Below are 108,414 nucleotides of genomic sequence, written 5' to 3'. Positions count from 1 at the left end.
ATCAAGGACATGGATAGGCTTCTTCCGCGCGCACGCAATCCGCTGATCCTCACGATGCTGCTCGCGACGGCGGCGGCCGCGCCGCCGGATGCCGAGATGGCACGCTGGCGGGCGGAGGCCGGACGAGTGACGATCACGCGCGACGACTGGGGTATTCCCCACATCCATGGCCGCAGCGATGCCGACGCGGTCTTCGGCATGTCCTATGCCCAGGCGGAAGACGATTTCGCGCGGGTCGAGGCCAATTACCTGACCGCGCTCGGTCGCACAGGGGAAGCGGACGGCGAGGAGGCGATCTGGGCGGACCTGCGCCAACGGCTGTTCGTCGATCCGGACGATCTGCGCGCACGCTATGCGGCCAGCCCCGACTGGCTGCGCACGCTGATGCAAGCCTGGGCGGACGGCCTCAATTATTATCTCGCGACGCATCCCAGGACGAAGCCACGGGTGCTGACCCGCTTCGAACCGTGGATGGCGCTGAGCTTCACCGAGGGCAGCATCGGCGGCGACATCGAACGGATCTCGCTTGCCGACCTCAAGACCTTCTACGGGCAGCCGACTCCGCCCAGCCCGGAAGAGCTCGGCATGGTCGCGCGCGAGCCATCGGGCTCGAACGGCATCGCCATCGCGCCCCGGCTGACCCGCGACGGCCATGCCCTGTTGCTGATCAATCCGCATACCAGCTTCTATTTCCGGTCCGAAGCGCAGGTGACGAGCGATGCCGGCCTGAACGCCTATGGCGCCAGCACCTGGGGGCAGTTCTTCGTCTACCAGGGATTCAATGCGCACGCCGGCTGGATGCACACCTCGTCGACCGTCGACAACGTCGACCAGTTCGCCGAGCGCGTGATCCGCCGACCGGACGGCTGGGCATACCGCCATGGCGGAACGCTGCGTCCGGTGATGGCGGCCAAGGTCACGCTGCGCTATCGCCGTGCCGACGGCAGCTTGGGCGAACGCCGCTTCGACACGTGGCGCACGCATCACGGCCCGATCGTGGCGGCGAAGGACGGTCGTTGGATCGCGACCGCGCTGATGTGGCGGCCCGTACCCGCGCTGGAGCAGAGCTGGCTGCGCACGAAGACGGCCAATCTCGCCGATTTCCTGCGCGTCTCGGAGCGAAAGGCCAATTCCTCGAACGACACGCTCTTCGCCGACGACCGCGGCGAGATCGCGTTTCTGATGCCGCAGTTCATGCCGGTGCGCGACGCGCGGTTCGACTATACGCGCCCCGTCGACGGCAGCGATCCCGCGACCGACTGGCGTGGCCTGCACAGCCTCGCCAGCCTGCCGAGCGTCGCCAATCCGCGCGTCGGCTGGGTGCACAACACAAACGACTGGCCCTGGAGTGCCGCCGGACCCGACAGTCCGAAGGCGAAGGATTATCCCCGCTACATGGACCAGATCGGCGGCAACGCGCGCGGCGAGCACGCCGACCTGCTGCTGACGGGCAAGCGCGGCTGGACGCCTGCCGGTTTGCGCGATGCCGCCTACGATCCCTATCTGCCTGCGTTCGCGCGGCTAGTGCCAGGCCTGGTCGACGCATGGCGGGCGCTGCCGCCGGGCGATCCGCGCCGTCGGGCGCTCGCCGAGCCGATCGCGACGCTCTCGAACTGGGATTATCGCTGGGCCGGACCTTCGATCGCGACCAGCCTCGCGGTCTTTTGGGGCGACGAGCTCTGGCGGGAGGTCGGCAGCTTCGCCCAGGCCGAGCGCATCAACGTGCCGGACTATATCGCGACCCGCGTCGACGCGCGGACCAGGCTCGCGGCGCTGCATGCCGCGGTCGCACGCCTCACGCGCGATTTTGGCACGTGGCGGACGCCTTGGCAGACGATCAACCGGTTCCAGCGCCTCGACGATGCGATCCAACCGCATTTCGATGACGCTCGCCCGTCGCTGCCGGTCCCCTTCACCTCCGCCCAATGGGGCAGCCTCGCGTCGTTCGGCGCGAGGACGTGGCCAGGGACGAAACGCTATTACGGCACCAGCGGCAACAGCTTCGTCGCCGTCGTCGAGTTCGGCCCCCGCGTCCGCGCCAGCGCCGTGATGGCCGGCGGACAGAGCGGCGACCCCGCCTCCCCGCATTTCGCCGACCAGATTGCCCGCTACGCGTCAGGGCAGTTGCGCCAGATCTATTTTTACCCCGACGAGCTCACCGGGCATATCGAGCGCCGCTACCATCCCGGCGAGTAGCGCGCGACCTCGGCAAAGCGGGAAGAAGCGCGCCGCCGCGGCAGCGTCGTCAGCGACGGGCCGAGTCGCTTTTCGCGCGCTCGGTAGCGAAGGGCTCCGTGGCGTTCCAGACCGGCCATTGCGTGCCGCCCGCGATCTCCCTTCCGAGCGCATAGGCGACGCTGCCCTCCTGCGCCGCGCCGGTCATGTCCCAGCGCGGATTGAAGGCGTCGCAGGTCTGGTGATAGCATTGCGCATTGTACCGCGCCCGCTCGCGCTCGCCCGCCGCCAGCCCTCCGCCGACCAGATCGCGTCCAGCGCGGAAGTAGACACCAGGTACGCCCTTCGCGGCGAAGGCATAATGGTCGGAGCGGTAATACCAGCCAGCCTCGGTATTCTCCTCCGGGACGATCCGCAGTCCCTGCGCCGCCGCGACCCGCGTCAGCTCGGCCTCCAGCGGCGTGCGCCCGACACCAATCAGCTCCAGATCGCGCGTCCGGCCAAGGACGACGTGCGGATCGAGGTTGAACTGCGCCGCGGTGGTATCCAGCGGCAGGGCGGGATGGTCGGCATACCAGGTCGCGCCGAGCAGCCCCTTTTCCTCGGCGGTCCATAGGGCGAACACGACGGTTCGTCGCAGACGCGGCGCCCGCGCGTAATTGCGCGCGATCTCGAGCAGGGTCGCGGTGCCCGTACCATTGTCGACGGCGCCGTTGCGGATACGGTCCGCCGGCGGATCGAAGGCATTCTCGCCATAGGCGTCCCAATGCGCGCCATAGAGGATGCTGCCGCCCGCCGGATCGGTACCGGGAAGGATGCCGACGATATTGTGGCTGACGGCGCGATCGAGGCTGGTGCGCACAGTGCCGGAAAGCGCGACACCCTTAAGCTCGACGCCGCGGAAGGCGGCGGACTGCGCGGCCCGTTTCGCCTGCGCATAATCCAGACCGGCGGTACGGAGCATGGCGACGCCGATGTCGTTGCGCAGCGTGCCGCGGATCCCGAACGCGGGCGGTATCGTCCCCGTGTCGAGCGCATAGCCCGGCACGGCGTCGCCATTGGCGAGCTGCAGCCAGGGATAGCTGGACGGAAAGGTATCGTGGATCTGGAAGAACGCGATGGCGCCGCGCTTCTGCGCCTCCGCGAGCTTGGTGCGCGCGGCCGGGCTCGAGGCGCGCCCGCCGAAGCCCAAATCGCGACCCGCCTCTACGTCAGGATCCCCCGCCAGCGCGACCACGACCTTGCCCCGCACGTCGAGGCCGCGATAGGGGTCGTAGCCCAGCCGCGGCTCGACCACGCCATAGCCCACGAAGACGACAGGTGCGCCGGCGAGCGCGCTGGTCCCCACGACGCGCGACGAGGCCGCGATCTCGACCCCGGGATGCAGCGCGCGCGACATACCGTTCAGTGTCAGATCGAAGCTCGCCGCGTCGCGCGTCCAGCGCAGCAGCGGCACCGTCTGGCGATATCCCGCGTCACCTTCCGGCTTCAGGCCGAGCTGCGCGAAGCGCTTTTCGAGGAAGGCGAGTGTGATCGGTTCGCCCACCTGAGTTGGGCCGCGGCCGTGGAAGTCGTCGGCGCTGAGCGTCCGGACATCGGCCTTGATGCGGTCGGGCGACAGGATCGGCACGCGCGGTTCATTGGGAGCGACGCTCGTCGCGGAAAGGAGCAGAAGCGGAAGCCAACGGATCATGCCGCCAGCCTGACGCGTCCCGTCTCCGCGCGCAAGCGGCACGCTGCAGGAATGTCGCGGCACGGGAGTATGTTAGCGGCTTAGGGGTGAAAGGGCTACGCTGGGGCCTAACACCCGCCCGGATCGAGCCACATCGGGCGTCCGGCTCGTGTTTGGTGCCCCCGAGAGGACTCGAACCTCCGACCTGCGGTTTAGGAAACCGTCGCTCTATCCGGCTGAGCTACGGGGGCAACGTCGCCGTTCCTAGGTTCGTGGCCCGCGCGGGTCAATCGCGGCTGTTGCCGGTGGACGAGCGACGTCAGTTCGCGGTCTCGGGAGGGATCACCGGGAACGGCAGCGGCATGACAGCCACGCCGTCGTCGATCAGCGCCTTGGCCTCACCCGCGGACGCCTGGCCGTGTATGGTCGCGTGCGGTTCGTCGCCATCATGCATCGCGCGGGCGCGATCGGCAAAATCTGCCCCGACCCAGGTCGAGGTGGACAGCAGCCGCGCCTGCGCCTGCGCGAGGTCGCGCAACAGCCCTTTAACCGCTTCGGCGCCGCGCGCGGCGGGCTCGGGCCGGCTGTTCGTCTTGGCCGGAATGTTTGGCGCCATGACCGCCTTGTCGACCGCCGTATCGCCACACAGCGGGCACGCGACCTGCCCCGCCGCTCGCTGGTCCGCGTAGGCGTCGCTGGACCCGAACCAGGCCTCGAACACATGCCCAGAAGCGCATCGAAGATCGAAGACGATCATGCGCGCGCGGGCCGTGGAATGGGGCGACGATGCGCCAGCACCGGGATGCGCGATCGCGCCTCGACGACGCGGGCGGAGTCGATCTCCGCGAAGCCCAGTCCGGGTGCCTCTCCCATATCAAGCACGATCTCGCCCCACGGGTCGACGACCAGCGAATGCCCGTAGGTCGCGCGACCGTCGGCGTGCGTTCCCGTCTGCGCCGCAGCGATGACGAAACAGGCATTCTCGACGGCGCGCGCACGCAGCAGGACATGCCAATGCGCCGCACCGGTCGGCCGCGTGAACGCGGCGGGCACGGCCAGCACATCGGCGCCCGCTTCCGCCATGGCCGCATAGAGTGCGCCGAAGCGCAGGTCGTAGCAGATGCTCGGCCCGAGCGGGCCGACCGGCGTGTCGACGACGAGCGTTTGCTCGCCCGCCGCGTAACTGGCCGATTCGCGCCAGCTTTCACCGGTCGGGAGATCCACGTCGAACAGATGCATCTTGTCGTAATGCGCGCGGATGGCACCCGTGGCGTCGATCACGAAGCCCCTGTTGGCCAGCCTTCCATCGGGCCGCCTGATCGCCAGCGAGCCGAGATGGACCCATATCCCATGCTGCCGGGAGGCAGACCGGACCGCGGCGAGCACGTGGTCATCCCCCTCGCCCCGGATCGAACGCGCCGCGCGCTCCCGATCGCGATCGACGAGGCCGGACATTTCGGGTGTGAAGATCATCCCCGCGCCGCCGGCCGCCGCCGCCTCGATGGCGTCGATCAGCATGCCCGCATTCGCAGCGGGATCGATCCCGCTCGTCATCTGGAAAAGCGCGATGCGCACCGATCCCTCAGCCCGCGAGCAGCGGATCGAGTCCCCCCCGCCCGTCGAGCGCGGCGAGATCGTCGGAGCCACCGATATGCGCGCCATTGATGAAGATCTGCGGCACCGTCGTGCGGCCGTTCGCGCGATCGATCATCTCGGCGCGCTTCGGCCCGCCCATGGTGATGTCATATTCAACCGGCTCGACGCCCTTGTTCGCGAGCAGGCGCAACGCACGGCTGCAATAGGGACAGAATGCCTTGGTATAGATCTCGACCTTCGCCATGGGTGAGAGGTGTGGACTGGATGGGCACTTGTCAATCGTCGGCTTCGGGCAGAACCCGCGCCCAGCACAGGATGGTGACCGATTGGGCCCCCCTCGCCAGCAGGATCCGCGTGCACGCGTCGGTCGTCGCACCGCTCGTATAGACGTCGTCCACCAAACCGATCGCCCGTCCCGCGACGCGGGCCTCGTCGGGCAGTGCGAAGGCGCCGCGCACGGTCCGTGCCCGCTCCCGGCCGCCGAGGTCGCGGAGGGGCGGCGTCGCCCGCGTTCGCACCAGGGCAAGCGGATCGTGCGGTATCCCGGTCCGCCGCGCGAGCGCGCCGCCGATCAGCGCCGCCTGATTGTAGCCCCTGCTCCACAGCCGCCACCGATGCAGCGGCACCGGGACGAGCAGGTCCAAGCCATCCGGCACGATCGGTGCCATACGTGCCGCCATCGTCACAGCGATGCCGATCCGTCCACCGTATTTTAGACGAAGCGCCATCGCGCGTGCCACGGGTCCATAGCCGACGGCCGCGCGGATGCCGGCATGGAGGGGCGGCGATGCGACGCATGCGGCGCAGCGCACACCCCCTCCCCGGTCATATGCAAAAGGCCGGTTGCATGCTGCGCACCAAGGCGGTGCCAGCAAGCGCAGTCCCGACCAACAGGCGGCGCAGAAGCGGTGATCCGCCTCCACCGGCACGGCGCATCCCGGGCAACGCGGCGGCAGCGCGAGCGCGAGCGCCGCGCCGGCCCAGCGTGCTGCGATCGCGCGTATGACCGACATAGCCGCTTGTCGCCCGCGCCCGATGTCGGCACAAGCCGCCGTCGTGACCGCCACCGACATTTTCGATCGCGCCGCCCGCCGGCGCCGCCGCGACCGCGCCGCAGCGGGTGATCCCGCCGCACACGCCTTTCTCCGCGATGCGATGATCGAAGGGTTGCTGGAGCGGCTGGACGCCGTGAAGCGACCGTTCGTGGAAGCCCTCGATATCGGCGCGAGCGACCGCTCGATGATCGTGCCCGGTGCCCGCATGGCCCGGCTGGATCCCGGTTTCGGATTCGCCCGCGCGACCGGCGGGCTGCAGGCGGACGAGGATCGCCTGCCGTTCGCCGACGGAAGCTTCGACTGCGTGGTGAGCGCCGGCGTCCTCGACCAGGTCAACGATCTGCCGGGCGCGCTGACATTGATCCGCCGCGCCTTGCGGCCGGACGGACTGTTCGTCGGCGCGTTTCTCGGCGCCGGCAGCCTGCCGGCGTTGCGGGCCGCGATGCGCGCCGCCGATGGCGATCGGCCTGCGGCGCGTCTTCACCCGCAGATCGACGTCCGTTCTGCCGGGGATCTGCTGGTACGCGCCGGATTCACGCTACCGGTCGCCGATGTCGAGACACTGGACGTGCGCTACGCGAGCTTCGGACGCCTGCTCGACGATCTGCGCGGCATGGCGGCGACCAACCTGCTCGCCAACCGCAGCCCGCTTTCCCGCGGGGCACTGGCGCGAGCCGCCGCCGCCTTCGCCGAGGCGGCGGGGCCGGACGGCCGCACGACCGAACGCTTCTCGATCATCTTCCTGACGGGCTGGGCACCCGATGAATCCCAGCCGCGCCCGGCCCGGCGCGGCAGCGCTACCGCTTCGCTCGCGCAGGCGCTGCGCGGCACGCGCGACTAGGCGCCTAGCGGATCATCCCGCCGGAGTCCCGGGCGAGCAGACGTCCCATCGCCTCGAACAGCGCGTCCATCGCCACGGGCTTGAACAGAACCTCGTCCGCCCCTGCCTCGAGGCAGCGCTCGCGCAGGTCCAGCGCCGTATCGGCGGTGATGACGACGATCGGCACCACGGCCCGCTCGTCCTCGCGCGCGCGGATGTGGCGGATCGCGGTGATGCCGTCCATGCCCGGCATGCGAAGGTCCACCAGCAACATATCGTAGGGCTGGACCGCCAGTTTCGCGAGCCCTTCCTCCGCGCTTTCCGCCTCGTCCATCGTCGCACCCGCCACGTCCAGCATATCGCGTACGACACGGCGATTCATCCGGTCGTCTTCGATGAAGAGGACGTTCATGGCCGTTTTTCAGGCCCGCTGGGCGTCACCGACGAAGGCATATTCGCGCGTCTACGCCTCATGCTGCCTTGGAGACAAGCGGCAGATCGCCGGATGTGAAAAGTTGTGCAACCAAGGCCATCCCGCTGATCGGCTTGGCAATTACTGACACACCATTTGCCGCGGAAAGAATATCCGGCGGTGCGAGCAATGCAAGGGGCCGATCGCCGGCCGCAAGCCGGAGCCGCTCGAGACTTGCCGCCATGACGTCAGCCTCCCCCAGCACGGATATGTCGACCAGCAGGCGCGCGACGGGCCCCGCCGCCAGTCGTTCGAGGGCCTCGTCCACGCTCGCCGCCATGGCCACGTCGGCCACGTGCGGCGCGACGATCGAGCGCAACATGGCACGCGAGATCGGCCCCCGATCCACCACCAGCATCGCGGCCGGACCGTGGCGGATCGCATCGGCGTCCGCGTCCTCCGCCTTCGTCAGCGGCAGGTCGAGAATGAAGCGGGATCCGACGCCCGGCTCGCTCTCCACCGACACGTCGCCCTGCATCGCGCGGGCGAGGTTCCGGCAGATGGCAAGGCCAAGCCCCGTCCCGCCGAAGCGGCGCGTCGTGCTCGTGTCCGCCTGTTGGAAGGATTCGAAAATCTGGTCGCGCTTGTCGGCTGCAATGCCGATGCCCGTGTCCGCCACGATGATGCGGAGGCGATCGCCGACGGCGACGGCATGAAGCGATATGCGTCCCTCGGCGGTGAACTTCAGCGCGTTCGACATGAGGTTGAACACGATCTGGCGCACCCGCGCGACGTCGCCGACGATCCGGACGGGCGCGTCGCCCAGGTCACGCTCGAAGGCGATCCCCTTCGCGCGCGCCTGTTCCTCCCACATGCGGCTCGCCTCGATCAGCATCGCGGCGAGGTCGAACGGCACGGCCTCGATGGTCAGGTTGCCGGTCTCCATCTTCGCGACGTCGAGGATATCGTCGACCAGCGCGCGCATCGTCGTGCCCGCGCCATGGACGACCGCGACGCGCTCGCGCACATGACCCGGCAATGCGGGATCGGCGAGCATGACCTGCGTCATGCCGAGAATACCATTGAGCGGCGTACGGATTTCGTGGCTGGTGGTAGCCAGAAACTCCGTCTTGGCGGCCAGCGCCCTGCCCAGCGCACGGTTGCTCCGGGCAAGGTCGGCCGCGGCGGCCCGCGCCTGGTTGCGGCTGCGCCGGATGGTGAACAGGCCGATCGCAAGCATCGCGATCAGGAGCGCGGTGGCAGCCGCGGCCCCGATGAAGATCGTCTGCTGCGTCCGCGCACGCGCCTGAGCGAAGGCGACGTTCCGCCGCGCTTCGTCGCGCTGGAGATTGGCGATCCGCAGTTCCTGGTTCGCGAAATCGAAGCGCGCCGCCATCAGCGCGGCATTCGTGGATCGCGCCAGGTCGGTCGCTTCGTCGTCGAGCCGCTTGAGCGCGCTCAGGTGGGCAAGCGCACGGTCGTCGCGCCCGACGGCGCGATAGACGTCATAGGCGGTCTTCAACGCCGGCCGGTCGAGGACGGTCGTCCGCGCGAGATCCTGCCCCGCGAAGCGTTGCTCGATCAACCGCTCCGCCGCCGAAGGATCGCCTCGCTGCAACGCGGCCTGTGCCGCCAGTGCCTCGAGCGAGTCGAGCAAGGAGCGAAAGGCCGCGGCTTCCGGCTGCTTGGCGAGCCGCAGGCCCTCGTCGATATTGCGCTGCGCCCCCGCCACGTTGCCGGCCGCAAGCTGTGTCTCGGCGATGTTGCCCAGCACGGTCGCGCGCAGCATCGGGCTTTGCATCGAGTCGGCCAGGTTCAAGGCTTCGCGAAACTGCTGCTCCGCCTCGCGGTAGCGCCGCAGTTCGCGCAGGGCATTGCCGCGGTTGTTGTAGATGGACAGCAACAGGTTCGGGTCGGCCTTGTAGGCCGCAATAGCCTGATCATAATATTTCAGCGCATTGTTGAAGTCTCGCGCGCTGCTGTAGAGCGCACCGATGGACTGAAGCGCCTTGGACTGGCTGCGCACTTCGCCAAGCGTGACGAACAACGCATGCGCCTGCTGATAATCGACGAGCGCTTTGGCGACATTCGCTTCGGCGGTGTTGATCCAGCCGTCCGAAAGGAGGAGGTCGGCTTGAAGCTTCGACTTTGGCGAAAGGCGCGTTGCAATCGCCAAAGCCTGGGCGATGAGAGGCTTGGCGGCAGCACCTTTGTTAAGCCGTAGCAGTGCTTCGCCGCGAAGCCACAATGCCGTGGCTCGCATGATTTCCCGTTGCGCCGACGAGGGTCGCGTGTCGGCAAAGCGTTCCGCATCTTTCGCCTTAACGATCGCGACATTGGGATCGGCGAGCATGGCAGCTCTTGCTTCGGCGATCAGTTCGTCGAAATGTTCAGACGATGCGGCTGCTGCGACGGGCTGCGCGACGAAAAGGATCGCGATGCAAAGACAGCGCAGCGTGCTGCGGGTCACCTGCATCCTATGCCTCACGCCTGACCGAATTCAGTCCCCCGAACATGGTCAGCGGATCAGGTCCGGGCCGGCGATGCGCCCCCTCGTTCAGATAGGTGACGAGGGCATCGAGGGGTACGGGGCGGCTGATGAGATAGCCCTGCACCATGTCGCAGCCCATGACCGTCAGCAGCGCCAGCGCGGCGTGCGTCTCGACGCCCTCCGCCACCACTTCCATTTCCAGCGCATGGGCCAGGTCGATCGTCGACCGAACGATCAGCGGATCGCGGTTGGAACTTGTCAGCTGCGTCACGAACAACTTGTCGATCTTCAGCTCGCGTGCGGGCAGCTGCTTGAGATAGGCGAGCGACGACAAGCCCGCGCCATAATCGTCGATCGCGATCGTGATGCCGAAATCCGCGAAGCGCTGCAGGTTCGCGATGGCGCTTTCCGGATCGCGGATCACCGAGGTTTCGGTGATCTCGAAGCCGAGCTTCGCGTCGCTCGCACCGACGAGACGGCAGGCTTCCTCCACGAAGGCGGCGTCGCCCAGCAGTTGACCCGATATGTTGATGAACAGGCGGAGCGCATGTCCCCGCGCGGCCAGGGTCGCCTGATCGTCGATCACCCGGCGAATCGTCCAGAGCGTCATGCGGTCGATCAGCTGGCATTGTTCCGCGACCGGGACGAAGTCGCCCGGCATGACCAGACCGCGCTCGGGGTGCCGCCAGCGAATAAGCGCTTCGGCACTGGTGATTTCCTGCCGCCGGACGTGGACCTTGGGCTGATACATCAGCATCAGTTCGTCCGCGTCGATGGCGTGATCGAGCTCACGCGCGATGCGGACGATGTCGCCCTGCGCGCGGGGCGCAACGTCGTGACGCACCGCGCGATAGGCGGTCCGCGCCTCCGCCAGTGCGGCCTCGGCCTGCTCGACCAGCGCGACGTCGTCGACGCAGGTCGGACCGCTGGCGGCACCGAAGGTCAGCTCGATCCGCACGGACATTTCGTCGATGATGAAGTGGCGGACGAAGCCCGCTTCGATCGCCGCGATACGACGATCGCAGTCCGCGACATCGCTGACCCGGAATTGGCACATCACGAGCGATGGCCCCACCTTCGCTACGCTCGCGGTCGGCAGGAGCCGACCGAGACGTTCCGCCGCGAGACCCGCCAGCAGATCGGCTCGGATACAGCCCAGGCGCCGGCGCAGCGCGCCGAAATTGGCGAGCTCGACCAGCAGGTGACAGTGGATCGCGTCACGCTCCGTGGTGACGGAGGATTCGACGGGTCCGACCGGGGCGACGAGGCGCTCTGCAGGGATCATCACCCTCCCGCCCTATGCGCCGCCCCCTAAGATAGCGTTAATCAAGGAAAGACGCAGCGGATTGTAAAATGGTAAATCTTCCATTAACTATCGTGGTGCGGCCTCTGGTCGCACCATAAGGGAGAAAAACCATGCTGGCGCTCATCATCAAGGCGGTCATCGGGATCGATATCAAGCCCTGGTAATCGTATAGATCGGCCCGGGACCCCCTCATCGGGCGCCCGGGCCGGTTGTCTGGAATTCTGCAATACCGCCAGGTCGGCCGTCAGTGCCGAGCAACTTCCGGCTGGTCCTCCGACTGGTCCCAGCCGCCCCCCAGCGCCTTCGCCAACGCCACCGTCTGCTGGCGTAGCTGCGCATCGCTCATCGCCACCTGTTCCCGCGCCGACAGCAATTGCGCTTCGGTATTCAGCACGGCGTCCTGCGCGACGAAGCCGCTCTGATATTGTGCGGATGTCGCCCGCACGCTGGCCTCCGCATCCGCCACCGCGCGTGTCAGGACAACACGCCGGCTACGCTCCGCGTCGATGGCGACCAAGGCGTCCTCGACGTCGCGCAAGGCCTGCAGCACGGTCTGCCGATATTGCAGATAGGCCTGCTCCCGCGCCTCCTTGCGGATGCCCACGGTCGCCTTGCGGCGGCCCCAATCGAGCAGCGGGAATTGTGCGGCGCCCGTGCCGGTCAACTGGAGGCTGTCGCCGCTGAAGAGGTTGGAGAGCGCGGTCGAGATCAGCTGCGCCATGCCGGTCAGGCTGAACCGCGGGTAGAGATCGGCCACCGCCACGCCGATGTCCGCCGTCGCGGCCGCGAGATTGCGCTCTGCCGCGCGGACGTCGGGCCGCCGTCGCAACAGGTCGGACGGAAGCCCGGCAGGAATCGCCGGCACGGGTGGCAGCGCCGCCGGGATCGGCGCCGCCAGTGCGGCATCGAGCGATCCTGGCGACTGGCCGAGCAGTAGCGCGAGGGCGTGGCGGCGCACCGCGATATCCGCCCGGATCGGTAGCAGCCGCGCCTCCGTGCTCGTGATCGTCCCTCGCTGGCGGGTGACGTCGATCGGCGGCACCAGTCCGACGCGTGCGACATCGCCGGCAATCTTCAGCGCGCCGCGTTGCCGTGCAAGCTCGGCCTCGACGATCGCGATCTGCTGCTCGTCGAAGCGGAGCGCAAAATAGGCCTGGGCCACCTCGCCCGCGATCATCGTGGCGGCGTCGCGCCGGCTCCACTCCGCGGCTACCGTCCGTGCGACGGCGCCCTGCACCTGTCGGCGGACACCCCCGAACACGTCGAGTTCCCAGCTCGCGTCGAAGCCGGCCGCATAGGTCGTGATGCCGCTGCCCGGCAAGGCGATGCCACCGCTCGATCCCGAACCGGCACCGGAGCTGCCGCCGCCACCGGCGCCGCCGCCCGACTGGCCCCCGAACAGCCGCGCGAGCGAGGAGAAGCCCGCGTTCTTGCTGAACTCGACATGCGTCACGTTGGCGCTGGCATTGACCTGCGGCAGGCCCTGCGCGCGGGCGGCGATCTCCTGCAATCGCGCGGCGCGCACGCGGGACGCAGCGATCGCGATGTCGGGCGAGTCCTTGAGCGCGCGCGCGATCAGGCTGTCCAGCCGCGGATCGCCAAACGCGCGCCACCATTGCGACAAGTCCATGGTACTGGCAGCCGCCTGCGGTCCGACGAACGCATTCGGCACCTCCGCTTTGGGTGGCGTATAGTCGGGCCCGACGGTGCAGCCGCCGAGCAGCGCCGCGAGCGCGATCGAGGTCGACCGGCGCATCAATGTCCTCCCTGCGGGGCCTGGCCCGTCTTGTTGGCACGCATGAACAGCACCAGCGGCGCGACCACGAGCACGACGATCATCAGCGTGCGGAACACGTCGAGGAAGGCGAGCATCGAAGCCTGTCGCTGGACCTGGCTGTACAGGACGGCGAGCGGCGTGGTGGACGGATCGCCCTGGCCCGCGAAGGCCTTGCCGGCGGTGGCCAGCCACTGGTTGTAATTGGGGTCGAGGGGGTTGAGCGGCTGGACCAGCTCGCTCTGATGTTTCTGCAAGCCGTTGGACAACAGGGTCTGGGACAGGCTGATGCCGATCGTCCCGCCAAGATTGCGCGCGACGTTCAACAGGCTGGACGCCTGCGCGGTCTGGTTCTGCCGAAGGCCGACATAGGCGATCGCGTTGATCGGCACGAAGAGGAACGGCAGCGCCATGGCCTGGTAGAGGCGGGCGGTGGCGGCGTCCCAGAAGGTGATGTCGGCGGTCAGATGCGACATGTTCCACAGCGCCGCCGCCTGCACGATCAGCGCGGGAAACAACAAAAAGCGCACGTCGACGACGCCCGCGAGCCTGCCCGCGAAGGGAACGGCGACCAATGTGGCAAGACCACCCGCGGTCAGCGCGAGGCCGGCGTCGAGCGAGGAATAGCCGAGCACCTGTTGCAGCATCTGCGGAATGAGCTGCGTCGTGCCGAACAGGATCATGCCGGTGATCGCCATGACGCCGATCGTCAGCGCGAAGTTGCGGTTCTTGAGCAGGCGCAGGTCGACGACCGGATCGTCGTGGTTGAGCTCCCACACGATGAGCGAGATCAGCGCGGTCGCCGATATGATGGCCGAGCCCAGGATCAGCGGGCTCGAGAACCAGTCCTCCCGCTCGCCACGGTCGAAGGTGATTTCCAGGAAACCGAGCCCGAGGGCGACCAGCGCCACACCGACATAGTCGATGCGCAGGCCGTTCTTGAACTTCTCCTTGCGGTCCTTCTGCACCTGTTCGGGCTCGTCGACGAACACCTCGACCAGGAACCAGGCGGCGATGCCGACGGGCACGTTGATCAGGAACACCCAGTGCCAGGTCGAATATTCGACGATATAGCCGCCCAACGTGGGTCCCAGGACCGGACCGACCACGACGACGATCGCGAAGGCGGCGAAGGCCATGCCTCGCTTGGCGGGCGGAAACGTGTCGGCGAGGATCGACTGCTCCACGGGCGCAAGGCCGCCGCCGCCGACCCCCTGCAACACGCGCGCCAGCACCAGCGTCGACAGGTTCGGGGCAAGGCCGCACAGCAGCGACGACAGCGTGAACAATGCGATCGAGATGAGGAAATAGCGCTTGCGTCCGATCGCGTCGGACAGCCAGCCCGAGATCGGGATGATGATCGCATTGGCGACGAGGTAGCTGGTGAGCACCCAGGTCGCCTGGTCGTTGGATACCGACAGGCCCCCGGCGATATGGTCGAGCGCGACGTTCGCGATCGACGTGTCGAGCACTTCCATGAACGTCGGGATCGAGATGATCGCGACGATCAGCCACGGGGAATAGCGTCCGGCGGCGGAGCGGCTGGGGCTCCATTCGCCCGCACCGCCGCCCCCCTTGCTCTTGCCCCCGCCCTTCGCGGTGCCCGTCTTGGCCACGCTCAGCGAACCTTGACGGTCGGCACCACCGACATGCCCGGCCCGATCGGGTAACGGCGCGGATCCGGATGGCCATTGGACACGTCGAACAGGATGCGCACGGGGACGCGCTGCACGACCTTGACGTAATTGCCGGTGGCGTTCTGTGGCGGCAGCAGCGCGAAGGCCTGGCCCGCGCCGCGCTGGATCGAATCGACCCGGCCGACGAACTTGACGTCAGGATAGGCGTCGACCTTGATCGTCACCGGCTGACCGATGCGCATCAGCGTCAGCTGCGTTTCCTTGAAATTGGCGGTAACCCACATCCGGTCGGGGACGATCGCCAGCAGCTGCGACCCCGCCTGGACGTAGGAGCCGAGATTGACCTGACGGTTCACCACCTGTCCCGGGACGGGCGCCCTGATCTGCAGATCGCCGAGCGTCGTGTTCGCCTGCGACACCTGCGCCTGTCGCGCCCCGACGACCGCTTCGGCCGACTTGACCTGACGGGTGGCGACGGTGACCTGCGCCTCCGCCGCCGCGACCTGGCGGCGTGCGGCCGCGGCGTCGGCTGCCGTGGCCCGCGCCTGGGTGCGCGCCTGATCGATTTGCTGGCCCGCGACCGCATTGGGATCGAGGCGGAGCAGTGTCTCGTATCGGGACAGATCGGCCTGCGCCTTCTGCGCCTGCGCCAGGGGCACGCGCGCTGCGGCGGCGGCCTGCTCGCGATTGGCGATCGCGGCGGACACCTGCGCGAGTGCCTGCTGCACCTGCGCCTGCGCCTGCACGACATTGGCGCGCGCCTCCGCCGCCTGCGCCTCCGGACCCGACGGCTCGATCACCGCCAGCAGGCGACCGGCCTCCACGTGCCGATTGTCGAGATTGGCGACCTGGACGAGCCGTCCCGGCGACTGGGCGGAGATGCGCACGATGTGCGTGTCGACGAAGGCGTCGTCCGTGCTCTCGAACTGGCGAGCATGGAGGTAATAGAGCGTGCCCCCGATCACGAGCGCCGAGACGACGACGATCAGGATGATCCAGAACAGCGGCTTCTTGAAGATCGAAGGCTTCTTCTTTTCGTCGCCGTCCTGCGCATCCTCTTCGTCGGAATCGCCGTCTTCGGACCCGCCATCGCCCGAACCGCTGTCGTCGTCCTTGTCTTCGTCCTCGCTCTTACGCTCGCGAGAGCCGTGCGCCTTGCCCTCGTCTTCGCGCCGCGCGTCCGAGGTATCGGACTGCGCCTCGTCGCGCGGTTCGTTTTCGCTCATGCCGGCCCCTTTTGACCCCCGCGGTTTTGTTGCCCGCGTGTTAACATGCGCTAAGACGCAGGAGCACCCGAAAAGTGCCGCGGAGCCGCTTCACGCCGCACGCGCATCGCCGGCGGGCACCGGATTGGAGAATTCCAGTTCGTCGTCCACCGACCCGAAGCGCAGCGCCACCACGTCGAGCGCATAATTCTGATTGAGCCGCCATGGCTTGCGCGTGCCCTGCTTGGGCAGGAAATGCGCGGCCCGCGCGACATAGCCCGATGTGAAGTCGACGAAGGGGGCACGGGCCATCGCGGGGTCGGCGATCCGCGGGGTCGCCTGGCGCAGGCCGCGGCGCTTCATCGTGTTGAGCAGCCGACAGACGTAATTGGCCACGAGATCGGCCTTCAGCGTCCAGGACGCATTGGTATAGCCGAAGGTATAGGCAAGGTTCGGCACGTCGGAAAACATCATGCCCTTGTACTGGACCGCCTTCGACAGATCGATCGGTCGCCCGTCGAGCGAGAAGACCACGTCGCTCAGCAGTTGCAACTGCAGCCCGGTAGCCGTGACGACGATATCGGCCGACAGCGTCTCGCCCGACGACAGGCGAATGCCGTCCGCGACGAAACGGTCGATCGTCCCGGTGACGACGGAGGCGCGCCCCTGCTTGATCGCCTCGAACAGATCGGCGTCGGGAACCAGACACAGCCGCTGGTCCCAGGGATTGTAGCGCGGCGTGAAATGGGTACCCACATCATAATCGGGTCCCAGATGATCGCGCACCATGCCGATCAGCCGCTGCTTGAACTTCTCGGGCCGCTTTCGCGCGATCCGATAGAAGAGCATGCCGAGCAGGACGTTCTTCCACCGCGTGATGCCATAGGCCGCCTTGCGCGGTAGCCGCGCGCGGAGCCAGTTGGCGACGGCATCCTGTGCCGGCCGCGACACCACGTAAGTGGGCGAACGCTGCAGCATCGTCACCTGCGCCGCTGTCTTCGCCATCTCCGGCACCAGCGTCACCGCCGTCGCGCCGCTGCCGATCACGACGACACGCTTGCCGGCATAATCAAGGTCTTCCGGCCAGAATTGCGGATGCACCATTGTGCCCGCGAAGCTTTCCTGATCCGGGAAATCGGGCGCATACCCGCGTGCATAATCATAATAGCCCGAGCACATGCACAGGAAGTCGCAGGTGATCGTCACGGGCTGCCCGTCGGGTCCCGTCGCCTCCACCGTCCAGCGGGCATCCGGCGTCGACCAGGACGCCGAACGCACGTGATGGCGGTAGCGGATGTTCCGGTCGATCCCATGCTCGCGCGCGGTCGCCTCGATATAGCGGCGGATCGATGGGCCGTCGGCGATCGCCTTGGCCTCCGTCCACGGCTGGAACGCAAAGCCGAGGGTGTGCATGTCGCTGTCGGAGCGGATGCCGGGATAGCGGAACAGGTCCCAGGTGCCGCCCATCGCCGCCCGTCCCTCCAGGATGACGTAGCGACGATCGGGACAGCGCCGTTGCAGGTGATAGGCCTGGCCGACGCCGGACAGGCCGGCACCGACGATCACGACATCGACATGCTCCGCCATACGCCTAACCCTCTCGCTGACACTTTTGTCAGTGGCAGGATGCAACTATCCCGTCCCGCGCTCAATAGTCCCGCGAATATTTGAGACGTACGTCGGATCCGCCGAACGAGCCCGTCGAGGTCAGGATGCTGAGCGACTTGGTCAGCGATATCTCCAGCTGCGTCGCGGTGAACCCGCGCGCATCCGTCACCACCTCCACATAGATGTTGTCGGTCAGGTACTTGCCCGCCGCGAGGCTGGTGCCCCGACCGCTCGCCTGATCCGCGCCGAGCACGCGCAACCGATCGAAGCCCACCGCCGAGCGCAGCTTGCCCAGGGGATTGAGCCCCCCACCGCCCGATCCGCGCAGCGAATTGAGCGCGCTCGCCAGCTGGATCGCCTCGATGGCGGACAGGTTTTCCGGATTGGTGCCGAACAGCAGGCGGCTCAGCACCTCGTCCTGCGGCAGTGCGGGCGTCGAGGTGAAGGCGATCTGCGGGCGTTGGCCCGTACCGGTGATGTTGATCACTGCGGTGATGCCGTTGGTGGTCGTCGTCGCCTGGATGTTGATGTCCGGATCGGTCAGCGCACCGCCGCGGAAGCGGATGGTGCCGCGGCTGACGTCGAAACGCTTGCCCGCGAACGAATAGGTACCCCGGATCAGGTCGAGGCCGCCGCTGATCGTCGGCGCGGCCGACGTGCCGCCGATCCGCAGGTCCATCGACCATTCCGATTCGAGCCCCATGCCGGAAACGTAGAGCTGGTTGGGCGCGCGCACCCGCAGGTCGAGCTTGACCAGCATCGCAGGCTTTGGCGGGGCCGCCGGTCGGTCGGTCGGCCGCGCGACACGGATTTCGCTCTTGCGGCGAACCCCCGTCAGCTCGGGAACCTCGGCGGCGCCCTGGCGGATGATCTGGTAGCGGGCATCCGGGACGGTCAAGTCGCCCTTGAGCAGCGCGCCGTCCTTGCTGTTCGTGAAGCGGATCGTGCCCGACGTCTTCGCCGCGAGTGCATCGCTCTTGGCGAGCTGCGCATTGTCGAGACGCGCGGTGACGTCGATGGGGAAGCCGCTGTCCGATGCCAGGCCGACACTGCCCTGGGCCTGCACGCTGCCGTCGCCTGCGCGCGCGGTCAGGCTGGTGAGCTCGAGCCGGTCGTTGCTGAACCGCCCCGCGATCTTCATCTGCGACAGGCGCGTGCCGTATGTCTCGTTATCATAGGTAAGATTATCGGCTCGGATCAGACCATTGAGCTGCGGTGCTGCGACACGTCCGGAGAAGTCCGCGGCGACCGCGATTGGACCCGTCAGCTGTTGTCCCGGCAGAGCCGCCAGGCTGAACAGCACCGCCGCCGGACCGTTGTACCGCAAGCCGCCGGCAAGCGGCGCCTGCATCAGACGCGTCGTCCACGATCCTTCGCCCGGCGGCAGCGGACGCAGCGTCGCGAGCATCCGGCCGACCGTCATTGTGCCGCGCCTGACCAGCGCGCGCGCTTCGCCCCCGTCGGGCAGGAGGCGACCGACGAACTGGATGTCGACGGGCTCCGAGACTGCGGCGATGCCGGTGCGCTGGAAGTTGGCGACGGTCAGCCGCGCGTCCGCCTGCGGGATGGCGGCACCTTGCTGCCGGTAGTCGAGGCTGCCGCTCACGGCTCCGGACAGGCCGAGGTTCGGAACGAAGGCGGACAGGATCGACAGGTTCATCCGGTCGAGCCGCATCTGCGCCGCCGTCACCCCGCCACCATAGGATCCCGCGAGGCGGGCCGCGCCGGCGTTCGGGCCCTGGCCGAAATCGATGCGCGTCGGTGCCAGCGCATAGCCTTGCCGACCTTGCGTGATCCGCGCCGGGTTGCCGGTGCGGAACGGGATGCCGTTGGCCTGCCCCTGCAACGCCACCAGGTAGTCGCCGGGCGACAACCGCGCGTTGAGCGCGACGCGCAGCGGCACGCCGCTCGATCCGGTCAGCAGCGCCTGCGCGGTGCCGCGTCCGCCGGTGTAGTTCACCTTGGCGCGCATCGCCTCGATGACGAACGCATTATAGCGGGTATCCGCGACCTGGACGTCCGCGATCACCTGCGGCGCCTTCGGGTAGAGGACGACGCTGGCGCTGACGAGCGCGCGCGCGATCGTGAAATCGGCCGCGCCGGGGATCGTCGCATTATAGGCGCGGCCGTTGATATCGGCGCGCTGGACGCCGTTCTGGTCCGCTAGACGCACCGTTCCGCTGATTCCGCGACCGGCGAAGGTCAGTAGGCCTGCGAACGGACCCCGCGGCGTCGCGGCGATCTGCCCCCGCGCGGTGATCCCGGCCAGGACAAGACTGCGGACGTCCACCGTCAACCTCGGGCTCGGTCGCACCAGCACGTCGGCGGTGAACGGGCCGTAATTGGTCCCGCCCTTCGCCGTGACGGCATAGGCCCCGTCGCGACCCACGACCCGCGCATCGAGATTGACCAGGCCGATGCCGACGCCGGGACGTGCCGCGTGCAACAGGACCACGGGGTTGGTGGCGCTGCCGGTCACGCGAGCGGAGAGTGGGCCATATTGGCTGGAATAGGCGTCGGCGTTGACCAGCAGGGCACCGTTGGCGGGATCGAACCTGCCCTCGCCGCGGGTGACGCGGAACTGTGGCGCGTTCAGCCGTACGTTGCGGAAGCTCACGATGCCTTCGGGACTGTAGCCGATGTCGGCGCGCACGATCGCATTGCCGCCCAGGAAGGACCGCACGCCGGTGTTGAACAGCTGCTGCGTGCGCGCGACCACACGCCCGGTGACGCCGAAGCCACCGCTCGGCCCCGGCACGAGCCGCGCATCGGTCGTCAGGTTTATGATCCCGATGCTTTCGACACGATAATTGTTGATCCGCCCCTTCAGCGCGCCGGTGTAACGGCCGGTGCTGACGTTCGCGACGACGACGGCCGTCGCGTCGATATTATCGGAGCGGATGCGCAGATTGTCCGACAGGATATTGGGCATCGAGATCGCGAAATCGCCTGCGATGCGCACGTTGTTCGTCAGGCCGCCGACGGCCGCGTTCAGCCCCGTGACCCGGCGGGCACGCGCCTGCACGGGAACGAGGATCCTGTCGGCGTTCACCCGCGCCAGACCCTCGGCGTAGACGTCCTGCACCACGGTCGTGCCGAACCCGATCGACGCGCCGCTGATCTTGTAGTTGACGGTCGGCGTCGCGAAGGCGCCATCGAGCACCACGCGCGCGCGGACGTCGCGACCGTTGAGGTTCGGCGCGATCGCGCCGGGCGTAAGCAACCGTGCGTCGACCGCGAAATTGCCGAAACGGCTGTTCGCGAGGTCCAGAATGCCACCGGCTTCCAGTGCAAGCGCCCGCGATCGGGCGGTCAGCCGCGTGTCGGCCCGCCGCTGGTCGAGCGTCGTGTCGATCGCCAGATCGAGCCGCGGCGAGGTCAGGCGCTCGACGGGGCCTTGCAGGTACAGGCCGGGCGTCGCGTAGCCGCGCACCGCGATGTGCCCGTTTCGCGCGGTCACGCCCAGGTCGGCCAGCTGCCCCTGACCCAGCGTGGCGGCGGCACGCCCCTGCCACGACGCCCAGCTGCCGCGGCCGCCGACGCTGACCGCGAGAGGCGCCTTGAGCGAGGCCATGGTCGCGACGACGCCGCCGACGGGAGCCGCAAGCTTGAGGTCGACGTCCAGCTTGTCCTTGTCGGGCACCGCGTCCAGCCTGAGCCGAAGGCGATCGCCGCCGGCGACGCCTGGTCCACGCAGTGCGGCGGCGTCGGCGACGAGCTGCGCACGACGGTCGGCGATATGGACCGATCCGTCGATACCGACGATGTGCGTCTGGCCGGTCACCGGCTTTTGCAGCACCAGCCGGCCGATGTGCAGCCGGTTCACGTCGATGTCGAGATCCGGAAGCAGCGGCTGGTTCTGGGGACTCGGCGGCGTCGCCTTGAGCGCCGGTCGACGGGCCAGCGTGACCAGGTCCGTCGACAGCGCGCGGACGTCGACGTGATTGCGCGCGAATGCGAATGGCCGCCAGTCGACGCTGAGTTTGGGACTGGTGAGGAAGACGCCCTTCGGATCGGAGACGCGCACATCGCTGAGCACCATCTGCCCGTAGAGCGAGCCGTCGATCCGCCCGACCTTGATGCTGAGGCCCGATGCGGTGGTGTAGCCGCCGATGCGATTGGCGACGAAGCGTCGGCCGGGATCGGTATTGATCCCGAACACCACGATCGCGACCAGCAGCAGCAGGCCGAGTATCGCGACGCCGATCCATTTCACGATGCGCTGCCGCAGCGGACGGCGGATGACGACGGTTCGCGGCGCCTCGGCTTGCGTCTCGTCCACCATCAGAAGGCCTGTCCGATCGAGATGTACAGCGCGACCTTTCCGTCACCCTTGCGCGGATTGAGCGGGGTGGCGACGTCGAGCCGCAGCGGACCGAAATTGGTGTAGAACCGGCCGCCGATGCCGGCGCCGAAGCGCAGGTCGGAGGCGGTGGGAAAGACCGAGGCGTAGCTGTTGCCGGCGTCGACGAACGGCACGATGCCGAAATTGCCGAAGCGATAGCGTGCCTCGACCGCGAATTCGTTGAGCGAGCGACCGCCGACCGGATTGCCCTGCGGATCGAGCGGCCCCAGCCGCTGGAAGCCGTAGCCGCGCACGGAGCCGCCGCCCCCGCCATAATAGCGCCGCGACGGCGCCAGATCGTCCCGCGCGATGCCGAAGATCGACCCGGCGCGGGCGCGACCCGCCAGCGTCAGCGAGGTAGACAGAGGATAATAGAAGGTCGCCTCCACCATCGTGCGGGCATAGGGGCTCACCTTGCCCTGAACGGACGTCTCGGGACTGAGATTGAGCTTCAGCCGATAGCCGCGCGTCGGGTTGAGCAGGCTGTCGGACGTGTCCCACTGCACCTGGCTCGGCAATGCGACGATGCCATAGGTCCGGCGGACACGTTCGTTGCGCGTGAAGTCCCACACGCTCTCATTGGTGCCGACAAGCTCGCCGCCATAGGCATAGGTGATCCGCTTCTGCCAGATCGGCGTCGAGTCGTAGCTCCACCGGACCCCGAGCGTGCCGGTGAACGCCTCATAGGCGTCATAGCTGTTGCGGTTCGCAGACGCGATGATCTGGAAGGTCCTGTCGCGCTTGCCTGCGTTCGAGCGGCGGAACGTGCCTGACAGGCCCTGTTCCTGCGTGCCGGCGATCACGCTGGCGATAAGCGCGCCCTCGGGGGGGAAGAGGTTCCGATGCGTCCAGGTGCCTTCGGCGCGGAAGCCCTGGCCGGTCGAATAGCCGACCGTGCCGCCAAGGCTGCGCGCGGGCCCTTCCGTCTGGCGGACGAGCAGGTCGACCTGCTCGGTGCCGTCCGGCCCCGGGCGACCGGTCCGCTCGGGCGTCACCGCGATACCGCGGAACAGGCCGGTGGCGACCAGCGCGTCGCGCAGGTCGTCGGTCTTGCGCGCATCGTAAAGGTCCCCTTGCTTGAAGCGCGGGAAGACATTGAGATGATCGAGCCCGAAGACCGCGTCGCCGGTCGTCGTCAGCTGTCCGAAGGTGGCGCGCGGCCCGGTATCCACCGGCAGCGTATAGGCACCCGTCGCCTTCTCCGATTGGTCGTCGAGCAGGATGTCCCGCTCGCCGACCTTGACGAAGGGATAGCCCTGCTGCGGCAGCACCAGGCTGACATTGGCCTCTGCGCCCTGGATGCGCGCCGCTTCGATCGGATCGCCAATCTTGAGCGGCAGATTGTGCGTGATGAGGTCGGCCGGCACGACAGGGTCGGCCTTCACCGCAACCGACGACAGCCGATAGAGCCGTCCCGGCGTTGCGCTTACCGTGGCACGAAGACGGCCGGCCTCGCCTGCGATCGGTTCGATCGTCGATATCGCCGTCCCGTCGTAATAGCCCAGCGACTTCATCAGCCGCACCGCGAGCGCCTCATCCTCGCGCGCCCGTGCGGCGACCTGCGTCGCGTTCGCGGCCTTGCCGCCGCCATCGCGCAGCGCCGACAGCGACTTGAACTCGGACTCGAGGTTCAGGCCCTCCAGTCCCTTGAGGACGGTGTCGTACCGGATCTGCGGGGCCGCCGCGTCCTTGAGGTCGGCCGCCGTCTGCAGGGGCGTCGAATCGAAGCTCGACAGCGGCACCAGTGGCTGGGCCAGCTCCGGGTTCTCGGCGGTGGGGGGCGGCAGCGCCTCGGCCGCTCCGGCGCCCTCGGCGGGACGCGTACCCGTCTGGGGCGCGGCGGTCGTACCGGGCGACGCAGGGAGGACCGGCATCGGTTCGAGCGGCGCGTTGATGTCGCCGCTCAGCGGCGGCAGGGCGGCATTGAACGTCGCGTCGGGAACGATGGGTGCATCGCCCTTGGGATCGGCGGCCTGGCCTTCCTCGGGTGGGGTCTGCGACTTTGGCGCATCTGGACCCTTGGCGGGCGCGCGACCTTGCTGCTGCGACAACTGCGCCGACGCCGGCGACCCTGCCAGCAGCGCGGCCGCCAGCCAGAAATGTCTTCCCGAAACTCCCGACACGCGCGAACGACCCCCTTTGCTACGCCTGGAGCGTTCGCGTTCGACTCACCCCGATCGTACGGCAAACGTAACGACAGGCATATGGTTGCAGGCGGGTCAGGCTTTTCGCGACGGGCCGTGCGCCGCGTCCGCGCGACGATCAGGGCGCGGCATGCGCACAGCCGACGAGGCCCGCGAGCGGCAGGATGACGCTGTCCTGGCCGGGCCGGTCGATGCGCAGCGTCGCGGATCCGACGCGGGCGCCGTCGGTCAACGCCTGTTGCCGGACGATCGTCAGGTCGAGCGTCGCGGTCATGTCGCCCGCCCGATAGCTGGTCGATGCCGCGAAGCCCAGGTCGCCGACCCCGGCCTCCCCGACCTTGGCCAGATCGGCGACCTTGCCCTCCGGCGCGATGCGCAGCGTGGCAGGAGTCGCGGACGCCATGGCGACCAGCTGGCGATCCACGATGCTCCACAGATAGGCGGCGCACCCCTTGGCCGGCAGCGCCTGCCGACCGATGGGGCCGAGCATCGGCGGCGCCGGCGTCACCGCCTGAAGCGCGATCGGAAGGAGCAGCGCGATCATGGCGCCCCCCCTATCATCGCAAGCCAGGCAGGGTAAGCCGCCGCTGCCAGCAGGGCGCCAAAGGGCATCGCCGTTGCGGCGCCAATCGAGCGGCCGCGCACATGCGCAAACAGCGCTACCCCCAGTCCGATCAGGGCGGCGATCACGAGCACCGCCGGCAGCATCCGCCATCCCAGCCACAGGCCGATGGCGCCGAACAGCTTGGGGTCGCCGCCGCCCATGCCGTCCCGCTTGCGCACCGCGCGATAGCACCACGCGATTCCCGCAAGCGAGACATAGCCGCCGATCGCTCCCAGCAACCGGTCGGTCGCATCCGGCGGCACAGCGAGCCACGCACTGCCGATGCCGACGATCGCGAGCGTCCCGGTCAACCGGTCCGGCAACCAGAAGGCACGCAGGTCGAGGGTCGCGAGCGCCAGCAGCAGCCAGCCGAACAGCGCGCCCGCCATGCCGACCAGTCCCGGCGCGACCAGGCCCGCCGTGCCGCCGATCACCAGCGCGATCGCCTCCACGATCGGATGCAGCGGCGCGATACTGCCGCCGCAGCGGCGGCATCGCCCACGCTGCAGCACGAAGCTTGCCAGCGGTATCAGCTCGCGCGGCGCCAGCGTCCCTCCGCAATGATCGCAGGCGGAGCGACCGAGCATGACCGATCGTCCGTCCGGCCAGCGCACCGCCAGGGCCGCGACGAAACTGCCTGCAAGAAGGCCTGCCGCGCCGAGTCCGATCGACCAGACCCAGCGCTCAGCCATCGTCGTCCGTCGCCGCGCCGCGGTCGCGCAGCAGGTACCGGTAGACGCCGAGCAGATCGATGAGCAGCAGCACGCTGTTCTGCGTGCCCAGCGCCCAGTCGCGGGTCAAGACCGCTCCCGCGATCCATGCGACGGCCGACAGGCAGAACAGGACCATGCCCCAACCCGTGTCGCGCCTGCCCCAGTCGAGCGACACGATCGTTGCCGCGATCATGCCGCTGATCGAGGCAAACCACCGGATTGGTTCAGCAAACTGTTCCATCGTCGGTGGCTTAGGCGACGTTCGCGGCAAGTCGACCACTTCGTGGTTGAGCCAGATCAAGCACGTTGCGGCACGCCTGCCGACCGCCTAGATCGCGCAGCAACACAAAGTCCGGAGAGAATGATGTCGACCGATCCGATCGTGATCCTGTCCTACGCGCGTACGCCGATGGGGTCCTTCCAGGGCGCACTGGCGGGCGCGACCGCCACCGAATTGGGCGCGACGGCGGTGCGTGCGGCGGTGGAGCGCGCCGGTGTCACGGCGGAGGCGGTCGAGCGCATCTACATGGGCTGCGTGCTGCCCGCCGGGCTCGGCCAGGCACCCGCACGCCAGGCGGCGATCAACGCCGGCCTCGGCACGCACGTGGAGGCGACGACCGTCAACAAGATGTGCGGATCGGGCATGCAGGCCGCGATCATGGGGGCCGACGCCCTGGCCGCGGGTTCGGCCGAGCTGCTCGTCGCGGGCGGCATGGAGAGCATGACCAATGCCCCCTATCTGTCGAAGAAGCATCGCGGCGGCGCGCGCATCGGCCACGATACGCTGTACGATCACATGTACCTCGACGGGCTGGAAGACGCCTACGAACCCGGCAAGCTGATGGGCAATTTTGCGGAGGATACCGCCGCGGAATATCAGTTCACGCGCAAGGCGATGGACGATTATGCCATCGAATCGCTGCATCGGGCGCAGAAGGCGCAGGCGTCCGGCGCCTTCGATCGCGAGATCGTCGAGGTCGAGGTCGCGGGCCGCAAGGGTACGACGACCGTCTCGCTCGACGAACAGCCTGCGAAGGGCGATGTCGCCAAGATCCCGACGCTGAAGCCCGCCTTCTCGCGTGACGGCACGATCACGGCGGCCAATGCCTCCTCGATCTCGGACGGCGCCGCCGCCCTGGTGATGACGCGTGCAAGCGTCGCCGAGCGGCTGGGCCTGTCGCCCGTCGCCCGCATCGTCAGCCATGCCGCGCACGCCCATGCGCCCGCCTTGTTCACCACGGCGCCGGTCTTCGCCATGCAGAAGGCACTGGAAAAGGCGGGGTGGAGCAAGGATCAGGTCGACCTGTTCGAGGTCAACGAGGCCTTTGCCGCCGTGTCGATGATCGCGATGCACGATCTTGGCCTCGACCATGCGCGCCTCAATATCCACGGCGGCGCCTGCGCGCTGGGTCATCCGATCGGCGCGAGCGGGGCGCGCATCCTCGCGACCCTGCTGTCGGCGCTGCAGGGCAGCGGCCAGAAGCGCGGGCTCGCCAGCCTGTGCATCGGCGGCGGTGAAGCCACTGCGATGGCGGTGGAACTGCTGTAAGCGCGACCGGCACGCCAGGGCACCGCACGGCCCGGTTTCTTGGAGACCGGGCCCACCCGCCTCGCACCGCGGCCCCTTGCCGTCCGTTGAGGCGAGGTCCTACGTCTGGCGGCTGATCCACGGGCGCTGAAGCGTTACCGTCCCTATCCGGCCTTGCCTGATCGCAAATCAGGGAAGCGTTTCGCCCGGATCGATGCCCCACAGATCCCGGGTCTCGACATAGGCCGCCTGCCCCTTGACGTCGAGGCGGCACCAACCGCCGCCGCACTGGCTCAGACGACCGACGACGCCGGGTTCGGCGCGCCACATCAACCGCGCGCCGGGCGACGGGCGCTCGCGCATATCGATCGGTTGCGACCCGCGTACGATCGCGGTCCGCCTCTCGCTGATCAGCGCCGCGAGCATCCATCCCTGCGCGCCGTCGGGATCTTCGACCTTGCGCCATTCCTTGAAGACCGCGATCACGCGCACCGGCAGATCGGCGCGCTGGTAGAGCCAATTGGCGGGATAGGTCCGGCCGGGCCCGGTCCGCATCCGCGCCCGACCCGCCGCGATTGATCCGAAGAACGGCGGCGCCTTCTTCGTATCGGCCGCGATCGCACCGGCGTCGGCGAAGACCATCGCGAGCGCCGCGACGGCGAGAGCGATAAGGCGCATCTTCCCTGTCCTTTTCCCTGTAAGCCGCCTGCATAGCGTGCATGCCGGCGGCTTCAACCTTCCGTTGACGGGGCGGCTCCCCTCCGCCAAGCCATGATCGCGATGACAGACACGCGCTGCCCCCATCCCAAGGTGATCGTCACCCGCGAGCTGGCCGAGGGTGTGATGGCGCGGCTGGAGGCCTTGTTCGACACGACGAACAATCGCGGCGACGCCAAGATGACGCGCGAGGCACTGGCCGCGGGGATGGCGGACTGCGACGTGCTGGTGCCGACCGTCACCGACGACATCGATGCGGCGCTGATCGCGCAGGCAGGGCCGCGGCTGCGCCTGATCGCCAATTACGGCGCGGGCGTAAACCATATTGCGCTGAGGGCGGCGCGTGCTCGCGGCATCATCGTCACCAACACGCCGGGCGTGCTGACCGAGGACACCGCGGACATGGCGATGGCGCTGATCGTCTCGGTGCCGCGTCGGCTGGCGGAGGGCGAGAAGCTGGTCCGGTCGGGCGAGTGGCACGGCTGGAGCCCCGGGGGCATGCTGGGCCACCGCATCGGCGGCAAGACCCTGGGCATCGTGGGCATGGGTCGCATTGGGCAGGCCGTCGCACGGCGGGCCCGCGCCTTCGGTCTGTCGGTCCACTATCACAACCGGCATCGCCTGCCCGCGATCGTCGAGCAGGAGCTTGGCGCGATCTTCCACGCCGAGCTCGACGACCTTCTGGCCCATGCGGATATCGTCTCGATCCACACGCCGCTCAACGACGGCAGCCGCGACCTGATCGATCGACGCCGGATCGCGCTGATGCGGCCCCACGTCTACCTGATCAACACGTCGCGGGGCGGCATCGTCGACGAAGTGGCCATGGTCGAGGCGCTCGAGGCCGGCCGTCTCGCCGGCGCGGGGCTGGACGTCTGGGAGCACGAACCGCGCATCGATCCGCGCCTGCTCGCATTGCCCAATGTCGTGATGACGCCGCACATGGGTTCCGCGACCTTCGAAGGGCGGCAGGCGTCGGGGGAACGCGTCATCCAGAACATCCGCATGTGGGCGGACGGGCACCGCCCGCCCGATCAGGTACTCGACGGCTGGGTCTGACGTATCCCGGTCTGCGGAACCTGCGACCGCGCCAGGGCATTCGGTCCGCCGTTCACAGCGAAAGGATGATCGTGATGACCCGGAAGCTCGGTGCGGCCTCGGCCGCCTTGCTCGTCGCCGCCACCGCCTTGTCGGGATGTTCGACCCTCAAGGGTGCGGGCATCGGCGCCGTGGGCGGTGCCGGGGTCGCCGCGGCGACCGGCGGCAGCGTCGAAAAGGGCGCCGCCGTGGGCGGGACGGCCGGCGCGGTCGTGGGCACCGTCGCCAAATAAGCGGACGGGCGGGAGCCGACAGCCTCAACCCGGCTCCCGCCCCTCCAGCGCAGCGGCGCGCGCCACGTCCTTTGGCCGCCCGATGCGCCGCAGTATCGCGACAAGCTCCTCTCGCGCCGGAACGTGAATGTTCCGCCCATCGACCGCGATGCCATGTCGCGTCGCCGGCTCAAGCCTTTGCCATCCGCCATCGGTCGCGACGGCAAATCCCGCCATCATCTCCACCGGCAAGGGATGCACGGCCCATCGCGCGAAGCGCTCCGAGCGGAAAAGGGGATGCGGCGGCAGGTCAAGCGCCGCCACGCCGAGGCGCCGGAAGAGCGCGTCCACGTCCGACGGATCGACGAGGATGTCGACGTCGCCGACCTTCCCCGCATCCGCCCCATGCAAGGCGACGGCCGCGCTGCCGATGACCCACCATGGCCGCAACGCCGGCGACATCGCGTCTGCGACCGCCGCCAGCGTCTTGATCAGCGATGGATCACCAGCCCCGATCAATCGCCCGTCAGAATGCGGTCGACCAGCTGCTTCACCGTCGGCACGAAGCCGTTTGAATAGAAGGGATCGCGCTTGAAGTTATAGGCCGCGTGCCCTGCAAACATCAGGTTGTTGTCGACGTCGCCACCGTGCGCGATGTCCTGAAGCGTCTTCTGGATGCAGAAGCTGCGCGGGTCGGCGAGACGCCCCGTCGAGTTCGTCTCGGTGTCCGCCCAGCTGGAGAACAGGCACTGCGATAGGCAGCCCATGCAATCCGCCTGATCCTTGCGGATTTCCTTCGCCTCCTCAAGCGTGACGAAGACGAGCGTATTGTCGGGGGTTTTCAACGCCATGGTGAAGCCGGCGCCGAACCACTCGCGCGCGCGCAGCAGATCGCCCCGCGTCACCCAGAAGTTCTTGCCCTTCACGCCGACGTCGAGCTGGAAGACGTGGTCGCCCGCCTCCTGCGTCGAAAAGGCGATCTGCCGCTCGGACCGCGCCTCGAGGTTGCGCAGGAACGGATTGCGGACCGCCGACGAGTAGAAGCCGGTCGGGGAGAAGCGATGGAGGAGCACCCCGCCCTCCTCGATCTGCGTCAGCCGGGCCTTCCACTCTTCGGGGATCGGGCTCTCCTGCGTCAGCAGGGGACGCGTTCCGTACTGGAACGCGATCGTGCCCAGCTCCGGATTGTCGATCCAGTCGTTCCAGTCGCGCAAATACCAGACGCCCCCCGCCATCACGATCGGGGTCGTGTCGGGGATACCCCCCTCGCGCATCGTTTCGCGCAATTCCTTGACGCGCGGATAGGGGTCCTGCGGCTTGAGCGGATCCTCGGCGTTCGACAGGCCGTTATGCCCGCCCGCGAGCCACGGATCCTCGTAGACGACCGCCGCCAGCCACTCGGCGGCCTTTGAGTAGGCGCGCTTCCACAAGGCGCGGAACGCACGGCCCGACGAGACGATGGGCAGATAGCTGACCTGGTAGGACGCTGCGATCTCGGAGAGCTTGTAGGGCATGCCGGCGCCGCAGGTGACGCCGGAGACGAGGCCCTTCGTCCGCTCGAGCACGCCGTGCAGCACGCGCTGGGCGCCGCCCATTTCCCACAGGACGTTGATGTTGATCGCGCCCTTGCCGCCGGCGATGTCGAACGCGCGCCGCACCTGCTGAACGGCGCCCTCGATCGCATATTCGATCAGTTCCTCATGCCGCTCGCGCCGGGTCAGCGCGCGGTAGATCTGCGGAATGATCTTGCCGTCGGGATCGTAGCTGTCGGCATTGACCGCGGAGACGGTGCCAATCCCGCCCGCCGCCGCCCAGGCGCCGGCCGATGCGTGGTTGGTCGCCGCAACTCCCTTGCCACCTTCGACGAGCGGCCAGACTTCGCGGCCATTGTAGACGATCGGCTTCAGGCCCTTGAACACGGGAAACGGCACCTCTCAGGAAACAAACCACTAGCCTATATCCGAAAGGTTCCGGCGATGCGAAGAAATTGCGTCGCGCAGCCGGGGACGCCGCAGCCGCCGTTCCGGCCGAGGCGGATCATCGCATCAGCGTCTCGCCCAGTAGCACCACCGCATCGGCGGCAACCTTTGCGAAGCCCGTCGCAGCCACCATCAGCGCCGCCCCGACGAGTGCGACGACGCCATATTCGCCCATATGCTTGATCGTGGTCATGGCCCATCCTCTCCAAAAGGAGCCGGGCCCTCGCGTTCACCCGGGGTGTCCCGGCCGCCCGCATGATAACACAGGATCGCCGAAATTCAAACGATTGCGTCGCTGCAGTGCACCAGTGCCACGCGATCACCCAAGGGCGCCCGGGCGCGCGAGCACCGCCTCGTACAACGCCTTGTAACGGCCGATCATTACGCCCTCGTCGAATTCGGCGCGTGCCTTCGCCTGGTTGGCGATCCCGACCGTTCGACGCAGCGCAGCATCGAGAACGAGCGGCTGCAATGCGTCGCGGAGCCGAATCTCGGACGATTCCCTGGCGATGAACGGCGCGTTCTCGGTGGCCACCATCTGCGCGACGTCGCCGACCGGGGTGCTGGCGATGGGCAATCCCGCCGCCATCCCCTCGATGACGCTGATCGGCTGCTGCTCGCTCTTCGAGGAGAGCGCGAGGATGTCGAAGTGACCGACGAAGCGATAGGGTCGCTCGAGGAAACCCGGCAGGACGACGGTCGCGTCCATGCCCATCTGCCGCGCGGTCGCGGCGATCGCGTCCCGCTCCGGGCCCTCGCCGACGATGACCAGACGGATGCGACCGGCAAGTCCGCCACAGGCCCGTATCAGCATCGGCAGGTCCTTGACCGGCCGCAACCCCGCCAGCGCGCCGATCACGACGTCCTTCCCGGTGCGGACGAAGCCCGGAATGGCGCGCGGATCGGGCTTGGCGGCATAGAGCGCCGTGGGAATGCCGTTGGCGATGCGATGGACGCGCGCCGGCGGCTGCTTCCAGGTTCGCAGCGCGATGTCCTCCAGGACGAAGGAGGGTACCGCCAGCGCCGCCGCCGCGGGCAGCGCGACGCGGCGGTACATGTTGCGCTCGACCTTCAGCCCCGCTGCTTCGTCGGCGTTGAACCCGTCCTCGTGGTGGACCAGCGGCGGCATGGCCCTGCCGAACACGCGCCGCGCCATGACGCCGTCGATCGCGCCCCAATTGTAGGTCAGGACGAGATCGAACCGCCGCATGTAGCGCGCCAGCGCCTCGTAGCGCGCGACCGACGGACGGCCGGTCAGCGGCGGCGGATCCTGCGCGATCTCGTAGCGGATGCCCCTGGCAATCGCCGCGCGCGCGCCGAGCTGGTCGGGCATGCCCGATACGATCGTATGGCGCGCCGCATCGCCGAACGCGTTCATCAACCGGACCGCGCGCGCCTCCTTGCCGCCGAGATCGAAGCTGGAATGCAGATGCAGGATGTTGATCGGAGACGCCATGCCGATGCCTTAGCGGCTGCGCCTGCGCCCGACCATGCCGTCGCCGCGATCAGGTGAGCGCGGCGCCGCGCCGCGCCGGCACGACGTGGCGGAATGGCAGCCGCCGCCGCTCGACGAGCGACCGCCATGCCCATTCGACCGGCGCCATCCGGAAATGGCGCAGGTACAGGTTGGCGCCGAGCAGCAGGAACAGGTCGACCGCGACGGACAGGATCATCATCTCCGCCCAGCCGAAACGGGCATAGAGACCGAGGCCAAGAGGCGAGAAGATCAGCCAGGACACGAGCAGGGTCTGCACGACATAGAGGGTCAATGCCGTTCTGCCCGCGGCGACGAACGGTCGCATCAGGCGCGAGCCCGCGAGCAGGTTTATCGCGCCGACATGGCCCAGCGTCATCAGGATCCGCGCGCCCTCATAGGTCGCCCAGCCGATGTGCGGCTGGCCGTCGAACCGCATCATCGCGAGCGCCGCCGCCAGGCGCAGCCCCCCGCCCCCGATCCAGCCGATCGCCATCATTCCGAGATAGACGCGGCGCCGGCGCCGTCCCTGCAGGATCCCGAGCTTGAACAGCGCGGCCCCGATCAGCATCACCGACGCCGCTTCCCAGATCGACCCCAGTTCCATCGGGCCCAGCCGCTGCAGATTCATCGCCCACTGTCCACGCACCCATTGCGCGGGCGAGCCACGCCCATAAGCGTCCTCGGCGACGATGGCGGCTTTCCGCTCCGCCTTTGCCTGGTCACGCGCCGACGCCGCTTTCCGCATGTCGGCGAGCATCCTGGTCTCTGCGGTCGACAGCCGCTCGTGCGCGGCGGCCTTCCGTTCCAGCATCGGCTGCTTCGCGTTGCTCGCCTGCGTATAGATGATTCCGATCGTGCCGCCGACCAGGTTGAGCGCGGTCATCGCAAGCCCGATCGTCAGCAACAACCGTGCCGGCAGCGCCCGGAAACAGCATGCGACCATCGCCGCGACGGCATAGGTGTGCAGGATGTCGCCCGGCCACATCAGAAGGAACATATGGGCCATGCCGAACGCCCAGAGGATCAGATTGCGCCAGCCATAGCGACGCAGCACGGCCCAGCGTGCCTCGCCCGAGCGCGCGATCCGGTCGGTCAGGATCAGCATGCCGGCGCCGAACAGCATTTCGAGCAGGCATCGCGCCGTGCCGTCGACCAGCACCTGCCGCACCAGCCACGCGATCTGGTCGGCGGACGTCCAGCCCAGATGCCGGACATCGGATTCGGAAGCGGTGATGGAGCCGCCCATGTCGTTGACGTTCATGAACAGGATGCCGAGAATCGCCACCCCGCGCAGCATGTCGAGAACGGCGATCCGCGGCGCACCATCCGGTTCGATCGCCCCCGCGATCGCCGCATGCGGCGCCCCCGTTCCAGCCATCACGCACCCCCGCGTCGTTGCTGCCGACAGTGTACCACTGCGCTAAGACGGTGTCTACGCCACACGGTCGAGCAGGCGGTCGATCGGATCGCGCAACGCCTCCTCCGTCAGCATCGGCGCATGGCCGATGCCGGGCAACGTCACCAGCTCAGCGCGATCCAGCGCCTGCACCATCCGATCCGCCACGGCGGGCGCGAGCACGTCCGACCGCCCGCCGCGGACGATCAGCGTCGGCACGTCCCTGAGGCTGGCGAGCGCGCCCCACATGTCGGGCCCGCGCTCGTTCCCGGGGACGCGGAACGGCTCGGCGATCTTGAGGTCGTAGTCGGGAACGATCCGCCCGCCGCTGTTCAGGCGGTACAGCCGCTTCGCCATGGCCAGCCAGTCCTCGATCTCGAAATCGGGGTAGACGTCGGCATTGGTCTCCGCGATCGAACGGGCGGCGTGCATCCAGGTCGGGCAGCTGCCGCCCTTGCCGACATATCCGCGGATGCGCGCGATCCCGGCAGGGTCGATCTCCGGTCCGACGTCGTTGATGAGCGCCGCGGCGATGCGGGCGCCTTCGGCGGCCAGCAGCATCGTCACGATCCCGCCGAGCGAGGTCCCGATCGCGACGAAACGATCGATGCCACGCTCCGCCAGCAGCGCCTGCACGTCCGCCACATAGGTGGTCGGGACATAGGTCATCGGATCCTTGGCGTATTCGCTGCGCCCGCGACCGCGAAAATCGATCGCCAGCACCCGCCACCGCCCCGCCAGGCGGGCGGCGAGGGCATCATAGTCACGCGCGTTGCGCGTCAGCCCCGGAAAGCAGAGGATCGGCGGCCGGCTCTCGTCCCCCGGATATTGCCGATAGTGCAGCTTCAATCCGTCCGCGGACATCCAATAGCAGTTTTCGTACGCGTGCATGCCTTGCGTCCCCGGAGTGGCGCCCTCCATATCCACGCATGCCCGTGACGCCGCAAGCCTACCGCCCCGAGACCGCCCTGCTCGATCTCGGCGACGCCTTCTGGGATCCGGTGCAGGCGGCGGCGTTTCCTTCGGCCGAGCTGCGGTTCCGCAACGACCGCGCCGCGGACGAGGTCGGACTCGCCGGCCTTACCGACGAGGAATGGATCCGCCATTTCGGTCGCTTCGCGCCCCTGCCCGGTACGCTGCAACAGCCGCTCGCGCTGCGCTATCACGGGCATCAGTTCCGCCAGTACAATCCCGATATCGGTGACGGTCGCGGCTTCACCTTCGCGCAGCTGCGTGACGGCGGCGGCCGGCTGATGGACCTGGGCACCAAGGGGTCGGGCCAGACCCCCTATAGCCGGTTCGGCGACGGGCGGCTGACGCTGAAGGGCGGCGTGCGCGAGATCCTCGCCACGGAGATGCTGGAGGCGCTGAACGTACCCACCAGCCGTACGCTCTCGCTGATCGAGACCGGCGAGGAACTCGCGCGCGGCGACGAACCCTCGCCCACGCGATCGGCGGTGCTGGTGCGGCTTAGCCATGGCCATATCCGGATCGGGACGTTCCAGCGGCTCGCCTATCTCCAGGATGAGGAGGGCATGCGGCGCCTGGTCGGATACGTGCTACGGGCGCTGTATCGCGAGGACGGCGCCGACCCCGTCCGTCTGCTCGAACTGGTCGTGCAACGCGCGGCGACGCTCGCCGCCTCCTATATGGCGGCCGGCTTCGTCCATGGCGTGCTCAATTCGGACAATATCAACATCACCGGGGAGAGCTTTGACTATGGTCCGTGGCGGTTCGCCCCGACCTGGGATCCCGGCTTCACCGCCGCCTATTTCGATCATGCGGGTCTTTATGCCTTCGGTCGCCAGCCGGAGGCGATCCACTGGAACGTGATGCAGCTTGCCGCCTCGCTGCGCCTCGTGGCCGAGAGCGAGCCGCTGATCGAGACGTTGCAGACCTTCGCGTCACAGTATCAGGCTGCCGTCGCCAGGGCGCTGCTGTGGCGTATCGGGGTCTTGCCGCGCGATGCTGAGGCCGATCGCGCATTGGTCCAGACGTTTGAACGTGCGGTGCGCGCCACGTCCGCGCCGCTCGACAGACTGTTCTTCGATCTGTTCGGCGGCAAGCTGCCGGAGGACTATGGCCCGGAATGGGACGATTTGCGCACCGCGCTGGCCTCCCATGCCCCCCGCAAGTCCCGCGACCACGCCTATTGGCGGGGCGAGCCATGCGCGATGCTGATCGACGAGGTGGAGGCGATTTGGGCTCCGATCGCCGACGGAGACGACTGGTCGCGCCTGCATGCGAAGGTCGCCGCCATCCGCACGATGGGCGAAGCGCACGCATGACGGCGTCTTGTCGCCATGCCGGCCTTATTCTAACCGCCTAGGCTTGAGCGAGAGGGGCGACATGGCCGAGATCATTTCCCACGAACCCGCCACGGGTGCCGAATTGTGGCGTGCCCCGGTCGGCGACGTCGGTGCGGAAGTCGCCGCCGCGCGGGCGAGCTGGGCGCCCTGGGCGGCGCAGCCGCTCGCCGTGCGCATCGAAACGATGCGCCGCTTCGCCAATGTCGTGCGGCAACGTCATGACCAATTCAGCGAATTGCTGGCGCGCGAGACCGGCAAGCCGCTGTGGGAAGCGCGAACCGAGGTCGACACGGTCATCGCCAAGGTCGACATCTCCGTCACCGCCTATGCGGAACGGACCGCGCAGCGCCGTCTCGACTCGCCGATGGGCAGCCGCATGGCCCTGCGTCACAAGCCGCATGGCGTCCTTGCGGTGCTCGGCCCCTATAATTTCCCCGCGCATCTGCCCAACGGACATATCGTCCCGGCGCTGCTCGCGGGCAATGCGGTGATCTTCAAGCCGTCGGAGAAGACGCCGGCGACGGGCGCATTCCTGATCGATTGCTACCGAGCCGCCGGGGTACCGCAGGGCTGCGCCGGGCTCGTCATCGGCGGACCCGCGGAGGGCAAGGCCCTTGCCGAGCATCCCGACATCGACGGCCTGCTCTTCACCGGTTCGGCGCGGACCGGCATCGCGCTGAACCGGGCCTTCGCCGCCAAGCCGGAGAAGATATTGGCGCTCGAGATGGGCGGCAACAATCCCATCGTCGTCTGGGATACGCCGGACCTCCACGCCGCCGCGGTACTCGTCGTCCAATCCGCCTTCACCACGGCGGGCCAGCGCTGCACCGCCGCACGCCGTCTCATCGTCGACACCAGAATGTTCGATCCGCTGGTCGACACGATCAACCAGATGATCGGCCGGCTCATCGTCGGCAGCCCGTTCGACGATCCCCAGCCCTTCATGGGGCCGGTGATCGACAATGCGACCGCCGACATGCTCACCGAGAGCTTCCTGGAACTGATGATGCGCGGCGGCCGTCCGATCCGCCATCTTCAGAGGCTGTCCGACGACCGCCCCTTCCTCGTCCCCGCGCTGATCGACACCACGGGCATGGCGGACCGGCCCGACATCGAGCTGTTCGGCCCCATCCTGCAGGTCATCCGCGCCGACGACTTCGATCAGGCGATCGCGGAGGCGAACAACACACGCTACGGCCTGTCGGCGTCGCTGATCAGCCAGACGCCCGCGCTCTACGACCGCTTCTGGGCGAACATACGGGCGGGAATCGTCAACTGGAACCGTCCGACCAATGGCGCGAGTTCCGCCGCGCCCTTCGGCGGTATCGGCTGGTCGGGCAACCACAGGCCCAGCGCCTATTACGCCGCCGATTATTGTGCTTATCCGGTGGTCAGCAACGAGGCGGACTCCGCCCGCGCCAATATCGGGATCGGCCTTCGCGACGCATGAGATAGCTGCCCTACCGCCGGCCCAAGCATCGCTCCGTTGCCGGCGTGGCGCGGCAAGCGCATCTCCCCATCATGGCTACGCTTCTCGATCCGGGCGCGCGCGGACGCGTCATACTCGTCGGTGCCGGGCCCGGCGATCCCGGGCTGCTCACCGTGCGCGCCGTGGAGGCTTTGCGCGGGGCGGACGTCGTCGTACACGACGGCCTGATCGACCCGCGCGTCCTCGACCTCGCGCCGCAGGCGGCACAGCGCATTTCCGTGGCCAAGAGGCGGGCCCGGCACACGTTGCCACAGGAGGCGATCAACGCGCTGATCGTCGCCCACGTGAAGACGGGCAGCGTCGTCGTCCGGCTGAAGGGCGGCGACCCGTTCATCTTCGGCCGCGGCGGCGAAGAGGTGGAGGCGGTGCGCGCGGCAGGCCTGCCGGTCGAGGTTATCCCCGGCGTGTCCGCCGCACTGGGCTGCGCGGCCGAGGCGATGCTGCCGCTGACGCACCGCGACCATAGCAGCGCGGTGAGCTTCGTGGCCGGGCAGTGCAAGGGCCTGTCGGAACAGGACTGGGCCGGCCTCGCCGGCCAGGGGCGCACGCTCGTCATCTATATGGGGGTTGCCACCGCCGGCGACATCGCGGACAAGCTGATGGCGGACGGCGTCGCGCCGGACATGCCGGTCGCGGTGCTGGAACGTGGCACGCTGTCCGGCAGCCGCGCGCTGCGGACATTGCTTGCCGACCTCGGTCCGATGGTTGCGCGCGAGACGGTGCAGAGCCCCGCGATCATCGTCGTCGGCGAGGTCGTCGAGCTGTCCGACGCCCAGGACAAGCTCGCCCGTTGGGCGCGCGTCGCCGAGGGCCTGTCGGCATGAGGCTGCTGACGGGCAACGACCTCGCGACCGGCGACGTCGTCTGGTGGAGCGGACAGGGCTGGTCGCGGCATGTCGAGGATGCGGTCGACGTCGGCGCGTCCGGTGAGGCGATCCTGCAAGCGGAGGAAGGCGCCCGGCGCGTCAACGTCCCCTATCTGATCGATGCGACGCCCACGCCGGACGGACCTCGCCCCGCGCATATCAAGGACCGCATCCGGGCGCTCGGCCCCACGGTGCGGCCGGACCTGACGCTGAAGCCCGCGGATCCGCTGGCGGGCAACTGGGTCATCTGACGAACGCCCTTCCCGCTAAGGCGCGGGTCGGCCCAACCATTTCCTGCCCCGCTCGGGGCGGGAGGAAGACGCAAGATGTACCGTTACGACGAATATGACCAAAGCATCGTCGACGCGCGCGTCGACGAATTTCGCGATCAGGTGGAACGCCGCCTGTCGGGGCAGCTGACGGAGGACCAGTTCAAGCCGCTGCGGCTGATGAACGGACTCTATCTGCAGTTGCACGCCTATATGCTGCGCGTCGCGGTGCCCTATGGCACGCTCGACAGCCGCCAGATGCGGATGCTCGCGCACATCGCGCGCACCTATGACCGGGGCTACGGCCACTTCACGACGCGGCAGAACATCCAGTTCAACTGGATCAAGCTGGCGGACGCGCCAGATATCCTCGCCGAGCTGGCGACGGTCGAGATGCATGCCATCCAGACCAGCGGCAATTGCATCCGCAACATCTCCGCCGATCAATATGCGGGCGCCAGCGCCGACGAGGTGGCGGACCCGCGCCCCTGGGCGGAGCTGATCCGGCAATGGAGCACCTTCCACCCGGAATTCAGCTATCTGCCGCGCAAGTTCAAGATCGCGGTGATCGCCGCTGAGGAAGATCGTGCGGCCATGCGGCTGCACGACATCGGCATCCGGCTGGTCGCGCAGGACGGCGGGATCGGCGCGCAGATCTACGTGGGTGGCGGCATGGGCCGCACGCCGATGATCAGCCACCTGATCCGCGACTTCGTCGCCGCCGACGATCTGATGAGCTATCTCGAAGCGTGTCTACGTGTCTACAACCGATACGGACGGCGCGACAACATCTACAAGGCGCGCATCAAGATCCTGCTTCACGAGATCGGCGCGGACGAATATCGTCGCCAGGTCGAGGAGGAGTTCGTCGCGGTCAAGCAGCTCGGCCTCGATCCGCCCCGCGCCGAGCTCGAGCGGATCGCCGCGATGTTCGCAGCCCCCGCCTTCGAGACCGGCCTGTCGGCGCATGTCGAGCGCGACGACCCCGATTTCGCCGTCTGGATCGATCAGAACGTCCGGCCGCACAAGGCGCCGGGCTATGCGATCGTCAACGTCAGCCTCAAACCCGTCGGCGGTATTCCGGGCGATGCCTCCGCGGACCAGATCGACCGTCTCGCCGACCTCGCGCAGCGCTATTCGTTCGACGAACTGCGCGTCACCCATGCGCAGAACATCGTGCTGCCGCATGTCCGCCAGCGCGATCTCCAAGACCTGTGGCGCGCGCTCGTCGAGGCGGGGCTCGCGGAGCCCAACCTCGACCTCATCACCGACATCATCGCCTGCCCCGGCCTCGATTACTGCAGCCTCGCCAACGCACGCTCGATCCCGCTCGCGCAGAAGATCGCGACCCGCTTCGCCGATCGCGACCGGCAGCGGGAGCTGGGCGAACTGAAGCTCAAGATCTCGGGCTGCATCAACGCCTGCGGCCACCATCACGCCGGGCATATCGGCATTCTCGGCGTCGATCGGAAAGGCACGGAAAACTACCAATTGTCGCTGGGCGGCTCCGGCGCCGAGGACGTCAGCCTCGCCAAGATCACCGGGCCGGGATTCGACGAGGACGGGGTGGTCGACGCGATCGAGCGGGTCACCGACCGCTATCTGGCCGAGCGGAAGGCGGGAGAGCGTTTCCTGGACACCTATCGGCGCGTCGGCTTCGCACCGTTCAAGGAGGCGATCTATGGCTGAGGCAATGCTCCGCTTCCGCGACGACGAAGCGCAGGACGAACCCGCGGTCACGCTCGACGCCTTCCTCGGCCAGAGCAACGCCACCGCCGTGCGGCTGGAGGCCGGAGAGGATGCGCGGGCGCTCGTCCCGCATCTCGATCGGCTGCGGCTGGTCGAGGTGAGCTTCCCCACGTTCCGCGACGGTCGCGGCTATTCCTCCGCGCGTATCCTGCGCGAGGCGGGATATACGGGCGAGCTGCGCGCCGCCGGCGATGTCCTCGTCGATCAGCTGCCGCTGATGCGGCGCTGCGGCTTCGACGGGTTCGCGCCGCAGGTGCCGCTCGACGATGCGGCCGTCGCGCGCGCGCTCGATCGCTATGCCTACCGCTACCAGGCCGCCGCGGACGATAGCGTACCGGTGTGGAAGCGCCGTCATGGGTGAGCCCCGGCGACAGGTCGACGTCATCGATACGCTGCCCGCCTTCACGCCCGCCGATGCGGAGGCACTGGAGCGCAGGTACGCCGGCGTCGCTGCGCCGGCGATGCTCCGCGACCTTCTCGCGGGGCCGTTGAACGGTCGCGTCGCGGCGGTATCGTCGTTCGGCGCCGAATCCGCCGTGCTGCTCCACATGGTCGCGGCGATCGACCCGGACCTCCCCGTCATCTTCACCAACACGCAGAAGATGTTCGGAGAGACGCTCGCCTATCGTGACATGCTGGTCGAGCGGCTCGGCCTTACCGATCTTCGCGTCTATCGGCCCGATCCCCGACGGATCGCCGATCGCGACGCCGCGGGCACGCGCTGGTCCTACGACCCCGACGGTTGCTGCGCGCTGCGCAAGGTCGAGCCGCTGGCGCGCGCGCTGGCGCCCTTCGACGCCTGGATTTCAGGCCGCAAGGGCTTCCAGGCCGGTACCCGCGCCGCCCTGCCCCGGTTCGAAGACGATGCGGGTCGTATAAAGATCAATCCGCTCGCGGACTGGTCCAAGGCGGACCTCGATGCCTATTTCGCCGACCACGACCTTCCCCGCCACCCCTTGGAGGCACAGGGATATTTGTCGATCGGATGTGCGCCCTGCACCAGCAAGGTGCGACCTGGCGAGGACCCCCGCGCGGGTCGTTGGCGCGGCTGGGACAAAGTGGAATGCGGCATCCATGTTGCCCCAATTGTCGGCGATGCGCCGCGTCCTGAGTAAAAGTCGGCGCGTGTGCCGTCGCCATCAAGCAATGTTTAATTGATCTGGATCATCATCGCGGTGATGATGTTGCCGATCGATAATTTCACCATCTGCTTTGCCGCCGCGCTGATCGCCTTCACGTTCGGCGCGGCCTTTCTGGTGCTGTGGACGCGCTACCTCTACGCGGGATACCTTCTGGAATGGTCGGCGGCGGGCCTGGCCTATGGCGCGGGCATCCTGGCCCAGCTGATGCCGCCGGCGCCCGTGTCGCGGCCGTTGGGCGTGCTCAGTTACCTGCTGCTGGCCGGATCGACGGCACTGATCGTCAGCGGCATCCGCCGGTTCGAGCGGACACCGCTTTCCGTGGCGATGACCGCCGTCATCGCGCTACCGCCGCCCGCCGCCTTCGCCCTCGGATCGCTGTACCTTCCCGCCGGGAGCATCACCATCCCCGCGGCGATCGCCTTGACGCTCTCGCTGACGATGGGTGGCGTCAGCCTTGCCCGCGCCCTGCCCGTGCCGCACACCGGCTGGCGCCGGATCGTCGGCTGGACGATGCTCGGCTTCGTCCCGAGCTATCTCGTTTCGCTCGCCAGCCATTTCCATCAGGACGCGGCGCTCGATGCGGCTGCCCGGGTCGCCTACCTCAGCCACATTCCGTTGTTGTTGATCGTCTATGTCGGCCTGCTGGCGATGCCGGGCGCCCGCGCCATCGGAAGACTGCGTGCCAGTGGCTATCGCGACGCGCTGACCGGATTGCGGAACCGGGCCTGGCTGACCGACCACGGCCCGGCATGGGCCAGGAACGGGACGGCCATCGTCATCATCGATGTCGATCATTTCAAGCAAATCAACGACACACACGGTCATGAGGCCGGGGACATCGTCCTTGCGCGGATCGCCAAGGTCTTGAAGACCGAGGCGGACGGGTTCGGCGGCGAAGCCATACGTCTGGGCGGCGACGAATTCCTCGTCCTCCTGCCGGCGCAACCGACCGGCATGACCGGATTGGCCGGACGGTTCGCAGCGATGAGCAAGTCGCACGACGAAGTACCCGCGTGGCGGTTCAGCTTCGGGATCGCGCGCTGGAGCGACGACGATCATGCGCTGCAAGCGACGATCGGTCGGGCCGACCGTGAACTCTATGCGGCGAAGCGCGCGCGGGTGATCGCGCGCGCCGCCTGAAGTCGGGGCCGCCGCCCTCAGGCGAGGGAGGCGGCGTCCGGATCAGTTGGTGGATACGGTCGTCGTGGTCTTTTCCGTCACTGTCGGCGCGCGCTTGGTCGTACGATGATGTACGACGCGGCGAACCGTGCGGCGGGGGGCGGCCTGCGTCGTGCTGGCCGACGCGACCTTCGTCGTTTCGGTCGTCACAGTCACCGGCTGCGGTGCGGGCGCCGGCGCGGGAGTCGCCGCGGCAGTGCGCGCCGCCGCGGCATCCGCGGCCGCGGCGTCGGCCGCCTGCTCGGCGGCAGCGGCACGGGCATTTGCATCGGCGGCCTGACGCTCCGCGGCGGCCGTCGTCGCGGCCGCCGCGGCGACGTCCGCCGCCTGCGACTGCGCCTGCTGCTTCTGCGACAGGCCTATCGCGGTATCGGCGATTTCGGATGCACGATGCGCATCGGCGATCGCCTGTTCCTTGTGACTGCCCTTCAGGTCGTCCTCCGCGGTCCGCAATGCGGCCTGCGCCTGGGCGACGAGGCGGGGCACGTCGCCAGCGGCATTGATCGTACCGAGGGTTTCGACCTTGCCGCGCGCCTCAGCGATCGCGGCCCGGGCGCGATCCGTCTTGCCCTCGGCAAGGGCTGGGCCGGCGATCAGCGCCAGACCGGACACGGCGGTCGCCAGTTTCAGGAACCTGTGCATCTTCGCTCCTCCTGCAATGAACAGGAGGCGGAAACGAGTTCACATCCGCGCAGGTTCCGCCGCGGTCCTATCGCTCAATAGCCGGCATAGTCCGAGAAGCGCGTGATCGTCGGGTCAAACTTCAGGACCACCTTGCCCGTCGCGCCATGACGTTGCTTGGCGACGATCAACTCGGCGAGGCCATAGACGCGCTCCATGTCGGCGGCCCATTTGGCGTGATCTTCGAAGATCTTGGTATCGTCGCCCTCCATCGGACGCTTGGGCTCGCGCTGCGCGGTGTAATAGTCTTCGCGGAACACGAACCAGACCATGTCCGCGTCCTGCTCGATCGATCCCGATTCGCGCAGATCGGACAGCATGGGCCGCTTGTCCTCGCGGCTTTCGACCGCACGGCTCAGCTGCGACAGCGCCAGCACCGGCACGTTCATGTCCTTGGCCAGCGTCTTCAGACCGCGGCTGATTTCGGAAATTTCCTGCACGCGATTCTCGTTGCTGCCCTTGCCGCTGGTCAGCAGCTGCAGATAGTCGACGACGACGAGGCCGATCTGGTTGTTGTGCCGGCGCTGCAGCCTGCGGACGCGCGTGTGCAGCGCACTGATCGACAGGCCGCCCGTGTCGTCGATGAAGAAGGGCAGGTTTTCCAGTTCGGCGGCAGCGGCGGCGAGCTGGCCGAACTCCGCCTTGCTGATCTTGCCCATGCGTAGGTTCTCGGAACTGATGCCCGATTGTTCCGCGAGGATACGCGTCGCCAGCTGATCCGCGCTCATTTCGAGGCTGAAGAACGCGACCTTCGCGCCGACCGATTCGCTTGGGGGGATGCCGTTCGCCATGTCGCGCATCCAGCGCCGCGCCGCATTGAAGGCGATGTTGGTCGCCAGCGACGTCTTGCCCATGCCCGGGCGGCCGGCGAGGATCATCAGATCCGAATGGTGCATGCCGCCGATCTTCGCATTGACCGAATCGAGGCCGGTCGTGACGCCCGACAGGTTGCCGCCGGAATTCAGCGCGCGTTCGGCCATCTTGACCGCCATGGTCGTCGCCTGCGCGAAGCTCTTGATCGAGTTCTCGACCCCGCCGTCACCCGCGACCTTGTACAATTCCTCCTCGGCGGCCTCGATCTGAGCGCGGGGATTGACCTCCTCCGACGTGTCCATCGCCCGCTCGACCAGCGTCCGGCCGACGCTGACTAGCGCGCGGAGCATTGCGAGATCGTAGATCTGGGTGGCGAACTGGCGGGCGCCGATCAGGCCGGCGCCCGATCCCGTCAGCTGCGCCAGATAGGCGGGACCGCCCAGCTCCTTCATGCCCTCGTCGGCCTCGAACATCGGTCGAAGCGTGACAGGAGTCGCAAGCATGTCATTGGAACGAAGCGTTTTTATTGCGGCGAAGATACGCCCGTGAACCGGTTCGTAGAAATGCGCGGGCTCCAGTCGGTCGACCAGGTCGTCGGCGAGCCGATTGTCGATCATCATCGCGCCGAGCATCGCGGCTTCCGCCTCGACGTTGCGGGGCAGGTGCATCGGTTCGGCCGCAGCCGCGGGGGTCGGGAATGCCAGAGTCGCCATTCGCCCCTCATACCCCCGGGGATCGGTGCGCGACAAACTCGGAATTGTCGTATGCGGCCAACGCCTCTATCCGACGACGATGCCCGATCCGCGCATCATCGCCATCGACCTCGACGAGACCAGCATCGGCTGGCGCTCCGCCGACGTCGAGCAGGAGCGGCGGATCGCGATCTTCGACATTCTCGAAGGGAATTACTTCGCTCCGCAGCGCGTCCATCCGGACGGCTATGCGGGTCCCTACCGCATACGGCTCGAATCGGCGGAGGGGCGGCTGGGCATCCACATCCATCGCGCCGACGACTCGCATCTCGAGACGCTGGTCCTGGCGCTCGGCCGATTCCGTCGGCCGATCAAAGATTATTTTGCCATTTGCGATAGTTACTACCAGGCGATACGGGCGGCGACCCCGCAACAGATCGAGACCGTCGATATGGCCCGCCGCGCCATCCACAATGATGCCGCCGACATGCTCCGCGACCGCCTCGCCGGGAAGATCGACGTCGATTTCGACACCGCGCGGCGTCTGTTCACCCTCATCTGCGTCCTACATCTGCGCGGCTGATGGCCTACGCATTCCTCAAGGGCGTCGGCGCTTTGATCGCGGCAGGCGCGATCGCCATCGCCGGCTGGAGCTATGCGACGGCGTGGCATCCCGGCGCCGAGCGTTACCCGTTGCAGGGCATCGATCTGGACCGGAACCCGCGCCCGATCGAGTGGGGAATGGTGCGGGCACGCGGCGCGGATTTCGCCTATCTCGTCGCCACCGACGGCGCCGATGTCCGCGATGCGGCCTTCGAATGGAATTGGTCCGCGCTTCCCGAGGCGGGTCTGCGGCGGGGCGCCGTCCACCTCTATTCCTTTTGTCAGCCTGCCGTCGCGCAGGCCAACGCCTTCAACGCGTTCGTTCCCCGCGCGGCGGATGCGTTGCCGCCGGCCGTCGACATCTCGTTCAGGGACGATTGTCCCGATCGCCCCGAGCGCGCGAAGGCGGTCGCGGAGCTGACGCGCTTCATCGCGATGGTGGAGACGCATATGCGCAAACCCGTGCTGCTGCGCGTCGCCAAGCCCGTCGAGCGGGCGTATCAGATCAGCGGCGCGATCGACCGCCCCTTGTGGGCGATCGGCAACATCCTTGCGCCGTCCTACGCCAAACGCCCGTGGCGCATGTGGCGATCGAGCGATTTCCGCCGCATCGACGGCATCGAAGGCCCCGTGAACTGGGACGTAGTAGCATCATGACCAATACGCCTGACTCCGACGTCCACCGGCTCATCGCCGCTGCCAGGACCGCGGCGGCGAATGCCCATGCCCCCTATTCGCGGTTCGCGGTGGGGGCCGCGCTGTTGATGACCGACGGCAGCATCGTCCAGGGGGCAAATGTCGAGAACGCGAGCTACGGCCTGTCGCTCTGCGCGGAGACGGTCGCGATCGCTACGGCCAGTGCGGCGGGACGGCTGCGCGACGTGGTGGCAGTGGGCGTCATCGGCGGTGCGATGGATGCGGACGGACGCGCGACCGGAACCGCGCCCGTCAGCCCCTGCGGCAGGTGTCGCCAGGTGCTGAACGAAGCCGCGCAAATGGGCGGTCGCGACATCGTGATCCACTGCGGCGCAGCGGAGGGCGAGGCGGTCGCGAGCTACCGCCTGTCGCAGCTCCTTCCGGTCGCATTCGGACCCGCGGATCTGGGGATCGGCTGACGCTTCGCCGGACCATCCTGCGGCGGAGCATGGTGGATACGCCGCGGGGCTGACACGGTGCCGGTTCGTCCCCGCTCGCTGTCTCCAATGCGCACAGCCGCTCGGGGCGTCCCCTCGCCTTGCCGTTTGCAAGACCCCGCCCGTCGCGGAGGATGGCGCGCGGACGCGGACACGCACGACGCTTGCGGGGCGCGTGTTGACATCCGTGCGTGCGCATCGACCTCGCGCCTGCACGCAAAATAGGCGGTCCCGGCGCCATCAATCGGCAAGGACTCAGCTCGAAGCGGCTGTCGGAAGCGTCCCCGGCGCGCGCTTGCCCTCGACGCGCCTGCACGCGCGCTCGGTGGTCCTGGTGCCATCAATCCGCGAAGGCGCCCCAACTCCAAGCATTTGTCGCAGCCGCCCCCGGCGCCCGCTTGCCGTCTACGCGCCTGCACGCGCGCTCGGCAATCCTGATCCCATCAATCGGCAAGGGCAACCCAGCTCGAGGCGTTCGTCGTAGCCGCCCCCGGCGCGCGCTTTCCCTCGACGCTCCTGCACGCACGCTCGGCGGGCGTGGTACCAGCAGCCGTTAAGGGCCACCCTGCTCGGGGCGTTCGTCGCAGCCGCGCCTGGCGCGCGCTTGCCCTCGACGCGCAATCCGGCGATGGAACGCGCGTCCGCCTGGGGGAAATGCCGATGTCCATTCTGTCCGATCGCTGGATTCGTGAGGCTGCGCAGCAGCAGGGCATGATCGAGCCGTTCGTCGAAGCGCAGCGGCGCGACGGCTGCATCAGCTACGGCCTCTCCTCCTACGGCTATGATGCGCGCGTGGCGGATGAGTTCAAGATTTTCACAAACGTCGACAATGCGTTGGTCGACCCGAAGGACTTCGCCTCGAACAGCTTCGTCGATCGCAAGACCGACGTATGCATCATCCCGCCCAACAGCTTCGCCTTGGCGCGTACGGTGGAATATTTCCGCGTGCCGCGCGATGTCCTGGTCATCTGCCTCGGCAAGTCCACCTATGCGCGCTGCGGGATCATCGTCAACGTGACCCCTCTCGAACCAGGCTGGGAGGGCCACGTTACGCTCGAATTCTCCAATACGACGCCCCTGCCCGCGAAAATCTATGCCAACGAGGGCGCGTGCCAGTTCCTCTTCCTCAAGGGCAACGAACCGTGCGAGGTCAGCTATGCCGACCGCGCCGGCAAGTACATGGGCCAGCGCGGCGTCACCCTCCCGAGGCTATAGGCTTCGTCCGCGACAGCCCCGATCGCGACAGCACGGATCGGGGAAAGCGGAACGGCGACGTCCCGGCCGCGTCCTCACTTCCAAGATACGATCATCGCAGGCAGGTTCGCCCACCGTCGGCCCGATGCCGTGCGACACGCGTGATGCGACTGATCCAAACACCAGCGTAGACGGAGCCGTCGAAATCGGGTCGGTACGGTGCACTACCCGCTTACCGTGATGCGATCGGCGGGGCCGTCCATCATCATCGCGACAGCTAATGCGGGCTCGGTCCGGCGTGGCGTGCCGCTGCAATGGGCGTCGGCGCACGCCGCCGTCGGGACAACCCGCGAGCGAATGACCTCGCGTAACCTCAGCCCGCTACCGTGGATGGCCGGCACACGGTAGCGACGCCTCGACGCATTGCCGTCCCATGATCCCTGCATATCGGACCGGCCCGCGGCGCAACGGTTGCGAACGACGACGAAGCGGCATGCAGAAAGTCGCCGGGCGTACCCCGACCACATTGGCGTCCCGGCCGCCCGATGAACGCCGCGCGCGGCAATCGTTGCAGGCACGGAAAAAGGCGGCCTCCGAAGAGGCCGCCATGCTCACGTCCGATACAGAAACGTATCAGAAGTCGTTGCGATACTGCTCGTTCCCGATGAAACCAAGCTTGGTCACGTTCGAACGCTTGATCACCGCCAGCGTCTCGTCGACCTTTTCGTACTTGGCCGTGGGATCGGGCTGGAAGTGCAGCTCGGGCTCCGGATTGATGTTGGCCGCAACGTCCAGATACTGACGCAGGGTCACCAGATCCACCGGCGTGCCGTTCCACGACACGGTTCCGGCCGCGTCGATCGTGATCTTGTTCTTCTGCGGGTCGACGGGCGGCTTCTGCTGCCGCGGGTCGTTGACCGGCAGGTCGACCTTGACCGCATGGGTCGGGATCGGAAGGGTAATGATGAACATGATGAGGAGCACGAGCATGACGTCGATCAACGGCGTCGTGTTCATCTCCATCATCGGCTCGCCGTCGTCGCGGCCACCACTCATTGCCATATCGGCTTACTCCACTCCTGGCCGCAGCTTATGCGCCGCCGCCGGCCGGCGGTTGCGAGATGAATCCGACGCGCGCGAAGCCCGCCTGCTGCATCGTGTAGATCGTGCCGCCCACGCACTTGTACGGCGTGTTCACGTCACCACGGATATGCGCTTCCGGCAGTTCGAGCGCGGGGTTGCCCGGGCCGCCCTGGCGATCGATCTCCGCCTTCAGCTTGGCAACGGCGCGATCCAGCAATTCCTTGCTCGTCACCGGCGCCGTGCCCCAATACACCGCGCAGCTGCCGTCCGGCTTGGTCGTGACCGAGAGGGATACGTTCTCGGGCTTGGTCACGGTCGGGTCGAAGCGGACCTGGGGCAGCTTGATGCCCTTGACGGTCTGGATCGCCACAGGAACCGCGATCAGGAAGATGATGAGCAGAACCAGCATCACGTCCACGAGGGGCGTGGTGTTGATGTCCGACATCGGTTTTTCGGGGTCGCCCCCGCCAGCACTCATCGCCATGCGCGATCCATCCTATCCATTCAATGTGGCCGACGCCTGATACATCGGCCGGGGTGCGGGACGACGCGGACGCCGTCCCACCCCTCTTTCATTCTTACGAACGGGTCTGCACGCCGCCCGCCTGACCGGCGGTCGTGGTCGCCGCCGCCGGCTTCACCGGCGCCTTGGGCGCCGCACCGGCGATCGACGGCTTCACCGCGCCGTTCGAGGCGAGGAAGCCCAGCACGTCGTTCGAGAAGGCCGACAGGTCTTCTGCGATCGACTTGTTGCGACGCTGCAGCCAGTTGTAGGCGAGCACGGCCGGAACCGCGACGACCAGACCGAGCGCGGTCATGATGAGCGCCTCACCGACCGGACCGGCGACCTTGTCGATCGACGGATCGCCCGATGCGCCGATCTTGATCAGCGCGCGGTAGATGCCGACCACGGTACCGAACAGACCGATGAACGGCGCGGTCGCGCCGACGGTCGCGAGGAACGCCAGACCACCGCCCAGCTTCGAGTTGATCGCCGCTTCCGAACGGGCCAGCGAACCGTGCAGCCAGTCATGCGCCTCGACCGGATCGGTCAGCTTCGCATGCTGCTCCTGCGCCGCCAGGCCGTCGTCGACCAGCTGCTTGTAGGCCGAGTTCTTCTCGAGCTTGGCCGAGCCTTCCTTCAGGCTGTTCGACTGCCAGAAGCCCTGGCGGACGCGCTTCGCCTGGTTGAGGATCTTCTGCTGTTCGAAGAGCTTCGAGAACAGGATGTAGAAGGAGACGACCGACATCAGGACCAGGATCGAGAACACCGACTGCGAGATCAGGCCGCCTTCCTTGAGCGCCTGCTGCAGACCGAACTGGTTCTCGGCGGCCGCGGTGCCGCCCGCCGCGAGGATGGTGGTGAGCATTGTGAGTAATCCCTCTCGTTCAATTGGTAATTCGGTGACCGGACTCTGTCCGGCCACCGTAAAGATCATTCGTTCTCGAGCTTCCAGCGAACGCCGCGGAGCGGGTATGTCGATTCGATCGCGTTACCGCTGGCGTCCTTGGCCGGGTTGAAGCGGCCGTTGCGCTTGGCGAGGTTGCACGTCGCCGTATCGAGATCCGAGTTGCCGCTGGACGACGTTACCGAGCAGGCGGTCACGCGACCGTTGGTCCCGACCGTAACCGACACGCTGACGCGGCCCTCCGCACCGGCGCGACGCGCCGCGGGCGGATAGCTGTCCTGCGGGAACCACGAGCTCTGGTCGCCACGGACACTCACCGGCGATGCGACGCGCGGCGGAGCCGGCGGCGCGGCCGGCGGCGCGGGCGGTGCAGGCGGCGCCGCGATCGGGGTCATGTTGATGACCGGCGGCGGCGTCGGCACCGTCGCGATGACGACGGGCGGCGGGTTCGGGTTCTGCACGATCGGCGGCGGCGAGACGACCGGAGGCGGCGTCATCGGCGTGTCGGGCGGCGGCGGCGGCGGCTCGTCCGGCGGCGGGGGCGGCGGCTCCTCAACGTCGAACGTGTTAAGCTTTTCTTGGGCCTTCTTCACGAAATTGGTCGCAAGACCAGTGACGAAGGCATAGCCCAGTGCAGCATGGATCAGCGCGACGATGACGATCGCGACCACCCTGCCACCGGACATCTTCTGGTCAGCATAGGCCATTCAGCAACGACACTCCCTCAATCTCGGTTCGCGGTCGCCCCGGGGGAGAACGCACGCGACCCCTGCCACGGCTGTCGCCGCGCTTCGCAGTGGCATAGTCCTATCGCCACGCCCGTCGACACGCAAACGCTTTGTCGGACGCAACAAACGTACAATCGGCTTGCGACACTTTTATTTCTGTATCGTTCAGGGCGTCAGAGCTAGGGAAAGCCGCATGAATCGCGCTTTTCGCCTCGCCTTCCCGCTCGCGGGCTTCCTGCTCGCTCTCCCCAATTCCGCCATGATTCGGGCTCAAGCTGTCGCCTCTGCGGATCGCGAATCGGAAATGTCTCGCGATGCAACGCCTTACGCCGACCTGGTAGATCTCGTTTCGGCCTCGCCGATCATTGCCGACGCGACGATCAGGTCCGCCACCCGGCTAAAAGGCGCGGACGCGGCCGGCGTCTCCCCCGGGCGGAGCCGCTTCTACGTCGAGGCGGACGTTTCCGCCCTTGTCCGTGGTGCCGACGGGCTGCCGCCCCGGATCGGCTATATCGTCGACGTGCTTCCCGACGCGAACGGCAGTCCGCCGCGCCTGAAGAAGGCGCGGGTGCTGCTGTTCGCGAGACCGGTGCCGTCGACGCCTGCACAGGTCCAGCTGGTCACGCTGGACGGCCAGAGGTGGTGGAACGCCGACGACGATCGGCGCGTGCGGCAGATCGCGCGCGACCTGGTGGCGAGCGATGCGCCGCCTGTCATCACCGGTGTCGGCAATGCCTTTCACGTTCCCGGCGCCCTGCCGGGGGAGAGCGAGACACAGGTGTTCCTCACGACGGCGAACGGCGCGCCCGTCTCGCTGTCGATCCTGCGCCGGCCGGGAGAACAGCCGCGCTGGGCGGTCGCGCTCTCCGAGATCGTCGACGAAGCCGCGGGGCCGCCGGCGCGTGACACGTTGCTGTGGTATCGCCTCGCCTGCGCGCTCCCCGCGGCGCTGCCGGCGCGCAGTACCGCGGCGCTCGCCGCCGCCGACGCGGCCGCAGCGCAGGAGGATTATGCGCTGGTGATCGCGCGGCTGGGCCGATGCGGACGCGCGCGCGGCGCTACGCCGGCGCCTGGCGGCGATGGCGGACCAGCCTGATCCCGATCGCCTCGCCCGCTTCCGCGATCGCCAGCTTGACGATCTTGACCTCGACGCGCAGCACGCGGGGGTCGCCGATCAGCAGGGTTTCGCAGATATGGTCCGCGACGGCTTCGACCAGCGTGAAGTGCACGCCGGGCGGCAGTGCGGTCGTCGCGGCGTGCTTCAGGTCGAGGTAGTTCTTCGACGCCGTCAGCGGCGTGTCCGGCGCGAAATGGTCCTGACAGACGAGATCGACCGTGATCGAGATGCGCAACGGCTGCGGAAGGTGCGTTTCCTCCGAATATATGCCGGTGAGAACCTGGACCTCGAGATCGTGGACCTCCAGCTGAAGCGTGTCTTGCATGGCGCCGCCCCTAGGCCCGGCGGACGAGCACGGCAATGGCCGCGCGTGTCGGCGCGTCCCGCCCCGCCACGATCCTGCTTGCGCTCGCGAGACCGGGGCGGCATGCGCGCGCCTCCGCCTTCCCTCGTCCGCTTCATGTCCGGAGCTCGTCCGTGATCGCCTTCGTGCCGCTCAGCACCGTCGATGCCACCGCCGTCGAGGCGCTTCTCGACCGCGCCTTCGGTCCGGGGCGCCATGAGCGCACCGCCTACCGGGTCCGCGGCGACGGCGCCGGCAGGGCGATCGCATCGCTCAGTTTCGCCGCGGTCGACGATGCCGTCCTCGTCGGTACGATCCAGTGTTGGCCGGTCCTCCTCAAGGCGGATGACGGGACCGAGCACGACATGGTGATGATCGGCCCCGTCGCCGTCGCACCCGAACGGCAACGTGACGGCATCGGCCGCATGCTCATGACGCACGCCCTGCGGGCCGCGCACGACACCGGCCGCGACGGCGCGATGATGCTGATCGGCGATCCGGAATATTACGGCCGCTTCTTCGGGTTCGACGCCGCCCGCACGGGCGCCTGGCGGCTTCCCGGTCCTGTGGAGATGCGGCGCCTGCTTGCCAAGGGCGATGCCGTGCCGACGCAGGCGGGAATGGTGTCCCCGGCCGGCGCGGCGGTCGCCTGAACCTTTACGACTTCGCCGCGTGCCCCTACCTCCCGGTCCATGCCGATGGACGCATTGCCCGATCTTGCCTCGCTCAGCCTCGCCGAGATCGCCGCTTTGGTCGATCAACGGCGTCTTCCGCCGGTCGAGAAGTGGGATCCGCAGCATTGCGGTGACAGCGAGATGCGCATCGCGGCCGACGGCACCTGGTTTCATCAGGGCAGCCCGATCGGTCGCGCCGCGATGGTCCGGCTGTTCTCCACGATCCTGCGGCGAGAGGCGGACGGGCGCTACGTCCTCGTCACCCCGGTCGAGAAACTGGACATCGCCGTCGATGACGTGCCGTTCGTGGCGGTCGGGATGAAGGCCGAGGGCGAGGGACGAGACGCGAGGCTGGCGTTCCAGCTGAATACCGGCGATCTGGTCACCGCCGATGCCGATCATGCGCTGCGCTTCGAGCAAGGCTCGGACGGCCCGCGCCCCTATCTGCACGTGCGTGCCGGGCTGGAGGCGCGTCTCGCACGTCCGGTCTATTACGAGTTGGCGGAGCGTGCCCTCGCTGGCGATGCGACGCCGGCCGGCGTATGGAGCGGGGGTGCCTTCTTCCCTCTGGACGTCGCGGCATGATGCTGGCCAAGCGGCTGCGCGACGCGCTCGACGCGGGGAGCCGCGATGCGCCGGTCTTGCTGACCGGCGACAATCGCGAGCTCGAGACGCGGGAGGACGCCGATCTGACGCCCGCCGCCGTGCTGGTCGCGATCACCGATCGCCCGCGGCCGGGCGTGCTGCTGACGCAGCGCACGGAGACGCTGCGCAATCATGCGGGGCAGGTCGCCTTTCCCGGCGGACGTCTCGACCCCGGCGAAACCGCCGTCGAGGCCGCGGTGCGCGAAGCCGCCGAAGAGATCGCGCTGCCTCCTTCCGCCGTCAGCGTGATCGGACCGATCGACCGATATCTGACCGTGACCGGCTTTGCCGTGACCCCGGTGCTCGCCACCGTTCCCGCCGACCTGCCGCTGCGCGCGAGCGAGGCGGAGGTGGCCTCCGTATTCGAGGTTCCGCTCGACTTCCTGCTCGATCCGGCCAATCAGCGGGAAGCCAGCGCGATGTGGAAAGGCCGGCGGCGTCATTACTATGAAATCCTCTGGGAAGATCGCCGCATCTGGGGCGCGACCGCCGCGATGATCGTCAACCTGTCGCGCAGGCTGGCCTGGCCACGCGAGGCTGCCTGACGTGAACCTGCCCCTGGACGCCATCCGCCGCCGCGACGGCTTCGACGCGCTGGTCGACGCGATCGGCGGCCCCGACGCCGCGCGCCTCGTTGGCGGCGTTGTTCGCGACACGCTGCTAGGGCTCGCGCCGGCGGATATCGACCTTGCCACGACGGTGCCCCCCGCCGAGGTGATGGAGCGGCTCGCGGCCGCCCGCATCCGGGCGATCCCTACCGGCATCGCGCACGGCACGGTTACCGCGGTGCTGCCGTCGGGACCGGTCGAGATCACCACGTTGCGCCGCGACGTGGCGACCGACGGCCGCCATGCGATCGTCGCCTTCACCGACACATGGCGCGAGGATGCCGCCCGGCGCGACTTCACGATCAACGCGCTTTATGCGGACCCCCGCTCCGGTGAAGTGTTCGACTATTTCGGCGGCCTCGACGACCTGTCCAACGGGCGCGTCCGCTTCATCGGCGACCCGCTGCAGCGGATCGCCGAGGATCATCTGCGCATCCTGCGCTTCTTCCGCTTCCATGCGCGATTCGGCGACGCGATCGACGCAGAGGGGCTGGCCGCATGTCGCCTGCGCGCCAACGACCTGATGGCATTGTCACGGGAACGGATCGCCGCCGAGCTGCTCAAGCTGCTGGTCGCTGCGAAGGCGATCGACGTCGTCGACGTCATGATCGAACACGGCGTGCTGCGCGCGGTGCTGCCCGAGATTACCGATGCCGCCCCGCTCGCCGCGCTTGCCGCACGCGAAGCGGCAGCCGGCATCACGCCCGACCCGATCCGTCGCCTCGCCGCGCTCGTTCCCGCAGACGCGGCGGACGCGATCGGCGCGCGGCTGAAACTGTCCAACGCCGACCGCAAGCGGCTGATCGCCGCGACGCAGGGCGAAGGCGAAGAAGGGCCTCGCGCCCTCGCCTATCGCGTCGGATCCGAGAGCGCGATCGATCGGCTGCTGCTCGCGGGACGCTCGGTGGAGGCATTGCGCGATTGGCAGCCGCCGCAATTGCCGATCGGCGGCGGTGCGCTGGTGCAGCGCGGGCTCGCCAAGGGCCCGGCCGTCGCCGCCGCGCTGAAGAGGATCGAGACGGCCTGGATCGCGGAAGGCTTTCCCGGTGCGGCACGCGTGGCGGCCATCGCGGATCGCGAGGTCGCGATCGGGCTCGACGCCTGATTTCGGTTCCTGATGCGTTCGCGACCGTTCGGCGCGGTGCCAATGGCCGGGCCGACCGACCGGCCGCCAGGCCCTACGCGACGGTGGATTGCCCTCTGATGCGCTTCACCAGCGCGAGCGCGTCCGCCGCTTCGAGCGGTCGGGCATAGAGATAGCCCTGACCATAAGTGCAGCCCAGCGCGGCGAGCGTTTGCGCAAGCTCGTTCGACTCCACGCCCTCGGCCGTGGTCTTCATGCCCAGCGCCTGCGCGAGGCTGAGGATCGCACGGACGATGGCAATCTTGTCCCTGTCTGCAAGCATTTCGGTCACGAAGCTGCGATCGATCTTGAGAATGTCGATCGGAAGCTGCTGCAGATAGGCGAGATTGGAATAGCCGGTGCCGAAATCGTCCATCGCCAGCACGGTGCCGAGCGAGCGCAGCGCGTGCATCGCCTGCGCCGTGCGATCCGGGTCGCTGACGATCGCGCTTTCGGTCAGTTCGAGCGTGAACCGCTCGCCCTGCAACCCGTGCCGGATCAGGCTGCCCTCTACCACCGAGGCGATGTCGTCGCGCTGGATCTGGATGGCCGACAGGTTGACCGCCATGCGCATGCCGCAATGGCCGCCGCATGCCTCGTCGAGCCAGACGAGCGTGCGCGCCGCCTCTTCCATCGCCCAGCGGCCCAGCGGCACGATGAGACCCGATTCCTCCGCCACGGGGATGAAGGTGCCGGGATCCTGCTCCACCCCGTCGTTATCGCACCACCGCGCGAGCGCCTCGAACGAGACGATCTCGCCGCTCGAGAGGTCGCAGATCGGTTGAAACGCCAGGCGGAGCTGCGATTGTTCGATCGCACGCCGCAGCGCGGTTTCCATCGCGAACTGTTCGCGCGCGATGGCGAAGGCATCGGTCTGGTAGGACTCGACCTGCGTCCCGGCCTTGGCCGCCTTGACGGCGAATTGCGCGTTTCGGATCAGCTCCTCGACATCGTCGATCGCGTCGTCGCCGTGCGCGATGCCGATCGCGCAATCGACGCCGATCTCATAATCGCTAAGTCGGAACGGCGCGGCCAGCGCGCGTCGAATACGGTCCGCCAGCTGATCCGCCTCGCTTTGCACCGTATCGATGCCCATCAGCACACCGAACTCGTCGCCGCCGATCCGCGCGAGCGAATCGCGCGCACGCAGCGCGCCCTTGATCCGGCGCGCGACCGTGATCAGCAGCTCGTCACCGGCCAGTCCGCCGAGACAGGCGTTGAGCCGTCCGAAGCGATCCAGATCGATGACAAGTACCGCGTGCCGGCGACCATCGGCCTGGATCGCTTCGATAAGATCGCTGAACCCCTCGCGGTTCGGCAAACCGGTCAGGCTGTCCGTCGTCATCTCCCGCCGCAGCGAGCGTTCCGTGTGGATCTGCGCGGTCAGATCGACGAGGCCGATCTGGCAACGATCGCGCACGGTCGAAGCAGGCCGGGCGAGCGTTACCCGGTAATAGCGACAGTCGATCACCTCGCCGATCGACCAGTCGAAATCGCTGCGCAGGTCCGTCGAACGCAGGAAGGCATCGATACGCGGCGCGAGCGCATGGATCATCGCCGATCGTTCCGCGACGACCCCCAGTCCGGCAAGCCGATAGGCGCGGTTGAAACTGAGAAAACCGAAGCCTTCGCCGTCACGAACCACCTGCACCGCGGGAATCGGGATCAACTCTAGGTCCTGCGCGAGCATCTCCAGCTCGGCAGACTGCGTCGTCGCGACATCGGTCGGGGCGCTTGCCATGCGAGCCTGCTACCGCACGATCGTTAAGACGCGCTGAAGGCCGCCCGTGAAAAGCGCTCGTCCGACGGGCGCGATCAGCCCCAGAAGCGATTGTCGCGCGGGAAGCCCGTCGGCGGCGTACGGCCAGCCGCACCACGCGCGGTGCGCCACAGCGACAAATCCGCTTCCGTCCGGATACGGCCCGTCTCGCCCCCCATCGGCCAGCTCAGTCCCTGCGCGAACACGAACGTCGTGGCATCCGAAAGGCTTCCCTCGCGGAACCGCTGGATCTGGACCCCCTGCCCACGGCTCATCACCGGCAGCTCCTTGATCGGGAAGACCAGGAACTTGCGGTTGTCACCCACGGCGGCGACGTAATCCGCGTCCGCGGCGACCGGGCGCACGACGATCAGCTTGGCGCCGGCGCGCGGGGTCATCACCGTCTTGCCCTTGCGCGTCTCCGCGATCGTGTCCGCCACCGGAACGATGAAACCCCGTCCGTCGCTGGCCGCGATCAGCAACCGCTCCTGCGCGCGGGCGTTGAGGAAGGCGGCGACACCGACCGATCCATCGAGGTCGATCATCGCGCGAACCGGCTCGCCGAACCCGCGTCCACCCGGCAGCTTGTCGGCGGCAAGCGTGTAGAAACGCCCGTTCTCCGCCGCGAGCAGCAACTTGTCGGTGGTCTGCGCATGAAAGGCGAAGGCGGGGCCATCGCCCTCCTTGAACTTGAGCGTCTCCGCCGAGGCGAGATCGCCATGGCCCTTCATCGCGCGGATCCAGCCGCGCTGCGACAGGATGACGGTGATCGGCTCACGCTCGATCATCGCCTCCAGCGGGATGTCGCGCGTCGGCCCTGCCTCCTCGATCGCGGTACGCCGCTTGCCGAGGGCGGTTTCGGGACCGTAGCGTTCGCGGATCCGGCCGAGGTCGCGCTTCAGACGCGTGCGCTGCCGCGCTTCCGAGCCGAGCAGCGTCGTCAGCTCGGCCTGTTCCTTGTCGAGCTTGCCGCGTTCGCCCCGGATCTCGAATTCCTCCAGCCGGCGCAGCGAGCGCAGCCGCATGTTCAGGATCGCTTCCGCCTGCCGGTCGGTCAGCCCGAACTCGGCCATCATCACCTGCTTGGGCTCATCCTCCGTCCGGATGATCTCGATCACGCGGTCGAGATTGAGATAGGCGACGAGATAGCCGTCCAGCAGTTCGATCCGGTCCGCGATCTTGGCGAGGCGATGCTCGGTACGGCGCCGAAGGACGACGAACTGATGGTCGACCCAGGCCTTCAGCGCCTCGCGCAGCGACATGACGCGCGGCGTCCGATCGTGATCGAGGACGTTGAGGTTGAGGCCGAAACGCGTTTCCAGATCCGAGAAGCGGAACAGGCCGTCCATCAGGACCTGCGGATCGACGGTGCGGCTGCGCGGCTCCAGCACGATGCGGACGACCGCGTCCGATTCGTCGCGAACGTCCGCGAGGATCGGCAGCTTGCGTTCGTTGATGAGGGCCGCGATCTGCTCGATCAGCTTCCCCTTCTGGACGCCATAGGGAATCTCCGTGACGACCGCCTGCCAACCGCCGCCCTTCTCGCGCTCGATCTCCCACCGCGCGCGGATGCGGAACGAGCCGCGCCCCGTGGCGTAGCTTTCGGCGATCACCGCCTGCGGATCGACGACCAGGCCGCCGGTCGGGAAATCGGGTCCCTTCACATGATCCAGCACCATCGCGTCCGTGGCGTCCGGATGGTCGACGAGCATGATCGCCGCGTCCAGCAATTCGGCGGCATTGTGCGGGGGAATGTTGGTCGCCATGCCGACCGCGATGCCGGCGGCGCCGTTGGCGAGGAGGTTTGGAAACAGACCTGGGAACAGCTCGGGCTCCTGCTCCTCCCCATTGTAGGTCGGACGATAGGCGACGGCGTCTTCGTCCAGCCCATCCATCAGGTCGATCGCGACCTGCGTCAGCCGCGCTTCGGTGTAGCGATAGGCGGCGGCGTTATCGCCATCGATGTTGCCGAAATTGCCCTGTCCGTCGACGAGCGGGTAGCGCAAAGCGAAATCCTGCGCGAGGCGGACCATGGCGTCGTAGACCGACTGGTCGCCGTGCGGATGATATTTGCCGATCACGTCGCCGACGACGCGCGCGCACTTCTTGTAGCCCGCAGCGGGATCGAGGCGGAGCAGACGCATTGCCCAAAGCAGGCGACGGTGCACCGGCTTCAGGCCGTCGCGCACGTCGGGCAGCGAACGCGCGGTGATCGTCGACAATGCGTAGACGAGGTAGCGTTCGGACAAGGCACTGTCGAAGGGCGCGTCGAGCACGCCGATCGGCGGCTCCTGGAAATCGGTGGCCATAACGGGAACGATTAGCAGGTGCGGGGCGTGCGTCAAAGCGTCGAGCGTCCCCGCCCTGCAACGCCGCTTTGCGTGGCGGCGCCGGCCATCCTAGAGCTGGCGGATGCTCACCTGGGATGACCTGACCAGCCGCCCCCGCCCCGCCTGCGACGCGACGATCGTTTATGGCGAGGACGCGATGCATCGCATCGACCTGTGGCGGCCGGCGGGGGACGGACCGCATCCGGTCGTGCTGATGGTGCACGGCGGCTGCTGGCAGACGGAGATCGCCGATCGGCGGCTGATGGACTGGGCGGCGGACGACCTGCGCGCCGCAGGCTTCGCCGTGTGGAACATCGACTATCGCGGCGTCGACCGGGCGGGCGGCGGCTTTCCGGGCACGTTCCGCGACGTCGCGGCCGCGACCGACCTTCTGCGCGCGACGGCGGCCGAGTGGCGGCTTGACCCGTCGCGCCTCGTCGCGGTGGGACATTCGGCGGGCGGGCACCTGGCGCTTTGGCTGGCCGCACGCGGACGCCTTTCTCCAGCAAGCCCGTTGTTCACGGCGGACGCGCTCGGCGTACCGGAGGTGATCGCGCTCGGCGCCCTGCCCGATCTGGAAGCCGTGGCGGCCAGCCCCGACAATGGCTGCGGCACGGCGGTCATCGACCGTCTGGTCGGGACGGATCGCGCCAATCGTTTCACCGACACGTCGATCCCGCCGCTCCTGCCGCTCGGCGTCCGGCAACAGCTGGTCAACGGACGCGAAGATCGGATCATCCCCTACCGCTTCGCGACGGATTATAGCGCCGCAGCCGAGGCGGCGGGCGACGCCGTCGCATTGCACACGGTTCCCGCGACGGGGCATGTCGAACTCATCGCCCCCGGCACTGCCGCCTGGACGCTGGCCCGGCGGCTGGTCGCCGCCGCGCTGTCGCGCGGCTCCCCCGGCGGATGAGACGGGCCACCGCGCAACTTTTGTCGCCCCCGCGCGATTGATCCGCTCCACAATCAAGGGAGGTCGGGATGCGTGCAATCACCCTCGCACTGGTCGGTGCCGCGACGCTTGCGTCGGGCTGCTCCACCTATGACAGCGGTTACGGTGGCCCCCGCTACGCCTATGACTGGAACCGGCCGGATCCGTCCTATGGCGGCTATTATGCGGACCGATACTATGTCGACAATCAACGGTACCGCGAACGGCGCCTGCGCACCAGCGACCGCGTCTACGCCGGCCAGGACGGGCGCTACTATTGCCGCCGCAGCGATGGCACGACCGGACTGATCGTCGGTGGCGTGGCCGGCGGCGCGCTGGGCGCGGCGCTGACCGCAGGGGGATCGCAGACGTTGGGCACATTGCTCGGCGCGGCAGGCGGCGCGATTGCAGGCCAGGCGATCGATCGCAACAACGTGCGCTGCCGCTGACTCTGCCAGATCGGTCGGCGCTACCGAGCGCCGGCCGAAGCCGTCGCGTGGCTGAGCCAGGCCGGGTATGGAGCGGGTGAAGGGAATCGAACCCTCGTCGTAAGCTTGGGAAGCTTCTGCTCTACCATTGAGCTACACCCGCAATCCCTAGGATTTCTGCCGTTTCCGGAGCATCCCAGCGTCATTGTTTTGCTTCCCGTTTTGCTCGGGCATGCGCTGCAATGCGTTCTCCGATTGCCACGACGACCCTCGCGTCGTCAACATATGTCTTTCGGATTTGGGCAACCCGCTCCTTCGACCAGGCCATGATGTCGGATGCCTCCTGATCGGTCAGCCCGACATCGGCAATGAGCATGGTGCAGAAGGTGCCGCGGACATCATGCAGGTGCTTCTTGCGCTCGGTGCCATCCTCATCGACATGAACGATCCCAGCTTTGTCCCTAATGCGGTTGAACGATCCGCCGTAGCCGTCGCCTGACCAAGGGCGACCGAAGCTATTGACCAGGACCGTGTTTACGCCCTCTTGTCGCGTGCGCTGACGCATCTCGTCTAGGAACGTCGCCAGTTCCTCGGTCATCGGCACGTTGGCCTTGCGTCGCTTGCCGCGGCTCTTCTTGAGCGCGGTCTTGGACACCGCGACTTCACCAACGTGGTCAAACGTTAACGTCACAAGATCCTGCCGACGCAGACCAGTGAGGGCGCACAGGCGTAGGCCGTCAACGATCCATGGCTGCTCTTCCTCAATGGCCGCAGCCTCAAATCGTGCGATGTCATCGGCCAGCCAGACGATTTCCTCCCGCTGCGCGCCCTTATACAGGTTGGGTATATCGGCAGCGACGTTGATGCTGATTCCTTGGCCATGAAGGCGCGCCCACTTCAACAGCGCAACCAGCACCGTGACGCCAATATCCGCCGTTCGGGGAGTCGAGGCCAGCTCGTCGCGCCACTTCACGACTTTCGCAGTCATGCGGCTATCGTTCCAGACGCCGATCGGCACATCGCCCCACTTGGCCTCAATGCGATCAACGTGGCGCTGCCATACCTTGCGGGTAGCGGGGGCTAGCCCCTTCCACGCCTCTGAGGCCATCCACGCGCGCACTACCGCCCGGAAGCGCGTGGCATCAGGGGCATCCTTGGCGGCTAAGGCTTCAGCCAGCTTGCGTGACGCCTCAGCCGTTAGATTGGGTTTGCGCGGGCCTTCATGCGTCATGATCCGGGGGCCGCCCTTGTAGGCGTAGACGAACCACTTCCGCTTCGTCCGATCCCGGATATACTGAACAGCCATCAGAGCTTGTCCGCCCACCTGTCGAAGTCATTGGCTACCACGGCATTTGCCCGCGGCTCCATAATCCTGATGATTCCGCCTGGAGCGATCTCAAAGCCTGCCACGTCTATACCGCATGCCTTGGCTGCCTGTACCGCGCGCTCGATCTCGGCTTTGCGCGGATATCGGACGTTTACGGCGCTACCCATCCCGCCCCTCCTGTATCTCGATACGCGCAAGGAGCATGGCCTCTTCCCACTTTCCCAGGACAGCGGCTTCAGCATCAGGGCCGGTATCGTGTGCGACGATCTGACGGCCATCGCCTACCGTTAGCCTAGTGTAGCCGCGCATATCGCCTTGGGGCGGAGTGATGTCGAAGGGGAGTGTCATGCCTTCCGCTCCATGATGTATTCTTCCAGAAGGTCGGCTACGAGATTGATGATGCGGCCTTTCTCTGTACCAGACATGATGATGCGTGCGCCGTCCGACACCTCGACCGTGTCGACCTCAAGCGCGGCTATCTCCCGCAGGCGCATTGCCATGCGTCCGTCTATGTCAGGGCGGATCATTGCTGGCCTCCCTCGGCAAGCGCCTCTCGCACGAGCCGGCAAGCATCTGCTATGGCCGCATCCGGTGTCAGCCCACGCCCTATCACGAACCCCTGTTTGCCGGGACCTGGTTGATAGCGGAGTTGAGCCGAAAACCGGCAAGGATCGTCAGCATCGGGGCAAACGCTATCGCATATAGCGGATACGTCGTGGTTCAGGGTCATGCGGCGAGCCTTTCGGCAGGCAGCGTGTCCATCAGCGCGCCGATGACCTCCGCCGCGAGGATGGGCGAGATTGCATTGCCCGCCACGCGCCAGAGACCCACTCGGCCGGGAAGCCCATCAACCAGCATGCGTGCGCCGGGTTCGGTGCGCCGCGCCTTTCCGTCGTGGCAGGCGATCCAGTCGTGGTCTGCCCACCAGCTTCCGTTTCGGCCATCTGCTCGCCGAGGTAGAGCGGCACTGAGTTCTGGTTCGCGTTGCGTTTCCGGAAGTCGGCGCACTTGGCCAGCGTCTTCGGGTTGCGAACTCGCTCCGCTACGGTTGGTGTGACCCAGGTAGCCGCTTGGTGCATTTGCGCTGGCAAAGGCTGGCCGCCTGCCCCGAAGCTCTGGTTGGGACCGCCCTTCTCCCCATCCGAAGCCCGCGGCGTAGACCACGTCGCAGCCATGACCGTCTGCAACGAGAGTCCCGTCGCGGATCGCGTCATCTTCGCGAAGTCTGGACCCGCATTCGACGCTTTTGGGGTCGGCCACTGCGCACCAGTAGAGGCGCGATCGGATATGGGGGGCGTCCACGGCGCAAGCCGGGATATCGACGCCCCGGCTGGCGTAGCCTTCTCCCGCCAGATCAGCGCGCACTCCGTCGAGCCAACCATAGCCAGCCGGTCCCGCAACCTGCTCTCCCACGACGACAGCGGGCCGGCGGGCACCGATGAGGCGAAGGAAGTCGGGCCACAGATGCCGAGGGTCTTTGGCACCACCGCCTTTCCCCGCGATCGAGAACGGCTGGCAGGGGCAGCTACCGGTCCAGAGTTCCCGGTCGTCAGGCCATCCAGCCAGTCGAGCTGCAACGGACCAGAGGCCGCCTCCTGCGAAGAAATGGCACTGCGTGAACGAGCGGAGGTCATCAGGGGCTACCTCTTGAATAGGCCGGGTGTCGACCTCGCCAGATGCGAGGACGCCGTCTGCGATCAGCGCGCGCATGATGTGCGCAGCGTCTGGATCAATCTCGTTGTAGTATGCCCCGCTCATACCACCTTCTCCTGTGCAGCGCGGCTGTCGATGGGGTACGCCCCACAATCGGCGCATTCAGCGAGCGGGCTGGTGTCGCCGCATGTTGCGCAGCGTTTCGCCTCCCCCACGCTTCCCGCATGATTGGACGGGCTGGCGGCGAGGGCAGCGTTGTGCGCCGCAACGATGGCGGTGGTGATGGTGTGCGTTGCTTCATCGCCGCCAAGATAGGCGACGAGGTTTCCGCGCTCATCTACGATGGCCGATCCGCGCTGCGGCTCCGATCCGTACCAGCGCTCTCGCCACTTAACCCCCTCCCCGCTCGTCAGCCACTCTAACGGGGACGCGCATGCAGCCGCCAGTTCCTGCACCCAGCTAGGAAGGTGGTGCCAGTATTGCGGCGCGTCGGGGTGCTTGTCCCACTGGTCGAAAACCGCGCGTGCGGCGTCAGTTGGGCTTGTCATGCCGTCACCCCGTTCTGTTGAGCGCGTGCATAGATCGCCCGCGCGATTGCCGTTGCCGATGCGGCTTCGGTCGCATGAACATCCGCCTTGGCGCGTTCGATCGCGCGACCTTCTTCGGTGATTTGAAGTCGGGCCGAAGCGAGCCGGCCCTTTTCCAGCGCAGCCGCTTTGATCGCGGCATCGTCGGCAATGGCGGTCGCTTCCTTCCATGCGGCTGCGGCATTGGCGCGATGGTATAGCACTTCGCCAATAAGCACGCGGATCGTAGACCCGACCGGGATGATGTCGTGCTTGCTCGCCTCGTGCATCGTCCGCAGCTCGTCATCGCTCGGGGCAAGGCCGAACGGCATCTGTCGCGCGGGCACCCCCTCCCCCTTCGTCAGCCCCTCCGCATCAGCGTCGTTGAACAGGACGCAGTGCCGTGCATGGCCACGCCCGTCCGCACCGCAATCGGCGTTGCACAGGCTGCACCACAGCGAGCTGTCACGCTCGGTCATGACGCGGAATTCAAGCTCTTCGGCGATGCGGATGGCGCGCTCGGGCCATTCCTGATGCGTGGTCATCGTGCGTCCTCCGTCAGCAGACTTTGCAGAATGGCGATGTCATCATCGCGCTGTTGCAGGGCCTCGCCTCCGCGGCCGGCCCCGAAATTACCGCGCAAGATGTCGATGCACAGTTCGACCGTTGCGCGATCAGGCGTGCCGTCGCCCTTGCCCGCAAGGATGCCGCCCGCCTCGACAGCGGTCGCCCACATTTTCTTGACTTCGGCGAGCGTGAAGGTCTGATCGCTCGTCAGCCCCTCTAACGGTTGGGCGGCGGGCTTGGGGGTGTAGGCGACGATGTCACCATGCGCCCACTCGCCGCCCCGATGCGACCAAGCCAGTCGCTCGCCTGCGATGACATTGGCGGCATAGTGCCGCCCATCCCCCAGAAGTACCGGCCCACCGTCCCAATCGGACGGGGCGCAATCTCCGCCATGCCACGGCTTCATTCCGGCCGGAATCGCCTCGGCCCTGTCGACCGGGGGCGGTGATGCGAGAAGGGATCTTAGGCGAGCATGCGCAGGATCAACGTGCCCCATGAAGTCGCGCAACGTGGCTTCCAGGTCGCCTTCTATCCACTCCAGGTCGTCAAGCCGATCCGACAGGAACTGTGCTGCCTCCCGCAGTTCTTCTCCCCCGTGTGAGGAAGCAACATGCATGGGCAGCGGCGAATGCTTCGGCTTTGCGGCCTGCTTGGCACGGATCGCCTCGACCTTCGTCCAGATGCGGGCCAGCTTGGTTTCGCCGTTAGCATGCATGTCGAGGTTGTTGGCTAGGCATAGAGCCGCAAGCGTAACCATGACGCCGCCAACCTCTTGGGGAGGATCGCCAACATCGCGCCCATAGACGTAATCGACCAGCTGGTGCGCCTCGCTCGACGTGCATCCAAGCGACTGCACCAGTTCGAGCGCCTCTTCCAGAAAGCGGTGATTGCGCTCCTCGCGGTCGCCCGCGATCATCTCGCCAAAGCATGCCATCATCCAAGGCTGCACGCGCGCTTGGAACGGTAGTAGCTCTACCTTGGTGCTATGCATGGGGATGGTCCTTGGAATAGAGGGGTGCCGCGCCCCTGCGGGTCACGCTTTCGTCGCTGCGCGATGGAGCCGCATGCGCGTCTCCACCCTGTCGGGCTTCAATCGTTCGCGGGCGGTCGCGGAAGCCGAGCGGCCACACAGGCGTCCCGTCAGGACGCAGGCGTTCAGAGCGCGCCAGAATGTCGCGGTAGGTCATGCAACCTCCTTCAGCGGATGAGGCTCGGACCAGCGCACGTCATGCTTGGCTCCGAACGCGTAGATCAGTTCGACCAGTGCGCTGAATTGCTGCACGGTAAGGGTTGAAGACCGGAGGCCGACCGGGAACATGCCCTCGCCTTCCAGCGCCGGCAGGAAGCGCATTTCGCTGCCCAGCGCGTTCAGGAAGCGGAGCTTAATGTCCTCGGTGGAATAGGTCGCCATCGCCGGCACTTGGCGTTGCAGATCACTCAGCATCGGCCACAGCTTCCGGTTCTGCGCATCGCGGCGCGTCTCGGCTGCAATCCTTACGACATAGCCATCCGGCGCCTGGTCAATCAGCTGCTTGGCGTAGGCGCGCTGGCTAGGGCCGCGAAGCTTCACGGCCGGATATCTGAGGCTCACAGCAGTTCCCCCATCAGATATTCGTCGCGGCGATCGATAGCGATCTGGACCAGATCGACACCACGGACGCGCAGGAACGCTGCCTCAGAACCGAGTAGATGCACGCTACCGTCCTTCATGTTGTGGCAGTCGGGGCAGAGCTTCACGACCAGCATGTGATCGCGGCGGCTTCCCTTCCCCGGTGCGTTGGCGAGGATGTGATGCACGACAGTGCCGGTGGTGCCGCACGCCTCGCAGAGGTCGCCAAGCGTCGCCCAATAGGCGAGGGCGGCGGCATCCGGTTTGACCCCACGAGCCACCCGCCGCTTGCCTGCCTTGCGGACAGGCGTGGCGCGAGGTGCCATGGGCTTAGGCTGCAAAGGCGTGCGGCGCGTAAGCGGCATTACCGACCCCAATCGTCGTATTCGTCGGCCGGCGCGCTATTCTGGCTACGCTGTTGCGATTGCTGCCGATCGCCATCCTTCGGCAGCGGTTCGCGAAGCATGATCTTGTACTGGCCATCGATCGAAGCGGGCACCGCGTCGAGCAGGATGGACCAGCCCTTGCCGTCCCTGTTCGGGAAGGCGGCGCCGATCTTGGTGAAATAGCTTTTGCCGTTGCTTTCACGGACACAAAGCGCGTCGAGACGTTCCATTATGCAGCTACCTTCTCTTCGTAGATTTCGACGCCGGGCAGATCGCGTGCACCCGCGCGGATGGCCGATGCGGCCCACTGGTCGAGCCAAGCCGACAAGTCGTCAGGCCTGGTGCGAGCAATGTGGTTGAGCAGGGTGCGGCGGTCGGTGACCTGACCCCGCCACGTGGTGCGTAGCGAGACGGTGCGGGCCATGCCCTGCCCCTTTGCGCCCGCCTTCTCACGCTCGGCAGCAGCAGCCTTGGCTTCAGCAGCCTTCGCCGCCTCGATAGCCTCGTCGCGGGCCTTAGCGGCAGCAAGCGAACCATCGGCCTCCGCCGCCAATCGTCGGGCCTCCGCAGCCGCCTCATCTGCTTTGCGACGCTCTTCGGCCTCGCGCTCGCGTTTGGCTTTCTCCTGCGCCATCAGGTACGGCGTCAGGGCGGCCTTGCCGACTTCTGCCACGCGTTCGGCTGCATCGGTCAGCGGCTTCCACGCCGTGTCCACAGCCTTCGCGGCATCCATGTGCGGCTGCTTCTCAGCCTTGCGGAAACCATCGAACCGCTTGCCTGCCTTGCGAGCGGTGTCGATCAGCCGGGAAACCTCGTCCGCCTGCGCCTGGTTCTCGACCTCAGCGCCGTCGAACCAATTGCCAGCTTCCAGTTCAAGGTTGCTCAGTTCCTCGCGCGACGCCTCCAAAGGAGTCGGCTCGGGCGGGTTGTTGTCGCCGATAACGGCCTTACGTGCAGTTGCCACGTCCGTTCTCCTTAATAGAGGATGTCGTCGTCAATGATGTCGCTGGCCTGCCCGCCAGCCGGCGCAAGCTCGCGCTTCGGCTGCTTGGCGATCCACTGCTTGGCCTTGTCGAACATCCCGGCGGGCATGTTTTTCACAGCGTCGATCTTGCCGACCTCGCACAGGGTGCGGGCGTCAATGTTCTTGGCTGTGGCAAGTGTCATCAGTTCTTGCCGCTGCGCATCGGTAATCAACGCAGGCGTCGCAGGATCATGTTGCGGTGTGGGTCGATCTTGTTCCGCTGCCGGCTCGTCGTCAGCGTGCAAGTCGCCCTTGTGCCAAAGGTCGAGTGCCGCGCCGAACCGCATGGCGGCATTGCGGAGGGCATCGCCGATAATCTCTTTGACCGCATCGCCGCCACTTTTGCCGTCAGCGGAACCGTAGCCTAGGCGAGTGATGCCGCAGACAGTCAGCTTGATCCAAAGCCCCCCATTGCGATCAAGCGCGGGGAGTCCTTCGTTCGTTGCCAGCGGCTCCCATGACCATGCGGGATCAGCATCTAGCAGCCGGTCAGTCAGCGCGGCATGCCCGACATAATCCAGGTGGATCACTTCAGGGTGATGCCACGTCCCGCAAATTTTGCAGCGAACACCCTTCTTGAAGTCGTTCTTGACGGCTTCAGTCTGCTGCTTCGTCGGCTTTGGCAGCTTACTGATCTGATTGGGCGGAAATGGTGCGCGCAGTAGCGCCAAGCCAGTTGCCGGTTCGATTTTGGTCAGCGCGTTCATGCCCGCTTTCCTTTGTTGCTGAACAGGTGAGAGGCTGCCGATCTAATGAAGGACAGCGTACGGGTGAGATGATCAGTGGGGTTGCGCCACCAGCCGTGGCAGACGACGAAAGCGGTGATGCCAGCAGCGTAGAGGCAGAGGGCGGCGGTCACCGGTCATATCCCATGACGTAGGCCTTGGCCTCGTCCTTGGTCATGCTCTCGCCAGACCAATCATTGGTGATAGGGCCGTCAATGGCGTCGATCATGTCGCAAATGGCTTGCTTCTGCTCCGCGTTGTCGTGCTGCGCCATGGCGCTCATCGACGTGAGGCCAGCCCCGTTGTACCGCTGGGCAGCAGCGATGGCGGCTTCGTTGCCGGTGAGGTTCCATCCTTTGAGGGTGCCCCACTTGAGCATGAGATATTGTTCGCTCATCAGGCGTCTCCCTGAGTGGCGCGGGAGATGGCTGCGCGCAGCTTGCCAAGCGCGTCCTGTTCGTCGCGCATTGACGGGACATGATCGCGACCATGAAGAGCACGCTTAGTAGCGGCCTTGACCACTGCTTGGGCGGCGATCAGCAGCTCAGGCGCTGCGGCAAAGACGTGCGGATCGTGCTGACCAAAGTAGCCGCCGAAGTTAACGTATTCCTTGTCAAAGTCGGCCAGCCGGCCGGGACCATTCTCGATTGTCCACTGGCCGCAGTCCGCGCCGATAGGGGCACAAACAACAAGCCGTACCGCCGAAGGGTCAGAAGGCCGGATAAATGTAGAAGCCATCACGCCCTCCACGCATCAGGGTTGAGAGGAACGGCGCGGGTCGTGATCGTCGGCAACCGCGGGAAGTGCCACGGGTCGGTCGCCTGCTGCTCTTCGGTGCGCAGATCGTCCTCGACCATGTCGCACCCCTTTTCGATGCGATCAGAGCCGTAGGAGAACGACAGGTTCTCGTTGAGCGCGCGGATCAATTCGACCTGGGCCATGGCCGGCAGCTCACGCGCCAAGCCAAGCGCCATGTCCTTTATCTGGTCGATCGTTAGGGCAGCGGTGTCACCCGTCCAGCCGGTGGGGCTTGGGATGTGGGTCATGCCGCATTCTCCAGCGTGAAAGCGCCGGTATCAGCGTCGAGCGTGCCGTTCTCGTTGTAGAGGAAGGTGGTGAGCCACTGGCTCTTGGGGTCATTTTTCGGGCGCGATGCGGCGAAGTCACCCAACACCGCGACGCGGCGCTGGCCGCGCGGGCCAGATCCATCCAACAACGTCGCTTCACGCGACGGGCTATGCTTCGTGCGAAGCGGCTGATTCCAATTGAGAGCCATCCTGCGTCTCCTGCCGGCTCAGTGCCGGTGTGGAGACGTAATGCATTATGCATCACGTAATAGCAAGTGCAAAATGCATCATGGTCGCATTTTTTGCATCACATGGTGTTGAGCCGGATTGATCCGATCTCTGGCTTGGACAGTACGATCCGCCCCATCTGGGCTGGCGGGATACCCGCGAACAAAAGCGTTTGCCGATTCCACGATCCAGGGAGGATGGCGCCGCTTATGTCCTTGTCTGCCTCCCTGTAGCGCCCCTGCACGAAAGCATCGTCAGAGCCCACAGGCCCCCAAGCCGCATGGAATTTCAAGCCCGTGATGGTTGCCGAAGTCGCGTTGCCAATGCGAACGTCTACCTCCGAACCATCACCTCTCGCGTGTATACCTTCAACGCTAAAGGCCAACGTTCCCGCTTCGGTTTCAAGAAATCCGAACCCCTTTTCCGTAGGTGTCAGCCATACGGTCTCCGTGGTCTTATACGTTTTCTGATATAGTTCGTTACGCAGGTTGCCCACCTCGCCTTCCAACACCTGCAACCTGGCTTCCAGCTCAGCAGATCGATCCCCCTGTGAGGCCGGCTTGGCGCATGACGCTAGGGCCATAACGGCAGCAAATAAGGCTATGGACTTGTTGGATTTCAAGGAACATGTGTAGAACATGGATCAGTCCCCGAGCCCCCTTACGCTAAGTGAGCCGGCCTGCGAAATAGGCTGCTCAACCTGTCTAATGTCGTGTGCGATCTTGCCTAGTCGGCTTGCTTGGTGGGAGAGAGAGATTGAGCGCCTTTACCGAGAGCGCTCTTTGTCCCGCCGCCCTGCTGACTGGCGCGATCCGATCGAAAGCGCTCTAGCTGCTCATGCAAAGCTGGCGCAAAGATATGCGGCAAGTCCGCGAGTCGCAGCGGCACGGTCAACTCCCCGTCCACGATCTCGCGGATCATTTGCTCTAGGTCTTCGACACTAGGCTCTGCCGTCGCGTCTGGCCCTTCGCCTTTCCCAGTCAGCAACCAGTCCAAGCTGACGCGGAAAAATGCCGCATATCGCTGCGCGGCCGCCCGAGGGATACTGCCAGACCCGCGTGTGCCGTTCTCATGCTGAATGTAAGTCGGCGGCTTGATGCCCATTGCCTGCGCCGCGTCCACCGCGGTTGCGTATTTCGCTGATCGCGCCTGGCGCAGTCTATCATTCGCGGTGCCCATCCCCTCGCGATAGAACCGCGCATGATGCAAAAGGCACTTGCTTTCTGATAGTGCATAATGCATCATTGGAAAATGAGGACGCATTCGGAAATCGTGACGCAAGCCGGCGTCGATCGCCTTGCGCAGCTTCGCAGCTTGTCATTGCATACAGTCCGCTCTTGGGCGGCCCGTGATAGCATTCCTGCTGAACATTGGGCGGCGCTTGCTTCAGAAGGCTTAGCCGACCTTGGCGAGCTTGCGGAAGCTGCCGCAGCGCGTCGGCCCCGCCCCGTCGAAGGACAGGCGGCATGACTTCGCCGGCTTTCACGCACGTCGGGAAGCAGGTTATGTCTCATGGCTACCATTATGCCGACGCCGCAGACGAGAAGGCCGCCGAGCGCATCGCGCTGGCCCTCAATATCATCACTGCATTTGAGAGGGTTTTAAGCCGCACTGAAGCGCCGGTGTCGGCATGATCGCCCTCTACTTCCTCGCCGGTTGGCTGCTGGCCAGCATCATAGCCGCAATGATCTTCTGCGCCCTCATGGGCGGCAGCGACGAACACGCTGATCAGGACCGGTTCGAAAATCATCATCACAATGGGAGCGTATACTGATGCCTCTCGCCAATGGCTTGCCCCGTCGCAGCCGTCCCACCACAAAGTCCTACCGCGCTGCGGTAAAGCAGATCATCATTGGGGTTCAGGCTGCGCACGGTCTGCATGACGCCGAGCTTGCCGAGCGCCTTGGCTGCTCCGCCGGCACGGTGAAGAACGCCCGCACCGAGGCGACGAACCTCGACGGCGTTACGCTCGCCAATGTCGAATATGAGTTTGGCCCCGCCGCGCTGGATCCGTTCCTTGCGCTGGGCGGTTCGCGCGCCATCCCGACCGACTGCACGAACGACGACGCACAGGACGCGACCATGAGCTTGTCGGGCGTGCTGCATGCCCTGATCGCGGCGCAGTCCCCTGCAAGCGATGGCGGCGTCAAGATCACGATCAACGAGCTGCGGGTACTTGCCCCCAAGCTGCGCGAGGCCCGGCAAGCGCTGGACGTGCTGATCGAGCAATCGAGGTTCGCAGCATGACGCCCGCCGTCGTTCTGCCTGCCCTTCTGGTCGTGAAGACCCGCAGCGGCACCTTCACCTTTCACCCTGTCAGCGAGCCCCTGCCGGTTCGCAAGGAGGCTCGCTAATGTCTCTCTGGGATCGTCTGCGCCCTGCCGCGCCCACCCCTACCCCGTCCGATGCTGGTCGCGCCCTCAACGCCGCCCGTATCGCTGCTGCCCGCGCCCGCCGCGATGCCATGACCGACAAGCTGCGCCAGTGCGTCGCTGACGGTCGTGTCGCTAACCTGGGGTGGCGCGCATGAAGCCTGATCTCATCACGCCGCGCCAGTTCAAGGCTGCGCGCGCCCTTCTCGGGTATTCCCGCGAAGGCTTCTGCCACAAGGCACGGTTCCCGATCACGACCCTGCGTCTGTTCGAAGCGGGAAACCCTGTCAGCACTGCCAAGGTCGCCACTGCGGTCAAGGCTTTCGAAAACGACGGCATCCGGTTTGTCCGTGATGGCGTCATTCTGGCGAACCCCGCATGACCGACAACAGCACAGCCGACCAGCTTCGGCTCTTGGTGGAACGCGTCGAGCGTCTGCTCGAAGAGCGCAAGGGCCTGAACGACGACATCCGCGATGTTTTCGCGGAGGCCAAGGCCGTTGGCTTCGACGCTCCCGCCATGAAGGAGTGCATCAAGCTCCGCGCCATGGACCGTGACAAGCGCGCCGAGAAGGAAGCGCTGGTCCAGACCTATGGCGAGCAGCTGGGGCTCTTCTAATGCGCCCCGAGGACACCCTACAGGCGTCTGTCGCCGCCTATCTCAACGTGGCTCTGCCGCGTGCCTCATGGTGGACTGCAACCGCTAATGGTGCGTTCCTGGGCGGCGACGTGAAGCGTCGGGCTATCCAGTCCCGCCGCATGAAGCAGGCCGGCGTCAAGAACGGCACGCCCGACATTCTGATCGTCTGGGATGGGCGGTTCTTCGCCGTCGAGCTGAAGACGGCCAAGGGCAAGCTGACTGACGCACAGAAGGACGCCTGCGATGCGATCGTCAGCGCTGGTGGCGGCTGGACCGTCGCACGCTCCATTGAGGACGTAGCGGCGTTCCTGCGCAGCCATAACGTGCCGGTGCGTGCATGACTGCTGTTAGCCGTCGCCTAGCTGCGCTCAAGCGCTTCTGCCCTACCTGCGGCACCTTTCCCGGCAGTCAGTGCATCGGCGCGCGGGGTAAGCCTCGCACGGCCATTCATGCGGACCGCTACGTTCTCGCCGCTGGGGGCAAGCCCGCATGAGCTTCGCGGCTTTGGCATGGGCTGCAAAGCAGAAGACCGGGGGCTTAGCCACCAAGTCGGTGTTGCTGGCGCTCGCCAACTATGCCGATGAACACGGCTGCGCCTATCCCTCGACCGCTGCAATCGCCGCCTTTGGCGAGATGGATCACAAGACGGCAACGACCGCTTTGGACCGCCTCGTTGCCGCTGGTCTTATCGCAGATACCGGGGAGCGTGCCGGTCGCACAAAACAGGTCAAGGTCTACCAACTGAACCTTGAAAGCCATCCGGAATCGGAAGCCTTCCAAAACCGGAAGCCTCCCGTTTTTGAACCGAAAGCCCCCCAAAAACGGGGCACGGATACTGTTAAGGAACCTACTTCTCCGAAGACTTCGTCTTCTCCGAAGAAGCGCGCGGTCGCGCCGTCCTTTGTTCCGCCGAGCGACATCCCGGAAGCAGAATGGGACGGATACGAGGAAATGCGGCGCCGGATTGGCAAGCCCATGACCGCGAAAGCCCGCGACCTTGCGATCGGCAAACTCCGCAAGCTGGCGGAGGCCGGATACCCGCCAGGTGATGTCCTGAACAACTCCATCCTCAACTCATGGCAGGGCCTGTTCCCTCCGAAGGAAGACCGACATGAACCAGTTCAGCGCTATCGTGGATCGGCTCCGCAATCCCGAGATGGCTTCCTCAGCGCCCTTGGCGAAATGGGACAAGCCCGATCTGCGGCTCCCCACCACTGACGACGAGTGCAATGCGCTGCGCGAATGGGCGCAGACCTCGCAGCCCGAGCGGCCGGCGACAGCAACGATCGACCAGCTTGCCCGCCACCTGGAATTCATGGCTGCGGCCCTGCCGTCGAAGGGACTGGACGAGATGTCCGGCAAGCGGAAGGCCGCGGTCTACGCCAGCATCCTTGGCGGGCAGAGCAACGAGGCGCTGGCCTATATGGCCCGCACGGCCTGCATGACGCTCGACTGGTTCCCAACGCCGCGTCAGTGCCTCGACATCATCGCTGAATACCGGCCGCCGGTGTCGGATCAGGAAGTCGCGATGCGGCTGTGCCAGGATTACACGTCGAACCAGTTCGACCGCTGGATCGCCAATCTGACGGATGGTCAGCCTATTGGTGACGTTCCCGAGCATTGGAAGCGGATCGCGGTCGAGCAGGGCGCCATGCGCCGGCTCCGCAACGGCAGCTACGTTAGCCGGGCGCTGTACCACGGCCCGTTCAAGGCGGCCAATGCATGACCCCTCCCCCGAACGCTGGGTCTGCCACTGTGGCTGCCGCAGCTTCGACAATCCGAAGTGCTGGGGCTGTGGCGCAACGATGCACCCGCACCCTGCGCGAAGGATGGAAGCGCGAAGCGACGAGACCGGCACGGGCTCGGCCCGCAGGGCGACAGCCTGGTCCGAAGGACGCGCTCGTAAAGGCTAACTCATTGTATTCTCAGGAGACAACACGATGAAGGAGATGGCGCATACGCTGAACGCGCTGGCAAACCGATTTGTAGCCACGCCTCTGCCAGAGGGCGTCGCTGCCGATCTATGCGCGACTCGGGCGGACTACCCGCACCAGCGGTACGGCACGAACCTGCTGACCGTGGATCAGGCGGCGCAGATGCTGGGAGAAATCCTTGGTGATTTGCTGGACGAGGACCGGCTCGCTGAGATCATCGACGATAGCCTCGACATGGACTGGACCGGCCGCGTCGGCGCCCGTGCAATTCTCCGAGCAATCACCCTCCCCACCCAAGAGACAAAGACCAAGGAGGATGGGGAATGAGCGGGCGTCGGGAGGCAGAAGGACTTGCTGCCGCAAGCGGCTGGTGTGCCCTGATGTTGCTCGGAGCGGGACTAGCTTTTGACAGCGCCTGCTACGGTCTGACCGTCGCTCTAGGGCTGATTGCCGTTGGCCTTGCTGTCCTGGTCGTTCTTGGTTTTCGGGAGATGCGGTCATGATGACCCAAGATACGAAGGTCGACTGGGGCGTTCCTATCCCGGTCAACGGCAAGCGGCCGGAGTGGTTGGCGGATGCTGACCAGTTCATGTGGCAAGCTGATGAAGGATGGGAATGGCGGCGCTCGTCAGGAGCGCGCTGTAGCAACTGGACGGGCAACCAAGGCCGCGTCTTTATCCGCCTCCCCGCCGATCACCCCTACTACACCCAGCCCACCCCCACCAACGAGGTCAGGGAGCGGATGGAGGCGCTTGAGGCATTTGTTCGCGAGGTAGCTGAAACGCAGCCCTTCGCAGATGACCAAGACCGCTTGGTCGCTAAGGCTCGCGCCCTGCTTGATCCGGTAGATGGGGATCTGATCGAGGCGCGAAAGCTTGTCGGGGCACAGGGCTATCCTGCCGACTATGCTGATGTTGAAGACGATAGCGTCGTTGGCATCGCCCTCGCTGCCATCAAACGCGGCCGAGCTCTTGCGGAGGCGGGGAAGTGAGCGACTTCCGCAGGTTCTGCATCGGCTTCACGGTCATGTTTGGCTTGCTGGCGACTTTCGCGCCGAGCAACGCGACTTTGGACCAGATCGCGCGTCGACTGATCGTATCCATCGTCATGGGCTCGGGGGTCGTCGCCTGCTTTGGCCGCCAATCACACGTCGAAAGGGAGGGGTAGGATGCCCATTCCGACTGTCCGAGAAGAACTATTATCGGACACTGTAAAGTGATGGGCCGGCCATTCCTGCCCGCACCTGCCGACTTCGCTGAGGTCTTCGAGCAAATGGGCTGGGAGGCCAAGGAAGCACTCGGCATGGACACGCCGCGGTTCAAGCGGTCCATCAGCGAATGTGGCGGCGATGAGTTGAAACGCCGTCGCCGCAATTACGTTCTCGGCAATCGACTTTCCTCCCTAAAACGCAAGACTCGCGTGGTGTAACCGGGGCGGCGTTATGGCAGGCCGCCCCACTATCTTCACACCTGAACTTGGCGAGCAAATCCTTGCCCTGATGGCCGAAGGTTTGTCTCTGGCTGCTGCCGCTGGCGAATGCGACATCCACCGCCAGCGTGTCTATGAGTGGGCCGAGCAGCACCCCGATTTTGGTGAATTGGTAGCTTTGGCTAAGTCAAAGCGTCAGGCGTTTCTCGAACGCCGCCTGCTAACCGCCGCTGAAGGTCCGGTCGTCACTTCCACGATCTTTGCGCTGAAAAACGCCGGTCAGGGAGATTGGCGAGACAAGGTTGAGAACGAGCACAGCGGCAGCGTCACTTACGAGAAGGTGACGCGGACGATCTTCGACCCGAAAGCGCAGGGCTGATGGCCTCGCTCGACATTCCCACGGCGCGGGTGTTCGTCCCGCTGCTGGAGCCGGCACGCGACAAGGTTGCCAAGGGCGGTCGGGGATCGGGCAAATCCCATTTCTTCGCCGGCATGCTTGTTGAGGACAGCATGGCCGAGCCTGGCGAGAGCGGTGGCGAGGGCCTGCGATCGGTTTGCATCCGTGAGGTGCAGAAGGACCTGGCGCAGTCCTCCAAAGCGCTGATCGAAAAGAAGCTGAGCGACTTCCGCCTAGGGGAAGGCGACGGCTTCAAGGTGTATCGCGACGTGATCGCAACCCCCGGTGATGGCCTGATCATCTTCAAGGGGATGAACGACTACACCGCCGACAGCATCAAGTCGCTGGAGGGCTTTAAGCGCGGCTGGTGGGAAGAGGCGCACGGGGCGAGCAAGACCAGCATCGGCCTGTACCGACCGACGATGCGTGCGGCTGGCTCGCAGATGTGGTGGAGCTATAATCCACGGCGCAAGAGCGATCCCGTCGACGTCATGTTCACCGGCGCGAACAAGCCGACAGGTGCCGTCGTGGTCACGGCAAACTGGCGGGATAACCCTTGGCTGACAAACGAGCTGAAGCAGGAGCGCGACGATTGCTTCCGTCTAACCCCCGACGATTATGACCACATCTGGGAGGGCGATTACGTCAGCATCGTTGAAGGCGCCTATTACGCCAAGCAGATCAAGGCGGCTCGTGCAGAAGGGCGGGTCGGCCGGGTAGCTGCTGACCCCCTGATGACGCTGTACGCTGTCTGGGATATCGGCGGCACCGGTGCAAAGGCCGACGCGACGGCGATCTGGATCGTCCAGTACATCGCCCGCGAGATACGCTTCCTCGACTATTACGAGGCGTCAGGCCAACCGCTGGCTACCCACGTCAATTGGCTGCGTGATAACGGCTACGGCAAAGCGCTGTGCGTCCTGCCGCACGACGGCGCCCAGCACGACAAGATCCAGCAGACGACCTACGAGGGCGCGCTGAAGGAAGCGGGCTTTGCGACGCGCGTCATTCCGAACCAGGGCGCAGGTGCAGCGATGCAGCGCGTCGAGGCCGGGCGCCGGCTGTTCCCGCAAATGTGGTTCGATGAGTCGCGCTGTGCTGGCGGTCTAGAGGCCATCGGCTGGTACCACGAGAAGCGGGACGAGGCTCGCGGCATTGGCCTTGGGCCGAACCACGATTGGTCGAGCCACGGGGCCGACGCTTTCGGCTTGGCGGCGGTCGCATACACGCCGCCCGTCCAGTCTCGGGCCATCGACTATTCGCAGCTTTCGAGGGGGATTGTGTGATGGTCGTTGAGCCAATCAAACGGTTTGTCGTGACTGGCAGCCCGAAAGAACTGGCTGACCTTTATCGAGGACATCCTGACGGGGCGCTTATGTCCTCGGTGCCCCATGATGGGGAGCCCGTCATGTGCCGTTGGGATCTGTCCTGGGGGCCTGAAGCGATCAACCTGAATCCTACTTGGTGGCAGCGGAAGGTGGCGAAAGCCAAGCGGCTTGTTGGAAGAGCAGGCGACGCTTGGGCGGTCCTCTTTGGCTCCAAAATTGCGGTCGATGAGGCCGACTATTGGGAGCAATTCTGATGGCCGTTGACGTCCCATCCGAGTTCATCAACTTTCTGCAAACCGAGCAGGGCCGCGGCTACGATGCCTCCTTGGAGGATCGGCGTGCAACGGCGATCGAGTTCTACGATGGCCGTCCCTATGGCGATGAGGTCGAGGGTCGCAGCCAAGCTGTCACCCGCGACGTTGCGGAGGTCATCGACACGCAGCAGGTCGGCATCCTCAACACGATCCTGGCGAGCGGCAAGGCGGTCGAGTTCCAGACGGAAGCCGAGCCGCAGATCGGCGACGATGGCCAGCCGGTGCTGAACGAGCAGACGCAACAGCCAGTCATGATCGACTATGGCGAGGAAGCGACCGCCGCTGTCCGCTACCAGTTCCTTAGAAAGCAAAACGGCTATCGCGTTCTGCACGATGCCCTGAAGGCTGGGCAGATGGAGATGACGGGCATCGTCAAGACGTTTGCCGAACCGCAGCCGCCTAAGCGCGAGCCGCGTCGGCTGATGGCTGACGAAATCCTGGAGCACGACGACGCTGGGCTGATGACGGCCGATGGTCTGCGCATCGTCCAGGCCGAGCCGCTGATGGATGGCGAGGACCTGCTGTTTGACGCGGTGGTCGAGATTCCACAGCCGCCGATGTTTCGTGACGTTGCCGTACCGAACGAGTTCTTCCGGGTCTCGCCTGATGCCGACTGTCTGGATGAGGCGATCTATGTCGGGGAGCGGATGCGCCGCACCACGTCCGATCTCGTCAAGCTCGGTTACGACATCACTGAGCTTGAGAATGTCTGGGGTACCGGCAACACCAACACGACCGTGGAGCAGGCGCGAGACGAGCGCCGTAGCGTCACAGTGCAGAGTGTTGGCCAGCGGACGGGCGCCAACAAGATCATCTGGCTTGAGGAAGAGTACGTTCTCTACGATCTGAACGGCGACGGCATTGCTGAACGCCTGTTCGTGCATCGCGTCGGGAACGTGGTGCTGAAGGTCATGGAAGTTGACGAGCAGCCCTATTCGCTGTGGTCGCCCTTCCCGCGCCAGCATCGACTGGTCGGTGATAGTTCGGCCGACAAGGTTATGGACATCCAGCGCATCCGCTCGGTTCTGCTGCGTCAGGGGTTGGACAGCCTCTACCTGTCGACCAGCCCTCGCACGCTGGTCAGCCAAGACTCGATGACGGTTGATACGATCGATGACCTGCTGACGGTGCGGCCTGGTGGGCTCGTCCGCTACACCGGGACCAATGCCCCTGCCCCGCTGGCGCAGCAGGATACTAGCCCGACCGCGTTCCAGGGCATGGAGATGATGTCTGCCGAGCGGGAAAGCCGTACCGGCGTCACCCGGCAGTCGCAGGGCCTCAACCCCGACACGATGAACAAGACCGCGACCGGCATGGGCATGCTCATGGCGCAGTCGCAGCAGATCGAACTCTACGTGACCCGCAATTTCGTGGAGTTCCTGATCGCCCCGATGTTCGCCAAGCGGTACCGGCTGATGCGCAAGTTCGGCCTGCCGTTCCGCATGAAGATCGAGGGCAAATACCGCCAGATCGATCCGCGCAAGTGGCCTGAAGACATCGACATGCTGATCAACGTCGGCATCGGCACGGGTAACAAGGATCAGAAGATCGCTGCCCGGATGCAGCTTTTTCAGATTCAGCAGGGGATCGTCGCAGCCGGCGGGCGCATCGTCAGCGAAGAGCAGGTCTACCAGAACCTGCGCGGCTACGTGGAAGACAGCGGGCTCGGGTCGCCTTCGGAATACGTGCTGAACCCGGCCGACCTTCCCCCGGCAGAGCCCCAGCCCAACCCTGAGATCGTCAAGACGCAGACCGATGCTCAGGTGCAGGCGGCAAAGGACCAGCAGGCTCACGAACATGCGATGTCGAAGCTCCAGCTCGACGCACAGCAGATGGATGCCAAAAACGAGCTAGCCGCGCGCCAGCAGGATTTCGACCTCCAGATGCAGCGCGAGCGGGCAGCCTTGGATGCGCATTTGAAGCAGCAGTCGCAGGAGCTTGAGACAGCACTCGCGCAGCGGCAGCAAAACTTTGAGATGGACCTAGCTGAACGCCGGTTCGCCTTCGACCAAAAGATGGCCCAGCAGAAAGCTGAGCAGGCTGACGAGAAGGACGACACGATCAGCAGCTTCCGTCCTGGGGGGGAGCTGGACCAGTGACCCGAGACGAGTTGATCGAAATCCGGTGCTGGGCCGTCGAGAAAGCCGTCGAGTGCGGTCGCTACGGCGATTGCGTCGGCACTGCGCGCGAGATCGTCAGCTTCGTGACTGGCGAGCCGCAGGAAATCACCCTCGTAGAAGCGGAGCCGCGGCAATGAACCCGATCTTCTATGCCGTCGCACTGAGGGAGGCATTGGGCAACGAGCCTGAGCGGCAAAGGTCGCCTTGGGCATGGCTTCGCTTCATCCCTCGCATTTGGAGCAACCGCAATGGCCGATGAAGCAATGCGCATGGCCCGTGCTGAACGGGCCGACGCCGCGATGAAGGAGTTCGTCGGGCCAGCGCTGTCGGTGATCCGAGACGACTATCTGGCAAAGCTCCGCGAGGTCGCTGCAAAGCATCCGATGCGTGGTGAACCGCTGGCTATGGTCGAGAAGCTGTCCACAGCGCTGAAGATCCTTGACCAAGTCGAGGTGCAGATGACCGCGCTGATTGCGGATGGCCAGCAGGCGCAGGCCGAAGCCGATCGAGCCGGCAACATCGCTCGCCTGAATACCGAGCAGCGCCGTTATGCGAGCTACTGACCTATGTCGGCGGCTGATGACGCTTACCAGCGCCTTATCGCGGCACAGCGGGCGGCAGCGCTCATGACCGACGCAGAGCGCGCAGAGATCACCAAAGCCGAGGAACGGGCCCGAGAGCGCCATCGCATCCGCTCGCGCCTGTGGAAGCCATTTTGAGGGAGCAGGGAACCATGGACATTGAAACCCCCGTCGAGCAGCCCGTCGATACCGTCGAACAGCCGCAGGAAGGCTATGAGGCCGAGCCGCAGCAGGACCCGGACGCCGGGGCCGAAACCCCTGAGGGTGAAGAGCAGTCCGGAGACGGAGGACAGCAGCCCGATCTAGAACCGATTGCCGCGCCGACCAGTTGGGCCAAGGACGCGAAGGAAGTGTTCGGCACCCTCCCCCGTGAGGCGCAGGAGGTAATCGCGCAGCGCGAGGCCGATCGCGAGAAATTCCTGCAACAGAAGAGCCGCGAGGCGTCCAGCACGCGGCAGGCGGTCGAGAGCGAGGCGCGACAGGCGCTCAGCACGATCATGGAGAACCATCAGCGCGCGCTCCAGCAGTTCCTGCCGCCAGTCCCTGAGATACCGGACCCGCGGTTGCTTTCGAGTGGTGATCCGCAACATCGTGATCTTTACTATCAGCAGAAAGCGGAGTATGATTACGCCGCTGCCCAGCGAGACGCGATCTCGCAGCAGATCGAACAATCCCGGCAACACGCCGACGCGATCTCCCAGCAGCAGTATCAGGCCGAAATTCAGGCCGAACACCACGCACTGGAAGACGCACTAGGTACCGAATGGTCCGACCCATCGGAGCGTGCGAAGCTGCTTGAGAAGTTGCAGCCCATCGCGGCAGAACTCGGATATTCGCAGGAAGTGATGGCGCAGGCCCGTGCGGCCGACATCCTCGCCCTTCGTCGCATCGGAGACTTCAAGGCCAAGGCCGACAAGTACGACCAGCTGATGAAGAAGAAGATGGAGCCTGTGAGGGCAGCCAAGTCCCAGCTTCCGCCCGCAGCGCGTCCCGGCATCACAGGTGGCAACCCCACCCCCGCTGACGCCGCCTCGCTGCTCTACCCCGACGACATCCGCCGCTAACGGAGGCCTGACGGCCTCCACGCTCAAAGGGAGGCCATATGGCTACCATCGGAAACAGCTTCTTGGGGCTCGCGGACATCTACCGCCGCTCCGACAACAACCGCAACATCGTACCCGTTATCGAAGCGCTGAACATCATCAACCCGCTCATGGAAGACGCGGTGATGATCGAGGCGAACCAGGGCACCAAGCACCTGTCCACGATCCGCACGGGTCTGCCGCAGGTCACGTGGGGCCGTCTCTATCAGGGCATTCCGCAGGGCAAGTCCACGACCACGCAGGTCGAAGACACCACGGGCTTCTTCGAAGGCCTGTCGACCATCGACAAGCGCCTGCTGGAGATCAGCAAGAACCCGGCTGCCGTGCGCATGTCGGAGGCTCAGCCCTACCTTGAAGCCATGTCGCAGGAAGCGACCACGAACTTCTTCTACGCCGACACGGCCACCACTCCGGAGCGCTTCAAGGGCGTTGCGGCGCGTTACAACGCGATCGGCGGTCAGGGCGCGGGCAACCAGATCGTGGACGCTGGCGGCACCGGCAACGACAACACCTCCATCTGGTTCATCACCTGGGGCGAGAACCAGACGTCGCTGATCTACCCGGAGGGCACCACGGCGGGCGTTTCGCGTCAGGACATGGGCGACCAGCGCGTCCTGGATGACGTGGGCAACCCCTACTACGCCAAGGAAGAGCTGTTCCGTCAGCACCTGGGCTGCCGTGTCGGTGACTGGCGCTTCAACGCGCGCATCGCCAACATTTCGGTCAGCGCTATGCAGGCCGGCACGCTCGACCTGATGAAATACCTGCGGTCGGCTTACTACAAGCTCCAGACCCGTCGTAACGCCAAGATCGGCAACGGCGGCATGGTCAGCCCCGGCAAGACCGTGATGTACGCCAACCGTACCGTGCTAGAATATCTGGACTCGCTCCAGACCAACAGCGGCGCGTCGGACAACAAGATCCGGCTGACCCCGGACGAACTCGCCGGCCGTGAGGTGCTCACGTACCGCACCATGCCCATTCGCGAAACTGACTCGCTCATCAACGCGGAAGCCCGCGTCGTTGCGGCTTCGTAAGGGAGACAGGAACCATGATCTTTGATCGCACGGAGCTTTTCTCCGACCGCCAGCCGATCACGGCAACCACGGCGTCCACCAATGTCTGGGACACCGGCGCGACCGGCACCGTCTATGGCGCGGCTTCCCCGCTGCGTCGTGACATGGGCAAGGGCAACGAGCTGCCGCTGGCCATTCGCGTCACGGAGTCGTTCAACAACCTGACCAACCTCACCGTTGGCTATCAGGTGGCGGACGATGCGGCGTTCACCCAGAACCTGACGACCGTCATCACCGGCGGCCCGTACACGCTCGCGCAGCTTCAGGCCGGCGCCGCGCACATCCTCCCCGATGAAGTCCCGGTCAGCGCAGACCGCCGCTATCACCGCCTCTATTACACGGTGACCGGCACTGCTCCGACCACGGGCCGCATCACCGCAAGCATCACCGCGGGCAACCAGACCAACCAGGTCCTGTAAGGAGCGGATGACATGACCAAGCGTAACCCCAAGGCCTATACGGCGCCGGAAGACGTTCACACGGCCGGCGCTTACCACAAGGCGGGCGACGTGTTCGTGACGGATGCGGAGCCGAACGACAACTGGACAGAGGTCAAGCCGAAGGACGCGCATGCGATCCAGGCGGCGACCGAGAAGGTTCCGGCTGACGTGCCGCTGGAGGGCCAGTCGGTCGACGCCCTGCGCGCCCTCGCGCTCACGCTGAAGGTCGACCCGACCGGCATGAGCAAGAAGGAACTGATCGCGGCCATCAAGGCAGCGAACGAGCCTGCGCTCTGAGCGCCTAGGGGGTCGGGAAACCGGCCCCCGTTTCTTCCTGGGGGCGCACGATGGCCTATAACGATCAGCAGTATAGCGATGGCAGCATCCGCGAGAACGTGACGCTCGCCAGCAATCTCAGCGCCACGGGCGACCAGCCGGCAACGACGGTCTACGGGGGCGACTACGTTTTCAGCGTGACCGCAGGCGCGTTCAACGGCGCATCGGTGCAGCTTCAATCGGCTGGGCCTGACGGCACGACCTATCAGAACCTGGGCAGCGCCAAGACCGCGAATGACACGACGGGCGGCACCGGTATTGGCCTCGGATCGAACGCCAAGGTCCGCATCACGATCAGCGGCGGAACGCCGACTGGCCTCTACGCCTCGCTGAGCCGCCTTCCGTGACCAGCCGCGCGATCCTGAAGGGGTGGCCGCTGGGGGCGGGGCAGCGGGCCGGTGCCGCGGTGCCACTGCCCGCGCCCACCCCTACGCCTTCTCCGACCCTGAACGCGCTCTCGGTGTCAAATAGCACGGGAACGGTCGGCAGCGCCCTCACCTCCACGATCAGCGGCGCAACGAGCGGCAGCACGCTCTCGCTCACTGGCGCAGGGGCACCGGGCCTGTCGATCAGCGGCACAACGATCAGCGGCACGCCTACCACGGCGGGCGCGGTCAATATCGTTGAGACGCTGGCGGGGGCCACGAACAGCCCACGCACCACCAGCGGGCTTATTGCCATTGCCTCGAACGTCATCAAGGCGTTGGCTGACGGCGACAGCATCACGAAATACTCGCAGGCCGCTGGCGACGGTTGGGACAGCTACGCGCGCCTGTGGAAGACCGCTCACCCGAGCGTCGATTACAGCGTGGTTGCCGTGGGTGGGTCGATCATCGGCACGCCCGGCGATGCAGCCGGCACGAACAGCCTGTACGGCCGCCTCGCGAGCAATCTCGCGCTGAATCCTACCCATGTTTCCATCTTCGACGGCGCCAACGACATGATCGGCTATGCCGACGCGCAGTCGTTCGTGAACGCGCTGTTTGCCCTGACCGATCGGTACAAGCAGGCCGGCGCGAAGGTGATAGTCGGCACTGTGTTGCCCCGCACCGGTCAAACCGGCTGGAACGCCCGCCGTGCGCAGGTGAACCCGCTCATCCGCGCCGCTGTCGGCTCGCGCATTGACGATGTCTTCGACTTCGACACCTCGTACATGGGGCAGGACGGCGCGGAGAACAGCACCGCCAACTATGTCGACGGGCTGCATCCTACCGCAGCCGGGCAAGCCGCGCTCCTTCAGGTCTACCAGATCCCGTGGAATTACCTGCTCGGCATCCCGAACGAGCCGCTGAACTTCTCGTTTGCGCCCGCGACGAACGCGACGGCAAACACGGACATCACCAGCGCCACCTATACCGTGAGCGGCCTGCATGCAGGCGAGAGCCGGCCGTATCAGGCTGGCTCCGGCGCCTACGTCTCGAAAAATGGCGGGGCTTTCACCCTTGCCGGCACGGGATCGGTCATCAACGGCGACACGCTCGCGCTGCGCATCCGCAGTTCCACCACGGCGGCTGGGCAGGTCAACGCCACGCTGACCGTTGGCACGACGTCCGCGACGTTCACGGTCACCACCGCAGGGGCAGGATCGCGCGATTGGGTGCCTACTGACCTGGGTGCCAAGCTCGCCATGTGGCAGAAGCCGGAAACGCTGGGCGCCGACACCACGGCGGTCAACGTCTGGGCTGACCAGAGTGGTAAGGGCAACGATCTGACGATTGACACGGCGGGCTCGGGTACGCCCAAGGTCGTAGCCAATGCGATCAACAGCCTGAAGGCCGTTCGCTTCGACCCGGCGCAGAACGCAGGCCTCAAGCCGCCGACGTCTTTGCTGACCGGACGCACCTCGCTCGCCACTTTCTTCATCTCCCGCAACACACTCGATCCGAACACGGCCAACTTTGGCGCGCCGCTGGGAAGCTGGGGTACCGAGACGGGCGACTACTGGATCTATACGGACGGCGGGGTCTATTCCGGCTACGGCACCAACACGCGCCGCGACAACATGAACCCGCCCGGCACGACGACCGACTGGCACCAGTTCATGATCCAGTCTGCTCCCAACGACTGGCGCATCAGTCAGGACGGCACGGATTTCGGCAACTTCTCTGCCAACACCGTATCGGTCGGTACCGCACCCAAGATCGGCTGCTCTCCGGGCATCGGAGATTATTACGACGGCTATATGGCGGAGATCGTTGATCTGAACGCCGCTCCGACGACGACCGAGCGTCAGCTGGTCGAGGGATATCTCGCATGGAAGTTCGGCCTTCAGGCCAATCTCCCCGCAAACCATCCGTACAAGTCGGCCAAGCCGACGACATCGGGGTAAAACGATGAAGATCTGGACCGCGGCTCTTGTCGCTACACTCGCCGCCACGCCGGCCGCCAACCAGTCGCTGACGCTGACGAACCTGAAAGGGCCGATCAGCAAGGCATCCGGGAAAGCACCCGCCAAGACGGTCAAGGACCTGTGGGACCAGATCAATGGCCTGCCGGCACCCTCGCCTGCACCAACGCCGACGCCCACTCCGATTCCAACGCCTACGCCTACACCTGCCCCATCCGCACTGTCGGGTATCCTGGCAGAGGGGGACAGCATCTCGATCGATTGGGGCGGCAGCTATGTCGGCATTGCCAAGAGCTTGCGACCCGGCCTGTCCATTACGGGCAAGGCTGTCGGCGGGTCGCGCATCAGCGATACGGCGGGTGGCAATGGCCTCGTTCAACGTTTCGCTGCGGATAAGCCCCTGAAGCCTGCCGTCGTCACGATCTTCATCGGGGCAAACGACCTTGGCGATGGCAGCTATGACACTCCGCAGGCGTGGCTGGATGCGCTGTGGGCCTATGTCGCCGGTTGGAAGGCAACGGGCGCGAAGGTGGCGGTCGCGACGGTCTTGCCACAGTGCAACTACGACCGGCACAACCAGCGCCGTGCGATCGTCAATCCGGCCATCCGTGCGGCGGTAGGCAGCAAGATCGACGGCGTGCTCGACTTCGCGGCAGACGACGCGCTCGGTTCCGACGCTGCGGCCTGCGACAAGACGCTCTACAAGGATGGTCTCCATCCGACCGATGGCGGGACCGACCTTTCCGGTGGGGAGGGGCGCCTAGCGCGCATCTACCTCGCCGCCCTGGACGCACTGTCCGCCCCGGCCGTTGCTGCCACGCAGCCCAGTTCCGTCACGCCGATCGCCAGCAATTTCGACCGGGCACCGCTGATCGTGACCGGCTACGACCACGGCATCCCGGGCAATCTGCCACCGTCCATGGCGCCCGACGTCGTCGGTGCGTTCCGCTTCATCTGCACCGCCGGCCAGATGAACTACGACGACCCGATCCTCTACCCCGGCGTCAAGGGCGGCTCGCCGCACCTCCACCAATGGTACGGCAATACCGCGGGTAACTACGCCTCCACCTACGCCACGCTGCGGGCGTCGGGGGACAGCACCTGTTCGAACATGCTCAACCGCTCGGCCTATTGGGTGCCGGCGCTGATGAATGCCGCGGGCAAGGTGATCCAGCCCGACTATCTTTCGATCTATTACAAGCGACTGCCGGACGGCGACCCGATGTGCCTCAAGGAATCGGCCAAGGGCTGCGTCGGCATCCCGCCCGGTCTGCGCGTCGTGTCGGGCTATGACATGAAGCGGATGGGCGAGGCCCAGCCGGAGAACATCACGTTCACGCATCGGTGCATTTCGCCGGGCAAGCCGTCGATCCACCGCCAGACGCTGGCGGACGCGATCAGCGATTGCGGCGGCTCGGGCCAGATCATGACCGCGATCAACTTCGGCAACTGCTGGAACGGTCAGCTCGACAGCGCCGACCACCGCTCGCATCTCGCCCACGCCACCTATCAGGGGCAGGTCTATGCGGAATGCCCGGCGACGCATCCCTACATCATCCCCGAACTGACGCAGCAGATCGCTTATACGATCGCGGCCGACGACGGCGACGTCTGGTTCTCGTCCGACCGCATGAACGGCATGACGATGACCGGCGGCACGACCTTCCACGCCGACTATATGGAGGGATGGGACCCGCAGACGCGCGACACCTGGACCAGCCAGTGCATCGGCAAGATGCTCAACTGTTCCGATGGCGAGCTTGGCGACGGCACGATGCTGAAGCGCGGACCGCTGCCGCTCATCGCTTCGCCCAGGCTGGTTGATGCTCCGGCGAGTATCGCGTCGTGAGCGGGCTCACCTATCCCGCCGCGGGGCCGAGCAACCCGCAGGTTCGTGACATCGCCATCTACAAGGTGACCTGATGACGCTGTTTATCGACGCACAGCAGCTATCGAACCTCACCAACTACACGGGGCTGGTGACGAGCGTACAGCGCTGGCTGAGCCGCACCGATCTTCAGGACGACGTGCCGGACTTCATCCGTCTGGCAGAGGCTCGCTTCCGCCGTGTGCTGGTGATGCCGGATATGGAGGCAACGGTTACCCTCACGCCGACCGCGTCCGTGCCCCTGCCCGCGGACTTCGATAGCATCCGCGCGATCGGCATCCCTGGGTATCAGCCATTCGATCAGGTATCGCCAGCCGACTTCAGCGCATTGCCGCTTGGGGCGAATGGCGACCCACTGACCGGCCAGCCGACCAAGATGGCGATCGTATCGGGGCAAATGCTGTTCTGGCCGGCACCGGACAAAGCCTATGCCGCCAACATGACCTATCGGGTCAATATTCCGGCGCTCGGCCCCGCCCTCGATAGCAACTGGCTGCTCGCAAAGCACCCTGACGTGTACCTCTACGGCACGATCCTTCAGGCGGAGGCCTACGGCTGGAACGACGAGCGTGTTCCCCTGATCAAGGCGGCCCTGGATGAGGCTTTGGGCGAGGTGATGCAGGCAGGCACCCGGCAGCGCTATGGCGCTGGCCCGTTGGCGATGAAGCCGCCGACGCATGAGAGGATTGGCCTACGGTGGTGAGACAGCGCACCCTCTTCGGTCCGTATTCGCCCGATAACGCGCAGTTTCTGACGGATGGTCTGTCGGACATCGCGAACGTGTACCCGACCGCCAACGGATATGCGCCAGTGGGGCAATTCGAGGCCGTAACGGACAACCTTCCGGGCAAGTTCAATGGTGGCGCGGCGTTCGTGGATAGCTCGGAGACGGGCACGCTTATCGCCGGCACTGCGACCAACCTTTACCGCTATGCCGCAGGCTGGTCGCCGATCGTCAGTGGGCTTGCTCTGCAATCCCGGTGGCAGTTCACGCAGTTCGGCGACGTGGCTATCGCGGTCAATGGCGGCACAACCTACGCGGTCGACCTAACCGGCGGAACGGCTTCTCCCGTCACTGGCGCGCCGTCCGCGACCAGCGTGGCAACGGTACGGGATTTCGTCGTCTATGGCGGCGCGAACGGCAACGCCGCCCTCGTCCAGTGGTCGGGGTTCAACGACTACACGAAGAACACGCCGGGGCAGGATCAGGCAGGCTACCAGCCGATGCTGGATGGCGGCGACGTGCAGGGCATCGCCTCCGGAGAATATGGGCTGATCATTCAGCGCTCGACCGTTCGGCGCATGACCTATGCTCCTGTGACCGAGGGCGATGTCACCGTGCCTTGGCAGTTCGACGTGATCGCGCCCGAGGTGGGAGCCATCTCCAAGGGGTCAATCGCGCAGAGCGGCCGGCGGGTATACTTCCTGTCCGACCGCGGCTTCATGTTCTGCGACGGCAACGACGTGACGCCGATCGGCACCGAGCGGGTCGATGCGACCTTTTTTGCCAGCTACAGCCGCGCGCAGCTCGACACGATGTACGCGGCGATCGACCCCCGCCGGTCGACGGTGGCTTGGCTGGTTCCCGGCTCGCCTGGCAAGATGTGGGTCTATAACTGGCAGTTGGATAAGTGGACGATCATCGCCCTTGATGCCGTCGCCGTGTTCAGCGGATTCACCTCCTCCATCACGCTTGAACAGTTGAACGCGCTCTACCCTGGCGGCCTCGACACCATCCCGTTCAGCCTCGACAGCACACGATTTTCGGGCGGCGATCCTCTCTTGCTGCTGGCGGACAATGCGGGGGCGATCGGGGCGCTATCTGGCGACAATATGGCCGCGTTCATGACGACGCCGTACATCGAGTATTCGGACGGTCGGGGGACTCGGCTGCGTGCGATCCGGCCGATCACCGACGCTGTCGACGGCATCACGATCACCATGGACTGCCGGCAGCGCCTCGGCGACGTGACGGGGCTTACCTCGCGCTCTACGCTTATGCCCTCCGGTGATGTGCCGGTACGGGCGTCTGGCCGGTATATCGCCCTGACCATGACCATGTCAGCGGGTACGCCGTGGACCAGCGTTCAGGGTGTCGAACCGATCTATGCAGCCGGAGGGGGCCGCTGATGAACATCCTTCGCGTACCCGTCACGGCCGGTAACATGGTGGAGTGGGTGCGCAAGGCTGCCACCGCCATCAACCAGTTGATCCAGGCATCGGAAGCACCCTTGCCGGGGCCATTTGCCGATGACAGCGCCGCCAACACTGGCGGCGTCCCAGTGGGCGGCACATATCGCAAGCCTGATGGAACGTTAGGCTGGCGTGTTAGCTGACGCCTAGACTTGCCTGCCCGTTTCGGGTATTACTACCACGTGCCCAGCGCCCTCCCGCGCAGCCGTCCGTTTTCGAAAGGATGGCATGAGCACGACTTCATTGCAGATCGGGTATATTGAGCGGCCGATGGAAGCGGCTGCTTGGCCGCGCCTGCGGTCTATGCTCACCCCTGCTCTGAAGCCCGGCAACCTGTCGTGGGACGATATCGAACCGGCCATTGCGGCCGGGGAGATGCAGGTCGTCGCAATCAGAAAGGAGCGTGATCCCGATCTACTGGCGTGTGCGGTGATCCGGTCGGCGCTCACTCGCGAAGGCGAAGCTCTGGAAATCGTCGCTGCGGCAGGAACCAATTTTCGTGAATGGGCGGCTTGGGGCATGAGCGCGCTCCGCAAAGCCGCCCGCAACGCTGGGATGCACAGCGTCCAGATGGTCGGCCGCCCTGGTTGGCGCCGCATCTTCCCTCAGATCAAGATGGATGGACCTGTCATGGTGGTGGACGCACATGGGCGGTAAGACGAAAACCACGACGGGGCCGTCTGCGGCTGCCCTGCCCAACCTCAACGCGGCAACGGGCGCGCTGAATAGCGCCTACGGCCAGTCGTCCGCGCTGGCCAGTCAGGGCGTCAACGTATTGCAGTCGAACCTGCCGACCGTGCTCGGCCAGACGCTGAACAACCCGACACTCTCGGCGGCAAACACCTACACACAGGACGTGCTGGGCGGAAAATACCTGACCGGTAACCCGTACCTTGACCAGCAGATCGCCAACACCAACGCCAGCGTGACCGACAGCGTCAACAGCGCGATCGGCAGCCGCGGTTTGGCCGGTGGTAGCGCGCAGACTCAGCTTCTCGCCAGCCAGCTCGCCAAGAACGAGAGCAACCTTCGCTACACTGACTACAACAACGAGCGCTCCCGGATGGACAGCGCGGTTGGCAATGCGGCCGGGCTTTCGAGCGCCGGCAACCAGGGGATCGCGACGCTGCTGGCGTATCTCACCGGCACGGCGCAGCTGCCGCAGTCGGTGGCAAGTCAGTATGCCAATGGGGTCGGCGGCCTGTGGGGCAATTCCACGACGACGACGCAGAGCAAAAGCCCCGGTCTGTCCGATGTGGTCGGCTTGGGCCTGACCGCGGCGTCACTGTTCTCTGATCGCCGGCTGAAGCGGAACGTTCGCCGGGTTGGCACGCGCGCAGACGGCTTGGGCATCTACGAATACCGTTATCTGTGGGGCGGGCCTGTCCGGCGCGGCGTGATGGCTGATGAGGTCGCGACGATCGCGCCGCATGCCCTTGCCGCGCCGGTCAATGGGTTTGCTCGCGTCGATTACGGGGCGCTTCGATGAGCCTGTTTGGATCGCCTAGCCCGTTCCAGCAGGACACGCGGTTCCCAATGGCGCCTTATAGCCCTGATCAATCGCCGGTGCTTCAGGCCCCGGCGGGCATGTTCGGAGCGCAAAAGCCCGGCTTCAACGAGGCGGGTGGCTGGGGTGATAAGCTCGGCCAGCTTGGCGCGCTTTTGCTGTCCTATGGCGGCAACCCGGCAGGCGCAGCCCTGATGCAGGACCGGATGCAGCAGCGTCGTGAGGATATCGCGCAGAAGCGTCTGGACATGCAGATGAACCGCCCTGTCGTTCAATCGACCGGCAATGGCGGCTTTGCGGTGCTCAACCCTGTTACCGGGCAGATTATCAATCAGCAGGTGGGGACACCGAACAACGACACCGTCAACGACTACAACTTCATTGCCGGTAAGCTCGGCCCAGATGCGGCCAACCAGTATCTGCGCAACCTTGGCGACCCCATGGTGACCGTGCCGCTTGGGCAGGACCGCATCTACGCTGGCCCGCGGTCTGGGCTTGGTGGCGCGCTGGCTGGATCGACCGCCCCTGCCCCTCAACGCCCCCAGATTGGCAGCGTGATTGCCGACCCCCGGAAGGGAGGTGCTGCTTCCGGGCAGCCCGGCTTTCGTGCCCCAGGGCACTTTTGACGCTGTGATCCAGCAGGAAAGCGGGGGCCGGGCCGGCGCAGTTGGGCCGCAGACGCAGTACGGCCGCGCGCTCGGCATGACGCAGATGCTTCCGGGCACAGCTCGCAGCATGGCGGACAAGCTTGGCCTCCCCTACCGCCAAGACCTCCTTACCGGTACGACGGGCGTGGCCGCTGACTACCAGCGCGCGCTTGGTCAGGCCTACTTCAACGAGGGGCTTCAGAAGACCGGCAATCTGCCTGATGCCCTCCGCTATTACCATGGTGGCCCGAACCGCCGGCTGTGGGGTCCGAAAACCAACGCATATGCCAGCGCCGTCCTGTCGCGGCTGGGGGTGAACTGATGCCGCAGACGTTCAAGCACGATGGCGTGATCTACGAGGACCTGGGCAACGGAAATGTCCGGGTCGTCGGGTACGACAACGCGCCGTCTGCGCAGGGGAGGGTGTTTTCCCTGCCAAAGGACCCTCTGAAGGACGCGACGCAGCAGGCTCAACTTGACAAGCTGCGACTCGATATGTCGCAGACCCAGGCGACCAACGCAGCCGAGCAGCAGAAGACGGTAGCGCAGGCTGGCACTGCCGCGTTCACCGCCGCTAACCAGCAGAGTAACCAGAATTTCGACCGTGCCGGCAAGCTGCGCAATGACTACCAGCAGCTTCCGTCCGTCAAGAATTACACGCAGGCGCTTCCTGCCTATGCTGCGGGCCTCCAGTCGAAGGCCAACCCGGCCGGCGATCAGGACCTGATCTACGCCTATGCGAAGATCATGGACCCGAACAGCGTGGTTCGCGAGCGTGAGCAGGCATCGGTGGCCAACGCCGATAGCATGATCAACAGTATCACGGCACGGCTGAAGAACCAGCTTGACCGCACCGGGCAGTTCACGCCGCAATACAGGTTGGAGCTACGCCAGGAAATGGCGCGGCGCATGGCGGAACTAAACCGCCAGTTCATTGCCGATCGGGTTAATTACAAAGAAAACTCGCTTCGTAACGGCGTCGACCCGCTTGACGTGGTGGGCCGACACCCTGGCGAGATGTTCCGCCCGATCACCGAGCGCGTTTTTGGCAGGAAGGAGGGGCAGCTTGATTTCTATGGTCGCCCTGTGCAGGCCGACGATGGCTCGAATGGTGACAGCGGTCCAGCACCGATTGGTCCTCTCGCTACTGGCGGCACGAAGCTGGACCGCAATCCCGAGCGTGAGAAGGCGCTGGATGCTCTGCTGCGCTCGGGCGCGAGCAACGACACCATCAACGCCACGTCCAAAGCGATGGGAGGCATGGACATCGACGGCGCTAAGCTCGACGCGATGCGCGATGCCGTCAAGAAGGGCTACAAGGGGCCGACGTTCGATAGTTCGGTTGCTGCTCCGACGACACTCTGGAACCGACTATCGGCGTCTCCTGTCGCCTCTGCTGTTATCGGCGCGGGTAATGGCCTGACGGGAGGCGCGGCGGACGAGGTCTTGGGGGGCATTGACTCGCTCGTCACCGGGCGCCCGCTGTCGCAATCAATCCCGGCCATGGATGACCGCAAGCAGGCGCTGGCCAACGAAAATTGGAAGTCGTCGCTGGTTGGGAATGCCGCGGGCAGCCTTGCTGGGTTCATGGGCCTAGGCGCCGGCGCGCGTGCTGCGGGACTGACCGCATCGCTTGGAAAATACGCACCATACATTGGTGCGGCAGCATATGGCGGAGCCACTGGTGCCCTTGAGAACAATAAGGATCGTCTTACCGGTGCCGGTATCGGCGCCTTGGCTGGCGTGGGCGGTCAGGCGGCGGGCGATCTGCTTTCGATCCCGGTCGGCGCTGCTGTTCGCAGTCAGCCCGTACAGCGCGTGCTTGGCTTGTTTGGTCAGCAGCGTGCTACTGCCCCAGCGCTGGCACCGGCCGACGCAATGATTGCTAATGCGGCCTCAAAAGCGGGTGTTGCTGACATTCGCAGCCAATTGGCCGAAGCACAGAACCTCGGATTGCCGATGACTCTGGCGGATACGCATCCAGAGTTGCGCGAGCTTACTGGTGCGGCGGTCCGGCGCTCCCCGACTGCTTCAGCCATTGCTGAGAATACGTTGCTACCCCGCAACCGCGGTCAGATTGACCGTCTAGGGCAGGCTGTAACGCGCGATTTGGGGCCGACTGCAAACATCCCGCAGATGGCGGCCGATATGACGGAGCAGGCGCGCATCGCTGCTGGTCCGCTGTACGATCGTGCTTATGCCCAGCCAGTGGTGAGCACGCCCGAAATTCAATCGACACTCAACACGCCATTCGGGCGTCAGGCTCTGTCTCGCGCCAACACGATCGCCGCCAACGAGCGCCGCAACCCAATGGAGCTGGGTTTCGCGCAGGATGAGGCCGGCAATGTCGTGCTGAACCCGCGGCCGAACCAAGCCATTGCCAACCACCTCGCGGCTCGTGCTGAACTGGATGCGGCACAGGAGGCATACCGCGCGGCTAAGAACCAGCCGGGAACGATGGACGCGGCTCGCAATCGCTTGACGGCAGCCCGTGACGGGCTGCGAAAGGCAGAGTTTGCGTTGAACCAAGCGCCCGACCCGTCGCTGCCGGCAAACGTCCCCGGCTACACCACGCAGACGCTTGATTACGTCAAGCGGGGCATGGATGATGTGCTGGAGCAGCAGCGCAATCCGATCACCGGACGGCTGGTCCTAGATGAGGCGGGCCGCGCTCAGAACCAAGTTCGCAGTCAGTTCCTCAACGAGGTTGACAGGATAAACCCCGCCTATGGCGCTGCCCGCAATGCCTACGCCGGCCCTGTTCAGGCCCGTGATGCACTTGCGCGAGGTCAGGACGCATTCAGCCTGAACCCCGACGAATTGGCGATGCAGGTTGGCACGCAGAGCCCCGAGCATCTTGCGCAAATGCAGCTTGGCTACCGGGACCAGTTGATGAAGCAGGGCAATAACGTCCGCTACAGCACCAATCCGTTCGAGGCCACGCTGGGGACACCGGCGGCAGAGCAGCGGCTGAGCACGCTCTACGGCAACACGCCGGGAGTAAGCCAGTTGCTGCGTCAGCGCGATCTAGAGCGCTCGATGCAGCAGACCAGCAACGCCGTGCTTGGCAACTCCAAGACAGCTCAGCGACAGATTGCGGACGAAGGATTCTTGGAGAATCCAATGACGCAAGCTGGCATCGACATAGGTGCAAGCGTTTTGGCTGGCGGCATGCCGGTCACCACTATGCTTCGCGCAATGGCTGGAAACTATGTGCGTGATGCACGTAAATTCGGCGTCGGTAAGCTTGCGGTGGCTAAGGCCGACGCGATTGCTCCATCCTTGCTGAACATTAATCCTGCTCAGAATCTGACGAAAATCGATGAGCTGATTGCCGCGCAAGATGCCTACCAGAGGCTAGTCGAGGCCACTCGGCCTAAGCGGCTTGGCATGATGTTCAGCGGTGGATCAGTGGGTGCTGCGAACCAGATCGGGCGGTAGGTGCGTCAAGAAGAAGTAAGACAGCGCCATAATAACGATGAAGCCGATGATGTAGGCCGCAATCCCGGCGCGCTTTGCGCGGATTAAGTGAAGGTCGGGCACATAAACCCCGCGCCAATTCCGATACGCGGGGATTTCCACCCGCTTATTAAGCTTGGCCCGCCATCGGTCATATAAGCCAAACAAGAGGTTGCCGGCGCACACACTGAATGCGATGACGAAGGCGGTTGTCCATGTCACGACATCATGCGCCTGGCAATGCGCTCAACATCAACTAGGCGGGCGCTAACCTCGTCAACAACTTGCCTCGTCTGTTCTTGGCTAGAAAGGTTAAGGTCGCTAGCACGCACTAAGATGAGCCATATTCGCATGCCCCAATAGCATACGGCCAGCATATTCGCAGCAAGCAGGGCGCAAGCAACATAAAGCACAGCTCGTTGTAGGCCATATGGCAGGGGCATTCAACCGTCAACGTTCTTGCCATCCCCCCCAATTTCCGCTAAGTAATCAGCACAGGCCCAGCCTTCGCGCAGCCGTTTTCGCACAAGGAAACGGAGACGCGCATGGCCTTCAGCGACTGGAGCACGACAGCATCTGAGAACACGACCGTAGGGTCCGTGTTCATCGGAGAGAACTGCCCGCCCGGCAACCTGAACAACATGGGTCGCGAGATTATGGCGCAGCTGCGTGCTGCGTTCAGTCGCGCTCTTGGCACTTTCTATTCCGCGAACACGATCGCAGATGCCCGCACGGCGATTAAGGCTGTGGGCACCGAGGGTAGCGACCAGATGACGGGCAATCTCGTCCGTCAGGGCGCAGGGCCTCACCTCTACCACGCTACCAGCACCTTCACGTCGGGCCGCATTTTCGTGACGGCATCCGGTGCAGCAGATCCTACGAGCCTGCCTGGCGACATCTGGATCATCCTCTCGTGACGCTGCGCATCCGCGATACCGCTGCGCTACGGCTCGCCACGGAAGCGCGGGTGCGCAAGGCTGACGGTACGCTTAACCCGATCGACCGCATGATGATCCGCACGCCGGATGGGCTCAGCCTGTTCTATCGCCGCGGCATCCGTCTCAGCGCCAATCCGAACGCCGTCAGCGGGTACTCGACTTCATCCTTCCGGCCGGCGGTCACGTCTGCTGTGACCGTGTCCGTAGACGGCGGCACGGCGCCTTACAGCCATGTGTGGACCGTCTCGGCCGGATCGCCCGCAAGAGCTACTTCACCGTCCAGCGATACCACGACGTTCACATGCCCCGGCACGGGCGACCCTTATTCGTCCGACGTGGCCTTCTTCACCGACACCGTAACCGATGCGAACGGGCTTACCGCGCAGGTCATGGTGCAAGCCGACTTCTCCTGGGGCCGCTGATGATCAAGTATCAGAACTCTGTCGCCAGCGCGGTCGACGGGAAGCCGATCTACGGCGCGCAGGTCAACGTCTACCAGACGTCGGACGGATCGCTGGCAACGATCTACGCCGATGAGGCAGGTACCTCCCCGCTGGGGCAGCCGATCCTGACCGACCAGCTCGGCTCGTATGCCTTCTACGTCGCTGACGGCAAATACACGATCACGGTCATGACGGGCACGGTGCAGATCAGCACCACCAACATCACGATGGTCGATGCGCTCCAGCTCAAAGAGCGGGCTTTGCTGGTTCCGGTCAACGAAGACGCCGGTACCCTGCCCTCTGCCTCCGCGCGTGCAGGGATGTTGCTGGGTTTCGATCAGAGCACGGGCAGTCCAACGGCGCTAGTCGCTAACAGCTTCGCTGGCCCGACTGGCGCATCCGACAGCGCATTCGGAACGCTTGCGGCGCTGAAAGCTATTGATCCAACGCTCTACCCTTCCCCCCGCCTCGCGGCGAAAGCGGGGAGCGATGGCGGGGTTCCGAACGGCCTCTTCAATTATCAAACCTCCGGCGCCCCCTACACGGCCGATGGCGTCAACATCATCGCGCTCAACAGCATACCGCTAACGACCGGAGCGCTTGTTCGGCAGGGCGATGAAGGCATTACGTTCCAAAACCCGCTCGGAGGCCCGGCCATCCGCCGGCTGTTGCGTGATCGCAACGGCGAAACCGTAAAGGTCACCGACTATTGCAACAACGCCGGAAGCAACGACGCCGAAAACTACCAGGAGATGATCAATCTCAATCCTGCGCAGATTGACTACCCGCAGGGCTTTGAGGTGCTTCTTGAACAGCAGGTCGCATTGAAATCCAACCAGCGGCACAACTTCGATCGCGGGTCTGGCATTACTGCCGATGTGAACGATTTCAGCTTGTTTGGCTTGGGGCTAACGACTGGAAACATCGGCACTGTAAACGCCCCGATCGTGCGAGGGCAGCGTGAAATCCAGTTCACCAATACGAGCGGAGAGACGCTTGTCTCTGGCGACATGATTCAAATCGTGGATGTCACCGACCCGGCTGCCTTGGTGCTTGAGCCGCAGGAAGTTCAGGTGACGACCCCATCGCTCATCACCGTGCGCGATATGCTAAACGTCGACATGCCGACTGCTGCGAATATCCGCATCTACAAGGTGTATGCGCCAGTTGAGAACGTCTTGTTTGACGGTTACGCGCGGATTTCGAACGTCAACGGCGGTGGTGGCGGCGGTGGTCTTCGGTTCAACCTCGCCCGCAATATCCGGCTGCGCAAGACGATCCTAGAGGATGTGCGCTACATTGGGGCATCCATCGAAAACACGATTGGCTTTTCGTCGCCGGACTTGACCGTTCGCAATGTGGTCGCGACCGGGCTTGGTTTTCGATCGGCAAAGCGCATCAACATTCAGGATTTTACCGCGAGCGACCTAAAGAGCGACGAGGCTCTGACGTTTTTTGACAATGTGCTTGGTATCAATATCGCCAACGTCAATATCCACCAGTACCTTTTTGGCCAAGACCCTGATGGTGGAACCGCAGGAAATAACATTCTTTTCGACCGGCTCTGCGCCGCAATCAATATGGTCAACATTCAGTGTGTTGGTTCGGGTACTTATAGCGTTTTTTTCAACGACCGCACCATCAATGCCGCGATCGATGTGTTCAATCTCAGCAGGGCCAACCTTGGCGGCATTCGAACCGCAAACAACTGCCGCGACATCAGGGTAGGTACTGGCACAATTACCGACGTGGTCAACACGGTGCACCCGTCGAGTGGCTTCGGAGAGGCAAACGGGCAGCCTTGCGCAGGCATTATGTTCGATCCGTCGAGCAGCGGATGTGGCGTTCTTGGCGCTGTGAATGGATCGCGTGTTGCGTCTGGGCGACTGGTGATGGACCGGCAGGCTGCTGGGGATCGGGCTTTGGCCTATGCCCCCCGCTTGGCTGCTGGCGTGGATCGCCCTGTTCATGGGGTCACCGCTGCCTCCGACATTGGCGCGGTATCTCCAAGCTTCGTCGGCCCCGGCGACCCGGCGGGAAGATCGCCAGCGGGCAACGTTGTATCGATGGGCGCGGACGAAACCAGCGCATGGGTGCAGGCAGGGCAGACGGGCGGCACCCAATCCCGACCCCTCTTTTTGAACCCATTCGGTGGCACGCTGGTCAAGCAAAATCCGTCGTTCCCGAGCAATGGCGACGCGCGCGCAGCCGGTCTTGGGCCGGGCGAATGGTACCGTAATTCTTCCAACCAGAACGCAATTACGGAGGTCGTGTGATGCCTGATGACGATCTGCTGGCAGCGAACATCGCAGCCATGCCGGAAGGGCGCAAAAAGCGCGAGATGCAGGCGCTGCTTCAGCAGCAGCAGAAAGATGCGCAGCCTGACGCTAATCAGGCAGGAGACCAGTAATGCCCGATACCGACACGCCCCTTGACGACGATCAGTCGCACCCCGTGCCGACGCCGACCCCGTCGCCCACGCCCACGCCCACTCCCACGCCGACCCCGACGCGCTAATGTCGGGCTGGGCGCCAATCTATGCATATTGGGCACTGGTTATGTTCGGTGTTCTGCCGTTGGCGCCCATCAACCGGGTGGCGGCGCTGGTCGTCGCTGCCCGGCTTGGCACCCAAGCGGCCTATGACATGGGCTATAACGAGCCGATATCGCAGATGGTCATCTTCGCCATGTGCGGGATGGTAGCCATGCATCAGGCCAGGCTGTTCACCTGCTTCGTATCTGCTGCGCTGTTCGTGCCCCTGTCGGTCGCCGCTGCGTACCAAATTGATGAGCCGTTCCTAGCCGGATGGGCAGTGTATGGCCTGTCGGTCGCACAGGCGATCATCCTGATTGCCTCGGGAGAATGGCGCAAGGCTGTCCGCCACTGGCTGAAAGCAAGCGACCCGAATGGTTCGGATGTGCTGGCGAAACTGATCGCGTTCGTACGACGCGCACGGGCTTATGCCTGATGTTCGACGCGCGCCTGTTGGTCGGCCCAGCCATGCTCGCGCTGGGGCTAGGCTTTCTCGTGCTGTCCATCAGGCTATGGGCGGTGCGTCCGCTCAACCGCGTCTTTCGGCTTGGCCCGTTCGTGACGGAACGCGGCATGAAAGCCGTCCTCAACCTGCGCTTTACGTCCTTCGCCTTCGGGGCGTTCTTCGTCGTCCAGGGACTGACCGCGATTACCTTCTGGTTCGGCTCGCAGGACATCCAGAACCCGCTTGTGCAGGCGCTTGGCTCGCTCGGGGCCGGTTTGGGGGTGTGGGCCGTCGTGCTGATGTACCGCGGCCTCTGGCGAGTCTGGAAACACAAATGAGCTGGCTGGAGGCGAATTGGGGCGCCGTCAGCGGGTGGATCGCTGCTGCGGTTGGGCCGACGCTGGTCTTCCTTTCCACGCGCCGGAAAACCGACGTGGACGAAAGCGCCATGATCCTCGGCAAATGGAAGGAACTTGTCGACGCGCACGAAGCGGCGATCAAGCGCCTGACCGAAGAGTTCGACCGTGAGCGCAGGCGCTGGACGGAAGACACTACGCGCCTGACGCACCGCATTGCCGAGCTAGAGGCAGAAGGCCGCACGAAGGATATCAAGATCAAGGGCCTTGAGGACGAGGTGTCGGGCCTGAAGCGCGCCATCGCTCAGAATAGCAAATCCACCGCTCATTTTCTCGGAAGGGACGGCCGCCGCAACTACCTACCAGAGGACGACGAATGACCGTAGACGACGCGAAGCGCCTACAAGGGCGGCTGGGGCTGATGCAGGACGGTATTGCCGGCCGCGACACCTACCGCGCTCTGTTCGCCCGATTTGGCGCGCTGCCGACGATCGCGCCTGAGCTTGGTCTGTCCGCCGCGGTGCACCTCAACACCTATGGCATCGCGGACAAGCCCCTGCGCCTCGCGCACTTCATGGCGCAGGTCGCGCACGAAAGCGGTGGCTTCCGATACATGGAAGAAATCTGGGGGCCGACAGACGCGCAGCGCGCCTATGAGGGGCGTGGCCTGCTTGGGAACACGCAGCCCGGCGACGGCTACCGATACAAGGGGCGCGGGCCGATCCAGCTTACGGGCCGGGCGAATTACCGCCTGTTCGGCCGCGCGCTGGGTATCGACTTCGAACAGCATCCCGAGATCGTCGCCCTCCCCTCGGTCGGCCTGATGGCTGCATGCCACTTCTGGCAGATGCGAGGCCTCAACGAACTAGCGGATGCTGACGATGTCCTGACCATCACCAAGCGCGTGAACGGCGGGACGAATGGCCTTGCCGATCGGCAGGCGCAGCTTGCGAAAGCGAAGGAGTTGCTGCTGTGAAGCTGACCAATGCCCTGAAAGGCATATCCGGCGAATACGAGATCAACCGGCTTGTCGGTGCGTTCGGCTCTATCGCTTACGTCGTTTCGGCCATCGCCTTTGAAGGTTGGGACGTGATGCAAAAAGGCCGGGCGTTCGATGTCACGGCCTTCTGCATTGCCTTCCCGACCGGGCTTGGTGTTGCCGTTGGCGCGATAGCCGGCGCGGTGGCCCTGAAGGACCGAAACGTTGCCACGGCGAAGGTCGTGGAAAGCACCGGATCGCTCCCGGCTACACCGCCTATGCCGCCGGCTGGCCCAGCCACCACGGATGCAACAGCATGATCCCCGCCTGGGTCCTCCGCTACGCCGCCCCGCCGCTGGTGGTGGCCGCGATCGTCGCGTGGCTCTGGCTGGGCTGGAGCCATGCCGACAACCGCGCTGACAAGCTCCAGACGCAGCTAACCACGCAGACTGCCCGTGCCGAAGCTGCCGAGCGCAAGGTCAAGGCCATGGCCCAAGCCGATGCCGAACGGGCGATGGACGACAGCAAGATAGACCAGATGAAGGACGACCTGACTCATGCGATCTCGACTGCGCCAAAGGGCACTGCTCCCGGCCCTGCTACCCTTGCTTTGGGCTGCGCAAGGATGCGCGCGGCAGGACGTACCGCCTCCCCAACCTATTCAGCTAAGTGCCGTTGATGCAGCCGCGGCATCCAAGACCAAGCCGGTCATGCCAGATGCCGCCCTCACCGACGATGCTGCGTCGGCTCAGTACAGCGCTGATCTTGAGCTATGGGGTGAGGGGGTATCGCGTGCCTGGGGCCGTATTTGTCGGTCGCTGGCTGCGCAGGGTGTCGCGGTAAGCTGTCCAGTGGTGAAGTAGCTGCGGGCCGGGATTCGAACCCGGAATACGCTGGTCCTCTAGAGCGTAGAGGTTGCGCTCCATCCAGCTTTGCCTTGCGACTGTTAGCGTCTACCGGTTCCGCCAACCGCAGCCGAAGATTGCGGTAGCATTTGAGCTCCGAGTCTGGCAATAGGGATTGCGCGAGACGTGACGCTGCGGCTGATCGTCAGACAGCGGGGGTCTTGGACGATGGCCCGATCTGATCTGCTGGCAGTCGGTGGAAGCCCGGCACCCTCACCGCAAAGTAGGGCTATCCACCATCGGTATGACGCCGGTATCCCCATGGTCCATCAGCCTGCGCACCCTAGCCCGGAAGAACTCGCGCACCTCTAGCGGCGTCTCCTTCCATTGCCCCCATGGGTGAAGATGGGCTATCTCAGGTGCCTGATCCTTTGGCGTCCTGACCATCAGGTAGACAGCCCAATCATCCTCTTGAGGGTCGGTCATGTCGGGAGGGAATCGTAGGCCGGTCATGGGGTAGTGATAGCAGGTTAGGCGGTCGGGGAATATGGCCCTGGCCCGAAGCCAGCATCCTGATTTACCAACGTCGCGATCCGCTTGGCAAACCCTTCGGAGAAGCATTTCGCAATTACGCCCCCTGCGTTGTCCACAATGACCCATTCCCATCCAACCGGGTTTAGACCCACGTCATGAACGGTTCGCCCCGCCACAGTGACCGGTACGAAGACTTGCGGTGAGTTTGATTGCTCCGCCCCAAACTGCTTAGCCTGAAAAAAATCCATTTAAACCTCCCTGGAAACCGACGAAATGGATGTCCCTCACTTCCCCCTCACCTCATCAAGCGCGATGATCGCGGCGCGGGCTAGTTTAACCCATGCCGGCTTGTAGTATGGCAGCGGCCCTTCGCGCGCACTTTCCCGGACTATGTCGGGGCGTTCGATATATTCCCCGTAGAGCGCCCGACCCACAGCCTCCACCTCAGCGTCTGTCGGCTCTCGCATCACTCTACCTCCATGCTGCGGATGGCGTTCATCAGGACGTTGCGCGCATCCCCGTAGCGGTTGAGGCGTTGCAGGTCGGCCATCGTGGGATCGCGGCCTAGGCGGCTCACGTCCATATTGTCGGCAATATCTGCCAGCTTCACGACGCGTGCAATCGGGTTTGCAGCGCAACGTTCGATGAAGCACGAATAGGTTTCGTCATGACGGCGGGTGAGAGCGTACACGGCGTCATGGATCGCCATGCCAAACTGACGTAGCACTTGGTATGCGCTGACGGCGGTGTCCTCCACCACGTCATGTAGCACCGCGGCGATGCGCTCGTCCTCGGTCTTGCAGGCGAGCATAACCCTGAGTGGATGCAGGATGTACGGCGCCCCACCCTTATCTACTTGGCCTGCATGAGCCTGCGTAGCGAGCGTGATCGCTTCCGACAGCTTATCCATGGGTCACCTCGGGAGCGGGAGGGGGCGGAGGCATGTCGTGCCAGTGCGTCGGTTCATCGCCCCAAGCACCGTCGCAGCCCAAGTCCATCCCATCGAAAAACGTCGCCCAGCACGACCATATCGGCGGTTTGTCCGGTTCATCTTGGTTGACTACCCAGCATCCAACAAGTGCGGCGCGGCCGTCGGTTGCGTGCGTCTCGATCGGCTCCCACCGTCCAAATGCAGGGGCTTCAGTCATGGGAGGGCTCCGGGATATGGAAGGACATGACCGGAAACGGGACAGAAAGTAGGTGCTTGATGAAGAACCTACCGCGCTCGGTCGCTTGGCAATGTTCGTCCTCACGATCGATCATGTTGTTGCGAAAGAGCCTGGCGCGCGCCTCCTTAGCGGACTCAGTGGCATGGCGCTCAAAAGGCGCAGCGCTGAAATAGCTATGCAGCAGAACTTCAAGGGTCAGCGGTGTACCTAGCATTACCCCTCTCCCAGCGACGCCGCGCGAGCGCGGAGGGCAGCAGCAGCTAGTGCAAGAGGCGGCGTCTCTCCGTAGCCTTCGTATTCCGGCTCAGGCTCGCAAGGATCACCGCCGATAATCTGCACCTTCGCGATGCAATTGCCTGCGTGGCTGAGGCTGAACGACTGCGGCTCTTCAATCAACGATCGCGCAGAGTCGATGGAGGCAGTGTAATTAGTTCCGAACGGCCGGCAAGCGCCTCGGTGCCACCGAGGGTTGCCAAGGCCAATGTGGATAGCTTCGTCAAGCTCGCGATCCGGCCCACTCGCCGCCTCGCACCGCTCAGCCAATTGGAGCAAGTCCATCACTCTTCTCCTTATCGTGTAGGGGCGTCAGAAGGGGTGGCGTCAACTGGCAAAAATTCACCGCACCAATTATGGCCTGCTGTTCTCGGCCACACAGCGACTACATCCCCATAGGCATGAGGTTTGTTGAGTAGCGGTGGGTTGCGACGGCATTCCGCCATGCCTGAATATTGGTTCTGCCGGACGTTGTCCCAAAATCGGCAAGATTCGCATGTCGAGTTCATATTCACCGACCCTCTCCCACTTCCGCAAAATACAGCCCCGTCTCATTGAACGAGGCAGGCTTGTCACTCAGCCGGTACACCTTGGGTCTATCCTCTCCATACCGTAGGAAACGGTACTGACGGTCTGGGGAGAAGCCCGGCGCAAAGCCGCTTAGCTCGCCGGGATCGAGTACACGCCTGTAGCCCTCTGGTGCTTCCCAGCGGTTCGATGCCGACAGGCGGAGTAGGTCGGACAGGATGCGACAGAGCCACATTAGGCGGATCCCGCGTTGAGGCGAGCTATCTCGGCCTCAATCTCAGGCGTACGGGCGAACCATTCACCGCCGATCGAAAAGCGGAAAAACCGGTTATGGTAGGATGCCTCGTCGACATCTGTTCCCGGCGTCTCTGCCCAAAGGTGCAGCCGATCATGGCGGTTGGTTTGCAGCCGGTACAGCCGCTCGCGTGGATCTTTCGAAAATCCTATCTTGATCGGTCCATCTATCGGACCGCAGAAATAGACGTACCCTTGAACAAGCTTGCGAGGGCGAGGGCGCTTATCAGCCATGCACCGGAGCAAATGGGCTTTGGCGAGGGCAGCCTTATCCAGTAAGTGCGTGTCAGCCATTCTGCACCTCCATGCAGGTTGGTCGGCCCTGCTCGGATTGCCGTCCGGGTAGGGCCAATTTGTTTTGCCGCGAAAACCTATGCGTTTGTTTCCAAACGATAGTTTTCGTCGCTGTTTTGCTGGAGGATCGGCTGAAATCTAGGGATGCGGGAAGCTTGGGAAGCTTCTGCTCTACCATTGAGCTACACCCGCATATCAACGACTTAGCGCTGATCTGACCACCTGCGGGGCTCCGGTTTACAATCCCGGTTTACAGACCCGCGTTTGATTCGACGGCCGAGTGCCACACTCCTCGCGTAGTCGTCAACGTAGATCGTCCGGATCCTTCGGATATCCGTGGGCGACCAGCCCATGATGTCGGCGATCTGCTCGTCGGTCAGATCGGTCGTGGTCATCAGCCGTGTCACGAAGGTTCCGCGGAAGTCGTGAAGGTGCTTGCGGCGGATGCGCGGAGGCTGGCCTGATTTGGACGTGTCGACATGCACGACGCCAGCCGTCTTCGCCAAGCGGGTGACCTCCTTCGACAAGGTGTCCAGGTTCCACTACTGTCCCAGGGCAGTAACCGCTACCGTATCCACGCCCGGTGCCCGGTGCCCGGTGACGATCCCGTAGATCCGCAAGAACCGTGTCAACTTCAGGAATCCTGGGAATGGTGGCGAAGCGCCTCTTGCCCGCACTGCGATTCGCCGCCTCCTTGACCAAGATGAACTCGCGCACGCCTGCCCATGTCAGCCAGGCAAGATCCTCGCGGCGCAGGCCCGTCACGGCGGCAAGCTTCACCGCGTCGAACACCGGCTGGTCTTTCGGCTAGGCGGCGATCTCGAAAGCAGTTGACGTGCTCCCCTGAAGCTCCTCCAGTTTGAGGTAGAGTCCTCGATCAAGTTGAGCCTCACCCCGTCTCTGGTCCGGTCTTTATGAGAAAACCGGCTCTCTTTTCGTCAGGGCAGGCATGCCTGCCGCGCCGATTTACGCTCTCAACGACAGTTGCAGTCGTCGCGCCATGCGGCAGATGTCAGCTTCCGAGCGGTGCAAGGCGTTCATTAGCCCATCGATACCCGCCCCCGTCGAAAGAAGATCGCGAAGACCGGTGATGTCGGTCTGGGTCCATCTAGGTGTTGCTCTGGGATCAAGCATTTCGAACCCACTTCGTCCTGATGACCGACCCGTTGATGATGGACTTGGTCATCACGGCGCGCATTTCTTGAGCGGCAGCCGCGTTCATATAAACGACGCGTGTGCCCCCCGACAGGATCGCTTCGATAGCACTGATCGCAGCACCATGTTTCGCCGACAAATTTCGAACGGTCGAGACTTCTAGGTTCACGTTGATTGCCCGGCTCATGCTGCGCCCTTTCTATCGATGCAGATATCATTGTGCGCTTCAGCGCGCTCGGCTTCGGTGCGAGTCGCATCGGTATGCGGAAAGCCGGCTTGCTCGAGAAGGCGTCCGTACGATCGCGCCAGCTCGCGGTGTGCGAACCGCGCCGACACATCGACCGCGATGTCCGCGTTATGGAGGGAAACCTGCTCCCGCCCAAGGATGTAGTTAAGGTCCATACCAGCGCCTCCGTCGAGCGGGAGCGCGATGTCTCTCAGCCGTGCAAGGCTCGGTTGAGTGCACGGTTCTGCCTAAATGGGACTGATGGCCGCTATTTGCAAGATCGCCGTTTCACTGCCCATTAACCCCGCCGTGTGAGACGTCCGCGATGAAGGACTGCGACGACATCGTTGAAGGCTTGCTTGACGAAGCCAAGGCGCATGTCGCGCTCGCGGTTTCAGCCTCCGCCACCTCGGTGGCTGAGATGCATATCGATCTTGCCACCTTCCACGTCGAACAGATGCACTCGACGGAGGTGCTGTGCCCTGACCTCGATGAGACGACAGCGGCTGTGATGCAGAGAGTGCAGCGGCATCAGTGATCCGCCGCCTCCCTAGCGCTCCAACATTTCCGACTTAACCACCATCACGGCTGCCGATAGCCATGACTGGGCGTCAGGCATATCGCCAGCAGCGCGCGCGGTCTGGCAATGATCTACCGCCGTCCTGAGCGGCTCAACCTCTGTGGCGACCAAGTCCGCCGCGCGCTCGATCGCGATGCCAAGCGCGTTTATTCCCATAGCGTGATCATGGCCCTGCCGAGTTAACAAAGCATGTTAGATCGGGAACGATCCCCGTACGCTATGAACCGCGCCGGGTTTGTCGGAGGCTCTAACTCCTGAGAGGAAGGGGCTATGACGAGCAAGACGACGAACAAGTTC

Annotated in this window: 125 protein-coding genes, 3 tRNA genes and 1 pseudogene; 69 read left to right on the top strand and 60 right to left on the bottom strand. The window is 65.5% G+C overall.

Annotated elements, in window-relative coordinates:
• The first annotated feature begins 9 nt into the window (after positions 1–9).
• Positions 10–2,196 (top strand): penicillin acylase family protein, encoded by a 2,187-nt coding sequence (locus tag IQ292_RS08310; protein WP_203309860.1) that lies wholly within the window; start codon positions 10–12, stop codon positions 2,194–2,196.
• Positions 2,197–2,245: 49 nt separating this feature from the next.
• Here the strand turns inward: IQ292_RS08310 and IQ292_RS08305 are convergent, their stop codons facing one another.
• The 7 genes and pseudogenes from IQ292_RS08305 to IQ292_RS17900 form a co-directional block, all read right to left on the bottom strand.
• Positions 2,246–3,868: a M28 family peptidase gene (locus IQ292_RS08305; protein WP_203309859.1), complete on the bottom strand. Its 1,623-nt coding sequence runs from the start codon at positions 3,866–3,868 to the stop codon at positions 2,246–2,248.
• Positions 3,869–4,021: 153 nt separating this feature from the next.
• Positions 4,022–4,098 (bottom strand) — tRNA-Arg (locus IQ292_RS08300).
• A 68-nt stretch (positions 4,099–4,166) separates the two neighbouring features.
• A complete protein-coding gene (locus IQ292_RS08295; RefSeq protein WP_203309858.1) occupies positions 4,167–4,604 on the bottom strand; it encodes a DUF1178 family protein in 438 nt (145 codons plus the stop codon).
• On the bottom strand, positions 4,601–5,422 hold the full coding sequence (locus IQ292_RS08290) for a nitrilase-related carbon-nitrogen hydrolase (protein WP_203309857.1): 822 nt from the start codon (positions 5,420–5,422) through the stop codon (positions 4,601–4,603). The genes IQ292_RS08295 and IQ292_RS08290 overlap by 4 nt, the downstream gene beginning before the upstream one ends.
• A gap of 7 nt (positions 5,423–5,429) precedes the next feature.
• A complete protein-coding gene (gene grxC / locus IQ292_RS08285) occupies positions 5,430–5,687 on the bottom strand; it encodes a glutaredoxin 3 (protein WP_203309856.1) in 258 nt (85 codons plus the stop codon).
• A gap of 31 nt (positions 5,688–5,718) precedes the next feature.
• A complete protein-coding gene (locus IQ292_RS17905; RefSeq protein ID WP_420853672.1) occupies positions 5,719–6,171 on the bottom strand; it encodes a ComF family protein in 453 nt (150 codons plus the stop codon).
• A 126-nt stretch (positions 6,172–6,297) separates the two neighbouring features.
• Positions 6,298–6,456 (bottom strand): annotated as a pseudogene (locus IQ292_RS17900) (double zinc ribbon domain-containing protein); the annotation flags it as partial.
• Positions 6,457–6,478: 22 nt separating this feature from the next.
• On the opposite strand from IQ292_RS17900, the gene IQ292_RS08275 reads away from it, so the two are divergent.
• Positions 6,479–7,339, top strand: a complete 861-nt coding sequence (locus tag IQ292_RS08275) for a methyltransferase domain-containing protein (protein WP_203309854.1) — start codon at positions 6,479–6,481, stop codon at positions 7,337–7,339.
• Between the two features lie 4 nt (positions 7,340–7,343).
• On the opposite strand, the gene IQ292_RS08270 is transcribed toward IQ292_RS08275, so the two are convergent.
• The 12 genes from IQ292_RS08270 to IQ292_RS08215 form a co-directional block, all read right to left on the bottom strand.
• The gene (locus IQ292_RS08270; RefSeq protein WP_203309853.1) at positions 7,344–7,730 is read right to left on the bottom strand and encodes a response regulator; all 387 of its coding nucleotides are present in this window, start codon (positions 7,728–7,730) and stop codon (positions 7,344–7,346) included.
• A gap of 58 nt (positions 7,731–7,788) precedes the next feature.
• Positions 7,789–10,206: an ATP-binding protein gene (locus IQ292_RS08265; protein ID WP_203309852.1), complete on the bottom strand. Its 2,418-nt coding sequence runs from the start codon at positions 10,204–10,206 to the stop codon at positions 7,789–7,791.
• A gap of 1 nt (position 10,207) precedes the next feature.
• On the bottom strand, positions 10,208–11,506 hold the full coding sequence (locus IQ292_RS08260) for an EAL domain-containing protein (RefSeq protein WP_203309851.1): 1,299 nt from the start codon (positions 11,504–11,506) through the stop codon (positions 10,208–10,210).
• Between the two features lie 265 nt (positions 11,507–11,771).
• Positions 11,772–13,283: an efflux transporter outer membrane subunit gene (locus IQ292_RS08255; protein ID WP_203309850.1), complete on the bottom strand. Its 1,512-nt coding sequence runs from the start codon at positions 13,281–13,283 to the stop codon at positions 11,772–11,774.
• A complete protein-coding gene (locus IQ292_RS08250) occupies positions 13,283–14,917 on the bottom strand; it encodes a DHA2 family efflux MFS transporter permease subunit (RefSeq protein WP_287978169.1) in 1,635 nt (544 codons plus the stop codon). Before IQ292_RS08250 ends, IQ292_RS08255 begins: the two co-directional genes overlap by 1 nt.
• Before the next feature lie 2 nt (positions 14,918–14,919).
• On the bottom strand, positions 14,920–16,164 hold the full coding sequence (locus IQ292_RS08245) for an HlyD family secretion protein (RefSeq protein WP_203309849.1): 1,245 nt from the start codon (positions 16,162–16,164) through the stop codon (positions 14,920–14,922).
• 90 nt (positions 16,165–16,254) lie between these two features.
• On the bottom strand, positions 16,255–17,730 hold the full coding sequence (locus IQ292_RS08240) for a flavin-containing monooxygenase (protein WP_203309848.1): 1,476 nt from the start codon (positions 17,728–17,730) through the stop codon (positions 16,255–16,257).
• A 61-nt stretch (positions 17,731–17,791) separates the two neighbouring features.
• Positions 17,792–22,036 (bottom strand): translocation/assembly module TamB domain-containing protein, encoded by a 4,245-nt coding sequence (locus tag IQ292_RS08235; protein WP_203309847.1) that lies wholly within the window; start codon positions 22,034–22,036, stop codon positions 17,792–17,794.
• Positions 22,036–24,219, bottom strand: coding sequence for a BamA/TamA family outer membrane protein (locus IQ292_RS08230; RefSeq protein ID WP_203309846.1), 2,184 nt, complete (start codon positions 24,217–24,219; stop codon positions 22,036–22,038). Before IQ292_RS08230 ends, IQ292_RS08235 begins: the two co-directional genes overlap by 1 nt.
• A 139-nt stretch (positions 24,220–24,358) precedes the next feature.
• Positions 24,359–24,784 carry a hypothetical protein gene (locus tag IQ292_RS08225; RefSeq protein ID WP_203309845.1) on the bottom strand — a complete coding sequence of 142 codons (426 nt, stop codon included), beginning with the start codon at positions 24,782–24,784 and terminating at the stop codon, positions 24,359–24,361.
• Positions 24,781–25,536, bottom strand: a complete 756-nt coding sequence (locus IQ292_RS08220; RefSeq protein ID WP_203309844.1) for a prepilin peptidase — start codon at positions 25,534–25,536, stop codon at positions 24,781–24,783. Before IQ292_RS08220 ends, IQ292_RS08225 begins: the two co-directional genes overlap by 4 nt.
• Positions 25,529–25,798 (bottom strand): M48 family metallopeptidase, encoded by a 270-nt coding sequence (locus tag IQ292_RS08215; RefSeq protein WP_238940924.1) that lies wholly within the window; start codon positions 25,796–25,798, stop codon positions 25,529–25,531. Before IQ292_RS08215 ends, IQ292_RS08220 begins: the two co-directional genes overlap by 8 nt.
• A 123-nt stretch (positions 25,799–25,921) precedes the next feature.
• Here IQ292_RS08215 and IQ292_RS08210 point away from each other — a divergent pair, with 123 nt between their 5' ends.
• On the top strand, positions 25,922–27,106 hold the full coding sequence (locus IQ292_RS08210; protein WP_203309843.1) for an acetyl-CoA C-acyltransferase: 1,185 nt from the start codon (positions 25,922–25,924) through the stop codon (positions 27,104–27,106).
• Between the two features lie 168 nt (positions 27,107–27,274).
• Here IQ292_RS08210 and IQ292_RS08205 read toward each other — a convergent pair whose 3' ends face one another.
• Positions 27,275–27,763, bottom strand: a complete 489-nt coding sequence (locus tag IQ292_RS08205) for an SH3 domain-containing protein (protein WP_203309842.1) — start codon at positions 27,761–27,763, stop codon at positions 27,275–27,277.
• 102 nt (positions 27,764–27,865) lie between these two features.
• On the opposite strand from IQ292_RS08205, the gene IQ292_RS08200 reads away from it, so the two are divergent.
• Together IQ292_RS08200 and IQ292_RS08195 are read left to right on the top strand one after the other, a co-directional pair.
• Positions 27,866–28,861 carry a 2-hydroxyacid dehydrogenase gene (locus IQ292_RS08200; protein WP_203309841.1) on the top strand — a complete coding sequence of 332 codons (996 nt, stop codon included), beginning with the start codon at positions 27,866–27,868 and terminating at the stop codon, positions 28,859–28,861.
• A 74-nt stretch (positions 28,862–28,935) separates the two neighbouring features.
• Positions 28,936–29,133, top strand: coding sequence for a hypothetical protein (locus IQ292_RS08195; RefSeq protein ID WP_203309840.1), 198 nt, complete (start codon positions 28,936–28,938; stop codon positions 29,131–29,133).
• A gap of 24 nt (positions 29,134–29,157) precedes the next feature.
• Here the strand turns inward: IQ292_RS08195 and IQ292_RS08190 are convergent, their stop codons facing one another.
• The 6 genes from IQ292_RS08190 to IQ292_RS08170 form a co-directional block, all read right to left on the bottom strand.
• Entirely contained in the window at positions 29,158–29,631 is a 474-nt protein-coding gene (locus IQ292_RS08190; protein WP_238940923.1) for a hypothetical protein, read from the bottom strand.
• Positions 29,628–31,031, bottom strand: coding sequence for an NAD(P)H-dependent flavin oxidoreductase (locus tag IQ292_RS08185; RefSeq protein WP_203309839.1), 1,404 nt, complete (start codon positions 31,029–31,031; stop codon positions 29,628–29,630). The genes IQ292_RS08190 and IQ292_RS08185 overlap by 4 nt, the downstream gene beginning before the upstream one ends.
• A 118-nt stretch (positions 31,032–31,149) precedes the next feature.
• Positions 31,150–31,284 carry a hypothetical protein gene (locus tag IQ292_RS17795; protein WP_275298319.1) on the bottom strand — a complete coding sequence of 45 codons (135 nt, stop codon included), beginning with the start codon at positions 31,282–31,284 and terminating at the stop codon, positions 31,150–31,152.
• Between the two features lie 126 nt (positions 31,285–31,410).
• Positions 31,411–32,547 carry a glycosyltransferase gene (locus tag IQ292_RS08180; RefSeq protein WP_203309838.1) on the bottom strand — a complete coding sequence of 379 codons (1,137 nt, stop codon included), beginning with the start codon at positions 32,545–32,547 and terminating at the stop codon, positions 31,411–31,413.
• Positions 32,548–32,596: 49 nt separating this feature from the next.
• Positions 32,597–33,946 (bottom strand): DUF418 domain-containing protein, encoded by a 1,350-nt coding sequence (locus IQ292_RS08175; protein ID WP_203309837.1) that lies wholly within the window; start codon positions 33,944–33,946, stop codon positions 32,597–32,599.
• A 54-nt stretch (positions 33,947–34,000) separates the two neighbouring features.
• A complete protein-coding gene (locus IQ292_RS08170) occupies positions 34,001–34,855 on the bottom strand; it encodes an alpha/beta fold hydrolase (RefSeq protein WP_203309836.1) in 855 nt (284 codons plus the stop codon).
• Between the two features lie 38 nt (positions 34,856–34,893).
• Here IQ292_RS08170 and IQ292_RS08165 point away from each other — a divergent pair, with 38 nt between their 5' ends.
• The 8 genes from IQ292_RS08165 (at position 34,894) to IQ292_RS08130 (ending at position 42,928) form a co-directional block, all read left to right on the top strand.
• The gene (locus tag IQ292_RS08165; RefSeq protein WP_203309835.1) at positions 34,894–36,252 is read left to right on the top strand and encodes a protein adenylyltransferase SelO family protein; all 1,359 of its coding nucleotides are present in this window, start codon (positions 34,894–34,896) and stop codon (positions 36,250–36,252) included.
• A gap of 61 nt (positions 36,253–36,313) precedes the next feature.
• A complete protein-coding gene (gene astD, locus IQ292_RS08160; protein ID WP_203309834.1) occupies positions 36,314–37,723 on the top strand; it encodes a succinylglutamate-semialdehyde dehydrogenase in 1,410 nt (469 codons plus the stop codon).
• Between the two features lie 71 nt (positions 37,724–37,794).
• Positions 37,795–38,586: a uroporphyrinogen-III C-methyltransferase gene (gene cobA, locus IQ292_RS08155; RefSeq protein ID WP_203309833.1), complete on the top strand. Its 792-nt coding sequence runs from the start codon at positions 37,795–37,797 to the stop codon at positions 38,584–38,586.
• Complete coding sequence (locus tag IQ292_RS08150; RefSeq protein WP_203309832.1) at positions 38,583–38,879, top strand: DUF2849 domain-containing protein; 297 nt, start codon at positions 38,583–38,585, stop codon at positions 38,877–38,879. The genes cobA and IQ292_RS08150 overlap by 4 nt, the downstream gene beginning before the upstream one ends.
• A gap of 75 nt (positions 38,880–38,954) precedes the next feature.
• Positions 38,955–40,586, top strand: coding sequence for a nitrite/sulfite reductase (locus IQ292_RS08145; RefSeq protein WP_203309831.1), 1,632 nt, complete (start codon positions 38,955–38,957; stop codon positions 40,584–40,586).
• Positions 40,579–41,007, top strand: a complete 429-nt coding sequence (locus IQ292_RS08140; protein WP_203309830.1) for a DUF934 domain-containing protein — start codon at positions 40,579–40,581, stop codon at positions 41,005–41,007. The genes IQ292_RS08145 and IQ292_RS08140 overlap by 8 nt, the downstream gene beginning before the upstream one ends.
• Positions 41,000–41,761 carry a phosphoadenylyl-sulfate reductase gene (locus IQ292_RS08135; protein ID WP_203309829.1) on the top strand — a complete coding sequence of 254 codons (762 nt, stop codon included), beginning with the start codon at positions 41,000–41,002 and terminating at the stop codon, positions 41,759–41,761. Before IQ292_RS08140 ends, IQ292_RS08135 begins: the two co-directional genes overlap by 8 nt.
• Positions 41,762–41,800: 39 nt before the next feature.
• Complete coding sequence (locus IQ292_RS08130) at positions 41,801–42,928, top strand: GGDEF domain-containing protein (RefSeq protein WP_203309828.1); 1,128 nt, start codon at positions 41,801–41,803, stop codon at positions 42,926–42,928.
• A gap of 42 nt (positions 42,929–42,970) precedes the next feature.
• Here IQ292_RS08130 and IQ292_RS08125 read toward each other — a convergent pair whose 3' ends face one another.
• Positions 42,971–43,609: a hypothetical protein gene (locus tag IQ292_RS08125; RefSeq protein ID WP_203309827.1), complete on the bottom strand. Its 639-nt coding sequence runs from the start codon at positions 43,607–43,609 to the stop codon at positions 42,971–42,973.
• A 74-nt stretch (positions 43,610–43,683) separates the two neighbouring features.
• Positions 43,684–45,174: a replicative DNA helicase gene (locus IQ292_RS08120; RefSeq protein WP_203309826.1), complete on the bottom strand. Its 1,491-nt coding sequence runs from the start codon at positions 45,172–45,174 to the stop codon at positions 43,684–43,686.
• A gap of 79 nt (positions 45,175–45,253) precedes the next feature.
• Between IQ292_RS08120 and IQ292_RS08115 the strand changes: the two genes are divergently transcribed.
• The 4 genes from IQ292_RS08115 to dcd all read left to right on the top strand — a co-directional run bounded on the left by IQ292_RS08115 (position 45,254) and on the right by dcd (position 48,104).
• A complete protein-coding gene (locus IQ292_RS08115) occupies positions 45,254–45,736 on the top strand; it encodes a UPF0262 family protein (protein WP_203309825.1) in 483 nt (160 codons plus the stop codon).
• Entirely contained in the window at positions 45,736–46,413 is a 678-nt protein-coding gene (locus IQ292_RS08110; RefSeq protein WP_203309824.1) for a GH25 family lysozyme, read from the top strand. The genes IQ292_RS08115 and IQ292_RS08110 overlap by 1 nt, the downstream gene beginning before the upstream one ends.
• Positions 46,410–46,871: a cytidine deaminase gene (locus IQ292_RS08105; RefSeq protein ID WP_203309823.1), complete on the top strand. Its 462-nt coding sequence runs from the start codon at positions 46,410–46,412 to the stop codon at positions 46,869–46,871. Before IQ292_RS08110 ends, IQ292_RS08105 begins: the two co-directional genes overlap by 4 nt.
• Before the next feature lie 678 nt (positions 46,872–47,549).
• Entirely contained in the window at positions 47,550–48,104 is a 555-nt protein-coding gene (dcd, locus tag IQ292_RS08100) for a dCTP deaminase (RefSeq protein WP_203309822.1), read from the top strand.
• A 612-nt stretch (positions 48,105–48,716) separates the two neighbouring features.
• On the opposite strand, the gene IQ292_RS08095 is transcribed toward dcd, so the two are convergent.
• The 4 genes from IQ292_RS08095 to IQ292_RS08080 all read right to left on the bottom strand — a co-directional run bounded on the left by IQ292_RS08095 (position 48,717) and on the right by IQ292_RS08080 (position 51,282).
• Positions 48,717–49,145 carry an ExbD/TolR family protein gene (locus IQ292_RS08095; protein WP_203309821.1) on the bottom strand — a complete coding sequence of 143 codons (429 nt, stop codon included), beginning with the start codon at positions 49,143–49,145 and terminating at the stop codon, positions 48,717–48,719.
• Positions 49,146–49,173: 28 nt separating this feature from the next.
• Positions 49,174–49,650, bottom strand: a complete 477-nt coding sequence (locus IQ292_RS08090; protein WP_203309820.1) for an ExbD/TolR family protein — start codon at positions 49,648–49,650, stop codon at positions 49,174–49,176.
• A 94-nt stretch (positions 49,651–49,744) separates the two neighbouring features.
• Positions 49,745–50,536: a MotA/TolQ/ExbB proton channel family protein gene (locus IQ292_RS08085; protein WP_203309819.1), complete on the bottom strand. Its 792-nt coding sequence runs from the start codon at positions 50,534–50,536 to the stop codon at positions 49,745–49,747.
• Positions 50,537–50,601: 65 nt separating this feature from the next.
• On the bottom strand, positions 50,602–51,282 hold the full coding sequence (locus tag IQ292_RS08080) for an energy transducer TonB (RefSeq protein WP_203309818.1): 681 nt from the start codon (positions 51,280–51,282) through the stop codon (positions 50,602–50,604).
• A gap of 214 nt (positions 51,283–51,496) precedes the next feature.
• On the opposite strand from IQ292_RS08080, the gene IQ292_RS08075 reads away from it, so the two are divergent.
• The gene (locus IQ292_RS08075; RefSeq protein WP_238940922.1) at positions 51,497–52,399 is read left to right on the top strand and encodes a hypothetical protein; all 903 of its coding nucleotides are present in this window, start codon (positions 51,497–51,499) and stop codon (positions 52,397–52,399) included.
• Here the strand turns inward: IQ292_RS08075 and IQ292_RS08070 are convergent.
• Entirely contained in the window at positions 52,362–52,745 is a 384-nt protein-coding gene (locus IQ292_RS08070; RefSeq protein ID WP_203309817.1) for a dihydroneopterin aldolase, read from the bottom strand. The genes IQ292_RS08075 and IQ292_RS08070 overlap by 38 nt on opposite strands.
• Before the next feature lie 152 nt (positions 52,746–52,897).
• Between IQ292_RS08070 and IQ292_RS08065 the strand changes: the two genes are divergently transcribed.
• The 4 genes from IQ292_RS08065 to IQ292_RS08050 are packed head-to-tail and all read left to right on the top strand — an operon-like array spanning position 52,898 to position 55,795.
• On the top strand, positions 52,898–53,416 hold the full coding sequence (locus tag IQ292_RS08065; RefSeq protein WP_203309816.1) for a GNAT family N-acetyltransferase: 519 nt from the start codon (positions 52,898–52,900) through the stop codon (positions 53,414–53,416).
• Positions 53,417–53,455: 39 nt separating this feature from the next.
• A complete protein-coding gene (locus tag IQ292_RS08060) occupies positions 53,456–54,022 on the top strand; it encodes a DUF1285 domain-containing protein (RefSeq protein WP_203309815.1) in 567 nt (188 codons plus the stop codon).
• The gene (locus IQ292_RS08055; RefSeq protein ID WP_203309814.1) at positions 54,019–54,627 is read left to right on the top strand and encodes a CoA pyrophosphatase; all 609 of its coding nucleotides are present in this window, start codon (positions 54,019–54,021) and stop codon (positions 54,625–54,627) included. Before IQ292_RS08060 ends, IQ292_RS08055 begins: the two co-directional genes overlap by 4 nt.
• On the top strand, positions 54,620–55,795 hold the full coding sequence (locus tag IQ292_RS08050; RefSeq protein ID WP_420853671.1) for a CCA tRNA nucleotidyltransferase: 1,176 nt from the start codon (positions 54,620–54,622) through the stop codon (positions 55,793–55,795). Before IQ292_RS08055 ends, IQ292_RS08050 begins: the two co-directional genes overlap by 8 nt.
• 73 nt (positions 55,796–55,868) lie before the next feature.
• Here IQ292_RS08050 and IQ292_RS08045 read toward each other — a convergent pair whose 3' ends face one another.
• Positions 55,869–57,554, bottom strand: coding sequence for a putative bifunctional diguanylate cyclase/phosphodiesterase (locus tag IQ292_RS08045; protein ID WP_203309812.1), 1,686 nt, complete (start codon positions 57,552–57,554; stop codon positions 55,869–55,871).
• Between the two features lie 74 nt (positions 57,555–57,628).
• Positions 57,629–59,881: a DNA topoisomerase IV subunit A gene (parC, locus tag IQ292_RS08040; RefSeq protein WP_203309811.1), complete on the bottom strand. Its 2,253-nt coding sequence runs from the start codon at positions 59,879–59,881 to the stop codon at positions 57,629–57,631.
• Between the two features lie 103 nt (positions 59,882–59,984).
• On the opposite strand from parC, the gene IQ292_RS08035 reads away from it, so the two are divergent.
• Both IQ292_RS08035 and IQ292_RS08030 read left to right on the top strand, forming a co-directional pair.
• Complete coding sequence (locus tag IQ292_RS08035; protein WP_203309810.1) at positions 59,985–60,818, top strand: alpha/beta hydrolase; 834 nt, start codon at positions 59,985–59,987, stop codon at positions 60,816–60,818.
• 68 nt (positions 60,819–60,886) lie between these two features.
• The gene (locus IQ292_RS08030) at positions 60,887–61,285 is read left to right on the top strand and encodes a glycine zipper 2TM domain-containing protein (RefSeq protein ID WP_203309809.1); all 399 of its coding nucleotides are present in this window, start codon (positions 60,887–60,889) and stop codon (positions 61,283–61,285) included.
• A gap of 68 nt (positions 61,286–61,353) precedes the next feature.
• Here the strand turns inward: IQ292_RS08030 and IQ292_RS08025 are convergent.
• From IQ292_RS08025 to IQ292_RS07940, 18 genes are all read right to left on the bottom strand, one after another.
• A tRNA-Gly gene (locus IQ292_RS08025) sits at positions 61,354–61,427 on the bottom strand.
• 39 nt (positions 61,428–61,466) lie between these two features.
• A complete protein-coding gene (locus IQ292_RS08020; RefSeq protein WP_203309808.1) occupies positions 61,467–62,570 on the bottom strand; it encodes a tyrosine-type recombinase/integrase in 1,104 nt (367 codons plus the stop codon).
• Between the two features lie 365 nt (positions 62,571–62,935).
• A complete protein-coding gene (locus IQ292_RS08015) occupies positions 62,936–63,118 on the bottom strand; it encodes a hypothetical protein (protein ID WP_203309807.1) in 183 nt (60 codons plus the stop codon).
• A 199-nt stretch (positions 63,119–63,317) separates the two neighbouring features.
• Entirely contained in the window at positions 63,318–64,349 is a 1,032-nt protein-coding gene (locus tag IQ292_RS08010; RefSeq protein ID WP_203309806.1) for a DNA cytosine methyltransferase, read from the bottom strand.
• Complete coding sequence (locus tag IQ292_RS08005) at positions 64,346–64,792, bottom strand: hypothetical protein (protein WP_203309805.1); 447 nt, start codon at positions 64,790–64,792, stop codon at positions 64,346–64,348. Before IQ292_RS08005 ends, IQ292_RS08010 begins: the two co-directional genes overlap by 4 nt.
• Positions 64,789–65,355 (bottom strand): hypothetical protein, encoded by a 567-nt coding sequence (locus tag IQ292_RS08000; RefSeq protein ID WP_203309804.1) that lies wholly within the window; start codon positions 65,353–65,355, stop codon positions 64,789–64,791. Before IQ292_RS08000 ends, IQ292_RS08005 begins: the two co-directional genes overlap by 4 nt.
• Positions 65,352–66,368: a hypothetical protein gene (locus IQ292_RS07995; protein WP_203309803.1), complete on the bottom strand. Its 1,017-nt coding sequence runs from the start codon at positions 66,366–66,368 to the stop codon at positions 65,352–65,354. The genes IQ292_RS08000 and IQ292_RS07995 overlap by 4 nt, the downstream gene beginning before the upstream one ends.
• A 192-nt stretch (positions 66,369–66,560) precedes the next feature.
• Positions 66,561–66,968: a recombination protein NinB gene (locus IQ292_RS07990; protein WP_203309802.1), complete on the bottom strand. Its 408-nt coding sequence runs from the start codon at positions 66,966–66,968 to the stop codon at positions 66,561–66,563.
• Entirely contained in the window at positions 66,965–67,312 is a 348-nt protein-coding gene (locus IQ292_RS07985; protein ID WP_203309801.1) for an HNH endonuclease signature motif containing protein, read from the bottom strand. Before IQ292_RS07985 ends, IQ292_RS07990 begins: the two co-directional genes overlap by 4 nt.
• A 38-nt stretch (positions 67,313–67,350) precedes the next feature.
• Positions 67,351–67,602, bottom strand: a complete 252-nt coding sequence (locus IQ292_RS07980) for a hypothetical protein (protein WP_203309800.1) — start codon at positions 67,600–67,602, stop codon at positions 67,351–67,353.
• The gene (locus IQ292_RS07975; protein ID WP_203309799.1) at positions 67,602–68,336 is read right to left on the bottom strand and encodes a hypothetical protein; all 735 of its coding nucleotides are present in this window, start codon (positions 68,334–68,336) and stop codon (positions 67,602–67,604) included. The genes IQ292_RS07980 and IQ292_RS07975 overlap by 1 nt, the downstream gene beginning before the upstream one ends.
• Before the next feature lie 11 nt (positions 68,337–68,347).
• The gene (locus IQ292_RS07970; RefSeq protein WP_203309798.1) at positions 68,348–69,103 is read right to left on the bottom strand and encodes a hypothetical protein; all 756 of its coding nucleotides are present in this window, start codon (positions 69,101–69,103) and stop codon (positions 68,348–68,350) included.
• 148 nt (positions 69,104–69,251) lie between these two features.
• Positions 69,252–69,518, bottom strand: coding sequence for a hypothetical protein (locus IQ292_RS07965; RefSeq protein ID WP_203309797.1), 267 nt, complete (start codon positions 69,516–69,518; stop codon positions 69,252–69,254).
• A complete protein-coding gene (locus IQ292_RS07960) occupies positions 69,518–69,859 on the bottom strand; it encodes a hypothetical protein (protein WP_203309796.1) in 342 nt (113 codons plus the stop codon). The genes IQ292_RS07965 and IQ292_RS07960 overlap by 1 nt, the downstream gene beginning before the upstream one ends.
• Positions 69,859–70,167, bottom strand: a complete 309-nt coding sequence (locus IQ292_RS07955; RefSeq protein ID WP_203309795.1) for a hypothetical protein — start codon at positions 70,165–70,167, stop codon at positions 69,859–69,861. The genes IQ292_RS07960 and IQ292_RS07955 overlap by 1 nt, the downstream gene beginning before the upstream one ends.
• On the bottom strand, positions 70,164–70,397 hold the full coding sequence (locus IQ292_RS07950; protein ID WP_203309794.1) for a hypothetical protein: 234 nt from the start codon (positions 70,395–70,397) through the stop codon (positions 70,164–70,166). Before IQ292_RS07950 ends, IQ292_RS07955 begins: the two co-directional genes overlap by 4 nt.
• Positions 70,398–70,495: 98 nt before the next feature.
• Positions 70,496–71,056, bottom strand: a complete 561-nt coding sequence (locus IQ292_RS07945) for a DUF3251 domain-containing protein (RefSeq protein ID WP_203309793.1) — start codon at positions 71,054–71,056, stop codon at positions 70,496–70,498.
• Positions 71,057–71,142: 86 nt separating this feature from the next.
• The gene (locus tag IQ292_RS07940; protein WP_203309792.1) at positions 71,143–71,697 is read right to left on the bottom strand and encodes a helix-turn-helix domain-containing protein; all 555 of its coding nucleotides are present in this window, start codon (positions 71,695–71,697) and stop codon (positions 71,143–71,145) included.
• Positions 71,698–71,882: 185 nt separating this feature from the next.
• Between IQ292_RS07940 and IQ292_RS07935 the strand changes: the two genes are divergently transcribed.
• The 34 genes from IQ292_RS07935 to IQ292_RS07775 all read left to right on the top strand — a co-directional run bounded on the left by IQ292_RS07935 (position 71,883) and on the right by IQ292_RS07775 (position 96,507).
• Positions 71,883–72,050 (top strand): hypothetical protein, encoded by a 168-nt coding sequence (locus tag IQ292_RS07935; protein WP_203309791.1) that lies wholly within the window; start codon positions 71,883–71,885, stop codon positions 72,048–72,050.
• Positions 72,047–72,190, top strand: a complete 144-nt coding sequence (locus tag IQ292_RS07930) for a hypothetical protein (RefSeq protein WP_203309790.1) — start codon at positions 72,047–72,049, stop codon at positions 72,188–72,190. Before IQ292_RS07935 ends, IQ292_RS07930 begins: the two co-directional genes overlap by 4 nt.
• Positions 72,190–72,663: an XRE family transcriptional regulator gene (locus IQ292_RS07925; protein WP_203309789.1), complete on the top strand. Its 474-nt coding sequence runs from the start codon at positions 72,190–72,192 to the stop codon at positions 72,661–72,663. The genes IQ292_RS07930 and IQ292_RS07925 overlap by 1 nt, the downstream gene beginning before the upstream one ends.
• 279 nt (positions 72,664–72,942) lie before the next feature.
• Positions 72,943–73,170, top strand: a complete 228-nt coding sequence (locus tag IQ292_RS07920) for a hypothetical protein (protein ID WP_203309788.1) — start codon at positions 72,943–72,945, stop codon at positions 73,168–73,170.
• Positions 73,167–73,406, top strand: coding sequence for a DUF2312 domain-containing protein (locus IQ292_RS07915; RefSeq protein WP_203309787.1), 240 nt, complete (start codon positions 73,167–73,169; stop codon positions 73,404–73,406). Before IQ292_RS07920 ends, IQ292_RS07915 begins: the two co-directional genes overlap by 4 nt.
• Complete coding sequence (locus IQ292_RS07910; protein ID WP_203309786.1) at positions 73,406–73,768, top strand: VRR-NUC domain-containing protein; 363 nt, start codon at positions 73,406–73,408, stop codon at positions 73,766–73,768. The genes IQ292_RS07915 and IQ292_RS07910 overlap by 1 nt, the downstream gene beginning before the upstream one ends.
• Positions 73,765–73,920, top strand: a complete 156-nt coding sequence (locus IQ292_RS17895) for a zinc finger domain-containing protein (RefSeq protein WP_420853663.1) — start codon at positions 73,765–73,767, stop codon at positions 73,918–73,920. Before IQ292_RS07910 ends, IQ292_RS17895 begins: the two co-directional genes overlap by 4 nt.
• A complete protein-coding gene (locus IQ292_RS07905) occupies positions 73,917–74,645 on the top strand; it encodes a helix-turn-helix domain-containing protein (RefSeq protein WP_203309785.1) in 729 nt (242 codons plus the stop codon). Before IQ292_RS17895 ends, IQ292_RS07905 begins: the two co-directional genes overlap by 4 nt.
• Positions 74,602–75,153 carry a hypothetical protein gene (locus tag IQ292_RS07900; RefSeq protein WP_203309784.1) on the top strand — a complete coding sequence of 184 codons (552 nt, stop codon included), beginning with the start codon at positions 74,602–74,604 and terminating at the stop codon, positions 75,151–75,153. The genes IQ292_RS07905 and IQ292_RS07900 overlap by 44 nt, the downstream gene beginning before the upstream one ends.
• 214 nt (positions 75,154–75,367) lie before the next feature.
• Positions 75,368–75,688: a hypothetical protein gene (locus IQ292_RS07895; protein ID WP_203309783.1), complete on the top strand. Its 321-nt coding sequence runs from the start codon at positions 75,368–75,370 to the stop codon at positions 75,686–75,688.
• Between the two features lie 172 nt (positions 75,689–75,860).
• Positions 75,861–76,352 carry a hypothetical protein gene (locus IQ292_RS07890; RefSeq protein ID WP_203309782.1) on the top strand — a complete coding sequence of 164 codons (492 nt, stop codon included), beginning with the start codon at positions 75,861–75,863 and terminating at the stop codon, positions 76,350–76,352.
• On the top strand, positions 76,349–76,528 hold the full coding sequence (locus IQ292_RS07885) for a hypothetical protein (RefSeq protein ID WP_203309781.1): 180 nt from the start codon (positions 76,349–76,351) through the stop codon (positions 76,526–76,528). The genes IQ292_RS07890 and IQ292_RS07885 overlap by 4 nt, the downstream gene beginning before the upstream one ends.
• Positions 76,529–76,579: 51 nt before the next feature.
• On the top strand, positions 76,580–76,789 hold the full coding sequence (locus tag IQ292_RS07880) for a hypothetical protein (protein WP_203309780.1): 210 nt from the start codon (positions 76,580–76,582) through the stop codon (positions 76,787–76,789).
• 13 nt (positions 76,790–76,802) lie between these two features.
• Positions 76,803–77,168, top strand: a complete 366-nt coding sequence (locus IQ292_RS07875) for a helix-turn-helix domain-containing protein (protein ID WP_203309779.1) — start codon at positions 76,803–76,805, stop codon at positions 77,166–77,168.
• Positions 77,168–78,472, top strand: a complete 1,305-nt coding sequence (locus IQ292_RS07870; RefSeq protein WP_203309778.1) for a PBSX family phage terminase large subunit — start codon at positions 77,168–77,170, stop codon at positions 78,470–78,472. The genes IQ292_RS07875 and IQ292_RS07870 overlap by 1 nt, the downstream gene beginning before the upstream one ends.
• A complete protein-coding gene (locus tag IQ292_RS07865; protein WP_203309777.1) occupies positions 78,469–78,768 on the top strand; it encodes a hypothetical protein in 300 nt (99 codons plus the stop codon). Before IQ292_RS07870 ends, IQ292_RS07865 begins: the two co-directional genes overlap by 4 nt.
• On the top strand, positions 78,768–80,927 hold the full coding sequence (locus IQ292_RS07860; protein ID WP_203309776.1) for a cell envelope integrity TolA family protein: 2,160 nt from the start codon (positions 78,768–78,770) through the stop codon (positions 80,925–80,927). Before IQ292_RS07865 ends, IQ292_RS07860 begins: the two co-directional genes overlap by 1 nt.
• Positions 80,924–81,085 carry a hypothetical protein gene (locus tag IQ292_RS07855; protein ID WP_203309775.1) on the top strand — a complete coding sequence of 54 codons (162 nt, stop codon included), beginning with the start codon at positions 80,924–80,926 and terminating at the stop codon, positions 81,083–81,085. Before IQ292_RS07860 ends, IQ292_RS07855 begins: the two co-directional genes overlap by 4 nt.
• 111 nt (positions 81,086–81,196) lie before the next feature.
• Positions 81,197–81,511: a hypothetical protein gene (locus tag IQ292_RS07850; RefSeq protein WP_203309774.1), complete on the top strand. Its 315-nt coding sequence runs from the start codon at positions 81,197–81,199 to the stop codon at positions 81,509–81,511.
• Positions 81,512–81,681: 170 nt separating this feature from the next.
• The gene (locus IQ292_RS07845) at positions 81,682–82,593 is read left to right on the top strand and encodes a hypothetical protein (RefSeq protein ID WP_203309773.1); all 912 of its coding nucleotides are present in this window, start codon (positions 81,682–81,684) and stop codon (positions 82,591–82,593) included.
• 38 nt (positions 82,594–82,631) lie between these two features.
• Positions 82,632–83,669 (top strand): major capsid protein, encoded by a 1,038-nt coding sequence (locus IQ292_RS07840; RefSeq protein ID WP_203309772.1) that lies wholly within the window; start codon positions 82,632–82,634, stop codon positions 83,667–83,669.
• A gap of 14 nt (positions 83,670–83,683) precedes the next feature.
• Positions 83,684–84,127 carry a Bbp16 family capsid cement protein gene (locus IQ292_RS07835; RefSeq protein ID WP_203309771.1) on the top strand — a complete coding sequence of 148 codons (444 nt, stop codon included), beginning with the start codon at positions 83,684–83,686 and terminating at the stop codon, positions 84,125–84,127.
• Positions 84,128–84,139: 12 nt separating this feature from the next.
• On the top strand, positions 84,140–84,445 hold the full coding sequence (locus tag IQ292_RS07830) for a hypothetical protein (protein ID WP_203309770.1): 306 nt from the start codon (positions 84,140–84,142) through the stop codon (positions 84,443–84,445).
• A 50-nt stretch (positions 84,446–84,495) separates the two neighbouring features.
• A complete protein-coding gene (locus IQ292_RS07825; protein ID WP_203309769.1) occupies positions 84,496–84,831 on the top strand; it encodes a hypothetical protein in 336 nt (111 codons plus the stop codon).
• On the top strand, positions 84,828–86,813 hold the full coding sequence (locus tag IQ292_RS07820) for a GDSL-type esterase/lipase family protein (protein WP_203309768.1): 1,986 nt from the start codon (positions 84,828–84,830) through the stop codon (positions 86,811–86,813). The genes IQ292_RS07825 and IQ292_RS07820 overlap by 4 nt, the downstream gene beginning before the upstream one ends.
• 4 nt (positions 86,814–86,817) lie before the next feature.
• A complete protein-coding gene (locus IQ292_RS07815; protein ID WP_203309767.1) occupies positions 86,818–88,680 on the top strand; it encodes a DUF1996 domain-containing protein in 1,863 nt (620 codons plus the stop codon).
• 73 nt (positions 88,681–88,753) lie between these two features.
• The gene (locus tag IQ292_RS07810; protein WP_203309766.1) at positions 88,754–89,422 is read left to right on the top strand and encodes a phage adaptor protein; all 669 of its coding nucleotides are present in this window, start codon (positions 88,754–88,756) and stop codon (positions 89,420–89,422) included.
• Positions 89,419–90,849 carry a hypothetical protein gene (locus IQ292_RS07805; protein ID WP_203309765.1) on the top strand — a complete coding sequence of 477 codons (1,431 nt, stop codon included), beginning with the start codon at positions 89,419–89,421 and terminating at the stop codon, positions 90,847–90,849. The genes IQ292_RS07810 and IQ292_RS07805 overlap by 4 nt, the downstream gene beginning before the upstream one ends.
• Entirely contained in the window at positions 90,849–91,055 is a 207-nt protein-coding gene (locus IQ292_RS07800; protein WP_203309764.1) for a hypothetical protein, read from the top strand. The genes IQ292_RS07805 and IQ292_RS07800 overlap by 1 nt, the downstream gene beginning before the upstream one ends.
• A gap of 85 nt (positions 91,056–91,140) precedes the next feature.
• Positions 91,141–91,569, top strand: coding sequence for a hypothetical protein (locus tag IQ292_RS07795; protein WP_203309763.1), 429 nt, complete (start codon positions 91,141–91,143; stop codon positions 91,567–91,569).
• Positions 91,559–92,401 (top strand): tail fiber domain-containing protein, encoded by an 843-nt coding sequence (locus tag IQ292_RS07790; protein WP_203309762.1) that lies wholly within the window; start codon positions 91,559–91,561, stop codon positions 92,399–92,401. The genes IQ292_RS07795 and IQ292_RS07790 overlap by 11 nt, the downstream gene beginning before the upstream one ends.
• Entirely contained in the window at positions 92,398–93,045 is a 648-nt protein-coding gene (locus IQ292_RS07785; RefSeq protein ID WP_203309761.1) for a hypothetical protein, read from the top strand. Before IQ292_RS07790 ends, IQ292_RS07785 begins: the two co-directional genes overlap by 4 nt.
• Complete coding sequence (locus tag IQ292_RS07780) at positions 92,999–93,388, top strand: transglycosylase SLT domain-containing protein (protein WP_338057608.1); 390 nt, start codon at positions 92,999–93,001, stop codon at positions 93,386–93,388. The genes IQ292_RS07785 and IQ292_RS07780 overlap by 47 nt, the downstream gene beginning before the upstream one ends.
• On the top strand, positions 93,388–96,507 hold the full coding sequence (locus IQ292_RS07775; protein WP_203309759.1) for a hypothetical protein: 3,120 nt from the start codon (positions 93,388–93,390) through the stop codon (positions 96,505–96,507). The genes IQ292_RS07780 and IQ292_RS07775 overlap by 1 nt, the downstream gene beginning before the upstream one ends.
• Here the strand turns inward: IQ292_RS07775 and IQ292_RS07770 are convergent.
• Positions 96,475–96,747 carry a hypothetical protein gene (locus tag IQ292_RS07770; RefSeq protein ID WP_203309758.1) on the bottom strand — a complete coding sequence of 91 codons (273 nt, stop codon included), beginning with the start codon at positions 96,745–96,747 and terminating at the stop codon, positions 96,475–96,477. The genes IQ292_RS07775 and IQ292_RS07770 overlap by 33 nt on opposite strands.
• A 323-nt stretch (positions 96,748–97,070) precedes the next feature.
• Between IQ292_RS07770 and IQ292_RS07765 the strand changes: the two genes are divergently transcribed.
• From IQ292_RS07765 to IQ292_RS07725, 10 genes are all read left to right on the top strand, one after another.
• The gene (locus IQ292_RS07765; protein ID WP_203309757.1) at positions 97,071–97,442 is read left to right on the top strand and encodes a hypothetical protein; all 372 of its coding nucleotides are present in this window, start codon (positions 97,071–97,073) and stop codon (positions 97,440–97,442) included.
• Positions 97,439–97,885: a hypothetical protein gene (locus IQ292_RS07760; RefSeq protein WP_203309756.1), complete on the top strand. Its 447-nt coding sequence runs from the start codon at positions 97,439–97,441 to the stop codon at positions 97,883–97,885. The genes IQ292_RS07765 and IQ292_RS07760 overlap by 4 nt, the downstream gene beginning before the upstream one ends.
• Positions 97,885–100,182, top strand: a complete 2,298-nt coding sequence (locus tag IQ292_RS07755) for a hypothetical protein (RefSeq protein WP_203309755.1) — start codon at positions 97,885–97,887, stop codon at positions 100,180–100,182. The genes IQ292_RS07760 and IQ292_RS07755 overlap by 1 nt, the downstream gene beginning before the upstream one ends.
• Positions 100,182–100,316: a hypothetical protein gene (locus IQ292_RS17790; protein ID WP_275298318.1), complete on the top strand. Its 135-nt coding sequence runs from the start codon at positions 100,182–100,184 to the stop codon at positions 100,314–100,316. The genes IQ292_RS07755 and IQ292_RS17790 overlap by 1 nt, the downstream gene beginning before the upstream one ends.
• Before the next feature lie 148 nt (positions 100,317–100,464).
• Entirely contained in the window at positions 100,465–100,875 is a 411-nt protein-coding gene (locus tag IQ292_RS07750) for a hypothetical protein (protein WP_203309754.1), read from the top strand.
• Positions 100,875–101,222: a hypothetical protein gene (locus tag IQ292_RS07745; protein WP_203309753.1), complete on the top strand. Its 348-nt coding sequence runs from the start codon at positions 100,875–100,877 to the stop codon at positions 101,220–101,222. The genes IQ292_RS07750 and IQ292_RS07745 overlap by 1 nt, the downstream gene beginning before the upstream one ends.
• Positions 101,219–101,620 carry a hypothetical protein gene (locus IQ292_RS07740; protein ID WP_203309752.1) on the top strand — a complete coding sequence of 134 codons (402 nt, stop codon included), beginning with the start codon at positions 101,219–101,221 and terminating at the stop codon, positions 101,618–101,620. Before IQ292_RS07745 ends, IQ292_RS07740 begins: the two co-directional genes overlap by 4 nt.
• A complete protein-coding gene (locus tag IQ292_RS07735) occupies positions 101,617–102,216 on the top strand; it encodes a glycoside hydrolase family 19 protein (protein WP_203309751.1) in 600 nt (199 codons plus the stop codon). The genes IQ292_RS07740 and IQ292_RS07735 overlap by 4 nt, the downstream gene beginning before the upstream one ends.
• Positions 102,213–102,539: a hypothetical protein gene (locus IQ292_RS07730; RefSeq protein ID WP_203309750.1), complete on the top strand. Its 327-nt coding sequence runs from the start codon at positions 102,213–102,215 to the stop codon at positions 102,537–102,539. Before IQ292_RS07735 ends, IQ292_RS07730 begins: the two co-directional genes overlap by 4 nt.
• Positions 102,536–102,898: a hypothetical protein gene (locus IQ292_RS07725; protein WP_203309749.1), complete on the top strand. Its 363-nt coding sequence runs from the start codon at positions 102,536–102,538 to the stop codon at positions 102,896–102,898. Before IQ292_RS07730 ends, IQ292_RS07725 begins: the two co-directional genes overlap by 4 nt.
• A gap of 182 nt (positions 102,899–103,080) precedes the next feature.
• On the opposite strand, the gene IQ292_RS07720 is transcribed toward IQ292_RS07725, so the two are convergent.
• The 6 genes from IQ292_RS07720 to IQ292_RS07695 all read right to left on the bottom strand — a co-directional run bounded on the left by IQ292_RS07720 (position 103,081) and on the right by IQ292_RS07695 (position 107,713).
• Positions 103,081–103,195: transfer RNA gene (locus tag IQ292_RS07720), tRNA-OTHER, on the bottom strand.
• Positions 103,196–104,064: 869 nt separating this feature from the next.
• Entirely contained in the window at positions 104,065–104,508 is a 444-nt protein-coding gene (locus IQ292_RS07715) for an HD domain-containing protein (protein WP_203309748.1), read from the bottom strand.
• Between the two features lie 1,294 nt (positions 104,509–105,802).
• Positions 105,803–106,156 carry a GIY-YIG nuclease family protein gene (locus IQ292_RS07710; protein WP_203309747.1) on the bottom strand — a complete coding sequence of 118 codons (354 nt, stop codon included), beginning with the start codon at positions 106,154–106,156 and terminating at the stop codon, positions 105,803–105,805.
• 203 nt (positions 106,157–106,359) lie between these two features.
• Positions 106,360–106,662 carry a site-specific integrase gene (locus tag IQ292_RS07705; RefSeq protein ID WP_203309746.1) on the bottom strand — a complete coding sequence of 101 codons (303 nt, stop codon included), beginning with the start codon at positions 106,660–106,662 and terminating at the stop codon, positions 106,360–106,362.
• Positions 106,663–107,282: 620 nt separating this feature from the next.
• Complete coding sequence (locus IQ292_RS07700; protein WP_203309745.1) at positions 107,283–107,498, bottom strand: hypothetical protein; 216 nt, start codon at positions 107,496–107,498, stop codon at positions 107,283–107,285.
• A complete protein-coding gene (locus IQ292_RS07695; RefSeq protein WP_203309744.1) occupies positions 107,495–107,713 on the bottom strand; it encodes a hypothetical protein in 219 nt (72 codons plus the stop codon). The genes IQ292_RS07700 and IQ292_RS07695 overlap by 4 nt, the downstream gene beginning before the upstream one ends.
• A 149-nt stretch (positions 107,714–107,862) precedes the next feature.
• Between IQ292_RS07695 and IQ292_RS07690 the strand changes: the two genes are divergently transcribed.
• Positions 107,863–108,075, top strand: a complete 213-nt coding sequence (locus tag IQ292_RS07690) for a hypothetical protein (protein WP_203309743.1) — start codon at positions 107,863–107,865, stop codon at positions 108,073–108,075.
• The last annotated feature ends 339 nt before the right edge of the window (positions 108,076–108,414 follow it).

The sequence above is a fragment of the Sphingomonas beigongshangi genome (assembly GCF_016820445.1).
GTDB lineage: Bacteria > Pseudomonadota > Alphaproteobacteria > Sphingomonadales > Sphingomonadaceae > Sphingomonas > Sphingomonas beigongshangi.
This window is presented reverse-complemented; position numbering and strand designations above follow the sequence as displayed.

What these genes read in the sequence shown, in the direction of transcription:
- IQ292_RS07995 (WP_203309803.1), bottom strand. Translation starts at nt 66,368, where the DNA reads ATGCATAGCACCAAGGTAGAGCTACTACCGTTCCAAGCGCGCGTGCAG.
- IQ292_RS08195 (WP_203309840.1), top strand. Translation starts at nt 28,936, where the DNA reads ATGACCCGGAAGCTCGGTGCGGCCTCGGCCGCCTTGCTCGTCGCCGCC.
- IQ292_RS07830 (WP_203309770.1), top strand. Translation starts at nt 84,140, where the DNA reads ATGACCAAGCGTAACCCCAAGGCCTATACGGCGCCGGAAGACGTTCAC.
- IQ292_RS08075 (WP_238940922.1), top strand. Translation starts at nt 51,497, where the DNA reads ATGAATCGCGCTTTTCGCCTCGCCTTCCCGCTCGCGGGCTTCCTGCTC.
- IQ292_RS07835 (WP_203309771.1), top strand. Translation starts at nt 83,684, where the DNA reads ATGATCTTTGATCGCACGGAGCTTTTCTCCGACCGCCAGCCGATCACG.
- IQ292_RS07695 (WP_203309744.1), bottom strand. Translation starts at nt 107,713, where the DNA reads ATGGACCTTAACTACATCCTTGGGCGGGAGCAGGTTTCCCTCCATAAC.
- IQ292_RS07970 (WP_203309798.1), bottom strand. Translation starts at nt 69,103, where the DNA reads ATGAACGCGCTGACCAAAATCGAACCGGCAACTGGCTTGGCGCTACTG.
- IQ292_RS08015 (WP_203309807.1), bottom strand. Translation starts at nt 63,118, where the DNA reads ATGATCCGCCCTGACATAGACGGACGCATGGCAATGCGCCTGCGGGAG.
- IQ292_RS07985 (WP_203309801.1), bottom strand. Translation starts at nt 67,312, where the DNA reads ATGGCACCTCGCGCCACGCCTGTCCGCAAGGCAGGCAAGCGGCGGGTG.
- IQ292_RS08140 (WP_203309830.1), top strand. Translation starts at nt 40,579, where the DNA reads ATGGCTGAGGCAATGCTCCGCTTCCGCGACGACGAAGCGCAGGACGAA.
- IQ292_RS07740 (WP_203309752.1), top strand. Translation starts at nt 101,219, where the DNA reads ATGAGCTGGCTGGAGGCGAATTGGGGCGCCGTCAGCGGGTGGATCGCT.
- IQ292_RS07755 (WP_203309755.1), top strand. Translation starts at nt 97,885, where the DNA reads ATGATCAAGTATCAGAACTCTGTCGCCAGCGCGGTCGACGGGAAGCCG.
- IQ292_RS08150 (WP_203309832.1), top strand. Translation starts at nt 38,583, where the DNA reads ATGAGGCTGCTGACGGGCAACGACCTCGCGACCGGCGACGTCGTCTGG.
- IQ292_RS08200 (WP_203309841.1), top strand. Translation starts at nt 27,866, where the DNA reads ATGACAGACACGCGCTGCCCCCATCCCAAGGTGATCGTCACCCGCGAG.
- IQ292_RS08255 (WP_203309850.1), bottom strand. Translation starts at nt 13,283, where the DNA reads ATGCGCCGGTCGACCTCGATCGCGCTCGCGGCGCTGCTCGGCGGCTGC.
- IQ292_RS08265 (WP_203309852.1), bottom strand. Translation starts at nt 10,206, where the DNA reads ATGCAGGTGACCCGCAGCACGCTGCGCTGTCTTTGCATCGCGATCCTT.
- IQ292_RS07810 (WP_203309766.1), top strand. Translation starts at nt 88,754, where the DNA reads ATGACGCTGTTTATCGACGCACAGCAGCTATCGAACCTCACCAACTAC.
- IQ292_RS07965 (WP_203309797.1), bottom strand. Translation starts at nt 69,518, where the DNA reads ATGAGCGAACAATATCTCATGCTCAAGTGGGGCACCCTCAAAGGATGG.
- IQ292_RS08180 (WP_203309838.1), bottom strand. Translation starts at nt 32,547, where the DNA reads ATGGCGTCTCCGATCAACATCCTGCATCTGCATTCCAGCTTCGATCTC.
- IQ292_RS07715 (WP_203309748.1), bottom strand. Translation starts at nt 104,508, where the DNA reads ATGGATAAGCTGTCGGAAGCGATCACGCTCGCTACGCAGGCTCATGCA.
- IQ292_RS08165 (WP_203309835.1), top strand. Translation starts at nt 34,894, where the DNA reads ATGCCCGTGACGCCGCAAGCCTACCGCCCCGAGACCGCCCTGCTCGAT.
- IQ292_RS08215 (WP_238940924.1), bottom strand. Translation starts at nt 25,798, where the DNA reads ATGGAACAGTTTGCTGAACCAATCCGGTGGTTTGCCTCGATCAGCGGC.
- IQ292_RS08305 (WP_203309859.1), bottom strand. Translation starts at nt 3,868, where the DNA reads ATGATCCGTTGGCTTCCGCTTCTGCTCCTTTCCGCGACGAGCGTCGCT.
- IQ292_RS08110 (WP_203309824.1), top strand. Translation starts at nt 45,736, where the DNA reads ATGGCCTACGCATTCCTCAAGGGCGTCGGCGCTTTGATCGCGGCAGGC.
- IQ292_RS08275 (WP_203309854.1), top strand. Translation starts at nt 6,479, where the DNA reads ATGTCGGCACAAGCCGCCGTCGTGACCGCCACCGACATTTTCGATCGC.
- IQ292_RS07700 (WP_203309745.1), bottom strand. Translation starts at nt 107,498, where the DNA reads ATGAGCCGGGCAATCAACGTGAACCTAGAAGTCTCGACCGTTCGAAAT.
- IQ292_RS08030 (WP_203309809.1), top strand. Translation starts at nt 60,887, where the DNA reads ATGCGTGCAATCACCCTCGCACTGGTCGGTGCCGCGACGCTTGCGTCG.
- IQ292_RS07880 (WP_203309780.1), top strand. Translation starts at nt 76,580, where the DNA reads ATGGGCCGGCCATTCCTGCCCGCACCTGCCGACTTCGCTGAGGTCTTC.
- IQ292_RS08295 (WP_203309858.1), bottom strand. Translation starts at nt 4,604, where the DNA reads ATGATCGTCTTCGATCTTCGATGCGCTTCTGGGCATGTGTTCGAGGCC.
- dcd (WP_203309822.1), top strand. Translation starts at nt 47,550, where the DNA reads ATGTCCATTCTGTCCGATCGCTGGATTCGTGAGGCTGCGCAGCAGCAG.
- IQ292_RS08095 (WP_203309821.1), bottom strand. Translation starts at nt 49,145, where the DNA reads ATGGCAATGAGTGGTGGCCGCGACGACGGCGAGCCGATGATGGAGATG.
- IQ292_RS08105 (WP_203309823.1), top strand. Translation starts at nt 46,410, where the DNA reads ATGACCAATACGCCTGACTCCGACGTCCACCGGCTCATCGCCGCTGCC.
- IQ292_RS07840 (WP_203309772.1), top strand. Translation starts at nt 82,632, where the DNA reads ATGGCTACCATCGGAAACAGCTTCTTGGGGCTCGCGGACATCTACCGC.
- IQ292_RS08235 (WP_203309847.1), bottom strand. Translation starts at nt 22,036, where the DNA reads ATGGTGGACGAGACGCAAGCCGAGGCGCCGCGAACCGTCGTCATCCGC.
- IQ292_RS07750 (WP_203309754.1), top strand. Translation starts at nt 100,465, where the DNA reads ATGTTCGGTGTTCTGCCGTTGGCGCCCATCAACCGGGTGGCGGCGCTG.
- IQ292_RS08060 (WP_203309815.1), top strand. Translation starts at nt 53,456, where the DNA reads ATGCCGATGGACGCATTGCCCGATCTTGCCTCGCTCAGCCTCGCCGAG.
- IQ292_RS07905 (WP_203309785.1), top strand. Translation starts at nt 73,917, where the DNA reads ATGAGCTTCGCGGCTTTGGCATGGGCTGCAAAGCAGAAGACCGGGGGC.
- parC (WP_203309811.1), bottom strand. Translation starts at nt 59,881, where the DNA reads ATGGCCACCGATTTCCAGGAGCCGCCGATCGGCGTGCTCGACGCGCCC.
- IQ292_RS08010 (WP_203309806.1), bottom strand. Translation starts at nt 64,349, where the DNA reads ATGAGCGGGGCATACTACAACGAGATTGATCCAGACGCTGCGCACATC.
- IQ292_RS08090 (WP_203309820.1), bottom strand. Translation starts at nt 49,650, where the DNA reads ATGGCGATGAGTGCTGGCGGGGGCGACCCCGAAAAACCGATGTCGGAC.
- IQ292_RS17790 (WP_275298318.1), top strand. Translation starts at nt 100,182, where the DNA reads ATGCCTGATGACGATCTGCTGGCAGCGAACATCGCAGCCATGCCGGAA.
- IQ292_RS07920 (WP_203309788.1), top strand. Translation starts at nt 72,943, where the DNA reads ATGAAGCCTGATCTCATCACGCCGCGCCAGTTCAAGGCTGCGCGCGCC.
- IQ292_RS08260 (WP_203309851.1), bottom strand. Translation starts at nt 11,506, where the DNA reads ATGATCCCTGCAGAGCGCCTCGTCGCCCCGGTCGGACCCGTCGAATCC.
- IQ292_RS08045 (WP_203309812.1), bottom strand. Translation starts at nt 57,554, where the DNA reads ATGGCAAGCGCCCCGACCGATGTCGCGACGACGCAGTCTGCCGAGCTG.
- astD (WP_203309834.1), top strand. Translation starts at nt 36,314, where the DNA reads ATGGCCGAGATCATTTCCCACGAACCCGCCACGGGTGCCGAATTGTGG.
- IQ292_RS07945 (WP_203309793.1), bottom strand. Translation starts at nt 71,056, where the DNA reads ATGTTCTACACATGTTCCTTGAAATCCAACAAGTCCATAGCCTTATTT.
- IQ292_RS08170 (WP_203309836.1), bottom strand. Translation starts at nt 34,855, where the DNA reads ATGCACGCGTACGAAAACTGCTATTGGATGTCCGCGGACGGATTGAAG.
- IQ292_RS07895 (WP_203309783.1), top strand. Translation starts at nt 75,368, where the DNA reads ATGAAGGAGATGGCGCATACGCTGAACGCGCTGGCAAACCGATTTGTA.
- IQ292_RS08175 (WP_203309837.1), bottom strand. Translation starts at nt 33,946, where the DNA reads ATGGCTGGAACGGGGGCGCCGCATGCGGCGATCGCGGGGGCGATCGAA.
- IQ292_RS08205 (WP_203309842.1), bottom strand. Translation starts at nt 27,763, where the DNA reads ATGCGCCTTATCGCTCTCGCCGTCGCGGCGCTCGCGATGGTCTTCGCC.
- IQ292_RS08035 (WP_203309810.1), top strand. Translation starts at nt 59,985, where the DNA reads ATGCTCACCTGGGATGACCTGACCAGCCGCCCCCGCCCCGCCTGCGAC.
- IQ292_RS08020 (WP_203309808.1), bottom strand. Translation starts at nt 62,570, where the DNA reads ATGGCTGTTCAGTATATCCGGGATCGGACGAAGCGGAAGTGGTTCGTC.
- IQ292_RS07725 (WP_203309749.1), top strand. Translation starts at nt 102,536, where the DNA reads ATGATCCCCGCCTGGGTCCTCCGCTACGCCGCCCCGCCGCTGGTGGTG.
- IQ292_RS08225 (WP_203309845.1), bottom strand. Translation starts at nt 24,784, where the DNA reads ATGATCGCGCTGCTCCTTCCGATCGCGCTTCAGGCGGTGACGCCGGCG.
- IQ292_RS08135 (WP_203309829.1), top strand. Translation starts at nt 41,000, where the DNA reads ATGGGTGAGCCCCGGCGACAGGTCGACGTCATCGATACGCTGCCCGCC.
- IQ292_RS17795 (WP_275298319.1), bottom strand. Translation starts at nt 31,284, where the DNA reads ATGACCACGATCAAGCATATGGGCGAATATGGCGTCGTCGCACTCGTC.
- IQ292_RS07800 (WP_203309764.1), top strand. Translation starts at nt 90,849, where the DNA reads ATGAACATCCTTCGCGTACCCGTCACGGCCGGTAACATGGTGGAGTGG.
- IQ292_RS17905 (WP_420853672.1), bottom strand. Translation starts at nt 6,171, where the DNA reads ATGGCGCTTCGTCTAAAATACGGTGGACGGATCGGCATCGCTGTGACG.
- IQ292_RS07890 (WP_203309782.1), top strand. Translation starts at nt 75,861, where the DNA reads ATGATGACCCAAGATACGAAGGTCGACTGGGGCGTTCCTATCCCGGTC.
- IQ292_RS07690 (WP_203309743.1), top strand. Translation starts at nt 107,863, where the DNA reads ATGAAGGACTGCGACGACATCGTTGAAGGCTTGCTTGACGAAGCCAAG.
- IQ292_RS07950 (WP_203309794.1), bottom strand. Translation starts at nt 70,397, where the DNA reads ATGGCTCTCAATTGGAATCAGCCGCTTCGCACGAAGCATAGCCCGTCG.
- IQ292_RS07825 (WP_203309769.1), top strand. Translation starts at nt 84,496, where the DNA reads ATGGCCTATAACGATCAGCAGTATAGCGATGGCAGCATCCGCGAGAAC.
- IQ292_RS08210 (WP_203309843.1), top strand. Translation starts at nt 25,922, where the DNA reads ATGTCGACCGATCCGATCGTGATCCTGTCCTACGCGCGTACGCCGATG.
- IQ292_RS07860 (WP_203309776.1), top strand. Translation starts at nt 78,768, where the DNA reads ATGGCCGTTGACGTCCCATCCGAGTTCATCAACTTTCTGCAAACCGAG.
- IQ292_RS07785 (WP_203309761.1), top strand. Translation starts at nt 92,398, where the DNA reads ATGAGCCTGTTTGGATCGCCTAGCCCGTTCCAGCAGGACACGCGGTTC.
- IQ292_RS08005 (WP_203309805.1), bottom strand. Translation starts at nt 64,792, where the DNA reads ATGACAAGCCCAACTGACGCCGCACGCGCGGTTTTCGACCAGTGGGAC.
- IQ292_RS07765 (WP_203309757.1), top strand. Translation starts at nt 97,071, where the DNA reads ATGGCCTTCAGCGACTGGAGCACGACAGCATCTGAGAACACGACCGTA.
- IQ292_RS07910 (WP_203309786.1), top strand. Translation starts at nt 73,406, where the DNA reads ATGCGCCCCGAGGACACCCTACAGGCGTCTGTCGCCGCCTATCTCAAC.
- IQ292_RS07775 (WP_203309759.1), top strand. Translation starts at nt 93,388, where the DNA reads ATGCCGCAGACGTTCAAGCACGATGGCGTGATCTACGAGGACCTGGGC.
- IQ292_RS08220 (WP_203309844.1), bottom strand. Translation starts at nt 25,536, where the DNA reads ATGGCTGAGCGCTGGGTCTGGTCGATCGGACTCGGCGCGGCAGGCCTT.
- IQ292_RS08245 (WP_203309849.1), bottom strand. Translation starts at nt 16,164, where the DNA reads ATGAGCGAAAACGAACCGCGCGACGAGGCGCAGTCCGATACCTCGGAC.
- IQ292_RS07955 (WP_203309795.1), bottom strand. Translation starts at nt 70,167, where the DNA reads ATGACCCACATCCCAAGCCCCACCGGCTGGACGGGTGACACCGCTGCC.
- IQ292_RS07735 (WP_203309751.1), top strand. Translation starts at nt 101,617, where the DNA reads ATGACCGTAGACGACGCGAAGCGCCTACAAGGGCGGCTGGGGCTGATG.
- IQ292_RS07850 (WP_203309774.1), top strand. Translation starts at nt 81,197, where the DNA reads ATGGCCGATGAAGCAATGCGCATGGCCCGTGCTGAACGGGCCGACGCC.
- IQ292_RS07710 (WP_203309747.1), bottom strand. Translation starts at nt 106,156, where the DNA reads ATGGCTGACACGCACTTACTGGATAAGGCTGCCCTCGCCAAAGCCCAT.
- IQ292_RS07845 (WP_203309773.1), top strand. Translation starts at nt 81,682, where the DNA reads ATGGACATTGAAACCCCCGTCGAGCAGCCCGTCGATACCGTCGAACAG.
- IQ292_RS08115 (WP_203309825.1), top strand. Translation starts at nt 45,254, where the DNA reads ATGCCCGATCCGCGCATCATCGCCATCGACCTCGACGAGACCAGCATC.
- grxC (WP_203309856.1), bottom strand. Translation starts at nt 5,687, where the DNA reads ATGGCGAAGGTCGAGATCTATACCAAGGCATTCTGTCCCTATTGCAGC.
- IQ292_RS08085 (WP_203309819.1), bottom strand. Translation starts at nt 50,536, where the DNA reads ATGCTCACCACCATCCTCGCGGCGGGCGGCACCGCGGCCGCCGAGAAC.
- IQ292_RS07870 (WP_203309778.1), top strand. Translation starts at nt 77,168, where the DNA reads ATGGCCTCGCTCGACATTCCCACGGCGCGGGTGTTCGTCCCGCTGCTG.
- IQ292_RS07815 (WP_203309767.1), top strand. Translation starts at nt 86,818, where the DNA reads ATGAAGATCTGGACCGCGGCTCTTGTCGCTACACTCGCCGCCACGCCG.
- IQ292_RS08240 (WP_203309848.1), bottom strand. Translation starts at nt 17,730, where the DNA reads ATGGCGGAGCATGTCGATGTCGTGATCGTCGGTGCCGGCCTGTCCGGC.
- IQ292_RS08080 (WP_203309818.1), bottom strand. Translation starts at nt 51,282, where the DNA reads ATGGCCTATGCTGACCAGAAGATGTCCGGTGGCAGGGTGGTCGCGATC.
- IQ292_RS08000 (WP_203309804.1), bottom strand. Translation starts at nt 65,355, where the DNA reads ATGACCACGCATCAGGAATGGCCCGAGCGCGCCATCCGCATCGCCGAA.
- IQ292_RS07745 (WP_203309753.1), top strand. Translation starts at nt 100,875, where the DNA reads ATGTTCGACGCGCGCCTGTTGGTCGGCCCAGCCATGCTCGCGCTGGGG.
- IQ292_RS08070 (WP_203309817.1), bottom strand. Translation starts at nt 52,745, where the DNA reads ATGCAAGACACGCTTCAGCTGGAGGTCCACGATCTCGAGGTCCAGGTT.
- IQ292_RS07915 (WP_203309787.1), top strand. Translation starts at nt 73,167, where the DNA reads ATGACCGACAACAGCACAGCCGACCAGCTTCGGCTCTTGGTGGAACGC.
- IQ292_RS07790 (WP_203309762.1), top strand. Translation starts at nt 91,559, where the DNA reads ATGGGCGGTAAGACGAAAACCACGACGGGGCCGTCTGCGGCTGCCCTG.
- IQ292_RS08270 (WP_203309853.1), bottom strand. Translation starts at nt 7,730, where the DNA reads ATGAACGTCCTCTTCATCGAAGACGACCGGATGAATCGCCGTGTCGTA.
- IQ292_RS17895 (WP_420853663.1), top strand. Translation starts at nt 73,765, where the DNA reads ATGACTGCTGTTAGCCGTCGCCTAGCTGCGCTCAAGCGCTTCTGCCCT.
- IQ292_RS08055 (WP_203309814.1), top strand. Translation starts at nt 54,019, where the DNA reads ATGATGCTGGCCAAGCGGCTGCGCGACGCGCTCGACGCGGGGAGCCGC.
- IQ292_RS07875 (WP_203309779.1), top strand. Translation starts at nt 76,803, where the DNA reads ATGGCAGGCCGCCCCACTATCTTCACACCTGAACTTGGCGAGCAAATC.
- IQ292_RS07960 (WP_203309796.1), bottom strand. Translation starts at nt 69,859, where the DNA reads ATGGCTTCTACATTTATCCGGCCTTCTGACCCTTCGGCGGTACGGCTT.
- IQ292_RS07930 (WP_203309790.1), top strand. Translation starts at nt 72,047, where the DNA reads ATGATCGCCCTCTACTTCCTCGCCGGTTGGCTGCTGGCCAGCATCATA.
- IQ292_RS08310 (WP_203309860.1), top strand. Translation starts at nt 10, where the DNA reads ATGGATAGGCTTCTTCCGCGCGCACGCAATCCGCTGATCCTCACGATG.
- IQ292_RS08125 (WP_203309827.1), bottom strand. Translation starts at nt 43,609, where the DNA reads ATGCACAGGTTCCTGAAACTGGCGACCGCCGTGTCCGGTCTGGCGCTG.
- IQ292_RS07925 (WP_203309789.1), top strand. Translation starts at nt 72,190, where the DNA reads ATGCCTCTCGCCAATGGCTTGCCCCGTCGCAGCCGTCCCACCACAAAG.
- IQ292_RS08145 (WP_203309831.1), top strand. Translation starts at nt 38,955, where the DNA reads ATGTACCGTTACGACGAATATGACCAAAGCATCGTCGACGCGCGCGTC.
- IQ292_RS08120 (WP_203309826.1), bottom strand. Translation starts at nt 45,174, where the DNA reads ATGGCGACTCTGGCATTCCCGACCCCCGCGGCTGCGGCCGAACCGATG.
- IQ292_RS07980 (WP_203309800.1), bottom strand. Translation starts at nt 67,602, where the DNA reads ATGGAACGTCTCGACGCGCTTTGTGTCCGTGAAAGCAACGGCAAAAGC.
- cobA (WP_203309833.1), top strand. Translation starts at nt 37,795, where the DNA reads ATGGCTACGCTTCTCGATCCGGGCGCGCGCGGACGCGTCATACTCGTC.
- IQ292_RS07795 (WP_203309763.1), top strand. Translation starts at nt 91,141, where the DNA reads ATGAGCACGACTTCATTGCAGATCGGGTATATTGAGCGGCCGATGGAA.
- IQ292_RS07935 (WP_203309791.1), top strand. Translation starts at nt 71,883, where the DNA reads ATGACTTCGCCGGCTTTCACGCACGTCGGGAAGCAGGTTATGTCTCAT.